This window comes from Hamadaea tsunoensis DSM 44101 (assembly GCF_000428945.1).
Taxonomy (GTDB): domain Bacteria; phylum Actinomycetota; class Actinomycetes; order Mycobacteriales; family Micromonosporaceae; genus Hamadaea; species Hamadaea tsunoensis.
This window is the reverse complement of sequence record NZ_AUAX01000003.1, coordinates 56,380-171,355: the sequence shown is the minus strand read 5'-3', so window position 1 is coordinate 171,355 and position 114,976 is coordinate 56,380. Positions and strand designations below refer to the sequence as shown.

The 114,976-nt window shown below is 71.2% G+C and carries 103 protein-coding genes (2 of these 103 running past the window's edge); 61 read left to right on the top strand and 42 right to left on the bottom strand.

The features are described 5' to 3' along the window. Window positions 1-1,175, bottom strand: the 5' portion of a protein-coding gene (locus G401_RS0105835) for an MFS transporter (RefSeq protein ID WP_051366220.1). It extends 163 nt beyond the left edge of the window; 1,175 of the gene's 1,338 nt are visible here — the first part of the coding sequence; its start codon is at window positions 1,173-1,175; its stop codon lies off the left edge, out of view. 334 nt (window positions 1,176-1,509) lie between these two features. Here G401_RS0105835 and rplM point away from each other — a divergent pair, with 334 nt between their 5' ends. The 4 genes from rplM (at window position 1,510) to glmS (ending at window position 5,885) form a co-directional block, all read left to right on the top strand. Continuing rightward, a complete protein-coding gene (rplM, locus tag G401_RS0105830; protein ID WP_027341764.1) occupies window positions 1,510-1,953 on the top strand; it encodes a 50S ribosomal protein L13 in 444 nt (147 codons plus the stop codon). Between the two features lie 14 nt (window positions 1,954-1,967). Beyond that, a complete protein-coding gene (rpsI, locus tag G401_RS0105825; protein ID WP_027341763.1) occupies window positions 1,968-2,444 on the top strand; it encodes a 30S ribosomal protein S9 in 477 nt (158 codons plus the stop codon). 88 nt (window positions 2,445-2,532) lie between these two features. Continuing rightward, a complete protein-coding gene (glmM, locus tag G401_RS0105820) occupies window positions 2,533-3,858 on the top strand; it encodes a phosphoglucosamine mutase (protein WP_027341762.1) in 1,326 nt (441 codons plus the stop codon). Window positions 3,859-4,010: 152 nt separating this feature from the next. After that, on the top strand, window positions 4,011-5,885 hold the full coding sequence (glmS, locus tag G401_RS0105815; protein WP_027341761.1) for a glutamine--fructose-6-phosphate transaminase (isomerizing): 1,875 nt from the start codon (window positions 4,011-4,013) through the stop codon (window positions 5,883-5,885). On the opposite strand, the gene G401_RS43740 is transcribed toward glmS, so the two are convergent. Further along, window positions 5,872-7,359, bottom strand: coding sequence for an alpha/beta hydrolase (locus G401_RS43740; RefSeq protein WP_051366219.1), 1,488 nt, complete (start codon window positions 7,357-7,359; stop codon window positions 5,872-5,874). The two genes, glmS and G401_RS43740, sit on opposite strands and share 14 nt — an antisense overlap. Then, window positions 7,356-7,616, bottom strand: coding sequence for a hypothetical protein (locus G401_RS56630; protein WP_169734150.1), 261 nt, complete (start codon window positions 7,614-7,616; stop codon window positions 7,356-7,358). The genes G401_RS43740 and G401_RS56630 overlap by 4 nt, the downstream gene beginning before the upstream one ends. 105 nt (window positions 7,617-7,721) lie before the next feature. On the opposite strand from G401_RS56630, the gene G401_RS0105800 reads away from it, so the two are divergent. Genes G401_RS0105800 through tsaE form a run of 5 tightly spaced genes read left to right on the top strand, consistent with a single transcriptional unit; the run spans window position 7,722 to window position 12,278 of the window. Beyond that, a complete protein-coding gene (locus tag G401_RS0105800; protein WP_027341759.1) occupies window positions 7,722-8,132 on the top strand; it encodes a holo-ACP synthase in 411 nt (136 codons plus the stop codon). Next, window positions 8,129-9,565 (top strand): NAD(P)H-hydrate dehydratase, encoded by a 1,437-nt coding sequence (locus G401_RS0105795; RefSeq protein WP_027341758.1) that lies wholly within the window; start codon window positions 8,129-8,131, stop codon window positions 9,563-9,565. The genes G401_RS0105800 and G401_RS0105795 overlap by 4 nt, the downstream gene beginning before the upstream one ends. Window positions 9,566-9,605: 40 nt before the next feature. After that, a complete protein-coding gene (gene alr, locus G401_RS0105790; RefSeq protein WP_027341757.1) occupies window positions 9,606-10,730 on the top strand; it encodes an alanine racemase in 1,125 nt (374 codons plus the stop codon). Then, window positions 10,723-11,799 (top strand): alpha/beta fold hydrolase, encoded by a 1,077-nt coding sequence (locus G401_RS0105785; protein WP_051366217.1) that lies wholly within the window; start codon window positions 10,723-10,725, stop codon window positions 11,797-11,799. The genes alr and G401_RS0105785 overlap by 8 nt, the downstream gene beginning before the upstream one ends. After that, on the top strand, window positions 11,796-12,278 hold the full coding sequence (gene tsaE / locus G401_RS0105780) for a tRNA (adenosine(37)-N6)-threonylcarbamoyltransferase complex ATPase subunit type 1 TsaE (RefSeq protein WP_027341755.1): 483 nt from the start codon (window positions 11,796-11,798) through the stop codon (window positions 12,276-12,278). Before G401_RS0105785 ends, tsaE begins: the two co-directional genes overlap by 4 nt. A gap of 67 nt (window positions 12,279-12,345) precedes the next feature. On the opposite strand, the gene G401_RS0105775 is transcribed toward tsaE, so the two are convergent. From G401_RS0105775 to tsaB, 4 genes are read right to left on the bottom strand one after another with little or no spacing between them, the layout of a single operon-like run. Further along, on the bottom strand, window positions 12,346-12,600 hold the full coding sequence (locus G401_RS0105775) for a hypothetical protein (protein ID WP_027341754.1): 255 nt from the start codon (window positions 12,598-12,600) through the stop codon (window positions 12,346-12,348). 26 nt (window positions 12,601-12,626) lie between these two features. Then, window positions 12,627-13,673 carry a tRNA (adenosine(37)-N6)-threonylcarbamoyltransferase complex transferase subunit TsaD gene (gene tsaD, locus G401_RS0105770; protein WP_027341753.1) on the bottom strand — a complete coding sequence of 349 codons (1,047 nt, stop codon included), beginning with the start codon at window positions 13,671-13,673 and terminating at the stop codon, window positions 12,627-12,629. Between the two features lie 10 nt (window positions 13,674-13,683). Beyond that, window positions 13,684-14,124 (bottom strand): ribosomal protein S18-alanine N-acetyltransferase, encoded by a 441-nt coding sequence (gene rimI / locus G401_RS0105765; protein ID WP_027341752.1) that lies wholly within the window; start codon window positions 14,122-14,124, stop codon window positions 13,684-13,686. Further along, window positions 14,121-14,777 (bottom strand): tRNA (adenosine(37)-N6)-threonylcarbamoyltransferase complex dimerization subunit type 1 TsaB, encoded by a 657-nt coding sequence (tsaB, locus tag G401_RS0105760; protein WP_027341751.1) that lies wholly within the window; start codon window positions 14,775-14,777, stop codon window positions 14,121-14,123. Before tsaB ends, rimI begins: the two co-directional genes overlap by 4 nt. Before the next feature lie 220 nt (window positions 14,778-14,997). Between tsaB and G401_RS0105755 the strand changes: the two genes are divergently transcribed. From G401_RS0105755 to G401_RS43735, 4 genes are all read left to right on the top strand, one after another. Next, a complete protein-coding gene (locus G401_RS0105755) occupies window positions 14,998-16,608 on the top strand; it encodes an ABC transporter transmembrane domain-containing protein (protein ID WP_084556853.1) in 1,611 nt (536 codons plus the stop codon). A 1-nt stretch (window position 16,609) separates the two neighbouring features. Beyond that, a complete protein-coding gene (locus tag G401_RS0105750) occupies window positions 16,610-18,349 on the top strand; it encodes an ABC transporter ATP-binding protein (protein WP_027341749.1) in 1,740 nt (579 codons plus the stop codon). 187 nt (window positions 18,350-18,536) lie between these two features. Continuing rightward, window positions 18,537-19,118, top strand: a complete 582-nt coding sequence (locus tag G401_RS0105745) for a helix-turn-helix domain-containing protein (protein WP_051366215.1) — start codon at window positions 18,537-18,539, stop codon at window positions 19,116-19,118. Beyond that, window positions 19,118-20,365, top strand: a complete 1,248-nt coding sequence (locus tag G401_RS43735; RefSeq protein ID WP_034590855.1) for an MFS transporter — start codon at window positions 19,118-19,120, stop codon at window positions 20,363-20,365. Before G401_RS0105745 ends, G401_RS43735 begins: the two co-directional genes overlap by 1 nt. Here the strand turns inward: G401_RS43735 and ybaK are convergent. Then, window positions 20,332-20,811, bottom strand: coding sequence for a Cys-tRNA(Pro) deacylase (gene ybaK, locus G401_RS0105735; protein WP_027341747.1), 480 nt, complete (start codon window positions 20,809-20,811; stop codon window positions 20,332-20,334). The genes G401_RS43735 and ybaK overlap by 34 nt on opposite strands. Before the next feature lie 20 nt (window positions 20,812-20,831). Beyond that, window positions 20,832-22,028 (bottom strand): THUMP-like domain-containing protein, encoded by a 1,197-nt coding sequence (locus G401_RS0105730; protein WP_027341746.1) that lies wholly within the window; start codon window positions 22,026-22,028, stop codon window positions 20,832-20,834. Window positions 22,029-22,270: 242 nt separating this feature from the next. Here G401_RS0105730 and groES point away from each other — a divergent pair, with 242 nt between their 5' ends. The 3 genes from groES to G401_RS0105715 all read left to right on the top strand — a co-directional run bounded on the left by groES (window position 22,271) and on the right by G401_RS0105715 (window position 25,930). Next, window positions 22,271-22,585 carry a co-chaperone GroES gene (gene groES / locus G401_RS0105725; protein WP_027341745.1) on the top strand — a complete coding sequence of 105 codons (315 nt, stop codon included), beginning with the start codon at window positions 22,271-22,273 and terminating at the stop codon, window positions 22,583-22,585. A 68-nt stretch (window positions 22,586-22,653) separates the two neighbouring features. Beyond that, window positions 22,654-24,294 (top strand): chaperonin GroEL, encoded by a 1,641-nt coding sequence (gene groL, locus G401_RS0105720; protein WP_027341744.1) that lies wholly within the window; start codon window positions 22,654-22,656, stop codon window positions 24,292-24,294. 100 nt (window positions 24,295-24,394) lie between these two features. Then, a complete protein-coding gene (locus tag G401_RS0105715) occupies window positions 24,395-25,930 on the top strand; it encodes a molybdopterin-dependent oxidoreductase (protein ID WP_027341743.1) in 1,536 nt (511 codons plus the stop codon). Window positions 25,931-26,005: 75 nt separating this feature from the next. Here G401_RS0105715 and G401_RS0105710 read toward each other — a convergent pair whose 3' ends face one another. Then, window positions 26,006-26,365, bottom strand: a complete 360-nt coding sequence (locus G401_RS0105710; protein ID WP_027341742.1) for a WhiB family transcriptional regulator — start codon at window positions 26,363-26,365, stop codon at window positions 26,006-26,008. 308 nt (window positions 26,366-26,673) lie between these two features. On the opposite strand from G401_RS0105710, the gene G401_RS0105705 reads away from it, so the two are divergent. Continuing rightward, window positions 26,674-27,462, top strand: a complete 789-nt coding sequence (locus tag G401_RS0105705; protein WP_027341741.1) for a response regulator transcription factor — start codon at window positions 26,674-26,676, stop codon at window positions 27,460-27,462. Window positions 27,463-27,532: 70 nt separating this feature from the next. Here G401_RS0105705 and G401_RS0105700 read toward each other — a convergent pair whose 3' ends face one another. Further along, complete coding sequence (locus G401_RS0105700; protein WP_027341740.1) at window positions 27,533-27,913, bottom strand: DUF5319 domain-containing protein; 381 nt, start codon at window positions 27,911-27,913, stop codon at window positions 27,533-27,535. Between the two features lie 123 nt (window positions 27,914-28,036). Here G401_RS0105700 and guaB point away from each other — a divergent pair, with 123 nt between their 5' ends. From guaB to guaA, 8 genes are read left to right on the top strand one after another with little or no spacing between them, the layout of a single operon-like run. After that, entirely contained in the window at window positions 28,037-29,524 is a 1,488-nt protein-coding gene (gene guaB, locus G401_RS0105695) for an IMP dehydrogenase (protein WP_027341739.1), read from the top strand. A 10-nt stretch (window positions 29,525-29,534) separates the two neighbouring features. Further along, on the top strand, window positions 29,535-30,656 hold the full coding sequence (locus G401_RS0105690; protein ID WP_027341738.1) for a GuaB3 family IMP dehydrogenase-related protein: 1,122 nt from the start codon (window positions 29,535-29,537) through the stop codon (window positions 30,654-30,656). Between the two features lie 54 nt (window positions 30,657-30,710). Next, window positions 30,711-32,174, top strand: a complete 1,464-nt coding sequence (locus G401_RS0105685; RefSeq protein ID WP_027341737.1) for a M1 family metallopeptidase — start codon at window positions 30,711-30,713, stop codon at window positions 32,172-32,174. 40 nt (window positions 32,175-32,214) lie between these two features. After that, window positions 32,215-33,906, top strand: coding sequence for an FAD-dependent oxidoreductase (locus G401_RS0105680; protein ID WP_027341736.1), 1,692 nt, complete (start codon window positions 32,215-32,217; stop codon window positions 33,904-33,906). Between the two features lie 56 nt (window positions 33,907-33,962). Continuing rightward, complete coding sequence (locus G401_RS0105675; RefSeq protein WP_027341735.1) at window positions 33,963-34,355, top strand: hypothetical protein; 393 nt, start codon at window positions 33,963-33,965, stop codon at window positions 34,353-34,355. Further along, entirely contained in the window at window positions 34,355-35,518 is a 1,164-nt protein-coding gene (locus G401_RS0105670; RefSeq protein ID WP_027341734.1) for a hypothetical protein, read from the top strand. Before G401_RS0105675 ends, G401_RS0105670 begins: the two co-directional genes overlap by 1 nt. A 41-nt stretch (window positions 35,519-35,559) precedes the next feature. Then, the gene (locus tag G401_RS43730) at window positions 35,560-36,492 is read left to right on the top strand and encodes a DUF3152 domain-containing protein (RefSeq protein ID WP_051366210.1); all 933 of its coding nucleotides are present in this window, start codon (window positions 35,560-35,562) and stop codon (window positions 36,490-36,492) included. 43 nt (window positions 36,493-36,535) lie between these two features. Further along, window positions 36,536-38,089 (top strand): glutamine-hydrolyzing GMP synthase, encoded by a 1,554-nt coding sequence (gene guaA / locus G401_RS0105660; RefSeq protein ID WP_027341733.1) that lies wholly within the window; start codon window positions 36,536-36,538, stop codon window positions 38,087-38,089. Between the two features lie 4 nt (window positions 38,090-38,093). Here guaA and G401_RS0105655 read toward each other — a convergent pair whose 3' ends face one another. Continuing rightward, the gene (locus G401_RS0105655; RefSeq protein WP_027341732.1) at window positions 38,094-39,059 is read right to left on the bottom strand and encodes an NUDIX hydrolase; all 966 of its coding nucleotides are present in this window, start codon (window positions 39,057-39,059) and stop codon (window positions 38,094-38,096) included. Window positions 39,060-39,210: 151 nt separating this feature from the next. Here G401_RS0105655 and G401_RS0105650 point away from each other — a divergent pair, with 151 nt between their 5' ends. Further along, window positions 39,211-40,080, top strand: a complete 870-nt coding sequence (locus tag G401_RS0105650) for an NUDIX domain-containing protein (RefSeq protein WP_027341731.1) — start codon at window positions 39,211-39,213, stop codon at window positions 40,078-40,080. Window positions 40,081-40,399: 319 nt separating this feature from the next. Then, entirely contained in the window at window positions 40,400-41,275 is an 876-nt protein-coding gene (locus tag G401_RS0105645; protein ID WP_027341730.1) for a CDP-alcohol phosphatidyltransferase family protein, read from the top strand. A 66-nt stretch (window positions 41,276-41,341) separates the two neighbouring features. Here the strand turns inward: G401_RS0105645 and G401_RS0105640 are convergent, their stop codons facing one another. The 3 genes from G401_RS0105640 to G401_RS43725 form a co-directional block, all read right to left on the bottom strand. Continuing rightward, a complete protein-coding gene (locus G401_RS0105640; RefSeq protein WP_027341729.1) occupies window positions 41,342-42,583 on the bottom strand; it encodes a phosphatidylserine decarboxylase in 1,242 nt (413 codons plus the stop codon). A gap of 132 nt (window positions 42,584-42,715) precedes the next feature. Then, window positions 42,716-42,952: a hypothetical protein gene (locus tag G401_RS0105635; protein WP_027341728.1), complete on the bottom strand. Its 237-nt coding sequence runs from the start codon at window positions 42,950-42,952 to the stop codon at window positions 42,716-42,718. Then, window positions 42,949-44,343: a PspC domain-containing protein gene (locus tag G401_RS43725; RefSeq protein WP_051366208.1), complete on the bottom strand. Its 1,395-nt coding sequence runs from the start codon at window positions 44,341-44,343 to the stop codon at window positions 42,949-42,951. Before G401_RS43725 ends, G401_RS0105635 begins: the two co-directional genes overlap by 4 nt. Window positions 44,344-44,479: 136 nt before the next feature. On the opposite strand from G401_RS43725, the gene G401_RS0105625 reads away from it, so the two are divergent. Then, window positions 44,480-45,703 carry an ATP-binding protein gene (locus G401_RS0105625; RefSeq protein ID WP_051366207.1) on the top strand — a complete coding sequence of 408 codons (1,224 nt, stop codon included), beginning with the start codon at window positions 44,480-44,482 and terminating at the stop codon, window positions 45,701-45,703. Then, window positions 45,700-46,368: a response regulator gene (locus G401_RS0105620; RefSeq protein ID WP_027341726.1), complete on the top strand. Its 669-nt coding sequence runs from the start codon at window positions 45,700-45,702 to the stop codon at window positions 46,366-46,368. Before G401_RS0105625 ends, G401_RS0105620 begins: the two co-directional genes overlap by 4 nt. 345 nt (window positions 46,369-46,713) lie before the next feature. On the opposite strand, the gene G401_RS0105615 is transcribed toward G401_RS0105620, so the two are convergent. Beyond that, a complete protein-coding gene (locus tag G401_RS0105615; RefSeq protein ID WP_051366205.1) occupies window positions 46,714-47,034 on the bottom strand; it encodes a chorismate mutase in 321 nt (106 codons plus the stop codon). Window positions 47,035-47,258: 224 nt separating this feature from the next. Beyond that, a complete protein-coding gene (locus G401_RS0105610; RefSeq protein ID WP_027341724.1) occupies window positions 47,259-49,100 on the bottom strand; it encodes a bifunctional metallophosphatase/5'-nucleotidase in 1,842 nt (613 codons plus the stop codon). Window positions 49,101-49,304: 204 nt separating this feature from the next. Between G401_RS0105610 and pcrA the strand changes: the two genes are divergently transcribed. Next, on the top strand, window positions 49,305-51,728 hold the full coding sequence (pcrA, locus tag G401_RS0105605; RefSeq protein ID WP_027341723.1) for a DNA helicase PcrA: 2,424 nt from the start codon (window positions 49,305-49,307) through the stop codon (window positions 51,726-51,728). A gap of 60 nt (window positions 51,729-51,788) precedes the next feature. Here the strand turns inward: pcrA and G401_RS0105600 are convergent, their stop codons facing one another. Continuing rightward, window positions 51,789-52,655 (bottom strand): bifunctional methylenetetrahydrofolate dehydrogenase/methenyltetrahydrofolate cyclohydrolase, encoded by an 867-nt coding sequence (locus G401_RS0105600; protein WP_027341722.1) that lies wholly within the window; start codon window positions 52,653-52,655, stop codon window positions 51,789-51,791. 441 nt (window positions 52,656-53,096) lie between these two features. Between G401_RS0105600 and G401_RS0105595 the strand changes: the two genes are divergently transcribed. From G401_RS0105595 to G401_RS0105575, 5 genes are all read left to right on the top strand, one after another. Next, window positions 53,097-54,704, top strand: coding sequence for a peptide ABC transporter substrate-binding protein (locus tag G401_RS0105595; protein ID WP_027341721.1), 1,608 nt, complete (start codon window positions 53,097-53,099; stop codon window positions 54,702-54,704). A gap of 137 nt (window positions 54,705-54,841) precedes the next feature. Continuing rightward, window positions 54,842-55,765: an ABC transporter permease gene (locus G401_RS0105590; protein WP_027341720.1), complete on the top strand. Its 924-nt coding sequence runs from the start codon at window positions 54,842-54,844 to the stop codon at window positions 55,763-55,765. After that, window positions 55,758-56,723, top strand: a complete 966-nt coding sequence (locus tag G401_RS0105585; RefSeq protein WP_027341719.1) for an ABC transporter permease — start codon at window positions 55,758-55,760, stop codon at window positions 56,721-56,723. Before G401_RS0105590 ends, G401_RS0105585 begins: the two co-directional genes overlap by 8 nt. 4 nt (window positions 56,724-56,727) lie before the next feature. After that, window positions 56,728-57,756: an ABC transporter ATP-binding protein gene (locus G401_RS43720; RefSeq protein ID WP_051366203.1), complete on the top strand. Its 1,029-nt coding sequence runs from the start codon at window positions 56,728-56,730 to the stop codon at window positions 57,754-57,756. Beyond that, window positions 57,743-58,771 carry an ABC transporter ATP-binding protein gene (locus G401_RS0105575; protein ID WP_027341718.1) on the top strand — a complete coding sequence of 343 codons (1,029 nt, stop codon included), beginning with the start codon at window positions 57,743-57,745 and terminating at the stop codon, window positions 58,769-58,771. Before G401_RS43720 ends, G401_RS0105575 begins: the two co-directional genes overlap by 14 nt. 73 nt (window positions 58,772-58,844) lie before the next feature. On the opposite strand, the gene purH is transcribed toward G401_RS0105575, so the two are convergent. From purH to G401_RS52405, 3 genes are read right to left on the bottom strand one after another with little or no spacing between them, the layout of a single operon-like run. Beyond that, window positions 58,845-60,485 carry a bifunctional phosphoribosylaminoimidazolecarboxamide formyltransferase/IMP cyclohydrolase gene (gene purH / locus G401_RS0105570; RefSeq protein ID WP_027341717.1) on the bottom strand — a complete coding sequence of 547 codons (1,641 nt, stop codon included), beginning with the start codon at window positions 60,483-60,485 and terminating at the stop codon, window positions 58,845-58,847. Next, window positions 60,482-61,117: a phosphoribosylglycinamide formyltransferase gene (gene purN / locus G401_RS0105565; RefSeq protein ID WP_027341716.1), complete on the bottom strand. Its 636-nt coding sequence runs from the start codon at window positions 61,115-61,117 to the stop codon at window positions 60,482-60,484. The genes purH and purN overlap by 4 nt, the downstream gene beginning before the upstream one ends. Window positions 61,118-61,151: 34 nt before the next feature. Beyond that, a complete protein-coding gene (locus G401_RS52405) occupies window positions 61,152-61,634 on the bottom strand; it encodes a hypothetical protein (protein ID WP_051366201.1) in 483 nt (160 codons plus the stop codon). Here G401_RS52405 and G401_RS0105555 point away from each other — a divergent pair. Together G401_RS0105555 and G401_RS0105550 are read left to right on the top strand one after the other, a co-directional pair. Beyond that, the gene (locus G401_RS0105555) at window positions 61,633-61,929 is read left to right on the top strand and encodes a hypothetical protein (protein ID WP_027341715.1); all 297 of its coding nucleotides are present in this window, start codon (window positions 61,633-61,635) and stop codon (window positions 61,927-61,929) included. The genes G401_RS52405 and G401_RS0105555 overlap by 2 nt on opposite strands. A gap of 169 nt (window positions 61,930-62,098) precedes the next feature. Further along, a complete protein-coding gene (locus G401_RS0105550) occupies window positions 62,099-62,338 on the top strand; it encodes a hypothetical protein (protein WP_027341714.1) in 240 nt (79 codons plus the stop codon). 9 nt (window positions 62,339-62,347) lie between these two features. Here the strand turns inward: G401_RS0105550 and G401_RS43710 are convergent, their stop codons facing one another. After that, window positions 62,348-63,721: a cell division protein PerM gene (locus tag G401_RS43710; protein ID WP_084556851.1), complete on the bottom strand. Its 1,374-nt coding sequence runs from the start codon at window positions 63,719-63,721 to the stop codon at window positions 62,348-62,350. A 126-nt stretch (window positions 63,722-63,847) separates the two neighbouring features. Here G401_RS43710 and G401_RS0105540 point away from each other — a divergent pair, with 126 nt between their 5' ends. Beyond that, window positions 63,848-64,447, top strand: a complete 600-nt coding sequence (locus G401_RS0105540; RefSeq protein ID WP_027341713.1) for a hypothetical protein — start codon at window positions 63,848-63,850, stop codon at window positions 64,445-64,447. A 65-nt stretch (window positions 64,448-64,512) separates the two neighbouring features. Here G401_RS0105540 and sucD read toward each other — a convergent pair whose 3' ends face one another. From sucD to G401_RS0105525, 3 genes are all read right to left on the bottom strand, one after another. Continuing rightward, window positions 64,513-65,394 carry a succinate--CoA ligase subunit alpha gene (sucD, locus tag G401_RS0105535; protein WP_027341712.1) on the bottom strand — a complete coding sequence of 294 codons (882 nt, stop codon included), beginning with the start codon at window positions 65,392-65,394 and terminating at the stop codon, window positions 64,513-64,515. A gap of 1 nt (window position 65,395) precedes the next feature. Continuing rightward, window positions 65,396-66,571 carry an ADP-forming succinate--CoA ligase subunit beta gene (sucC, locus tag G401_RS0105530; RefSeq protein WP_027341711.1) on the bottom strand — a complete coding sequence of 392 codons (1,176 nt, stop codon included), beginning with the start codon at window positions 66,569-66,571 and terminating at the stop codon, window positions 65,396-65,398. A gap of 405 nt (window positions 66,572-66,976) precedes the next feature. Further along, a complete protein-coding gene (locus G401_RS0105525) occupies window positions 66,977-67,384 on the bottom strand; it encodes a cobalamin B12-binding domain-containing protein (protein WP_027341710.1) in 408 nt (135 codons plus the stop codon). Between the two features lie 506 nt (window positions 67,385-67,890). Between G401_RS0105525 and G401_RS0105520 the strand changes: the two genes are divergently transcribed. The 5 genes from G401_RS0105520 to G401_RS0105500 all read left to right on the top strand — a co-directional run bounded on the left by G401_RS0105520 (window position 67,891) and on the right by G401_RS0105500 (window position 72,902). Beyond that, entirely contained in the window at window positions 67,891-68,499 is a 609-nt protein-coding gene (locus G401_RS0105520; RefSeq protein ID WP_245601627.1) for a M23 family metallopeptidase, read from the top strand. Between the two features lie 276 nt (window positions 68,500-68,775). After that, window positions 68,776-69,555, top strand: a complete 780-nt coding sequence (locus tag G401_RS0105515) for a M23 family metallopeptidase (RefSeq protein ID WP_245601626.1) — start codon at window positions 68,776-68,778, stop codon at window positions 69,553-69,555. Window positions 69,556-69,822: 267 nt separating this feature from the next. Further along, window positions 69,823-70,773 (top strand): malate dehydrogenase, encoded by a 951-nt coding sequence (gene mdh / locus G401_RS0105510; RefSeq protein WP_027341707.1) that lies wholly within the window; start codon window positions 69,823-69,825, stop codon window positions 70,771-70,773. A 112-nt stretch (window positions 70,774-70,885) separates the two neighbouring features. Continuing rightward, window positions 70,886-71,563: a uracil-DNA glycosylase gene (locus tag G401_RS0105505; protein WP_027341706.1), complete on the top strand. Its 678-nt coding sequence runs from the start codon at window positions 70,886-70,888 to the stop codon at window positions 71,561-71,563. A 121-nt stretch (window positions 71,564-71,684) separates the two neighbouring features. Further along, window positions 71,685-72,902 carry an NADP-dependent isocitrate dehydrogenase gene (locus tag G401_RS0105500; RefSeq protein WP_027341705.1) on the top strand — a complete coding sequence of 406 codons (1,218 nt, stop codon included), beginning with the start codon at window positions 71,685-71,687 and terminating at the stop codon, window positions 72,900-72,902. A 169-nt stretch (window positions 72,903-73,071) separates the two neighbouring features. On the opposite strand, the gene G401_RS0105495 is transcribed toward G401_RS0105500, so the two are convergent. The 5 genes from G401_RS0105495 to G401_RS0105475 all read right to left on the bottom strand — a co-directional run bounded on the left by G401_RS0105495 (window position 73,072) and on the right by G401_RS0105475 (window position 78,257). Further along, window positions 73,072-74,271 carry a hypothetical protein gene (locus G401_RS0105495; protein WP_027341704.1) on the bottom strand — a complete coding sequence of 400 codons (1,200 nt, stop codon included), beginning with the start codon at window positions 74,269-74,271 and terminating at the stop codon, window positions 73,072-73,074. Continuing rightward, a complete protein-coding gene (locus G401_RS0105490; RefSeq protein ID WP_027341703.1) occupies window positions 74,268-75,122 on the bottom strand; it encodes an alpha/beta fold hydrolase in 855 nt (284 codons plus the stop codon). Before G401_RS0105490 ends, G401_RS0105495 begins: the two co-directional genes overlap by 4 nt. Window positions 75,123-75,132: 10 nt before the next feature. After that, complete coding sequence (gene galT, locus G401_RS43705; protein WP_051366197.1) at window positions 75,133-76,251, bottom strand: galactose-1-phosphate uridylyltransferase; 1,119 nt, start codon at window positions 76,249-76,251, stop codon at window positions 75,133-75,135. 8 nt (window positions 76,252-76,259) lie between these two features. Beyond that, window positions 76,260-77,030, bottom strand: a complete 771-nt coding sequence (locus G401_RS0105480; RefSeq protein WP_027341702.1) for a DeoR/GlpR family DNA-binding transcription regulator — start codon at window positions 77,028-77,030, stop codon at window positions 76,260-76,262. 363 nt (window positions 77,031-77,393) lie between these two features. Beyond that, window positions 77,394-78,257: a WecB/TagA/CpsF family glycosyltransferase gene (locus G401_RS0105475; RefSeq protein WP_245601625.1), complete on the bottom strand. Its 864-nt coding sequence runs from the start codon at window positions 78,255-78,257 to the stop codon at window positions 77,394-77,396. A gap of 85 nt (window positions 78,258-78,342) precedes the next feature. On the opposite strand from G401_RS0105475, the gene G401_RS43700 reads away from it, so the two are divergent. After that, complete coding sequence (locus G401_RS43700) at window positions 78,343-79,359, top strand: sulfotransferase domain-containing protein (protein ID WP_084556849.1); 1,017 nt, start codon at window positions 78,343-78,345, stop codon at window positions 79,357-79,359. Beyond that, complete coding sequence (locus G401_RS0105465) at window positions 79,356-80,273, top strand: glycosyltransferase family 2 protein (protein ID WP_027341700.1); 918 nt, start codon at window positions 79,356-79,358, stop codon at window positions 80,271-80,273. The genes G401_RS43700 and G401_RS0105465 overlap by 4 nt, the downstream gene beginning before the upstream one ends. A gap of 160 nt (window positions 80,274-80,433) precedes the next feature. Here G401_RS0105465 and G401_RS43695 read toward each other — a convergent pair whose 3' ends face one another. The 7 genes from G401_RS43695 to G401_RS43680 are packed head-to-tail and all read right to left on the bottom strand — an operon-like array spanning window position 80,434 to window position 88,917. Further along, window positions 80,434-81,399: a glycosyl hydrolase gene (locus tag G401_RS43695; RefSeq protein ID WP_157545366.1), complete on the bottom strand. Its 966-nt coding sequence runs from the start codon at window positions 81,397-81,399 to the stop codon at window positions 80,434-80,436. Further along, the gene (locus G401_RS43690) at window positions 81,396-82,307 is read right to left on the bottom strand and encodes a class I SAM-dependent methyltransferase (protein ID WP_211240687.1); all 912 of its coding nucleotides are present in this window, start codon (window positions 82,305-82,307) and stop codon (window positions 81,396-81,398) included. The genes G401_RS43695 and G401_RS43690 overlap by 4 nt, the downstream gene beginning before the upstream one ends. A 14-nt stretch (window positions 82,308-82,321) precedes the next feature. Beyond that, entirely contained in the window at window positions 82,322-83,779 is a 1,458-nt protein-coding gene (locus G401_RS43685; RefSeq protein ID WP_051366195.1) for an MATE family efflux transporter, read from the bottom strand. Next, window positions 83,776-84,648: a sulfotransferase domain-containing protein gene (locus G401_RS0105445; protein ID WP_027341699.1), complete on the bottom strand. Its 873-nt coding sequence runs from the start codon at window positions 84,646-84,648 to the stop codon at window positions 83,776-83,778. The genes G401_RS43685 and G401_RS0105445 overlap by 4 nt, the downstream gene beginning before the upstream one ends. Beyond that, window positions 84,645-85,898 carry a hypothetical protein gene (locus tag G401_RS0105440; protein WP_051366194.1) on the bottom strand — a complete coding sequence of 418 codons (1,254 nt, stop codon included), beginning with the start codon at window positions 85,896-85,898 and terminating at the stop codon, window positions 84,645-84,647. The genes G401_RS0105445 and G401_RS0105440 overlap by 4 nt, the downstream gene beginning before the upstream one ends. Beyond that, complete coding sequence (locus tag G401_RS0105435; protein WP_027341697.1) at window positions 85,895-87,247, bottom strand: hypothetical protein; 1,353 nt, start codon at window positions 87,245-87,247, stop codon at window positions 85,895-85,897. The genes G401_RS0105440 and G401_RS0105435 overlap by 4 nt, the downstream gene beginning before the upstream one ends. Then, entirely contained in the window at window positions 87,244-88,917 is a 1,674-nt protein-coding gene (locus G401_RS43680) for a Wzz/FepE/Etk N-terminal domain-containing protein (protein ID WP_064741695.1), read from the bottom strand. The genes G401_RS0105435 and G401_RS43680 overlap by 4 nt, the downstream gene beginning before the upstream one ends. A 261-nt stretch (window positions 88,918-89,178) precedes the next feature. Here G401_RS43680 and G401_RS54500 point away from each other — a divergent pair, with 261 nt between their 5' ends. Further along, on the top strand, window positions 89,179-91,239 hold the full coding sequence (locus tag G401_RS54500; RefSeq protein ID WP_051366191.1) for a glycoside hydrolase family 26 protein: 2,061 nt from the start codon (window positions 89,179-89,181) through the stop codon (window positions 91,237-91,239). On the opposite strand, the gene cysC is transcribed toward G401_RS54500, so the two are convergent. Together cysC and ppc are read right to left on the bottom strand one after the other, a co-directional pair. After that, the gene (cysC, locus tag G401_RS0105420; RefSeq protein ID WP_034590852.1) at window positions 91,220-92,761 is read right to left on the bottom strand and encodes an adenylyl-sulfate kinase; all 1,542 of its coding nucleotides are present in this window, start codon (window positions 92,759-92,761) and stop codon (window positions 91,220-91,222) included. The two genes, G401_RS54500 and cysC, sit on opposite strands and share 20 nt — an antisense overlap. A gap of 200 nt (window positions 92,762-92,961) precedes the next feature. Next, window positions 92,962-95,736, bottom strand: a complete 2,775-nt coding sequence (ppc, locus tag G401_RS0105415; RefSeq protein ID WP_027341695.1) for a phosphoenolpyruvate carboxylase — start codon at window positions 95,734-95,736, stop codon at window positions 92,962-92,964. Between the two features lie 262 nt (window positions 95,737-95,998). Here ppc and mfd point away from each other — a divergent pair, with 262 nt between their 5' ends. Next, complete coding sequence (gene mfd / locus G401_RS0105410) at window positions 95,999-99,580, top strand: transcription-repair coupling factor (protein WP_027341694.1); 3,582 nt, start codon at window positions 95,999-96,001, stop codon at window positions 99,578-99,580. 116 nt (window positions 99,581-99,696) lie between these two features. On the opposite strand, the gene G401_RS43670 is transcribed toward mfd, so the two are convergent. Together G401_RS43670 and G401_RS0105400 are read right to left on the bottom strand one after the other, a co-directional pair. Next, a complete protein-coding gene (locus G401_RS43670) occupies window positions 99,697-100,503 on the bottom strand; it encodes a MazG nucleotide pyrophosphohydrolase domain-containing protein (protein ID WP_051366188.1) in 807 nt (268 codons plus the stop codon). Beyond that, window positions 100,503-101,201: a peptidylprolyl isomerase gene (locus G401_RS0105400; RefSeq protein WP_034590851.1), complete on the bottom strand. Its 699-nt coding sequence runs from the start codon at window positions 101,199-101,201 to the stop codon at window positions 100,503-100,505. Before G401_RS0105400 ends, G401_RS43670 begins: the two co-directional genes overlap by 1 nt. A 194-nt stretch (window positions 101,202-101,395) precedes the next feature. Between G401_RS0105400 and G401_RS43665 the strand changes: the two genes are divergently transcribed. Both G401_RS43665 and G401_RS0105390 read left to right on the top strand, forming a co-directional pair. Then, window positions 101,396-102,490 (top strand): hypothetical protein, encoded by a 1,095-nt coding sequence (locus tag G401_RS43665; protein ID WP_211240686.1) that lies wholly within the window; start codon window positions 101,396-101,398, stop codon window positions 102,488-102,490. A gap of 38 nt (window positions 102,491-102,528) precedes the next feature. Beyond that, a complete protein-coding gene (locus G401_RS0105390) occupies window positions 102,529-104,115 on the top strand; it encodes a DUF885 domain-containing protein (RefSeq protein WP_027341692.1) in 1,587 nt (528 codons plus the stop codon). Between the two features lie 6 nt (window positions 104,116-104,121). Here the strand turns inward: G401_RS0105390 and G401_RS0105385 are convergent, their stop codons facing one another. Beyond that, entirely contained in the window at window positions 104,122-104,751 is a 630-nt protein-coding gene (locus tag G401_RS0105385) for a hypothetical protein (protein ID WP_157545362.1), read from the bottom strand. A 333-nt stretch (window positions 104,752-105,084) separates the two neighbouring features. Here G401_RS0105385 and eno point away from each other — a divergent pair, with 333 nt between their 5' ends. The 12 genes from eno to G401_RS0105325 form a co-directional block, all read left to right on the top strand. Further along, on the top strand, window positions 105,085-106,365 hold the full coding sequence (gene eno, locus G401_RS0105380; protein ID WP_027341690.1) for a phosphopyruvate hydratase: 1,281 nt from the start codon (window positions 105,085-105,087) through the stop codon (window positions 106,363-106,365). 87 nt (window positions 106,366-106,452) lie between these two features. Then, the gene (locus tag G401_RS43660) at window positions 106,453-106,998 is read left to right on the top strand and encodes an FtsB family cell division protein (RefSeq protein WP_034590850.1); all 546 of its coding nucleotides are present in this window, start codon (window positions 106,453-106,455) and stop codon (window positions 106,996-106,998) included. 7 nt (window positions 106,999-107,005) lie between these two features. Next, entirely contained in the window at window positions 107,006-107,521 is a 516-nt protein-coding gene (locus G401_RS0105370) for a DUF501 domain-containing protein (protein WP_027341689.1), read from the top strand. Window position 107,522: 1 nt separating this feature from the next. Continuing rightward, complete coding sequence (locus G401_RS0105365) at window positions 107,523-108,029, top strand: amino-acid N-acetyltransferase (RefSeq protein WP_211240694.1); 507 nt, start codon at window positions 107,523-107,525, stop codon at window positions 108,027-108,029. After that, on the top strand, window positions 108,026-108,940 hold the full coding sequence (locus G401_RS0105360; protein WP_027341687.1) for a Ppx/GppA phosphatase family protein: 915 nt from the start codon (window positions 108,026-108,028) through the stop codon (window positions 108,938-108,940). Before G401_RS0105365 ends, G401_RS0105360 begins: the two co-directional genes overlap by 4 nt. Before the next feature lie 80 nt (window positions 108,941-109,020). After that, on the top strand, window positions 109,021-110,268 hold the full coding sequence (locus G401_RS0105355) for an MFS transporter (RefSeq protein WP_027341686.1): 1,248 nt from the start codon (window positions 109,021-109,023) through the stop codon (window positions 110,266-110,268). A 144-nt stretch (window positions 110,269-110,412) separates the two neighbouring features. Next, window positions 110,413-111,093, top strand: a complete 681-nt coding sequence (locus G401_RS0105350; protein ID WP_027341685.1) for a dienelactone hydrolase family protein — start codon at window positions 110,413-110,415, stop codon at window positions 111,091-111,093. 175 nt (window positions 111,094-111,268) lie between these two features. Then, the gene (locus G401_RS0105345; protein ID WP_027341684.1) at window positions 111,269-111,970 is read left to right on the top strand and encodes a uracil-DNA glycosylase; all 702 of its coding nucleotides are present in this window, start codon (window positions 111,269-111,271) and stop codon (window positions 111,968-111,970) included. 2 nt (window positions 111,971-111,972) lie between these two features. Further along, complete coding sequence (locus G401_RS43655) at window positions 111,973-112,668, top strand: DUF4129 domain-containing protein (protein ID WP_157545360.1); 696 nt, start codon at window positions 111,973-111,975, stop codon at window positions 112,666-112,668. Further along, window positions 112,665-113,222 (top strand): hypothetical protein, encoded by a 558-nt coding sequence (locus G401_RS0105335; protein ID WP_027341683.1) that lies wholly within the window; start codon window positions 112,665-112,667, stop codon window positions 113,220-113,222. The genes G401_RS43655 and G401_RS0105335 overlap by 4 nt, the downstream gene beginning before the upstream one ends. After that, entirely contained in the window at window positions 113,219-114,298 is a 1,080-nt protein-coding gene (locus G401_RS43650) for an AAA family ATPase (RefSeq protein WP_084556845.1), read from the top strand. Before G401_RS0105335 ends, G401_RS43650 begins: the two co-directional genes overlap by 4 nt. A gap of 6 nt (window positions 114,299-114,304) precedes the next feature. After that, window positions 114,305-114,976 carry the beginning of a DUF58 domain-containing protein gene (locus tag G401_RS0105325; protein ID WP_084556906.1) on the top strand. Its footprint extends 699 nt past the window's final position, so the window shows 672 of its 1,371 coding nt (coding positions 1-672); it begins with the start codon at window positions 114,305-114,307; its stop codon lies beyond the right edge, outside the window.

Below are 114,976 nucleotides of genomic sequence, written 5' to 3'. Positions count from 1 at the left end.
AGCGCGCCGACCGCGCCCGCGATGCCCAGCGTGGCGGCGGACTCGCGCTTGGCGGTGGCGAGGTCCGGCGACTTCGCGGCGAAGATGGCCGGGATCATGCGGTAGGTCGAGCCGTTCCCGGCGCCGGCCGCCGCGAAGATCACCAGGAACGAGGCCAGGAACAGCCCCATCGCCTTGTGTCCGGCCGCGTAGATCACGCCGTACGAGCCGAGGCCCATGATCACGAAGCAGGCGGCCGTCACGCGGGCGCCGCCGGTCCTGTCCGACAGCCAGCCGCCGACGGGGCGGGTGAGCGAGCCGATCAGCGGCCCGAGGAAGGCGAGCGTGATGGTGGCGCCACCGAGGTGCGACACCGGCGCGGTGGGGAACTGCAGCTTGAGCACCAGGGGGAACGCGGCCGAGTAGCCGAGGAACGAGCCGAAGGTGCCGACGTAGAGGAACGACATGATCCACGTGTGCGGCCGCTTCACCGTCGCGAACTGCGCCCGCAGCGGCGACCGCGCCACCGACAGGTTGTTCATGAAGAAGTACGCGCAGGCCGCGGCGGCCAGCACGAGCGGCAGCCACATGACGCCGCCGTAGACGAGCCCCGCGGCCAGCACCATCGGGACGACGAGTTGCATGACGCTGATGCCGAGGTTGCCGCCCGCGGCGTTGAAGCCGAGCGCGGTGCCCTTCTCCCGCTCGGGGAAGAAGAACGAGATGTTGGTCATCGACGAGGCGAAGTTGCCGCCGCCGACACCGGCCGTGGCCGCGCACAGCAGCACCACCCAGTACGCCGGCCGGGCGGTCACCGCGTAGATCATCCCCGACAGCGGGATCAGCAGCAGGAGGGCGCTGATCGTCGTCCAGGTACGCCCGCCGAACCGGGTCACCGCGAACGTGTACGGGATCCGCATCAGGGCGCCGATCAGGTTCGGCAGGGCGACCAGCCAGAACTTCTGGTCGACCGAGTAGGGGAACAGGGTGGCGGGCAGGGCGACGACCACCACACTCCACAGCGTCCAGACGGAGAAGCCGAGGTGCTCGGCGAAGATGGAGAAGATCAGGTTGCGCCGGGCGATGCGCCGGCCGGTGGCCGCCCAGAAGGACGGGTCCTCGGGGTTCCAGCGGGCCAGGACGTCGGCGTCCGGCGCGCTCGTGGTCACAGCAGCGGTCGTGGCAGCGGCGGTCATGGCGGGAAAATTACGAACGTGTGATTGCCGTGTGGTTCCGGCGCGCGTACCCCTGATGTGAAACCGGCCGCACCGTGGATCCGGTCCGCCTGTGAGGGACCGCGGTTGTGAGGGTGGGCACCTGGCGTGGCACCCGTTTTGACCCTGGCCGGACGCGCAGAGTATCGTCGAGGGCTGTTGCGTGGAGAGGCGGCACGGACCGGTCAGGTACGCTTGTCGTTCATTGTCGGCAGAGGCCAAGCGGGTCACATCCAGTTGGGATGTGTTCCGGGCGGGTTTCCCGGCCGGCCAAGCAATCGCATGACTTTTGTCCGACGACAGACAAGGTAGACCTGTGCGTACGTACAGCCCGAAGCCGGGTGAGATCGAGCGTCAGTGGCACGTGATCGACGCTTCTGACGTCGTGCTGGGCCGGCTCGCCACCCACGCCGCGACCCTTCTGCGCGGTAAGCACAAGCCGACGTTCGCGCCGCACGTGGACACCGGCGATTTCGTCATCATCATCAACGCCAGCAAGGTCGCGCTGACCGGTAACAAGCGCGCGACGAAGGTGGCCTACAGCCACTCCGGTTACCCGGGTGGTCTGCGCGCCGTCGGCTATGAGGAGCTGCTGAGCAAGCGCCCCGAGAAGGCCGTCGAGCTGGCCGTGAAGGGCATGATCCCGCACAACAAGCTGGGCCGTCAGATCATTGGCAAGCTCAAGGTCTACGCCGGCGCCGAGCACCCGCACGCCGCGCAGCAGCCGGTTCCGTTCGAGATCAAGCAGGTCGCCCAGTGAGCGAGGAAATCATCATGACCGAGACGTCCGTGCCGACCCCGGCCGCCGTCGCCACGGCAGTCGAGGCCGCACCGGCGCCGGTCGCGGTCCGTGCCCCCCGGGGCGAGCGTCCCGTGCAGACCGTCGGCCGCCGCAAGGAGGCCATCGTCCGGGTGCGCATCGTCCCCGGCACCGGCAAGATCACGTGCAACGGCCGTGACCTCGCCGCGTACTTCCCGAGCAAGGTCTCGCAGCAGACGGTGCGCGAGCCGCTCGTCATCGTGGAGAAGCCCGAGGCGTACGACGTCGTTGCCAACCTGCGTGGCGGCGGCATCAGCGGTCAGGCCGGCGCGCTGCGCCTGGCGATCTCCCGCGCGCTGTGCGAGCTGGACATCGAGGACCGCCCGGCGCTGAAGAAGGCCGGCTTCCTGACCCGTGACGCCCGCGTCACCGAGTCCAAGAAGTACGGTCTGAAGAAGGCCCGCAAGGCTCCGCAGTACTCGAAGCGTTAATCAGCCGCGGGTATACGGTATTTACGGTCGTGGCCGGGGGCGCCGCCCCCGGCCATTGCCGTATCTCCACCCTGATCTTGGAGGCAACATGGGTCGGCTCTTCGGCACCGACGGCGTACGCGGACTCGCGAACGGCGACCTCACCCCGGAACTCGCGATGTCCGTGGCCATCGCGGCGGCCCGGGAACTGGCCGATCCGCAGAGTTCTCATCCGCCGGTGGTCGTCGTCGGCCGCGATCCCCGGGCCAGCGGCGAGATGCTCGAAGCAGCCGTCGTCGCGGGCCTGGCCAGCGCCGGAGCCACCGTGGTGCGGGTCGGTGTGGTGCCGACCCCGGCGGTCTCGTACCTGACCGGTGAGGTACGCGCCGACTTCGGCGTGATGGTGTCGGCGAGCCACAATCCCATGCCCGACAACGGCATCAAGCTCTTCGCGGCCGGCGGCGTGAAGCTGTCCGACGAGGTCGAGGACGCCGTCTCGGCCCGCGTGGGCGAGGTGTGGGAGCGGCCGACCGGTGCGCGGGTCGGTCGCGTACACGATCTGCTCGACGGGGCCGAGCACTATCTCAAGCACCTGGCGGCCGCCGTCACGCACCCGCTCGACGGTCTGACGGTCGTGGTGGACTGCGCGAACGGCGCCGCGAGCGATGTCGCGCCGGAGGCGTACCGGGCGGCGGGGGCGACGGTCATCCCGATCTTCGCCGAGCCCGACGGCTTCAACATCAACGACGAGTGCGGCGCGACGCATCTGGACGCGCTGCGGGCCGCCGTCGTCGAGCACGGCGCCGATCTCGGCCTCGCCCACGACGGCGACGCCGACCGGTGCCTGGCCGTCACGTCGGCCGGTGACGTGGTCGACGGCGACCAGATCATGGCCATCCTCGCGCTGGCCCTGCGGGACGCGGGCGCGCTGGTCGAGGACACCCTGGTCGCGACGGTCATGAGCAACCTCGGCCTGCGCAACGCCATGCGCGAGACCGGCATCAACCTGGTCGAGACCAAGGTCGGCGACCGCTACCTGCTCGAAGCCCTCAACAAGCACGGCTACTCCATCGGCGGCGAGCAGAGCGGGCACATCGTGCTTCCGGCGTACGCGCCGACGGGCGACGGGCTGCTCACCGGCCTGCTGCTGATGGCGCGGGTGGCCGCGACCGGGCGTACGCTGGCCGAGCTCGCGTCGGTCGTCATGAAGCTCCCGCAGCAGCTGGTCAACGTGAAGGCGGACCGGTCCGCGGCCGGGCATCCGGACGTGCTGGCGGCCGTCGACGCGGCCACCGCCGAGCTGGGCACCACCGGTCGCGTACTGCTGCGTCCTTCCGGGACCGAGCCACTGGTACGCGTCATGGTCGAGGCGCCCTCCGCCGATCTGGCCGAAGGCATCGCGCTGCGGATCGCGGACGTGGTCCGCAGCGTCTGATCCGTTCCCGTCCCCGAAGACCGCCGCGTTTCGTGGCGGTCTTTCTTTTTGCTGGTCAGAGCCCGATTCAGCCTGGTTTCACTCAAAGTTCATGCGCGAAAGTATCTGCTCCGAGCATGCATCGTGAGTGAAACTCGGCTACGCTGCGGGACATGTGTGGAATCGTGGGGTACGCGGGCGCCCGACCGGCGCTGCAGATCGTCGTCGACGGACTTCGCCGCCTGGAATACCGCGGCTACGACTCGGCCGGCGTCGCCGTGCTCACCGAGACGGAGCTGCTGATCGCCAAGCGGGCGGGCAAGCTGGCCAACCTGGACCGGGCCCTCGCCGAGGACGCCGACGGGCGGATCGCCGCCGGGTCGGTCGGCATCGGGCACACCCGGTGGGCCACGCACGGCGGCCCGACCGACCGCAACGCCCACCCGCACCTGTCCCAGGACGGGCGGGTCGCGGTCATCCACAACGGCATCATCGAGAACTTCGCGTCGCTGCGTACGCAGCTGGAGGCGGAGGGCATCGAGTTCGCGTCCGACACCGACACCGAGTGCGTCGCGCACCTGCTCGCCGCCGAACTGCGGACCATCTCGAACACGTCCGGGCCGGCCGCCCTGGCCGAGGCCATGCGCCGCGTCTGCCGTCGGTTGGAGGGCGCGTTCACGCTGCTCGCGATCGACAAGGAGGCGCCCGGCGCGGTCGTCGGCGCCCGGCGCAACTCGCCGCTGGTCGTCGGGGTCGGCGACGGGGAGAGCTTCCTCGCCAGCGACGTGAGCGCCTTCATCGCGCACACCCGTGACGCGCTGGAGCTCGGCCAGGACCAGGTCGTGCTGATCACGCCGGAGGGCGTCGAGATCACCGACTTCGACGGCAAGCCGGTCGAGGCCAAGCCGTACCACGTGGACTGGGACGCGCGCGCCGCCGAGAAGGGCGGCCACGACTGGTTCATGCAGAAGGAGATCGAGGAGCAGCCGCAGGCCGTGGCGGACACGCTGCGCGGCCGGGTCGGCACCACCGGCAACATCCTGCTCGACGAGGTCCGCCTCACCGACCAGGATCTCCGGGACGTGGACAAGATCTTCGTGGTCGCCTGCGGTACGGCGTACCACGCCGGGCTGGTGGCCAAGTACGCGATCGAGCACTGGACGCGCATCCCCTGCGAGGTCGAGCTGGCCAGCGAGTTCCGTTACCGCGACCCGGTGCTCGACCGGTCGACGCTGGTGATCGCGATCTCCCAGTCGGGCGAGACGATGGACACGCTGATGGCGCTGCGCCACGCGAAGGAGCAGAAGGCGCGCGTCCTGGCGATCTGCAACACGAACGGCTCGACGATCCCGCGCGAGTCCGACGCCGTCCTCTACACGCACGGCGGCCCCGAGATCGCGGTCGCGTCGACCAAGGCGTTCCTGACCCAGTTGGCCGCCTGCTACCTGGTCGGCCTGCACCTCGCCCAGGTACGCGGCATCAAGTACGCCGACGAGGTCGCCTCGGTCGTCGAGCAGCTGCGCAGCATGCCGGACGCGATCGAGAAGGTGCTCGCGTCGATGGACGGCGTACGCGAGCTGGCCCGGGAGCTGTCCTCGCAGAACACGCTGCTGTTCATCGGCCGCCATGTCGGCTACCCCGTGGCGCTCGAAGGCGCCCTGAAGCTCAAGGAACTCGCGTACATGCACGCGGAGGGGTTCGCGGCCGGGGAACTGAAGCACGGCCCGATCGCCCTCATCGACCAGGGGACGCCGGTCGTCTGCGTGGTGCCGTCGCCGGCCGGCCGCGGCGTCCTGCACGACAAGATCGTCTCCAACATCCAGGAGGTACGCGCCCGCGGCGCCCGCACGATCGTCATCGCCGAAGAGGACGACGAAGCCGTGGTCCCGTACGCCGACCACCTGATCCGCGTACCGCGGACGCCGACGTTGCTGGCGCCGTTCGTGACGACGGTCCCGCTGCAGGTGCTCGCGTGCGAGATGGCGACCGCCCGTGGCCACGACGTCGACCAGCCCCGCAACCTGGCAAAGTCCGTCACAGTGGAGTGACGCGCGCGTCCTGTCCCGTGGCGATCAGCGCGACGCTCGCGAGCGCCGGATTGTCTGCGTCCCAATAGGACAGATGCGCCGCGACCGGGTTGGTGTGGTTGGCCGCCGCGAACACGTGCGCGCCGAAACCGTCGTCGGCCGGATTGTGCCCGTGCCACAGGCTCGGCATCGGATCGCCGAAGTAGCGCGGTTTGATCAGGTCGGTGAGGAACTCCTTCACCGACGGGGCGGCGAGGCCGAGGATGTCGTTGTCCGCGCTCGCCGCCCACACCGTTCCCGGCGCGACGTGCAGGTCGGCGGCGTGCTCGACACCGACCCCGGGCGAGCCGAGGAACACCAGGTCGTCCGCGCGTACGCCGACGTCACGGGCCGTCTCGCCGATGACGAGGGTGCCGTAGGAGTGGCCGACCAGGGACTGCTCGCCGATCGGGCCGTGGTGCGCGGCGGCCAGCCCGTCCTGGAAGGCGTGCAGGTCGGCGCGGGCGCGGTCGGCGTACCCGGAAGAGGCGGCCTGGAAGATCGTGTCCGGCGCGTCGTAGCCGACCCAGAGGATCGCGGCGGTGCTCGCGCCGGTGTCCGCGCGGTGGGCGGCGGCCGCGAGGGACGCGGTGCGGTCGAGGTCGACGGCGAGATGGCGGTTGAGCCCGGCGTTCATGCCGGGCACGAAGGTGAGCACGTTGGCGGCGGAGTCGGGGTCGCCGAGCGCGATGACCGCCTTCCCGTCCCCGGCGGTGTCCAACCCCAGCAGGTACGCGCGCGGCGTCTGCCGGTCGAGCCGGTCGGCCAGGGTGGCGAGGCCGGGCTGGTTCGGGGCGCCGTCCCGCAGGTCGCGGGCGAGGATCGCGCGGTTCGCGGTGTCCCGGTCGACGGCGGGGATGCCGTCGAGATTCCCGATCCGGCCGGGCTGCTCGTCGAGCAGGCGTTGCCGTTCCCGCGCCGAAAGGCCCGCCCACCACGTGTGGACGGCGGCCGGCCCGCCTTGCGTCGGCGGCTCGTCGGCGGCCGGTCCGGCATCCACCGGCGGCCCGGAGTGTGCCGGGCTGAGGGACGCGGGTTCGACCGACAGGCCGGCCAGACCCGCTCGAAGCCGCTCCGATGCCATCCGGGCGAGCTGCCCGGCCGCCGCCGCGTCGCCGCCGCGGAGCAGCTCACCGGCCCGATCGAGAGCGATCGCGTGCTCGACGAGCAGTTCGTGCGTCCGCGCCACCGGCATGCGCAGCGCGGCCGTACTGGAACGGAGATCCGCCAGCGTCACCGCCGCCGCGTCGGCCGCCGGACTCGACCAGGACGCCGCCAGGCCCGCGGCCGCACCCTCCAGTTCGGACAGACGGGACGCCAGCCGGTCCGCGAAGCCGGCCCAGGAAGCCGCCGCCCGCCACGAGGCGGAGCCGTCCGTGACGCCGGCAAGGGCGGTGACCGCGACCGCGCCCTCCGCAGCCGCGAGCACGACCGGGCCGGCCGTGGTCGCGATCATGAGGGCCGCCGGGCAAGGCCGGCCCACCGGTCCGCCACCCGCGCGTCGGTCTCCGCGTAGTTCGCTGCACAGGCCTTCACGGCGTGACCCGCCTCCTCGATCCGGCCGGCGAGCCCGGCCGCCGCCCGCCGCACCGAGGCCTGCCATCGGGCCAGCTCCGGCTGCCCAGAGTCTAGGTCGGCGGGCAGGTCACGACCGGTCTGTTCGAGTCGTGTCCCGTGCCGGTCCAGGGCGGTGAGGTCGGCTTCGATCCGCATGCGACCGATGTTCGCCGTCCGGCCGGGCCGGGTCGAGCCGCTGTGGACGAACGGGGGAGAGTGGACGGTCCGGCCATCCACAACGGTTGCCGATAAGGTGTCCGTGTGATCGTGTCCGTGGGGAACGACGTCGTACTCGTCGAACGGTTCGCGGAGTCTCTGGCGCGTACGCCGCACCTGGTGGAACGCGTTTTCACGGAGAGCGAGCGGACGACGCACACCGGCCATCCGCGCTCGCCGGAATCGCTGGCCGCGCGGTTCGCCGCGAAGGAGGCCGTCGCCAAGGCGCTCGGCGCGCCCGCCGGGCTGCGCTGGCACGACTGCGAGGTCGTCGTCGACGGGGACGGCCGGCCGTGGCTGACGGTGAGCGGCACGGTCGCCAAGGCCGCCGACCAACTGGGCATTCAGCGCTGGCACCTGTCGCTGTCGCACGACGGCGGGATCGCCTCGGCCGTCGTCATCGCCGAGCGCCTCGACGGCCCGGCCGGCCACGACTCCACCATGGCCGCCTCGTGAGGGCGGCCTGGCGCGCACCCGATGTGCGTACGGCCGAGGAAGCGGTGCTCGCGACGCTCCCGGAGGGCACCCTCATGATGCGCGCCGCCGCCGGGCTCGCCCGCCGTTGCGCGGTCACCCTGCGCACCGGCGCCCCCGGCCGGGTGTACGCCGCCCGGGTCCTGCTGCTCGTCGGACCCGGCAACAACGGCGGCGACGCGCTGTACGCGGGCGTGAACCTGGCCCGCCAGGGTGCCCAGGTGTCGGCCCTGCTGACCGATCCGCAGCGGGCGCACGCGAAGGGCCTCGCGGCGTTCACCGGCGCCGGCGGCCGCGTCCTGGCGGAGTGGCCCGACCACACCGACCTGGTCGTCGACGGGCTGCTCGGCATCGGCGCCTCCGGCGCGCTGCGCGGCAAGGCCCTCGACTTCGCCCAGCGCCTCGAAACCCTCCCGGTACGCCCGCCGGTGATCGCGGTCGACGTGCCGTCCGGCGTCTCCGTGGACACCGGCGACGTGCCCGGCCCGGCGATCCGCGCCGACGTGACGGTGACGTTCGGCGTACTGAAGCCGGCGCTCCTGGTCGGCCCGGCGGCCCGGCTCGCGGGGCAGGTCGAGCTCATCGACATCGGCGTCACCCCGCTGACCGCCCCCGCGGTACGCGTACCGGACTGGTCAGACATCGAGGAGTGGTGGCCGCGCCCGGGCGCCGCCTCCGACAAGTACAGCCGGGGCGTGGTCGGGCTGGCCACGGGGTCGGCCGAGTTCCCGGGCGCCGCGCTGCTGTCGACCGCCGGAGCGCTGGCCGGTCCGGCCGGAATGGTCCGGTACGCAGGCCCGGCGTACTCGATCGTCGCGACGTTGCACCCGTCCGTGATCGTCAGCCCGAAGGTGGCCGCGAGCGGACGCGTACAGGCCTGGACCTGTGGCAGCGGCCTGTCCCAGGATCAGCGCGCCCGCGACGAGGTCCGGGCCGTGCTCGCCGCGCCGGTCCCGGTCGTCCTCGACGCCGACGCCATCAACCTGCTGGTCGACGGAACGCTCGCCCCCGCACTGCGCGACCGCGACGCCCCGACCGTGCTCACCCCGCACGACGGCGAGTTCGCCCGCCTGGCCGGCCGCCGCCCCGGCGAGGACCGGGTCGGCGCAGCGCTCACGCTGGCCGCCTGGACCCGCGCGGTGGTCCTGCTCAAGGGCGACCGCACGATCGTCGCGGCCCCCGACGGCGAGGCCTGGGTCAACCCGACCGGCTCGCCCGCCCTCGCCACCGCCGGCTCCGGCGACGTCCTCGGCGGCCTCCTCGGCTCGCTGCTGGCCGCGGGCCTTTCCCCGGTACGCGCAGCGGTCGTGGCCGCGTACCTGCACGGGCTCGCGGGCCGCCGGGCCGCCGAGTCGGGCTCGGTCACCAGCGCGGACATAGCGGCCGCTCTGCGTACGGTCGTCCCAGTCGCCTAGCATCTACGGCTTCACGCGTACCGGCCGGTAGGGTTGAGGCATGTGGCAGGCCGAGGCGAGAGTTGACCTGGACGCCATCCGCGCGAACGCGGCCCTGGTGTCCGCCGCCACCACGGCGCGGGTCATGGCTGTGGTGAAGGGCGACGGCTACGGGCACGGTGCGGTGCCCAGCGCGCGGGCGGCCCTCGCGGGCGGCGCGACCTGGCTGGGCGTCTGTACGCTCGGCGAAGCGCTCGAGCTGCGCGCGGCGGGCCTGACGGCGCCGATCCTCGCCTGGCTGGTCGGGCCGGGGATTCCCCTGCTGGAGGGCGTGGTCGAGGACGTCGACCTGAACGCCGCGAGCACCGAGCAGCTGGCGGACGTGGTGGCAGCCGCGCAGCTGGCCGGCCTCCCGGCGCGGGTGCATCTCAAGATCGATACAGGGCTGAGCCGCGGCGGCAGCCGGCCGGAGGAGTGGCCGACGCTGGTCGAGGCGGCCGCGAAGGCGCGCGACGACGGGCTGGTCGAGATCGTCGGCATCTGGAGCCACCTCGTGTACGCCGACGATCCCGGGCACGAGACGATCGACGCCCAGCTGGCGGCGTACCAGGACGCGCTGGCGGTCGCGGAGCGGATCGGCGTCGTCCCGCAGGTACGCCATCTCGCGAACTCCGCCGCCACCCTGACCCGCCCCGACACGCACTTCGACATCGTCCGGCCCGGCATCGCGCTCTACGGGCTGTCCCCGATCCCCGGTCGGGACTTCGGGCTGCGCCCGGCCATGACCGCCCGCGCCCGCGTCGCGCTGACCAAACGCGTACCGGCGGGGCAGGGGGTCTCCTACGGGCACACGTACTACACCGACCGCGAGACGACTCTCGCGCTCGTCCCCCTCGGGTACGCCGACGGCGTACCCCGGCACGGCAGCAACGTCGGTCCGGTGTCGGTGAACGGGAAGCGGTACACCGTGGCCGGCCGGGTCTGCATGGACCAGATCGTCGTGGACGTCGGCGACGACGAGGTACGCCCCGGCGACGAGGCGGTGCTGTTCGGCCCGGGAGATCGGGGCGAGCCGACCGCCGACGACTGGGCCGAGGCGATCGACACGATCAACTACGAGATCGTGACCAGATTCGGCAGCCATCGTGTGCCCAGAGTGCACGTCGGCGGGGCCGAGCATGGCTAACAAGTTCGGGGTCATCGGCGTACTGGCGGGAGTTGCGGCGGCGGGGGTCGCCGCCGGAGTCGCGGCGGAGCGGGCATTGGTCGGGCGTACGCGCAACGAGACGAACGATCCCTTCACGCATGAGCCGTTCGGGGAGCTGCCGTACGACCAGAGCCTGACCGTCACGACCGCCGACGGCCTGGACGTCTACGTCGAGGTCCTGGAGCCGGCCGACGGCGTGGCGATCGGCCTCGACGACGAGGAGCCGGAGCCGACCCTGATCTTCGTGCACGGCTTCTGCCTGGACATGGGCACCTTCCACATGCAGCGGCGCTACCTCGACGGCGGCGGGTACCGGATGGTCTTCTACGACCAGCCGGGCCACGGCCGGTCGGGCCGCCTGCACGACGGCGAGTACGAGCTGCCGATGCTCGGCGAGGTGCTGCGCGACGTGATCGACGAGACCGTCCCGGCCGGGCCGATCGTCCTTATCGGACACTCGATGGGCGGCATGGCGATCATGGCCTGCGCCGAGCGCTACCCCGACCTGTTCGCCGAGCGGGTCGCCGGAGTCGTGCTGATCTCGACCTCCGGCGGCCGCAGCGAAGTGGGCAAGCTGGGCGGCGTACCGGAACTGGTGGCGAACGCGGGCGCGCTCATGCCCGTCGTCAGCCGGGCCAACCGGTTCAGCGGCCCCATGATCGACCGCGCCCGGCACGCCTCCAGCGACCTGGCCTGGCTGCTCACCCGCAGGTACGGGTTCGGAACGAAGCGACCCTCGCCGGCCCTCGTCTCCTATGTGGAGCACATGAACTCGGCGACGCCCGTCGACACCGTGGCCCGCTACCTGCGTACGCTCTACAGCCACGCGCGCTACCCGGCGCTGCAGGCCATCCGGGACAAGCCGGTGCTGGTCGTCTGCGGCGGCAAGGACACGATCCTGCCGGTGGCCCACTCGCAGGAGATCGTCCGCCACCTGCCCGACGCGGAACTGGTGATCGTGCCGGACTCCGGCCACGTGGTCCTGCTGGAGCACGCCGACGAGGTGAACGCCGCGATGCAGCGCTTCCTCGATAGGGTTGTGAAGTGACCCAACTGGACACGGCGGCGACCCTGCCCACCGTCGAGGAGACCCAGGCGTTCGGCCGGCGGCTGGCGGGCGCGTTGCGGGCGGGGGACCTGGTCGTCCTGACCGGCCCGCTCGGCGCCGGCAAGACCGCCCTCGCCCAGGGCATCGGCGCCGGCCTCGGAGTCGCCGGTTCGATCACGTCGCCGACCTTCGTCATCGCCCGGGTGCACCGGCCCGACCCCGCGCGGGGCGGCCGGCTGCCGATGGTGCACGTGGACGCGTACCGGCTGGGGATGGTCAAGGATCCGCGGGCCGAGGTCGACGATCTCGATCTCGATGCCGACGTGGACGACTCGGTCACCGTCGTCGAGTGGGGCGAAGGGCTGGTCGAGCAGCTCAGCGACGCGTACCTGGAGGTGCGCATCTCCCGCCACGACGACGACACCCGCGAGGTCCGCCTCCACGGCCACGGCGGCGACTGGCCGCAGCGCCTCGCTTGATCAAGATCAATTTCAAGATCGAATTCTTGTCCCGGGACAAAAAACTCTTAAGATCTGGAGCAGGGACCTATCGGTCCACTGGGGTGAAGTCCCAGGCGTGGGCCGACCGGGCGACCAGGTCGCGCGGCGGGTCGGGCAGCGGCGTCGGTTCGCCGCGCCAGCGGGAGAGCACCACGATCCGGAAGTCGGCCGACGAGAAGATCTCCGTGCTCATGTGCAGCGGCTGGATCTCCAGGCCGGGCACGGCGACGTCCGTGACCCAGCTCAGCAATTCCGGAAAATGGTTCGGGTAGGCACGGATCTCCCACATGCGCACGATCACGCCGGTGACCATACCCGCGATGGGAGTTATGCCACCACCGACGTGAGGGGCATTGCACTATCGGCCGGCAGATCGAGCCGGCTGGGCGCCACCCCGGCGGCGACGAGGTGGGAGCCGAGCGCCGCCACCATCGCCCCGTTGTCCGTGCACAGCTTCGGCCGGGGTACGCGTACCGCGATGCCGTACTTCGCCGCCCGCTCCTCGGCGAGGACCCGCAGGCGGGAGTTGGCCGCCACGCCGCCGCCGATCACGAGGGTGTCGACGCCGCGGTCCCGGCAGGCGGCGATCGCCTTGGCGGTGAGCACGTCGCAGACGGCCTCCTGGAAGCTGGCCGCCACATCGTTGACCGGTACGCGTTCCCCGTCGCGCTCGCGGGCCTCGACCCAGCGCGCGACGGCCGTCTTGAGTCCGGAGAAGGAGAAGTCGAAGCGGTGTTCGGCCTGGTCTCGGGGGCCGGTGAGGCCGCGCGGAAAGGTGATCGAGGCGCCGTCGCCCTCGCGGGCCGCCTTGTCGATCCAGGGTCCGCCGGGGAAGGGCAGGCCGAGCAGGCGGGCCACCTTGTCGAACGCCTCGCCCGCGGCGTCGTCGATCGTCGCACCCAGCGGCTGTACGCCCCGCGCCAGGTCCTCGACGAGCAGCAGCGACGAGTGTCCGCCCGAGACGAGCAGGGCGATGGCCGGTTCCGGCAGCGGGCCGTGTTCCAGGGTGTCCACGGCGACGTGGGCCGCCAGGTGGTTCACGCCGTAGATCGGCTTCTCGGCCGCGAGCGCGTACCCCTTGGCGGCGGCGACCCCGACGAGGAGGGCGCCGGCGAGACCGGGGCCGGCCGTCACGGCGATCGCGTCGATGTCGGCCAGGGTCACGCCCGCCTGGTCGAGTGCCCGCTGCATGGTCGGGACCATGGCCTCCAGGTGCGCCCGGCTGGCCACCTCCGGAACGACGCCGCCGAACCGGGCGTGCTCGTCCACACTGGACGCGAGTGACTCGCCCAGCAGGGTGTGGCCGCGCACGATGCCGACGCCGGTCTCGTCGCAGCTCGTCTCGATCCCGAGGACCAGCGGAACGCTACTCATCAGACAATCCTCACTGCTCTCGGCGCATGACCCAGGCGTCGGTGTTGCTGGGCTGGTAGTAGCCCTTGCGGATGCCGATCGTGGTGAAGCCGAAGCTCTGGTAGAGGGCCTGCGCGGGGATGTTGTCGGCGGCCACCTCCAGCAGCGTCTGCTCGGCACCGGCGCGTACGGAGGCGTCGATCAGGGCCGCCACCAGGGCCCGGCCCACGCCGCGGCGCTGGGCGTCCCGGCGTACGGCGACGTTGTTGATCCACGCTTCGTCGGGCGGGCTGACCGCGAGGCCGCCGTATCCGAGGACGGAACCGTCGTCGTCCAGCGCGGCGAGGTAGAGGTGGCCGTTGGCGAGCTCGTTCCAGAACATGCCCGCGGTCCACTTCTCCGCGCCGAACAGGTCCTCCTCGATCGGCAGGATCTCCTCGATCTGCCACCAGCGCAGCCGGCTCAGCTTCATGAGACGTGCTTGCGGGCGCCGGGCTCGACCGCGTCGGGGCGGCGCAGGTAGAGCGGCACGAGGCGCTCGCCTGGCTCGCCGGACAGGATCCGCGGGGCGGCCAGCCGGGCCAGCTCGAACGCACTGGGGTAGATCGGCTCGTCCGGCGGCACCGGCAGGCCGAGGACGTCGGCGTACACGAGGGCGCCCTGGCCCACCGCCGTCGTGGCCGCACCCGGCGAGACCTCGGCCGGCCGGTCGACGTGCGGACCGTCCACGCGTACGCCGTCGGCGTACACGGCCCAGTAGACCTCCTTGCGCCGGGCGTCGGTCGCGACGAGCGCGTGTCCCGACAGCGGCGCACCGAGACCGTCCAGGCTGCACACTCCATAGGTCGGTACGCCGAGCGCGTTGCCCATCGCGGCCGCGGTCATCAGCCCGACGCGCAGGCCGGTGAACGGGCCGGGCCCGGTTCCGGCGACGATGGCGGCCAGATCGCGGGGCTTGACGCCGGCCTCGGTCAGCGCCGCCTCGATCTGCGGGGCGAGGCGTTCGCCGTGGGCCTTGCCGTCGACCGTCACCCGTTCGGCGAGGACGCGAGTGCCTTCCTCGGTCACCTCGGCGAGCGCGGCGGTGATCGCGGGCGTGGCGGTGTCGACGACGAGGACCAGCACGCCGACAGCCTATCGGGCGAGCACGCGACCCTTGGTAAGGCGGGGTACGAATCGGGTGTGACCGGCCAAAATTCGGTTGCCCCGGCGGCCCCGATCTCGTAATGTGCCGCCTGTGCGGCGCCCCTTACGCAAACCCCTTCCCGTCCTGGATCCCGGCTTCCCCGACAGCCGGTCGCCCGCGCATTACCTCGGCTGGCTCTGGCGTCGGCAGTGGCCGACGATGGTGGTCGGCATGTCCCTCGGCGTCATCTGGATGGTCGCCCAGGCGCTGACCCCGGCGGCCGTCGGGCGCGCGATCGACCAGGGCGTCCGCGCGCACAGCACGAGCGGCCTGCTGACCTGGGCCGGCATCTTCTTCGCCCTGTCGGCGATCACCGCGTGGGCGAACATCATGCGGCACCGGTTCGCCGTCTACAACTGGCTGAGCGCGGCGTACAAGACGATCCAGCTGACCGTCACGCAGGCGAACCGGATCGGTGCGACCCTGCCCCGGCGGATCGCCACGGGTGAGGTCGTCAGCATCGGCAACTCCGACGTCAGCCACATCGGCGGGGCGCTGGACATCCTGCTGCGCGGCTCCGGGGCGGTCGCCGCGATCATCGTCGTCGCCGTCATCCTGCTGAGCGCCTCGACCCAGCTCGGACTCGTGGTGCTGGTCGGCGTACCGGTGATGATGTCGACGGTCAGCCTGCTGATCCGGCCGCTGCACCAGCGCCAGGCCGCGTACCGGGAGCAGCAGGGCAAACTGATCGGCCGGGCCGGTGACATCGTCGCCGGGCTGCGCGTACTGCGCGGGGTCGGCGGCGAGTCGGTGTTCGCCGAGGCCTACCGCGAGCAGTCGCAGGAACTGCGCGCGGCCGGCGTACGCGTCGGCCGCGTCGACGCGCTGCTGGAGGCGGCCCAGATCCTGCTGCCCGGCCTGTTCCTGGCGCTGGTGACGTGGCTCGGCGCCCGGTTCACCCTGTCCGGCGAGATCACGCCCGGCCAGCTCGTGAGCTTCTACGGGTACGCGGCCTTCCTCGTCTCGCCGCTGCGGACGATCGTCGAGGCGGCCGACAAGATCACCCGCGGGCTGGTGGCGGCCCGGCGACTCGTCCGGCTGCTGCGGATGCAGCCGGAGATCGGCGATCCCGCCGAGGCGCTGCCGGCCCCGCTGGGCGCGCTGGAGCTGCGCGATCCGCAGTCGGGCGTGACCGCCTGCCGGCTGCGGTACACGGCGCTGGCCGCCGCCCGGCCCGAGGACGCGGCCGAGATCGTCGATCGCCTCGGCCGGTACGCCGACAGTGACGCGACGGCCAACGGCGTACCGCTGACGGGTTTGGCGCGGGCGACGGTGCGTGAGCTGATCCTGGTGTCGGACAACGACGGGCGCCTGTTCAGCGGCGTGCTGCGGGCGGAGCTGGACCCGCGCGGGACGGCGAGCGACGAGCAGATCACGGCGGCGCTGACCGCGGCGAGCGCGACGGAGATCGTCGAGGCGCTGCCGGACGGGCTGGACACGTTCGTGGCCGAGCGCGGCCGCGAGTTCTCCGGCGGCCAGCAGCAGCGGCTCCGGCTGGCCCGGGCGCTGCTCGCCGACGCTCCCGCGCTGCTGCTCGTGGAGCCGACGAGCGCGGTCGACGCGCACACCGAGGCGCGGATCGCGACCCGGCTCGGCGACTTCCGCGCCGGGCGCACGACGCTCGTCACGACGACCAGCCCGCTCATGCTCGACCGGGCCGACAACGTCCTCTACGTCGAGGACGGCAAGGTCATCGCCGAGGGCACCCACCGCCAGCTGATGCACTCGGAGCCGCGCTACCGCGCGACCGTCACCCGGGGAGAGGACTGAGATGGCCCGCGAGATCCTCCCGATCGCGCCCGGCTCGCTGGTGCGCGCGTACGCGGGCGGCCTGCTCAAGCTGCACCGCCGGGCGCTGGGCAAGGTCGTCGCGCTGCACGGCCTCGCCGCCGTCGCCGGCCTCGTCGCGCCGCGCCTGCTGGGCGACCTGATCGACACCGTCACCTCCGGCGGCCGGACCGGCCACGTCGACCGGCTGGCCCTGGGCATCGTCGCATCCGTGGTCGCGCACTCCGTGATCATCAGATTCGCCGTGTACGCGAGCAGCCGGTTCGGCGAGCAGATGCTGGCCGACGTCCGCGAGGAGTTCGTCGGCCGGGTGCTCAACGTGCCGCTGTCCACAGTAGAGAAGGCCGGCACGGGCGACCTGATGACGCGGGCCTCCCGGGACGTCGGGTCGCTGAACCACAGCGTGCGCAACGGCGTACCGGAGCTGTTCGTGGCGGCCGTGACGGCGGTCCTGTCGGCGATCGCGCTCGTCCTCAACAGCCCGCTGCTCGCCCTGCCCTGCCTGGCCGGAGCGCCGCTGCTGATCTGGATCTCCCGGTGGTACCTCGGCCGGGCCACGCCGGGCTACCTGCGGGAGAACGCCGCGTACGCGGACGTCACCGACTCGCTCGCCGAGACCGTGGAAGGCGCCCGGACCTCGGAGGCCTTCGGGTACGCCGAACGCCGCAACGCCGACATCCGCGCCCGGATCGGCGGCTCGTACGCGGCCGAACGGTTCACGCTGGGCCTGCGTACGGTGCTGTTCCCGGTGATCGACATGGGCTTCACGATCTCCGTGACGGCGACCCTGATCCTCGGCGGCGTCTTCTACTTCCAGGGCTGGGCGACGCTCGGCCAGATGGTCGCCGCGACCGTGTACGTCCAGCAGATGGTCCGCCCGATCGAGCGGATGCTCGAATGGCTCGACGAGTTGCAGGTCGGCATGGCGGCGCTGGCCCGGCTGGTCGGCGTGGGCCTGGCGGCCGACGAGAGCGGTGATCCGTCGCTGCGGCCGCGGGGAGCCGAGCTGGTCGCGTCCGGCGTCGAGTACGCGTACGTGCCGGGCCGGCCGGTCCTGCACGGCATCGACCTGACCCTGCGCCCGGGGGAGCGGCTGGCGATGGTCGGCCCGTCCGGCGCCGGCAAGTCGACGCTCGGGCGCCTGCTGGCCGGCATCCATCCGCCCACGGCCGGCAGCGTGACGGTCGGCGGCGTCGACATGGCCCGGCTGCCCCTGGACCGGCGGCGTTCCGAGGTCGCGCTGGTGACCCAGGAACACCACGTCTTCCTCGGTACGCTCCGCGACAACCTGCTGCTCGCCAAGCCCGACGCCACCGACGACGAGTTGTGGCACGCGCTGGCCTCGGTGGACCTGCGCGACTGGGTGGAGGAGCTGGCGGACGGCCTGGACACACGGGTCGGCTCGGGCGGCTTCGCCGTGCCGCCGGCCCAGGCCCAGCAGCTGGCCCTGGCCCGCCTCGTCCTCGCCGACCCGCACACGCTGGTCCTCGACGAGGCGACCTCGCTCATCGATCCGCGCGCGGCCCGCCACCTCGAACGGTCGCTGGCCGCCGTGCTCGCCGGCCGGACGGTGGTCGCGATCGCGCACCGGCTGTTCTCGGCGCACGACGCGGACCGGGTGGCGGTCGTCGAGGACGGGCGGATCGCGGAGCTCGGCTCGCACGACGAACTCGTCGCGGCGGGCGGTTCGTACGCCGCCCTCTGGCGCTCCTGGCAAGCCTGACGCTCACCCCCGCCCTCCCAAGATCCCGTTTGGATCAGGCTTTTCACCCGAATCATGGCCCAAGATTCGGGTGTTTTCCCTGATCCAAACGGGATCTTCGCAGCTGGGGCAGCGGGCAAGGAGAGTGCAAAGAAATGTTTGCAGCGGATGTCTTGCAAAGAAGTCTTTGCAAAGATATGTTGGCCGCATGGACGAGAGCATCAATCTGAGTGCGCAGAGCTTGAAGGGCGTGGCGCACCCCCTGCGGGTCCGCCTCCTCGCCCTCCTGCGGGAGGAAGGTCCGTCGACGGCGACCCGGCTCGCCGAGCGGATCGGCCAGTCCAGCGGTGTGACCAGCTACCACCTCCGCCAGCTGGCCGTCTACGGCTTCGTGACCGACGACGCCGAGCGGGGCACCGGCCGCGAGCGCTGGTGGCGCGCGGTGCACCGGGGCATGTCGCTCGACACCCCGGCCGCGCGCGAGGCTCCGGCCGAGTCGGAGGCGTACATGCGCGCGGTCGCCGCCCAGTACGCCGAACGCGTCGACCGGTGGCTCTACGAGCTGCCGTCGATGCCCGAGCCCTGGCAGGAGGCCATCGATCTGAGTAACTACTGGCTGCGTCTGACCCCCGAGGAAGGGGCCGACCTGGTCACCAGGGTCCGGGCCCTGATCGGCGAGTACCGTCGCGACGACGCCGACGAACCCGTACCCGACGGCATGGAGCGGGTCGCTGTCCAGGTGCAGGTCATGCCGTTCGTCCGGGACAACGAGAACGGGCAGGCCGCCTGATGCGCCGTCCCGCCTTCGCCGGCCTGCTCGCCGCGAGCACGATCTCCCTGCTCGGCAGCCGGATGTCCCTGGTCGCCGTACCCTGGCTGGTGCTCGCCACCACCGGCAGCGCCGCCAAGACCGGCATCGTCGCCGCCACCGAGGCCGTCCCGATGGTCCTCGCCGGACTGTTCGGCGCGCCGCTCATCGACCGCCTCGGCGGCCGCCGGGTCAGCATCGCGGCCGACCTCGCCAGCGCCGCCGTCGTCGGCTCCATCCCCCTCTTCTACGACCTCGGCGACCTCGGGTACGCGGGACTGTGCGTACTGGTGGCGATCGCGGGGTTCCTGCGCGGATTCGGGGACACGGCCAAGCGTGGCGCCCTGTTCACCCAGTCCGTGGCGGCGTCCGGTGTGGACATGACCCGGGCGACGTCTCTTGTGGACGGATTCAGCCGCGCGGCCGGCCTGGTCGGCGTGATCGCCGCCGGAGCCCTGGTCGCCCTGCTCGGCGGCGCCGCACACGTCATCTACCTCGACGCCGCCTCGTTCGCGCTCTGCGGCCTGCTCGTCGCCGGGCTGGTACGCGTACCCGGGCGGGCGGAGAAGGCCGAGAAGGAGCCGTATTTCCAGGCCCTGCGGGCCGGAGCCGTCTTCCTGCGCGGTGACCGGCTGCTGCTCGGCCTGATGGCGATGCTGTTCGCCACCAACATGTTCGACCAGGCCTTCGGCTCCGTCCTGGTACCCGTCTGGGCCCGCGACATCTACGGGTCGCCGTTCGGCATCGCGATCGTCAGCGCCAGCTTCAGCGTCGGGGCGGTCACGGGGAACATCGCGTACACGGTGCTGGCGCCGAGGCTGCCCCGCTGGTCGCTGTACTCGATCGGCTTCCTCATCGCGGGCGCGCCCCGGTTCTACTTCCTCGCGTTCGGCGCGCCGACCTGGGCGATCATCGTTCTCGGCCTGGTCGACGGGGTGTGCATCGCGGCCGTCAACCCGATCCTCGGCGCGGTGATGTACGAGCGGGTTCCGGAGACGCTGCAGGCCCGGGTCTCCGGGCTCGGGACCGCGCTGGCCTTCGGCGGGATGCCGCTCGGTTCACTGCTCGGCGGGTGGCTGGCCGACCACGGCGTCCGGCAGGCGCTGATCATCATCGGCACGGGGTACCTGATCGCCACGCTCGCCCCGTTCGCCGGCCGGTTCTGGCGGGAGATGGACCGCCGGCCGGCACCCCGTCAGGAGGAGGCGATGGCGGCGACCGTCGCCTGAGTCAGGCGTACCAGATCGTCCGGGTGCAGGCTCACCTGCAGACCGCGCTTGCCGGCGCTCACGAAGATCGTGTCCCCGGCGAGCGCGGTCGCGTCGATCACCGTGGGCAGGCGCTTGCGCTGGCCCAACGGGCTGATCCCGCCGCGGACATAGCCCGTCGTACGCTCAGCGACCGCCCGATCGGCCATGGCGGCCCGCTTCCCGCCGGCCGCCGAGGCGAGCGCCTTGAGGTCGAGCTCGCCGGTGACCGGGACGACCGCGACGGTGAGCGATCCGTCGACCTCGGTGACCAGGGTCTTGAAGACCCGGGCGGGGTCGGCGCCGATGGCGGTCGCGACGAGCGCGCCGTAGTTCGGGGCGTCCGGCGAGACCTCGTACGCGTGCAGCGCGTGCGTGATCTTCTGCTTCGCCAGCAGCGCGGTCGCCGGAGTTCCGTGGCTCGCCATACCGGGATCTTAGAACCCGGTCAGACGGGGTGGGCGATGACGGCGACCGGCCTGCCCGCGACCCTCGTCAGCAGGAGGGAGGCCGGCTCGTCCCCGGCCAGCCGCAGATCCCGGCGCAGCTGCTCGACGTCCAGCGCCGACCCTCGCTTGAGGATCTCGACCCGGCCGACGTTGCGCTCCCGCAGCGCCGTCCGCAACCGCTTCAGGGAGAACGGCATGACCTCGTCGACCGCGAACGCGCGGCCGAACGGGGTCGCCACCTTCGCGTCCGACCACACGTACGCGATGCTCTCGTCGCCGAGCCGCCCGTCGAGCAGGTCGGCGTACTCGGCCACGAGATGGGAGCGGACGACGGCTCCATCGGGGTCGTACACGTAGTCGCCGGTCGGCCCCACCCGCGCGATACGCGTACCGCTGCCGGTCAGTTCGTGCGCCGTCCGGCCGCGCAGGACGCCGGCCCGGCGGGGGACCTGGGCCAGCGGGCCGCACCACGCGGCCGCCTCGACGACGTCGCCGTCCACACTGACCAGTTCCAGCTCGCAGTCCTCGGGCAGCAGCGACTGCTCGATGCCGGGCGCCAGTTTCAGGGCCGTGTAGGGGACGAGCGTGGGCAGTTGCACCACCCAGTCCCAGGGCGGCGAGTAGTCGGCCGGATCGAACACGCGGCGGGTGTCCCGCGTACGCCGGGCCCCGGATCCCGTCACCCGCCGGGCGGGATCGCAGAACGCCGCGCCGGCCGCCGACAGCGGGACGTCCCGGGCATCGGCGCAGCTGACGTCGATGTCGAGGCCGAGGACGGTCGCGTTGTACGCGATGATCGCGGCGGTCACCGGGTCGGCGTCGACCGCGTGGACGGTGATGCCCGCCCGGGCGGCCGCGATCGCGTCGGCACCCAGACCGCAGCCGAGGTCGGTGAGATGGCGTACACCCGCTTGGGCCAGGCGGGCGGCGCGCCGGGCGGCGACGGCCGGCCGGGTCGCCTGTTCGAGCCCGTCCTTGGTGAACAGCAGCCGGTACGCGTCCGCGCCGAACTTGCCGACGGCCCGGTCGCGCAGGCGGGCCTGGCTGAGCGCCACGCCGGCGAGATCGGGCCCGAAGCCGCGGGCCCGCAGCGCGCTGACGGCGGCGAGCGGCTCCTGGCCGGTCAGCTCGGCCGCCGCGGCGAGGGCGGCGGACCCGTCGCGGGAGCGCAGCGCCGCCAGCTGATCGAGGTCCACGCCGTCGATCGTAGGCCGCACGGGAAGAACAGCGCACAGGCGGCGCGCGGGGACGAAACGGCTGGCACTCTCCTTGACTGAGTGCTAGCCACGGCCTAACCTTCGGTTAGCACTCTCGGTTCGAGGGTGCTAAGAATGACAGGGCCCACGTGGGCCCCAGCCAGCCACGGCGGCCCGGCACCCGCGACGACGGTGCCGCTGCGGACGGTGAGACAGACGGCAATTCGATACCCCAGGAGGGTATGCTCGTGACTACCGCGACGAAGGTTGCGATCAGGCCGCTCGAGGACCGCATCCTGGTCCAGGCGAACGAGGCTGAGACGACCACCGCGTCGGGCATCGTGATCCCCGACACCGCCAAGGAGAAGCCGCAGGAGGGCACCGTCCTCGCTGTCGGCCCGGGCCGTTTCGACGACAAGGGCGCCCGTATCCCGGTCGATGTGAAGGTCGGCGACACCGTCGTCTACTCGAAGTACGGCGGCACCGAGATCAAGTACGCCGGCGAGGAGTACCTCGTGCTCTCCGCCCGCGACGTCCTCGCGGTCATCGAGAAGTGACCCGACCGTCGGCCCGGTCCTCCCGAGCGTGGGGGGCCGGGCCGGCGTGATTTCGCATAGGAGATTTGATGGCGAAGATTCTGAGCTTCTCGGACGACGCCCGGCACCTTCTCGAGCACGGCGTGAACGCGCTGGCTGACGCGGTCAAGGTCACCCTCGGTCCGCGCGGGCGCAACGTCGTCCTCGACAAGAAGTTCGGCGCACCGACGATCACCAATGACGGCGTGACGATCGCCAAGGAGATCGAGCTGGCCAACCCGTACGAGAACCTCGGTGCGGCGCTGGTCAAGGAGGTCGCGACCAAGACCAACGACGTGGCCGGCGACGGCACGACGACCGCGACGGTGCTCGCCCAGGCCATGGTCCGCGAGGGCCTGCGCAACATCACCGCCGGTACCAACCCGGCGGGCGTGAAGCGCGGCATCGACAAGGCCGCCGCGAAGATCAGCGAGGCCCTCCTGGCCAAGGCGACCGAGGTCGCCGACCGTCAGGACATCGCTCACGTGGCGACCATCTCCGCGCAGGACGCCACCATCGGCGACCTGATCGCCGAGGCGATGGAGCGCGTCGGCCGCGACGGTGTCATCACCGTCGAGGACGGCTCGACGATGCAGACCGAGCTGGAGGTCACCGAGGGCCTGCAGTTCGACAAGGGCTTCATCTCCCCGCACTTCGTCAGCGACCCGGAGAGCGGCGAGGCCGTCCTCGAGGACGCGTACCTGCTGGTCACCACGCAGAAGATCTCCTCGATCGAGGAACTCCTGCCGCTGCTGGAGAAGGTCCTGCAGACCAACCGCCCGCTGCTGATCGTGGCCGAGGACGTCGAGGGCCAGGCCCTGTCGACGCTCGTGGTCAACGCGATCCGCAAGACGGTCAAGGTCTGCGCGATCAAGGCGCCCGCGTTCGGCGACCGCCGCAAGGCGATGCTGCAGGACCTCGCGGTGCTGACCGGCGGCGAGCTCATCGCGTCGGAGCTGGGCTACAAGCTCGACTCCGTCGGCCTGGAGCAGCTGGGCCAGGCCCGCCGCGTGGTGGTCACCAAGGACACCACGACGATCATCGAGGGCGCGGGCTCGTCGGCGGAGGTCAAGGGCCGGGTCGACCAGATCCGGGCCGAGATCGCCGCCACCGACTCCGACTGGGACCGCGAGAAGCTGCAGGAGCGGCTGGCCAAGCTGGCCGGCGGCATCGCGGTGATCAAGGTCGGCGCGGCCACCGAGGTCGAGCTCAAGGAGCGCAAGCACCGCATCGAGGACGCCATCTCGGCGACCAAGGCGGCGGTGGAGGAGGGCATCGTCCCCGGTGGCGGCGCCGCGCTCGTGCAGATCGCCCCGACCCTGGACGGCAACCTCGGCCTGACCGGCGAGGAGGCCGTCGGCGTGGCGATCGTCCGCAAGGCGCTCGACGAGCCGCTGCGCTGGATCGCCCAGAACGCCGGCCACGACGGCTACGTCGTCGTGCAGAAGGTCCGCGAGAGCAGCTGGGGCGAGGGCCTCGACGCGGCGACCGGTTCCTACGTGGACCTCGCCAAGTCCGGCATCGTCGACCCGGTGAAGGTGACCCGCAACGCGGTCATCAACGCCGCCTCGATCGCGGGCCTGCTGCTCACGACCGAGTCGCTGGTCGTGGAGAAGCCCAAGGAGCAGGCGCCGGCCGCGGGCGGTGGCCACTCGCACGGCCACGGCCACCAGCACGGTCCCGGGTTCTGACCCGACTCCGTCGAACGGCCCCCGGGATCTCTCCCGGGGGCCGTTTTCTTTCACCACTTCGTAAGAGACGGCTTGATCACCCCCGGCGCAGAATGGGGGCATGACCAAAGTGCGCGCGGCGCTCGCGGGAATGACTGCCGCGCTGGTCGCGGTCGGGCTCGCCGAACTGGTGGCGGTGCCGTTCGGCGCCCGGAGCGCGCCACTCGTGGCGGTCGGCGGCTGGGTCATCGATCATGTGCCACCCGGGGTCAAAGACTTCGCGATCAGTGTCTTCGGCACGCATGACAAGCAGGCCCTGCTGGTCGGCATGGTCCTCGTGCTGGCCGCCTTCGCCGCGCTGGTCGGGCTGGCGGCACGCGTACGGCTCGCCTTCGGCCTCGCCGGCATCGGGCTCTTCACGCTGGTGGGGGTCGCCGCGGCGCTCACCCGCCCGGGAGCCACCGCCGCGTGGGCCCTTCCGTCGCTCGTCGGTGGCATCGCCGCCGGGGTCCTTCTCGCCTATCTGGTACGCCAGCAGCAGCGCTCCGCTCCCGTCGGGTCCATGACCGGCGCCGAGCAGGACATCGCCCGTGAACGGTCGCGGCGGCTGTTTCTGCGTACCGTGGGGGTGGCTGCGGCCGGCGGGGTGGTCGTCGGCGTCCTCGGGCGGACGATCGCGTCCCGGCTGGGCGTCGCCAAGGCCCGGTCGGAGGTCACGCTGCCGGCGCCGGCGAGTCCCGCCCCTGCCCTGCCGTCCCATGTGGACCCCGGCTACGTGACGAGCAACAAGGACTTCTACCGGATCGACACGGCGTTCTTCGCCGAGCCGCAGATCGACCCGTCGACGTGGCAGCTGCGTATCCACGGGATGGTCGACCGCGAGATCACCGTCACGTACGCCGATCTGCTCGACATGCCGATGGTGGAGCGTTACATCACCTTGGCCTGCGTGTCGAACGAGGTCGGCGGGGACCTCATCGGCAACGCGAAGTGGCTCGGCGTACCCGTGAAGGGGCTGCTGGAGAAGGCGGGCGTGCACCCGGACGCGGACCAGGTGGTGCAGCGCAGCGTGGACGGGTGGACCTGCGGGTCGCCGACGGAGGCCCTGACGGACGGCCGGGACGCGCTGCTGGCGGTCGGGATGAACGGCGAGCCGCTGCCGGTCGTGCACGGCTTCCCGGTACGCATGGTCGTGCCCGGCCTCTACGGCTACGTGAGCGCGTGCAAGTGGCTCGCGGAGCTGGAGGTGACGACGTTCGCGGCGTTCGACGCCTACTGGGTGCCGCGCGGCTGGTCGCAGCAGGCGGTGATCAAGACCGAGTCCCGGATCGACACACCCGGCGACGGCAAGTCACGGCCGGCCGGCCAGGTGACGATCGCGGGCGTGGCGTGGGCGCAGCACCGGGGCATCAGCAAGGTCGAGCTGAACGTGGCGCCGGACGGGCAGCCGGGCCAGTGGCACGACGCCGAACTGCTCGACACGGTGTCCTCGGACACGTGGCGGCAGTGGAAGCTGGACTGGAACTTCACGCCCGGCACCTACCAGCTGACCGTACGCGCGACGGACGCGACCGGGCAGACACAGGCCGAGGCGGAGGCGCCGCCGGCACCCGACGGCGCCACCGGCTGGCACTCCACCCGACTTGTGATCGTCTAGCGCTGAAATCGCGGCGCTGAAATCGCGTGGCTCTGAAGTTGTCGGCCATCCCGTCGCGGGCCGGCGGGGCGGGTCTCAGTGGCGCTGCGACGGTATGCCGCGGGCGAGCCGCTGCTCCAGGCGCGGCACGTCGACGCGGTGGCTCTCCTCGCAGTCCTTCCAGCCCATCATCTGCAGGCGGAGGCGCTCGGTCTCGGTGAACCCGCCCCACACGCCGTATGCCTCGTGGGTGGCGAGAGCATGGGCGGCGCATTGGGGACGTACAGGGCAATTCCGGCAGACCTGCTTGGCCGTGGCCTCGCGTCGTCCGCGGGAGGAGCCCCGCTCGCCGTCGGGGTGGAAGAACTGCGCGCTGTCGCGCCCCCGGCAGGATCCATCGTGCTGCCACTCCCAGATGTCCGCGATGGGACCAGGAAGCCTTCTTACGTTGGTCATCGGTTTCCTCCCGATGTCGGCCACGTTCCGCTACGCCCGCTCAGGTGCCTCCCGTGCCCGCTGACCGGGGGACCCACTGACCGTGCGGCTGTGCCATACCCACGTCCGGTCGAGAGCATGCCAAACTCAGGCTCCGACCGTCGAAAGACGTTACTCCTCCTACGGACGTCTGTCAGGAGTCATCTGTCCCGGTCATCCGGGGTCGCCCGACCCGGCGGCGCCTGAGAGAGTTTTCGACACTTTCCCCCGAAACTGCGTAATGATCAGTGTTTCTCGTGGTCTCCTCCATAGAGGAGAGGGGGATCACCGTGCAGACCGTCCTCGTATGCGTCCGCTCCGCCCAGGCGGCACAGGGCGTCAGTACCTGTGCCCAGCGGCTCGGCGTCATGCCGGCCGTCCGGACCGCCGTGACCGCCAATGACGCGCTCACGCAGCTCGCCGCCGAACCCGCCGAGATCATCCTGGTGGACACGGCGCTCACCCGGCCCGACACGGTGGGATTCACCCGCCGTGCCATGCTGGCGGCGCCGCGCTCGACCCTGGTGCTCTTCGGCCTCGAAGACCCGCAGATCGCCCGCGCGGCGATCGAAGCGGGGGCCCGGGGCCTCATCGGCGGGACCGACGGCGAGGTCGTGAGCGCGGCGGCCAAGGCCTTGTTGCTCGTCATGGTGCGGTTTACAGCCGCGGCTCCGCCGGCGCGTCCGCCGGTGCCCGCGGTCGAGGCGTGGTCGGCCCGTCCGACCAACGGGGGACCCTCGGCACCGGCCGGCCTGCGTTGGCCGGCCAACGGCGGCCCGGCGGCCGCCACCCGCAGTGTCGGCGTACCGACCATGGTGCCCGCACAGCGGGGAGATCTGACCGACGAGCCCCGGCTCGCGCCCACGCTCCGACCCACGCGCTCCACCACGCTCACCGAGCGGGAGTTGCAGGTCCTGCGGGGCATGGCCGACGGCCGTAGCAACGCCGAGATCGGCAGGGAACTGTTCGTCTCCGAAGACACGGTCAAGACCCACGCGCGGCGGCTGTTTCGCAAGCTGGGCGCGCGCGACCGGGCTCATGCGGTGGCGGCGGGCTTCCGGGCCGGCCTCGTGAACTGACCGATACGACGGAACCATGGGGCCCGGGCTCGGTAGAGCCCGGGCCGGGTCCGTATCCGGGCACGTCCGGTCAGGTGTTCTCGGCCAGGTCCGCGACGGCGTCGCTGTAGCCGCGCGCGTACTCCCAGCTGACGTAGTGGTCCGGGTCCGGGTCGTAGGCCGGCTCGTGCACCCGCGGCCGTCCGGAGTCCAGCAGATGACGCAGGTTGCCCCGGAGCAGGTCCCAGTCGAAGTAGTGCGGCTCCTGGCAGTCCTGGCAGTCGATCACGAGCCCGCGTACCCCCCGCGGCGCGAGGAGAACCTGGAAGACCTCCAGCTCACCGAGGTCCTCCATCAGGTCTTCCCGCTCCTCGGAGGAAAGCTCGTCGAAATCCTCGCTGTCCGGCTCGCCCAGGTTGGCGGCCGGGTCCTCGGGGTCTCCGTGGAAGGGATCGAGCGGCTCATCGTGCACACCTTCACCGTAATGCTTTCTGGGGCGTGGTGTGGCACCGGTGTGGTCTGAGCCGCCCGCGCGGGGGATGGGCCGGGCCCGCTGGGTAGGATGGGTCGTACGCGGCGTACAGGGGGTTTTCCAGTGGATCTGTCCGGCACCATTCCTCTCGGTCTCACGTTCGACGACGTACTTCTGGTGCCGGGGGAGTCGGACCTCATCCCGAGCCAGGTGACCACGCGTACGCAGCTGTCGCGGGGTATCACCCTGAACATCCCGATCGTGTCGAGCGCGATGGACACCGTGACCGAGGCCCGGATGGCGATCGCGCTGGCGCGTCAGGGCGGTCTCGGCGTACTGCACCGCAACCTGTCGGTCGAGGAGCAGGCGTCCCAGGTCGACCTGGTCAAGCGGTCCGAGTCCGGGATGATCACCAATCCCGTCACCTGTTCGCCCGACGACACCCTGCGCGACGTCGACCAGCTGTGCGCGCGGTTCCGGATCTCCGGCGTACCCGTGGTGGACAACGCGGGCACCCTCGTCGGCATCGTCACCAACCGCGACATGCGCTGGGTGACCGACCAGTCGGTGCGCGTACACGAGATCATGACCCGGCTGCCGCTGATCACCGCGAACGTCGGCGTGTCGAAGGACGAAGCGCAGGCCCTGCTGCGCGAACACAAGATCGAGAAGCTGCCGCTGGTCGACGCGAACGGCAAGCTGCGCGGCCTGATCACGGTCAAGGACTTCGCCAAGAGCGAGCAGTTCCCGCTGGCGACCAAGGACGACGCGGGCCGGCTGCGCGTCGGGGCCGCGGTCGGCGTCGGCGAGGACGGCTACAAGCGCGCGAAGGCGCTCATCGAGGCCGGCGTCGACGTGATCATGGTCGACACCGCGCACGGCCACAACAAGGCCGTCCCGGGGCTGGTCGCCCGGCTCAAACGGGAGAGCGAGATCGACATCGTCGGCGGCAACGTGGCGACCTACGCGGGCGCCCTGTCGCTGGTCGAGGCGGGCGCCGACGCGGTGAAGGTCGGCGTGGGCCCGGGCGCGATCTGCACGACGCGCATCGTGGCGGGGGTCGGCGTACCGCAGATCACCGCGATCATGGAGGCCGCGCGCGCGTGCCGGCCGGCCGGCGTACCGGTCATCGCCGACGGCGGCATCCAGTACTCCGGCGACATCGCCAAGGCCATCGTGGCCGGCGCGGGCACCGTCATGCTCGGCGGCCTGCTCGCCGGCTGCGAGGAGAGCCCCGGCGACCTCGTCTTCAAGAACGGCAAGCAGTTCAAGGCGTACCGCGGGATGGGCTCGCTCGGCGCGATGACCGCGCGCGGCCCGGCGGCGCAGTCCTACTCGAAGGACCGCTACTTCCAGGCCGACGTGACCCAGGCGGACAAGCTGATCCCCGAGGGCATCGAGGGCCAGGTGCCCTACCGCGGCCAGCTCTCGACCGTCTCCCACCAGCTGGTCGGCGGCCTGCGCCAGGCGCTGTTCTACTGCGGCGCGAACTCGATCGAGTCGCTGCAGGAGCGCGGCCAGCTGGTCCGGATCACGTCGGCCGGGCTCAAGGAGAGCCACCCGCACGACATCCAGATGACCGTCGAAGCCCCCAACTACCAATCCCGCTGAGGACAGCCGCATGCGTGACATCGTCGAGATCGGACTGGGCAAGTCCGCCCAGCGTGGCTACCACCTCGACGAGGTGGCCATCGTGCCCAGCCGCCGTACGCGGGACGTCGACGACGTCTCGACCGCGTGGCAGCTGGACGCGTACCGGTTCGAGATCCCGTGCGTGGCGCATCCGAGCGACGCGACGATGTCCCCGGATCGGGTGATCGAGCTCGGCCGGCTCGGCGGCCTCGGCGTGCTCAACGTCGAGGGGCTGTGGACGCGCTACGAGGACCCGGCGAAGCTGCTGTCCGAATTGCGGGCGGCCGCCGAGACCGAGGACTCGCTGACCGCCCGCCTCCAGGAGCTGTACGCCGAACCGATCAAGCCCGAACTGATCACCGAGCGCGTACGCGTGATGCGCGAATCCGGTGTGACCGTGGCCGTACGCGTCTCCCCGCAGCACACGCTCGCGCTGGCCCCGGTGATCCTCGACGCCGGCGTGGACCTTCTGGTCATCCAGGGCACCGTGGTCTCGGCGGAACACGTCTCCACTGTGGACGAGCCGCTGAACCTCAAGGAGTTCATCGCCGACCTCGACCTGCCCGTCATCGTGGGCGGCTGCACGAGCTACCAGACCGCGCTGCACCTGATGCGTACCGGTGCGGCCGGGGTCATCGTCGGTCTCGGCGCGGACGACGACTCGACGAGCGACACGGTGCTGGGGATCCGCGTACCGATGGCGACCGCGATCGCGGACGCCGCGGCGGCCCGGCGTGACTACCTCGACGAGACGGGCGGGCGCTACGTCCACCTGATCGCCGACGGCGACGTGCACACCTCCGGCGACATCGCCCGGGCGCTGGCCTGCGGTGCGGACGCCGTGATGCTCGGCGCGCCGCTGGCCCTCGCCGAAGGCGCTCCCGCGGGCGGCCTGTGGTGGCACCCGTCGGCGAGCCACCCGAAGCTGCCGCGTGGCGCGGTCGGGTTCTACGACGAGCCCATGGGCAGCCTGCGCGACGTGCTCTACGGCCCGTCCGCCGACCCGTTCGGCCGGCTGAACCTGTTCGGCGCGCTCAAGCGGGCGATGGCCAAGACCGGCTACCGGGACCTCAAGGAGTTCCAGAAGGTCTCCCTGGTCCTCGACCGGTGACCGGCGGCGGCCGACCCCGGGCCGGCACGGGCGGCAACGCTGTAGGTTGGGCGCATGCGGCAGGTGGGGCGTAGGCATCGGTGGGTTCTGGCGGGCGGCCTGGCGGTCGTGCTGGCCGGCTGTTCGTGGTCGAGCAAGCCGATCAGCCTGCCCCCGGTACCCACGCCCGAGGCGGCGAGCCCGAGTGCCGTCGAGTCGAGCGCTCCCGGTGTCGGCGCGCCCGGCCTCGGCGATCCCTACTTCCCGACCTATGGCAACGGCGGCTACGACGTCACCACCTACGACCTGAAGGTGACGCTCGGCCCGGCCGCCGGCCACCTCTCCGGGGACGCCACGATCACCGCCACCGCGAAGCAGGACCTCACCCGGTTCGATCTGGACCTGCACGGGCTCACCGTGGACTCGGTGACGGTCGACGGGGCGGCCGCGACGTTCACGCGTACCGGGGACGAACTGGTGGTCACTCCGGCCGGGAAGCTGGCCACCGGCAAGAGCTTCGCCACCCGCGTCCGGTACGCCGGATCGCCGGAGGCCAACCGCGATCCGCAGCTCGGCTCGACGGGCTTCCTGTCGTCGAAGGGGGTCACGTTCGTCGCCGGTGAACCCGAGTCGGCCACGAGCTGGTTCCCGGTGAACGACCACCCGAGCGACAAGGCCCGCTACTCGATCACGATCACCGCGCCGAACGCGGACAACGTGATCAGCAACGGCGTACTGCAGGGCAAGGAGACCACCGGCGGGCAGACGACGTGGCGGTGGAGCGAGTCCGCACCGATGGCGCCCTACCTGGTCACGTTCGCCGCCGGGGACCTGCGGATCGCCGAGTCCACGCACAACGGCAAGCCCGTACGCCTGGCCGTCTCCGAGTCGGTCCCGCAGGGCCTGGTCGACACAGCGATCGCCAAGACGACCGCGATCTGCGACTACTTCGAGCAGTACTTCGGCCCGTACCCGTTCGACGCGTACGGGGCGATCGTGATCGACGATCCGTCGGTGGGCTTCTCGCTGGAGACCCAGACCCGGCCGACCTACACGGCGATGATGCTGCAGGACGGCGACCTCGACGGCGTCGTCGCGCACGAACTCGCCCACCAGTGGTTCGGCGACGCGGTGTCGGTGGCGCAGTGGAAGGACATCTGGCTCAACGAGGGCTTCGCCACGTACGCGCAGTGGATGTGGCTGGAGCACACCGGCAACGTCTCGGTGAAGGACACGTTCGAGCGGCTCTGGTCGTCGAAATCGAGTCCGCTGTGGACGGTGCCGCCGGGCGACCCGGGCAACCAGCGCGTCTTCAACAACAGCGTCTACTCGCGGGGCGGGATGACCCTGGAGGCGCTGCGCCTGACCGTGGGCGACGACGCCTTCTTCCAGATCCTCAAGACCTGGGTGACCGACCACAAGTTCGGCAACGGCTCGACGCCGCAGTTCATCGCGCTGGCCGAGAAGATCAGCGGCAAGGACCTGGACCAGTTGTTCCAGCAGTGGCTCTACGGCAAGACCAGGCCAGATCACCCCTGAGGTCTTCCCCGGCAAGTTACTTGCTGGTAATAATCGGTCCATGAGGTTCGACGTCGTCGTCATCGGCTCCGGGTTCGGCGGCAGCGTGGCGGCGCTGCGCCTGGCGGAGAAGGGCTACTCGGTCGCGGTCCTGGAGGCCGGCCGGCGCTTCGCCGACGCCGACTTCGCCCGGACCAGCTGGCGCGTACGCCGTTACCTGTGGGCGCCCGCGCTCGGCTGCTACGGCATCCAGCGGATCACCCTGCTGCGGGCCGCCCGTGGCCAGCGGGGCGCGGGTGTCATGGTGCTCTCCGGGGCCGGGGTGGGCGGCGGCAGCCTCGTGTACGCCAACACGCTCTACCGCCCGCCCGCGGAGTTCTATGCCGACCCGCAATGGCGGGGGATCACGGATTGGGAGGCCGAGCTGCGGCCGCACTACGACCAGGCCGAGCGGATGCTGGGCGTGGTCGCGTACGACCGGATGACGCCGGCCGACGAGGCGGTCAAGCGGGTGGCCGAGCGGATGGGCGCCGGGCGCAGCTTCCGGCTGACCCCGGTCGGGGTGCACCTCGGCACCGCCGGTGAGCGCGTCGCCGATCCCTATTTCGGGGGCGCCGGACCGGAACGGGCGGGCTGTCTCCACTGCGGACAGTGCATGACGGGCTGCCGGCACAACGCCAAGAACACCCTGGAGAAGAACTACCTCTACCTCGCTGAGAAGGCCGGTGCGCAGATCTTCGCGTACACGACCGTGACGCGGGTGACGAAGGCGGAGCACGGCTACCGGATCGAGGTAGCCCGGACCAATGCCCTCCTCGGGAAGCGGCGGCGGGCGGCCGGCCACGGCGTGATCGAGGCGGATCAGGTCGTCTTCGCGGCCGGCGCCCTCGGTACGCAACGCCTCCTGCACGCCGCCCGCCACCGCGGCGATCTGCCGGACCTGTCGCCCGCGGTCGGCCGGTTGACGCGGACCAACTCCGAGGCGCTGCTCGGCGCGTCCGTGTCGAACAGGGACCGCAAGGCCGACTTCAGCGAGGGTGTGGCGATCACGAGCTCGTTCCACCCCGACGGCAGCACACACATCGAGCCCGTCCGGTACGGCAAGGGCTCCAACGTCATGGGCCTGCTGCAGAGCATGCTGGTCGACGGCGGGCCGCGGCGGCGTACGCGGTGGCTGCTGCAGATGCTGCGCAATCCGCTGCTGACCGCCCGGATGATCGTGGTACGCCGGTGGTCGGAGCGGACCATCATCGCGCTCGTCATGCAGTCGCTGGACAACTCGCTCGCCACCGTCTGGAATGGACGATCGCTGCGCGCCGCCCACGGGCACGGCGAACCCAACCCGACCTGGATCCCGGCGGGCAACGAGGCGGTCCGGCTGCTCGCCGACGAGATCGGCGGGATTCCCGGCGGCTCGATCCCCGAAGCCTTCAACATGCCCATGACCGCCCACATCCTCGGCGGCGCCACGATCGGCGCCACCGCGGACGACGGCGTCGTGGACGCGTACCACCGGGTGTTCGGTCATGAGGGCCTGCACGTCGTCGACGGGGCCGCGGTGACCGCGAACCTGGGGGTCAATCCCTCGCTCACGATCACCGCGCAGGCCGAGCGCGCGTTCGCGCTCTGGCCCAACAAGGGTGAGTGGGACGCGCGGCCGCCGCTCGGCTCGCCCTACGAGCGTCTTGCACCCATTGCCCCGGTACGCCCAGCGGTGCCCGACGGTGCGCCCGCAGCCCTGATCCCCCGATAGCGTGTTCGTTAGCTTCCCGTGACCCATCCGGCGGCCGGAGGGGCGAGGCTGTCCGCGTGCGCCGGGATGTCGTTCTGGTACTCGTCTGCGTGCAGATCGGCGCGGGCGTCCTCGCGATGCTGGGGGAGCTGCTCTTCATGGGCGGCAACCCGCTCTACGTCTGGGAGCCCGCGGTGCGGGTGCTGGTGGCGGCGATCCTGGCCGGCCTGCTGCACAAGCGCATCGGTGCGCTCGTCGGGATGATGGCCCTGCAGGTCGTCAGCCTGATCGGGGTGACGCTGAGCGCGGTCGCCGGGGCACTGCCGGGCGTCGTGTTCACGCCGACGCTCACGGGCCTGCTCACCGGGGTCGGCCTGCCGGTGGCGATCCTCGTCCTCTGCCTGCGCGAATGGAACGCCCGCCACGGCGCGCCGCCGGTGTCCGGCCACGCGGCGGAGGTGCGGCGCTGATGGGCGCGCTGCGGACCTTCGTCACCGGGATCGCCCCGGAGCATCTGCCGGCGTTCCTGGTCGGCCTGCTCGTCGCGGTCGGCCTGCCGTTCCTGCGGCCCGCCGACCGGCCCCCGTTCGTCGCCGACCGCTGGGCGGTCACGCTCCTCGGCGTCGCCGCGGCCGTGCACGTCGCCCTGCCCCTCGGTCACCATCACGGTTCCTACCTCCTGCAGGCCGGTTTCCTTCTGGACGGCCTCGCGTACGCGCTCCTGGCGTACTTCGCGTACCTGGGCCGGGGCTGGCGGGTGGGGACGGCCCTGGTGGTGCCCGCGACCCTCGTCGGCTACCTCGTCGTCGTGGTACGCGGTGGCGAGGACCCCGATCAACTCGGCATCGCGATCGCCCTGATGGAGATCGCGGCGGCCGGGATCGCGCTGCGCGGACTGCCCGGCTGGCGGATCGTGGGCAACATCGCGACCGCCACGCTGGTCGGAGTCTTCGGCGCGATCGTGTGGATCGGCAGCTTCGCCGCGCACACCGCCGCGGACGCGAGTTCCGGCGCGCCCGCCGTCGCGAGCGGCCACGACCACGAGCACCTCGGCCGCGCACAGGCCGGCGTCATCATGCGACCGTGGACAGGGCCGGCGAATCCGACGGCCGCCCAGGCGAAGGCGGCGGCGGATCTGTGGACCACCACCCGCCGCGCCATGGCCCGGTACGCCACAGTGGACGACGCGCTCACCGCCGGGTACGCGTGGCCGCTGGGCAAGCATTCCGGCCCGGACGTGCACATGGAGAACAAGGCGTACCGGGCGGACGGGCGGCAGCTCGACCCGGACCGGCCGGAGATGCTCGTCTTCTCCGTCGCGAATGGACGCTCGGTGCTGCTCGGCGTGGTCTTCGTCATGGAGCGCGCGGGCGAACCCGGCCCCGACCCGGGCGGCCCGCTCACCCGGTGGCACGCGCACAACCTCTGCGTATCGCTGTATCCGCCGGGGATCGGCATCGTCACGCCCTACGGCGGCTGCCCGGCGCTCTCGCTCAGCGGCACGATCCCGGAGATGATGCACGTCTGGGTCGCGCCGAATCCGGCCGGGCCGTTCTCGGACTCGGTGGACCCGGCGTGGTCGCGGGCGTACCTGGCCGAACACGGGGCGGCCGCGCGGAACGCGGAAAGCTGATAGGTTCGCACCGATTTCACCAGGCTCACCAGGGGGTCGAAGTGCGTCTGCGGATCGCTGCGGCGGTCGTCGCCGGGTTGGCCGTGACAGGCCTCGCCGCCGCGTGCGGTACGCCGTCCGCCCCGCCGCCCCGGCTGGTCCAGGGGGTCACCGACGACAGCACCGGTGGGGAGGCGCTCGGCGTACGCCTGCCCGCGATGCCGGCCGAACGGGACGACGAGGGAGCCCTGGCGGCCACGCCGACCGCGGCGCCCGTCGTTCCACCATCGGCGGCATCGAGCCGGGCCGGGGTGACCCGGCCGCAGCGGCCGCTGCCGGGCACCTCGCCGGCCGGGCCGATCAAGCGGAATCCGCTGCCGGGCAGCTCGCCGACGTTCGCCCCGCCGGTCGTGCTCGTTCCACCGACGGGGACACGCACGTTCACCAGTGCCAACAGCGGCACTCCGGTGGTGGGCGACGGCGCGACGCTGGTGACGTACCGCGTACAGGTGGAGGGCGGCATCCCGGGCTGGACGCCCGAGCAGTTCGCGCAGATCGTGGACGGCGTCCTCGCCGATCCGCGGAGCTGGCAGGCGTCGCACAAGTGGAGCTTCCAGCGGGTCGGCACCAGCGTGACCCCGAGCGTGTTCGTCCGCCTGGCCACCCCGGGCACCACCGACTACCTGTGCGGCTCGGCCGGGGTGAACACCCAGGGCATCTACTCGTGCCGGTACGGCAGCTACGTGATCATCAATCTGCTGCGCTGGGTCTTCGGCACCTCCGGCTACGAGACGAACCTGCCCGGCTACCGGGCGATGGTGACCAGTCATGAGATGGGTCACTTCCTCGGCTACAGCCATCAGGCGTGCCCGGCCGCGGGCTCGCTCGCGCCGGTGATGCAGACGCAGACGATCGCGCTCGACGGCTGCCTGCCGAACTCCTGGCCGTACCCCGACGGTGTGCATTTCGTCTCCGGGCCGCCCGCGCCCGCGTAGTCCCGCCGACCGTGGCCGCGGGGGTGCTGGGTAGGGTAAATACATGACGACGCCGCGCCCCGTCCTGGTGGTGGACTTCGGAGCCCAGTACGCCCAGCTGATCGCCCGACGGGTACGCGAGGCGCACGTCTTCAGCGAGATCGTGCCGTCCTCGATGCCGGTCGCCGAGCTGCTCGCCAAGGACCCGGCCGCCATCATCCTGTCGGGCGGCCCGTCCAGCGTCTACGAGCCCGGCGCGCCGCAGATCGACCCGAAGCTGTTCGACGCGGGCGTACCGGTCTTCGGCATCTGCTACGGCTTCCAGGCGATGGCCCAGGCGCTCGGCGGCACCGTCGCGCACACCGGCAACCGCGAGTTCGGCGGCACCAGGCTGGCGGCGCGGCCGGAGGGCAGCAAGCTTCTCGGCGGCCTCCCGGCCGAGCAGGACGTCTGGATGAGCCACGGCGACTGCGTGTCGGACGCGCCGGCCGGCTTCACCGTCACGGCGTCCTCACCGGGCGCGCCGGTGGCGGCGTTCGAGCACGTCTCCGCCGGATTCGCGGGCGTGCAGTTCCACCCCGAGGTCGGCCACACGCCGCACGGCCAGGCCATGCTGGAGCGCTTCCTCTACGAGATCGCCGGCATCGAGCCGACCTGGACCATGGGCAACATCATCGACGATCAGGTCGCCGCGATCCGCGCCCAGATCGGCGATGCCGAGGTCATCTGCGGCCTGTCCGGCGGGGTCGACTCCGCGGTCGCGGCCGCACTCGTCCACCGGGCCGTCGGCGACCAGCTCACCTGCGTCTTCGTCGACCACGGCCTGCTGCGTGCGGGCGAGGCCGAGCAGGTCGAGCGCGACTACGTGGCGGCGACCGGCATCAAGCTCAAGGTCGTCGACGCGGAGGAGCGTTTCCTCACCGCGCTCGCCGGGGTCACCGACCCCGAGCAGAAGCGCAAGATCATCGGTCGCGAGTTCATCCGCGTCTTCGAGGCGGCCGCCCGCGAGGTCGCCTCCGCCGGCGATGTGCAGTTCCTCGTGCAGGGCACGCTCTACCCGGACGTGGTCGAATCCGGCGGCGGCACCGGCACCGCCAACATCAAGTCCCACCACAACGTCGGCGGCCTGCCCGACGATCTGCAGTTCAAGCTGGTCGAGCCGCTGCGTACGCTCTTCAAGGACGAGGTACGCGCGCTCGGCGCCGAACTGGGACTGCCCGCCGAGATGGTGTGGCGGCACCCGTTCCCCGGCCCCGGCCTCGCCATCCGGATCATCGGCGCGGTCGACCGCGAGCGGCTGGACGTGCTGCGCGAGGCCGACCTCATCGCCCGGCAGGAGCTGACGGCGTCCGGCCTCGACCGGGACGTGTGGCAGTTCCCGGTCGTGCTGCTGGCCGACGTGCGATCCGTTGGCGTACAAGGAGACGGGCGCACCTACGGGCACCCGGTCGTGCTGCGGCCGGTGTCCAGCGAGGACGCCATGACCGCCGACTGGTCGAAGCTGCCCTACGACCTGATCGGCCGCATCTCCACCCGGATCACCAACGAGGTACGCGAGATCAACCGGGTGGTCCTGGACGTCACGTCCAAGCCGCCGGGCACGATCGAGTGGGAGTAGGCCGTCAGATGTCGGCGGCCTTGAGGGCCTCCAGGGTCACCTCGGTCATGTCGTCCTCGGTGAGCGCCTGGACCTCGGCGCGCGGCAGCCAGAACGCGCCCGACGTCGACCCGCCCTGGTCGTGGACGCGCGGCTTGGTCGCCTTGTCGATGGTGACCCGGTAGAACGCCCGTACGCCGTGCCAGTCGATCGGGAAGCCCTCGGGGCCCAGCGAGGCGGGATCGCGGTGGCTGGCCACGCCCAGCAGCCCGGCGAGCCGGCCGGCCTGACCTGTCTCCTCCAGGAGCTCCCGGATGAGGGCGGTGGCCGGCTGCTCGCCGAAATCGGTGCCGCCGCCGGGCAGGTGCCAGCGTCCCTCGCCCGGATAGCCGGGCGAGACGCGGGTGAGCAGGACCCGGTCGCGCCGGTCGGTCGCCACCGCGTACGCCGCGAACCGCTGCGTACGGTGCAGGCCGTCCGGGCCTTCCGCGATGTGGAAGCTCGGGAAGTCCGGGACCTCCTCCGGTCGCAGATCCGGCGCGGCCGGCGGCAGCCCGAGCGCGTCGGCCGTGAACGGTCGCAGGGCGAGCCGCTCGGCCTCGGCCATCGGCAGCCAGCGCACGAGATCGGTGCTCTGGTCGCGGCGTTCCCGCAGGGCACCGCCCCGGACCCGGCCCGTGTAGATCAGCCGGTCGGTGTGGATGGTGACACCGCGGTGCGGCAGCGCCCGCATGTCGGCGAGCACGTCGCGTAGGCCGGTCAGCGCGATGGACAGCCCCGTCTCGGCGGCCGTCTCGCGGATCGCGGTGTCGTTGGGGTGTTCGCCGTGGTCGACGGCGCCACCGGGAAGCGACCAGACGCCGGGGGTACCGGAGCGGTCGGAGTTGCGCACGAGGAGAACCTCGGCTGCCCCGTCGTCGACGACGCGGGTCACAACGGCGTAAGCGGCGATCCGGCGTACCGGGGCCAGCGGTTCGACGTCGGTGGTCACAGGTAATCATTCTCCGTTGGCTAGAAGATCATGACAAGATGTCCGATTCCATATGCTGGACAATCGCGCTGCTGCGACCGGTCGTAACCGTTTACCCAAGCGGCTACTCCTGTCCTCCTACGGCTCGCCCGCGTTGGCTACGGTGTTCACCGTGGAGAAGCGGCGCAGAATCGGGGCCTATGGCATCGCCCGTGACGACAGTGACCAGGTTCTGCTGGTTTCGGGCTCGGCGTCGGCCTGGCACCTGCCCGGGGGCGGCATCGACTTCGGCGAGGACCCGCGGCACACCGTCGTCCGCGAGTTCGTCGAGGAGACCGGCTACGAGGTCGCGCTCGGCGACCTGCGCGTCGTCTCCGCGGACTTCGTCGAGTTTCCCCGGCTCGGCGCGTTGCAGCACCACGACCGGATCGTCTTCGACGTCACGGTCACGGGCGGCGTGCTGACGCCGGAGGAGGGGGAGCGGGCCGCCTGGGTCCGGCCGGAGGACGTCGAACTCGTCCCGTTCGCTGCCAAGATCCTTCTCGGCCGGGACCTCGGCCCGGAGATCAATCCGCGGACGCGCCCGTTCGAGGACGGCCACCAGCCCGCCAACCGCGTACGCCGATTCGGCGCGTACGGCCTGATCACCGACGACGCGGGCCGGATACTGCTGTCGCAGATCGCCCCCGACTACCCCGGCGCGGGGCGCTGGCACCTGCCCGGCGGCGGGACGGACTTCGGCGAGCAGCCGGCCGAGGCGCTGGTCCGCGAGGTGTTCGAGGAGACCGGCCAGAGCGCCCAGGTCGTCCGACTGCTGGACGTCAGCCACTTTCACAATCCGGCGGCGATGGGCCCGGAGAAGGAGCCGCTGGACTGGTTCTCCGTGCGCGCGATCTTCGCCGGCCGGGTGAGCTCGCCCACCGAGGCCAGGGTCACAGAAGTGGCCGGCGGCTCGACCGCGCAGTCGCGCTGGTTCGCTCCCGGGGAGGTCTCGGCATTGCCGCTGACCGATCTCACCAAGCACGCGCTCGGCCTCGGCTGATCCGGAGACGGTGTCCGTTTTGTGCGATGCGGTAGCATTGACGGCTGAACCGACACTAGTTGATCACGCTGGGTAGTCGAGCCCGGCGGTGATTGTGCCGCTCTAGGCCGATATCTCCCTGACAACCCGCGACCGGGTTGCGACCGGGTATCGCCAAGCCGTACCGGTGTGTGCGATCGTGTAGCCGCACAGCCGGACGGCCGCCGAGGCGGCGGAGAGGAACCGTTCGGCGATGGAGGGACACGTGCCGAGAGCCATCTGGCGTCGGCGCCGTACGACGGACAGCCCACGCCCCCAGGGGCGGCAGTGGGCGGGCCGGCTGCGCCAGGGCGGAAGCTTCGCCCGTCAGGTGCTGCTGGTCCGAGTCGGTCGGCGCAGCGCCGCACCGGTCATGGACACGCCCACGCTGCCGGAGGTCGATCCGCGTCGGATCGCAGAGATCGAGGCGATCGCTCCGGTAAGCCCCGCGCCGGTGGAGACCACCACCCCCGCACCGATTCCACTGCTGCCCGGCGAGCGTACGACCGCCCGGCGGATCAAGTTCGGTCTGGTTCAGGCGTGCACGCTGAGCAGCCTGCTGCTCGGCATGACCGCGATCATGCTCGCGGTCAGCGGCCAGGACCCCCGGCTCGGGGCGGCCTGCCTGCTCGCCTGCATCACGTTCGACGGCCTCGACGGGGCCCTGGCCCGCAAGTTCGGGGTGGCCAGCCCGTTCGGCGTACAGATGGACTCGCTGGGCGACATGACGAGCTTCGGCATCGCCGCGCCGGTCGTCGTCTACTCGGCGCTGCGCTCCGAGGTGCGCCCCGGCGTCCTCATCGGCGTCTGCGCGCTCGTCGCGGCCTGTGCGGCCATCCGGCTCGCCCGGTTCAACGTCTCGCCGAAGGACGGCCGGTTCTTCTGCGGCGTACCGACGACGATGGCGGCGGCCGTGCTGGCCCTGAGCATCCTGCTCGGCCTCGGCCTGCCCGGCGTGGTCATGGCCGGCGGCGTGGCGCTGATCGCGATCGCGATGGTCTCCAGCTTCCCCTACGCCAAGCTGGTCAAGGTGTTCAGGTTGCCGCCGTGGCTGTTCATCCTGCCGCTCTTCGGCGCGCTGCTGAACCCGCGGATGACCTTCGGACTGGTCGTGCTCGCGTACCTGCTGAGCGGGCCGCTGCTGTGGGCGTACCAGCGCCGGACCGCGCGCGCCTGATCCGAACACGCGAAAGCCCCCGGTTCCCTGTGGAACCGGGGGCTTTCTGCTGTCCTCTGCTGCTGCCTACAGCCAGCGGGCGATGACCGTCTCGGCGCCGACCACGCGGTCCCCGGGCGCCACCAGCGCCTCGGCCTCCGAAGCCGGCAGATACACGTCCGTACGCGAGCCGAACCGGATGAGTCCGAAGCGCTCGCCCTTGGCCAGCAGCGCGCCGACGGGCGCCCGCTGCACGATCCGCCGGGCGATCAGGCCGGTACGCTGCGCGACCACGACCTTGCCGTGCCCGCGCGCCTCTTCCAGCACGGTGTACGCGGCGACGTTGTGCTCGGCCTCGGGCTTCATCGCGGCCGCGTAGCCGCCGTCCTCGACGAAGTAGTCGACGACCTTGCCGGCCACCGGTGCGCGGTTGACGTGCACGTCGAGCACGGACAGGAAGACCGCGATGCGCAGGAACTCCTCGTCGGCGAAGCGCTCGTCGTACAGCCGCTCGACCGACAGCACCTTGCCGTCACTGGCCGCGACGACCGCGGCGGGGTCGGCCGGCACGTGCCGGTGCGGATCGCGGAAGAACGCCGCGATCGGGGCGGCCGCGAGGGCGGGGACCAGCCACGCCTTGGACTTCGGTCGGACCGCCTTGACGAACGCGGCCACGCCGAGCGCGATGCCGGCCGCGGCCACGCCGTTCGAGTCGATGTGCATCGAGGAGGTCAGCGGCACGCTCGACGGCCGGTACGCGGGCGCGAGGTCGGCCGCGATCGCCGCGTCGGCCTCGGTGAAGCGCAGCTTGTGTACGCGTACCGGAGGAGTGTTGAGCAGCACCAGGTCGGTGCCGACGCCGAACTGGGCGGCGCGGCGGTCGAGTTCGTCCGCGGCGCCGCCGGCCACGCCGGGGACGGCGACGACCGCGACGACCAGGATGCCGCCGTCGGCGACGAGCTTGGTGAGGCTCTCGATGGTGAGCCGGGCGTCGTCCGCGGCGCCCACGACGGGCTCGGCCACGATCACGATCTCGGCCGGGGCCGCCTCGCCGGGGGTCTGCACGACGGTGCACGCGTCGGCGATCTCGGCGTCGAGCGAGGCGATGTACGCCCGCAGCGGCGCGGCCTGGTCACCGCCCACGATGGTCAGGGTGTCGTCCGGCTGCAGCGCGTCCAGGGCCTCGTTGAGCACGAAGGAGTCGGGACCGGCCCCGACCAGCAGCGCGGACTTCGGTCCGGGATGGCGGTGCAGTTCGGCGGTGAGTGTGCGCGCGGCGCGCTCGCCAATGCGGATCTGGCCGAGTGGGCCGAGCGAAACCTGCGACATGACCTTGAACTCCTGGTGTCCTCTGCGTGTGTCCTGCGGGTCAGCATATGCGCCCGGGCGCGAGTACGCGCGAGGCGCCGGGAACCCTCGGGCTCCCGGCGCCGCGCACCCCCGTCCCCCCGGACCGGATGCCTACTCGGGCCGGCTGTCCTGGTCCTCCTCCAGCGCCGCCGGCTCCTTGGGGCCGCCGGCGCCGCGTACGACGCTGACGATTCCGAGCAGGCCGACCACGATCAGGCCCACCGCCACGATCCAGCCCGCCGGCGGCAGGTCGATCCGCAGCGAGTGGTCGGCGACCCAGCCCGCCGCGATGAGCAGGAAGATCAGGCCGAAGACCAGCGATACCACGTCGAGCGGGTGCTTCTTCATCGCGACACCTCCGCGTTGCCGAGGCTGACGTCCACGATCAGGCGGAGGTGGCCACCGCCCTCACCGTCCGCACCGTTGTCGGTGACGGTGAAGTCGCTGATGCGTACGCCGTTGGAGTTCTGGTCGAAGAGCGTCACGTCGCCGAGCCGCACGTTGGCCGTCGCCTGGACGTCGACGTCGGCCGGCACGATGACGTTGACGTTGCCGGCCTGGATGCGGACGTGGATCTCCTTCTGCTGCCCGGTGAAGTTCACCCGGGTCAGGTCGAGTGTGGCCGACCCCGCCTGGTGCTCGTAGTCGCTCTCGACCTCGGTGATGTTGGCGGGCTGCCAGGTGATGTCGCCGCCGCCGCTGCGGGCCGTGTCGAAGTCGATGTTCCGGCTGAGCGTCGTGGCGCTGAGCGCGATCGTCAGGACGATGCCCCAGAAGATCATGCCGCGGGCCCGGCCGAGGAAGGCACCGAGCACGAGGCCCGCGCCGACGACCCCGAGGGCCGTCACCACGTACCACGCGGCGGGGATGGAGAAGGTGTTCGTCGCGTCGAGGACACCGAGGACGCCCAGCGCGATCAGCACCGCCGAGAAGATCAGCGTACCGAGGCGCGAGTGCTCCCTGGGCGGCTTCGGCGGCCGCGGCGGGCGGGCCGCCACCGGCGGGACCGGCGGCCCCGGCGGGATCGGCACGGTCGTCGCCGAACCCGGCGCGTACGGTCCGTGCGGCGCGAACGCGGGCTGGTAGCCGGCCGGAGCAGCCGGCGGGGCCGGTGACGGCGGCGTGTGGACCGGCGGCGGCGTGTACGCGACCGGCTGCGACGCTCCCGTCGACGGCCGGCTGCGGTTGACCGCGAAGACGACCGCGCCGCCGATGGCGATCAGCGCGATCAGGGGCCACGGCCAGTCGTCGGAGATGCCGCCGAGGAACAGCACCGCGAGCACGCCGGCGATCACCGTCAGCGTGGCCGAGGTGCTCGACCGGCCGCGGCCGAACAGCGCCTCGACCGGCGACGCGGTGTCGCCGTCGGCCGGCGTACCCAGCCACAGGACGACGTAGGCGAGGATGCCGAAGCCGCCGAAGAAGCTGAGCACGACGAAGAGCACCCGCCAGAGCACCGGGTCGGTACGCGTCGCCCGGGCGACCGCGCCGCTCACACCGGCCAGATAACGACCGGTACGCGGACGGACGAGCCCGTAGCGGGCGGCGAAGGCGCCACCCGGCGGCGGAGGCGGGGGCGGAGCGGAACCGGCGCCGGGCGGCGTCGGGTCCGGTTGCGGGGTGGTACCGCCGGGGAGCTCGGCCCCGGCCGCCGGACCGGACGACCCGGGCGTGCCGGGCGCCTCCGGTTCGGCGCCCGCCGGACGGTCGGCCGGCGGGGTGTCGTGGTACTCGGTCATGTCCACCATCCTGCAGCCGAGGCCACCTCAGATACCTCCGGAGCGGACCCTGAGCCCACCCTGATAATCCAGGTCACAGCAGAATCAGGGTTGTCTCGGGTCGTCGGGTGCCGGTCGCCCGTGTGACGATCGTCAGGTGAGCCAGAGCCCCGCGTACGCGCCGCCCGTCCCACTGCGGCGTAGCCGATCCGATCGTATGGTCGCGGGCGTGGCCAGTGGCATCGCGACGCACGTGCGCCTGCCCGCGACCCTGATCCGCATCGCCTTCATCGCCCTGCTCGCGGCGCACGGCCTCGGAGCCGTCCTGTACGCCGTGTACTGGGCGCTGCTGAAGGACGAGGAGTCCGACGCGCCGGTACGCCGGGACGTCGCGCGCATGATCCCGTTCCTGCTGCTCGGCATCGGCGTCGTCGTGGCCATGAATCTGCTGTGGGGCGGCGACGGGCTGACGCTCGCGGCCGGCTGGCTGGTGGCCCTGGTCATCGTCGGCGGCGGACTGATCTGGCACCAGGCCGAGCCGTCCCGGATGACCAAGTTCGGCCGGGCCCTGGGCGGCGACCGCCGGACCACGTTCGTGCTCAGCCTCATCGGCGGCGGGATCCTGGTCTCGATCGGCATCATCGGCCTCGCGCTCGCGTACTCGCCGGTCGATGGCGGTCCGAGCCTGTCCGTGGTCGCCACCAGCGTCGCGTACACGTTCGTCGCGCTGCTCGGCGTCGGTGTCGTGGCCGCACCGGCTCTGTGGCGTACCGCGACGGCCCTGCGGTCCGAAAAGGAGGGCCGCATCCGGGAGACCGAGCGTGCCGAACTGGCGGCGATGATCCACGACCAGGTGCTGCACACGCTCGCCCTGATCCAGCGCAACGCCGCCGACACCAACACCGTCACCCGGCTCGCCCGCGGCCAGGAGCGGTCGCTGCGCAACTGGCTCTACAAGCCGATGGGCTCCGCGTCGGAGTTCTTCGCCGCCGCGCTGGAGGAGTCCGCCGCCGAGGTCGAGGACACGTTCGCGATCGCGGTGGAGACCGTCGTCGTCGGTGACCGGGAGGTCGACGAGCGTACCCGCGCCCTGGTCGCCGCGGCCCGCGAGGCACTGGTCAACGCCGCCCGGCACGCCAAGGTCGGCACGATCTCGTTGTACGCGGAAGTGGAGCCCGCCGAGATCAGCGTCTTCGTACGCGACCGCGGCGTCGGCTTCGACATGTCCACGATCGACGACAACCGGCATGGCGTACGCGGGTCCATCGTGGGCAGAATGCAACGGCACGGCGGCCGCGCGGAGATCCGCAGCGAGCCGGGCGAGGGCACCGAGGTACGGCTGCACCTGCCCGTCAGCACGAACAAGGAAGGTGCCTCATGACCGAGCCCGAGACTGTCGCGGAACCCCGCCGCCTGCGGGTGTTCCTCGTCGACGACCACGCGATGTTCCGGGCGGGGGTGCGGGCGGAACTGGGCGTCCACGTGGACGTCGTCGGCGAGGCCGCGACCGTCCCCGAGGCGATCAGCGCGATCGGCGCGCACGAGCCCGACGTCGTCCTGCTGGACGTGCACATGCCCGAGGGCGGCGGCCGGGCGGTGCTCGACGCGATCCGCCGGGCCCACCCGCAGGTGCGCTTCCTCGCCCTGAGCGTCTCCGACGCCGCCGAGGACGTCATCGGACTGATCAGGGCCGGCGCGCGCGGTTACGTCACGAAGACGATCTCGCCGGACGAACTCGTGGTGGCGATCCGCCGGGTCGCCGACGGGGACGCCGTCTTCAGCCCCCGGCTGGCCGGATTCGTGCTGGACGCCTTCGCCGCCCGGCCGGACGCCTCGCTCGCCGATCCCGAGCTGGACCAGCTGACCAACCGGGAGCGGGAGGTGCTGCGCCTGCTCGCGCGCGGGTACGCGTACAAGGAGATCGCCAAGGAGCTGTTCATCTCGATCAAGACGGTCGAGACGCACGTCAGCAATGTGCTGCGGAAGTTGCAGATGTCGAACCGCTACGAATTGTCCCGGTGGGCGGCGGATCGCCGGCTCGTCTGAGGGTTCGTTCCTCGGCGGAGCGTATCGGGGCCGTCCCGTATGGGTATCAGCTAGGTAACGGGACTGTCCACCAGGGCTTTTATTTTGCGAGAGTGCCTGTGTCCCCGAACGTGGGGGGCGCGCGCCAACGCGCCCCCGTTCACGATCGGGCCTGGAAACGCCCGGGGGTGCCACCCCGGGACCGAAGGTTCCACCACATAGAACGCCGGCCGGGTACGCGAAGGTTCGCGTGCCCGGTCTCGTACTTTCGGCTGAATTCCACGCGAAGTCAAGATCCCGGGACAACGTTGTCCCGCGAACCTGGTCCTGGCGGTGCGTCCTTGGTCCCGGCGGCCGTGGCGCGGCTCAGAGCGGCCCGCGGCCGGCCCGCAGGATGAGCAGGGCGAGCTGCGTACCGTCGGCGCCGAGCTCGTCGCGGAAACGGTCGAGGATCTCCCGCTCGCGGGCGAGGACTAGCCGGGTCCCACCGGACGCGACGCGGGTCGCGCCGACCTGCCGGGAGATCGCGGCCCGCTCCTTCCACAGGTCGATCAGCGCGGCATCGATCGCGTCGATCCGCGCGCGCAGATCGACGATCTCGCCGGCGGCGCCGGGTTCCGTGGTCCCCGTCCCGTTCAGCCCGTGCGCCACCGCGGCCGGGGCCGCCGTCGTTGCCTGAGTGCTCATGTCCGCGTACTCCTCGATGGGTTGGATCGGGATCCTCGGTGCCCGCAGCAAAAAGCCCCGGGCTCTGGGAGCCCGGGGCTTTCGTGAGGTCTTGAGGCGCTCAGGCGCGACCTACGGCGGCGGGACTCCCGGGGCCGTAAAAGTAAAATCGCACCTGCTCGATCACGTCGCCAACTATGCCACGGGGCGAGGTGAAGTCAAGGGCCTCGACCGCCATCTGGGACTCACGCCACCTTGGTGATGCGGTCCGCGGTGCCCGGCGCGACCGGCGAGTTCCCGGCGATGTACGCCGTGAGCGCGTCGACGTCGAAGCCCGGAGCCGTGGTACGCCCGGCGCCCAGCTTCAGGTTGGTGAAGCCGTCACCGCCGTTGGCGAGGAAGTCGTTCGTCGTCACCTGGTAGTTCGCGGCCGGGTCGAGCGCGACGCCGTTGAGCTTGACGTCGCTGATCCGGGAGCCCAGGGCGGCGCTCGCCGTGTAGGTGTAGGTGAAGCCCTTGCTGACCTGCAGGATGCGCGTGGTGCCCTGGCCGGCGTACCCGGCGAACTGCTGCTCCAGCACCTCCTTGATCTGCGCACCGGTGAACGTCTGCGTCACGACCAGGTTGTTGAACGGCTGGACCGTGAAGCATTCGCCGTAGGTGACCTCGCCCGGCGCCTCGCCGCCGACGCTCGCCGCGTAGGACAGCGACGCCCGGATGCCGCCCGGGTTCATGAACGCGATCTGCGCCCCGGCCGACGTGGCCGTGTACGCGAGCTGCGCGTCGGCGATCACGTCACCGATCGGGCTCTCGCCGTTGGGCAGCGCGGCCGAGGACAGGTCCGACGTGATCTTGCCGATGACCTTGTTGGCCAGCGACGCGATGGCGGTGCGGTACTTGTCGGCGATCACCTTGGCGCTCGGGTCGACCAGGTCGGGGTTGCGGACCGGCACCCCGTTGACGAACTGCCACGACCCGTCCGGGTTGCGTACGCCGTTCTCCACGATCACGTTGTGCGCCTCGACGGAGGCGAACCGGCCGGTCTTCTTGTCGAGCGTGTACGAGATGTCGGTCAGCAGCTGGCCGTTCGAGCCGGCGCTGGTGACGACGACGTTCTGGCCGGCCTTGTTCGGCAGGGCGCAGGAGTAGAAGCGGTGCGTGTGCCCCGACACCACGATGCCGTAGGCCGGGTCGAGACCCGCCACGATCGGGGTGATGTCGCCGGCGAACCCGACGCAGCTGGACACGTCGGTGCTGACGCTCTGCGCGCCGCCCTGGTGGATGAGCAGGACCAGCGACTTCACGCCGAGCAGCTTGAGCGCCGAGGCGTAGAAGTTGGCGGTCTCGATCTCGTCCTTGAACTCGACCGACGTCACGCCGGCCGGGTTGACGATGCCGGGCGTGCCCTTGAGCGTCATGCCCACGAACCCGACCGGTACGCCACCGACGAGCTTGATGCTCACCGGCAGCAGGAACGGCAGGTGGGTTTTCTTGTCGAGGACGTTCGCCGCGAGGTACGGGAACTTCGCCCCGGCGAAGCCGTCGCCGTCCTGGCATCCGTCGGTCGGGTGGCAGCCGCCGAACTGCATGCGGCGCAGCTCGGTGGTGCCCTCGTCGAACTCGTGGTTGCCCACCGAGCTCAGGTCGAGGCCCAGGTTGTTCATGATCTCGATGGCGGGCTCGTCGTGGAAGCCCGCGCTGACCAGCGGCGAGGCGCCGATCAGGTCGCCGGCGGCCACGGTGAGCGACTGCTCGCCGGAGGCCTGCGCCTCGGTCCGCAGCTTCTTGACCCAGGTGGTCAGGTACTCGGAACCGCCGGCAGGAGTGCCGTTGATCAGGCCGCCGCTGCCGGTCGGCGGGTCGATCGCGCCGTGGAAGTCGTTGAACGCGATCAGGTTGCCGTAAGCAGTCTTGCCCGGCGCGTTCGCCGTGTAGGTCAGCGACACCGGGGTCATCGGGGTCCAGCCTGTGCCCGCGGGCGCCTGATGCGCGGTGGCGAGCGGCAGACCGGCCACGACCGCGAGCGCCAGGGTCGGCACCGCGGACAGCCGGAACAGCCGTGAGCTGGATCGGCGGGAGTTGGACATGAAAATGCCTCCGTGGGATGGACGGGGGTCGTTCCGCGCTTCATCCTCCCGGTACGGCACTCACTACGCCAGATCGGACACGAACCTCATCCATGAAGTCCAGGTGACAAATTCCTGCGGTTTCTCCTACGCGGGGTTGTAGCACCATCCGGACGGGGTCTGCGTCGCCGGAATGTCGGCCCGGCGGCATAGACTTCATGTCCGATGCATGCTCTCTTTGATCTCCCCGCTGAACTGCCCGCCCAGCCGTCCGGGTCAGGTGCTCCTGAGTCTGGGTCGGACGCCCCCACCGCAGGCAAAAGGCCGGCCCAGGCTCGGCCGGAGGGCGACGACCAGCCCCGGCGCAAGGGCCGGCTCGATCCCGAGTCGCTGCTCGAAGGGTTGAACGGACCCCAGCGCGACGCGGTCGTCCACCACGGCGCCCCGCTGCTCATCGTGGCCGGCGCCGGTTCGGGCAAGACGCGCGTCCTCACGCAGCGCATCGCGTACCTGCTGGCGGCCCGGGACGTGCATCCGGGCGAGATCCTCGCGATCACCTTCACCAACAAGGCCGCCGGCGAGCTCAAGGAGCGCGTCGCCGCCGTCGTCGGCGGGCGCGCCCGGCTGATGTGGGTCAGCACGTTCCACTCCGCCTGCCTGCGCATCCTGCGGGCCGAGCATGACGCGGCCGGGCTCAAGAGCAGCTTCACGATCTACGACACCGACGACTCGCGGCGGCTGATGACCATGGTCGCCCGGGAACTGGACCTGGATCCGAAGAAATACCCGCCCCGCGGACTCGTCACCCAGGTCAGCAATCTCAAGAACGAACTGATCGACCCCGAGGCGTTCCAGCCGACGGGCGCGCACGAGCGGGTGCTGGCCGAGGCGTACACGCTCTACCAGCGCAAGCTCGTCGAGGCCCACGCCCTGGACTTCGACGACCTGATCATGCGTACCGTGCACCTGCTGCAGGCCAAGCCGGACATCGCCGAGAAGTACCGGCGGCGCTTCCGGCACGTGCTGGTCGACGAGTACCAGGACACCAACCACGCCCAGTACGTGCTGGTCCGCGAGCTGGTCGGCGAGACGGGCGAGCTGTGCGTGGTCGGCGACGCCGACCAGTCGATCTACGCGTTCCGCGGTGCCACCATCCGCAACATCCTGGAGTTCGAGCGCGACTACCCGCAGGCGCGCACGATCATGCTGGAGCAGAACTACCGCTCGACGCAGACGATCCTGACCGCCGCCAACGCCGTCATCGACCGCAACCCGGGCCGCAAGCCCAAGCGGCTCTGGTCGGACATGGGCGAGGGCGAGAAGATCGTCGGCTACGTCGCGGACAACGAGCACTCCGAGGCCGACTGGGTCGCCCGCCAGATCGACGCGCTCTCCGACGCCGGCGAGGCCCGGCCCGGCGACGTCGCCGTCTTCTACCGCACCAACGCGCAGTCCCGCGTGTTCGAGGAAGTCTTCATCCGGCTCGGCCTGCCCTACAAGGTCGTCGGCGGCGTGCGCTTCTACGAGCGCAAAGAGGTCAAGGACGCGCTCGCCTACCTGCGGGCCGCGTCCAATGAGGACGACACCGTTTCGGTACGCCGCATCGTCAACGTCCCGAAGCGGGGAGTGGGGGAGCGGGCCGAGGCGTGCGTCGAGGCGCTGGCGAGCCGCGACCGGATCTCGTTCGGATCGGCCTTGCGGCGCGCCTCGGAGGCGCCCGGGATCTCGACCCGCGCGGCCAACTCGATCCGCGAGTTCGTGCAGCTGATGGACGACGCCCGGGACAAGGCCACCGCCGCCCCGCCGGAGGAGGTGCTGGAGCTGCTGCTCACCGGCTCCGGCTACCTGACCGAGCTGGAGGCGAGCATCGATCCCCAGGACGAGGGCCGGGTCGAGAACCTGCAGGAACTCGTCAGCGTCGCGCGCGAATACACCGAGCGTACGCAGGCCGCGGGGGAGGAGGCGACGGTCACGGGCTTCCTCGAACAGGTGGCGCTGGTGGCCGACGCCGATCAGGTGCCCACCGACGACCCCGACCACCAGGGCGTGGTCACCTTGATGACCCTGCACACCGCCAAGGGCCTCGAATTCCCGGTGGTCTTCCTGACCGGGCTGGAGGACGGCGTCTTCCCGCACATGCGCAGCCTCAGCGAACCCCGGGAGCTGGAGGAGGAGCGGCGGCTCGCGTACGTGGGGATCACCCGGGCCCGCCGGCGGCTCTTCCTCAGCCGGGCGGCCACCCGGTCGGCGTGGGGGCAACCGCAGTACAACCCGCCCTCGCGGTTCCTGGAGGAACTGCCGCCCGAGACGACGGCGTGGGAGCGTACCGAGAGCTCGATGACCTCGTGGGGCGGCGGCATCGGCTCCGCCGAACGCGTACGCGAGCGCAACTCGTCGTTCGTCGGCGGGACGGCCCGGGCCGCGCAGATCGCGTCGAGGATCGGGATCGACCCGTCCAAGCTGGCGACCGCGAGCGACCTGACGAAGGTGCCGTCGCTGGAGGCCGGTGACCGGGTGCTCCACCAGCGTTACGGCATGGGCCGGGTCGTGGTGGTCGAAGGGCAGGGCGCGCGGGCGCAGGTCCAGGTGGACTTCGGGGACCAGACCGTCTGGCTGGTCCTGCGGCACGCCTCCCTGGAGAAGCTCTAGGGCTTTGTCTCCCCGGATCTCGCGGGCCGCGAATGATCCGGGAGACAGGCCCCACTGGGGTCAGCCGAGCAGGCGCTCGGCCCGCTCGACGACGTTGAGCAGGAGCATCGCCCGGGTCATCGGGCCGACGCCGCCCGGCATCGGGGCGACCCAGCCCGCGACCTCGGCGACCTCGGGTGCGACGTCGCCGGTGTAGCGGCCCTTGCCGTCCGCGCCCACCACGCGGGTGATGCCGACGTCGACCACGGCCGCACCCGGCCGGATCATGTCGGCGGTGAGCAGGCCGGGCGTACCGGCGGCGACGATGACGATGTCCGCGCGACGGGTGTGCGCGGCGAGATCCTTCGTCCCCGTGTGGCAGAGCGTCACGGTCGCGTTCTCCGTACGCCGGGTCAGCAGCAGCCCGAGCGGCCGCCCGACCGTGGTTCCCCGGCCGACGACGGTCACCTCGGCGCCCTTCAGCGGGACGTCGTGGCGGCGAAGGAGCTCGACGATGCCGCGCGGCGTACAGGGCAGGGGGCCCTCGTAGCCGAGGACCAGGCGGCCGAGGTTGACCGGGTGCAGGCCGTCGGCGTCCTTGTCCGGGTCGATGAGTTCGAGGGCGCGCTGCTCGGACAGGCCCCGGGGCAGCGGCAGCTGGACGATGTAGCCGTGGCAGGCGGGGTCGGCGTTGAGTTCGGCGAGAGCCTGGTCGACCTGGGCCTGGGTGGCGTCCGCGGGCAGGTCCTTGCGCAGCGAGGCGATGCCGACCTCGGCGCAGTCGCGGTGCTTGCCGGCCACGTACGCCTGCGAACCGGGGTCTTCGCCGATGAGCACGGTTCCGAGGCCGGGGGTGATGCCCCGGGCGGTCAACGCCGCCACGCGACTCTTGAGCTCGTCCTTGATCGCCGACGCGGTCGCCTTGCCGTCCAGGATGTTCGCCGTCACGGCACCATCCTGCCAGCCACTCGACAGCTACGGCCGAGCCGCCCCTGTGGATAACCTCTCATGATCAAAGTCCTGTAGCAGCTGTATCAACAACGTCAGCGGACCTTTGACCTTTGTAAGAAGTGTCACTTTGCGAGTTCGCGCGCGCCGCGTTCCATATTTCGGGATACCAGAACCCTACAAAACGGACAACGCTCCGGGGTGCTTTGTATCGATAGTGACGATTGCCGGAATCGGTCATCCGTACCCTCGACCGGACAATGCCCCCGGATCCCACACTGTGAGTTCTTTACCAGATGACTTGCCGACTGGGCAAGTTTCATGGGGCTCACTGTGACCCTCCTGTGATAATCCGGGTTTGGACAGCCGTCTGCGCCCGGCCTACCTTTGCCGCACGTTGTCGCGGGTCACACCGTCGGCGACGAGAGAAGAGGAGGCTCAATGCAGGTTCGCAAGCTCGCTGCGTTTGCTGCGCTCCCTGTGGTCGCGGCGCTGGCTTTGTCGGCGTGTGGCGGCAAGGGCGGCGACAGCGCCAGCTCGTCGAATGGTGTGGTCCGGATCGGCATCGCCGAACCCCAGTTCCTCACCCCCGCTGACACGAACGAGACGAGTGGTTCGCAGGTCCTCGCCGCGCTCTTCGCGCCGCTGGTGGACTACGACGAGAACAACAAGCCGTACGAGGTGCAGGCGGAGTCGATCACCACGACCGACAACAAGACCTGGACAATCAAGATCAAGGACGGCTGGACCTTCCACAACGGTGAGAAGGTCACGTCCGACAGCTACATCAACGCGTGGAACGCCGCCGCCTACAAGGGCAGCTCGCAGAACGCGTACTTCTTCTCGCAGATCGAGGGCTACGACGCGGTCGCTCCGGCGGACGCGAAGGCCACGCCGACGGCGAAGACCCTGTCCGGTCTGAAGAAGGTCGACGACACCAGCTTCACGGTGACGCTGACGGCTCCGTTCTCGGACTTCAAGACGATGCTCGGCTACACGGCGTTCTACCCGCTGCCGGCCGCCGCCTTCGACTCCGACGGCGCCGTGAAGAAGGACTTCGCCGAGGCTCCCATCGGTGACGGCCCGTTCAAGATGGACGGCACCTGGCAGCACGACGCGGAGATCTCGGTCACCCGGTACGACGCGTACAAGGGCACGGCTCCGCACATCAGCGGCGCGGACTTCAAGATCTACCAGCAGCCCTCGGCCGAGTACGCCGACCTGCTGGCCGGCAACGACGACGTGATGAAGCAGATCCCCACGGAGAACCTCACCACGGCCGACGGCGACCTGGGCGACCGGTTCCTGCAGAGCCCCGCTTCGACGTTCCAGTTCCTGTCGTTCCCGACGTACGACAAGTCGTTCGCGAACGTCGACGTCCGCCGCGCGATCTCGATGGCGATCGACCGCCAGCAGATCGTGGACCAGGTCTTCAAGGGGTCGCAGAAGGCGGCGTACTCGTTCGTGTCCCCCGTGGTCGCGGGTTACCGCGACAACACCTGCGGTGCGAACTGCGAGTACAAGCCGGCTGACGCGAAGACGTTGTACCAGCAGGCCGGCGGCCCGGCGAAGCTGACGATCAGCTACAACGCCGACGGCGGCCACAAGGACTGGGTCGACGCGACCTGCAACCAGCTCAAGGCCAACCTGGGTGTCGAGTGCGTCGGCCAGCCGGAGGCGAAGTTCGCCGACCTCCTGACCAAGGTCCAGAAGAAGGAGTCGGTCGGCGTCTTCCGGATGGCGTGGGTGATGGACTACCCGTCGATGGAGGACTACCTCGGCCCGCTGTACACCACCAAGGGCTCCTCGAACTACTACGGGTACAGCAACCCCGACTTCGACAAGCTGGTCCAGGACGGCCGTGAGGCCAAGACCTCGGACGAGGCCATCGCCAAGTGGCAGCAGGCCGAGGACATCCTGGCCAAGGACATGCCGGTCATGCCGCTGCGCTTCGGCCAGAACAGCTACGGCATCTCGACCAAGGTCAAGAACGTCGAGATCGACCTGTACAACCGGGTCAACCTGACCAAGATCGAGTACGTCGGCTGATTCAGCCGGGAGCAGTCTTGATCTAATGGGCACGCTCAGGCGCCGCCGGCTCCGACCGGAGCCGGCGGCGCCACGCCCGTGTCCGGGTCTTTAGGGGAATCGCCCCAAAACCTCCCACATCCGGAGAGACTAGACTCATGTTCCGCTACATTGTGCGGCGCCTGCTCCAAGGTGTGCTGACCTTCTTCGGGGCGACGCTGATCGTGTTCGCCCTGATGTTCGCCGGTGGTGGAGACCCCATCCAGGCACTGGCGGGTGAGAAGCCCGTGACCCCCCAGCAGCGGGCCGCGCTCACGGAGCAGTTCCATCTGAACGCCGGGTTCTTCCAGCGCTACCTCTACTTCCTCAAGGATCTCTTCACGGGGAACCTGACGACGTACACCGGGCGCTCGGTCTTCGACTCGATCGGCGACGCGCTGGTGCTGACCGGCAAGATCGCCCTCATCGCCCTGCTCTTCGCGATGATCGTCGGCGTCTCGTTCGGCATCATCGCCGCGCTGCGCCGAGGCGGCGTCTTCGACAACACGACCCTGGTACTGACCCTGGTCGTCATCGGCATCCCGTCGATCGTCCTGGCCCCGCTCGCGCAGTACCTCTTCGCGATCAAGTGGAAGATCTTCCCGGTCATCTACACGCCGGACCAGCCCTGGACCTCCCTCATCCTGCCCGGTCTGGTGCTCGGCTCACTCTCGCTCGCGACCGCCATGCGGCTCACCCGCGCCTCGTTCGGCGACAACCTGCGGGCCGACTACGTACGCACGGCGACGTCCAAGGGCCTCAAGCAGGGCCGCGTGATCGGCGTACACGTGCTGCGCAATTCGCTGATCCCCATCGTCACGTTCCTCGGCGTCGAGCTGGGCAACCTGATGGGCGGAGCGATCATCACCGAGAGCGTGTTCAACGTCCCCGGTGTCGGCTTCAAGCTCTACAAGGCCATCGGCCTGGACGACGGCCCGACCGTGGTCTCGATCGTCAGCCTGCTGGTGGTCATCTACATCGTGGCCAACCTGATCGTCGATGTGCTGTACGCCGTTCTGGACCCGAGGATTCGCTATGAGTGACTTTGAGACCGCCGCGGCGAGCGAACTGCACTCCGCCACGCCCGGACTGCAAGGCGAACCCGGTGCCCCCGGCCAGCCGCAGACCATGGAGTCGGCGACGAAGGTACGCAGCGCCGCCGCCGACGCCTGGCGGGAGCTGCGGCGCAACGCGCTGTTCTGGATCGCTCTGGCCATCGTTCTCGTCATCCTGGTGATGGCCTGCTGGCCGAGCCTGTTCACCAGCGCCGACCCGAACAGTTGCAGCCTGAACAACCAGATGGCCGGGCCTTCCGCCGGTGCCCCCTTCGGGTACGACTTCCAGGGCTGCAACGTGTGGGCGCACGCCGTCTACGGCACGCGCAACTCGCTGCTCATCGGCGCGGGCGCGGCCATCCTGGCCGGCGTACTGGCCATGGTCATCGGCATGATCGCCGGCTTCTTCGGCGGCTGGATCGACGCCGTGGTCTCCCGCATCGTCGACATCGTGCTGGCGATCCCGCTGCTGCTCGGCGCGATCGTGCTGATGAAGCGCATCCCGTCGGACAGCCAGAGCCTGCGCCTGACCGCCCTGATCGGCATCCTCGGCGTCCTCGGCTGGACCACCGCCGCCCGCGTCGTACGCTCCTCGGTCATCACGGCCAAGCAGCAGGACTACGTGTCGGCGGCGCGGATGCTGGGCGCCGGCAACGGGCGGATCATGTGGCGGCACATCATGCCGAACGTGCTCGCACCGTTCCTGGTGATCATCACGATCGCCCTCGGCGCCTTCATCGCGAGCGAGGCCACCCTGTCGTTCCTCGGCGTCGGCCTCAAGCCGCCGAGCATCTCGTGGGGTAGCGACATCGCGACCGCGCGCGTACACATGCGGGAAAAGATCACCCCGCTCGCCGTCCCGTCCGTGTTCCTCGCGCTGACGGTGCTCGCCTTCATCATGCTGGGCGACGCCATCCGCGAGGCCTTCGACCCGAAGCTGCGGTGATCCGATGACTGGCCCACAGACCGACTTCCCGGCGGCTCGCGCGAGCACTCCCCGGCTCCTGGAGGTGGACGACCTCTACGTCGAGTTCCACACCCGCGACGGGATCGCGAAGGTCATCAACGGGGTCTCCTATCACCTCGACCCGGGCGAGACGCTCGCCGTACTCGGCGAGTCGGGCTCCGGCAAGTCGGTGACCGCCCAGACGATCATGGGCATCCTCGACATCCCGCCGGGCAAGGTGACCGGCGGTCGCATCCTCTACCAGGACCGCGACCTGCTGAAGATGTCGAAGGAGGAGCGGCGGCAGATCCGCGGCCAGGAGATCGCGATGATCTTCCAGGACGCGCTGTCGGCGCTGAACCCCGTGTTCACGGTCGGCAACCAGATCTCGGAGACCCTGCGCAAGCGCAAGGGCCTGTCGAAGTCCGACGCGACCCGCCGGGCGGTCGAGCTCATGGACCTGGTGAAGATCCCGGGTGCTCGTGCGCGCATCAAGGACTACCCGCACCAGTTCTCCGGCGGCATGCGGCAGCGCGTGATGATCGCGATGGCGCTGGCGCTGGACCCGAAGGTGCTCATCGCCGACGAGCCGACGACGGCGCTGGACGTGACCGTGCAGGCGCAGATCATGGACCTGCTCGCCGACCTGCGTCGCGACCTGAACATGGGCATGATCCTGATTACCCACGACCTGGGCGTCGTGGCCGACGTGGCGGACCGGATCGCCGTCATGTACGCCGGCCGCATCGTCGAGCACGCGGACGTGCACGCGCTGTACAAGAAGCCGGCCCACCCGTACACCGAGGGGCTGCTCGACTCGATCCCGCGACTCGACTCCAAGGGTGCGGAGCTGGCCACGATCAAGGGCCTGCCGCCGAACCTGATGAAGCCGCCGACCGGCTGTGCGTTCAACCCGCGTTGCAAGTACGCCAAGGACATCTGCGTGACGGACGTCCCGCCCCTGCTCCAGCTGGGCGACGGGCGGACCAGCGCCTGCCACTTCGCGAAGGAGCTGCTCGATGGCCGTCTCTGAGACCGCTTCGAAGGGCGAGACCATCCTCGAGGTCGAGAACCTGGTCAAGCACTTCCCGATCCGGCAGGGCATCCTCTTCAAGAAGAAGATCGGTGATGTCAAGGCGGTCGACGGCGTCTCGTTCGAGCTGCGCAAGGGCGAGACCCTCGGCATCGTCGGCGAGTCCGGCTGCGGGAAGTCGACCGTCGCCAAGCTGCTCATGCGCCTGGAGACGCCGACGGCCGGCCGGGCCAAGCTGCACGGCCGCGACATCTACAAGATGGGCGGCTCGGAGCTGCGCAGGCTGCGCCGCAACGTGCAGATGGTCATGCAGGACCCGTACACCTCGCTCAATCCGCGGATGACCGTCGGCGACATCATCGGCGAGCCGTACGAGATCCACACTGACGTGGCCCCGAAGGGGGACCGGCAGCGTCGCGTACAGGAGCTGCTGGAACTGGTCGGGCTCAACCCGGAGCACATCAACCGCTACCCGCACCAGTTCTCCGGCGGCCAGCGCCAGCGCATCGGCATCGCCCGCGCGCTGGCCCTGCGGCCCGAGGTGATCGTCTGCGACGAGCCCGTCTCGGCGCTCGACGTATCGATCCAGGCACAGGTCATCAACCTGCTGGAGAAGCTGCAGGACGAGTTCGGGCTGAGCTACATCTTCATCGCCCACGACCTGTCCGTGGTCCGCCACATCTCCGACCGGGTCGGCGTCATGTACCTCGGCAAGATCGTCGAGATCGGCACCGAGGACGAGATCTACTCGCGCCCGACCCACCCGTACACGCAGGCCCTGCTCTCGGCGGTCCCGGTGCCGGATCCCGAGGCCCGGGCCCACCGCGAGGTCATCCGCCTCGAAGGCGACGTGCCGTCCCCGGCCAACCCGCCGTCGGGCTGCCGGTTCCGCACCCGGTGCTGGAAGGCCCAGGAGCGGTGCGTCACCGAGGAGCCGCTGCTCATCCTGCGGCCGGCGGCGGACAACCACCTCTCGGCGTGTCACTTCGCCGAGCAGCGCCACGTCGTCGCGTAAACGCCGAGGAACAACGCCGAAGAACGCAGAAGGCCGCGGTCCCGATCGGGACCGCGGCCTTCGTGCTGCCGGCTCAGTGCCAGAAGTGGCGTGATCCGGTGAAGTACATCGTGATGCCGGCCTTCTCCGCCGCCTCGATCGCCTGGTCGTCGCGGATCGAACCCCCCGGACACACGATCGCCGTGATCCCGGCCTCGCCGAGCAGCTCGATGTTGTCCGGGAACGGGAAGTACGCGTCCGAGGCGCAGACCGAGCCGCGGGCCCGCTCCTCGCCGTCGGCCAGCGTGTTCGCCCGGGAGATCGCGAGGCGTACCGAGTCGACGCGGTTGACCTGGCCCATGCCGATGCCGACGGCGCCGCCGTTCTTCGCGAGCAGGATCGCGTTGCTCTTGGCGTACTTGCAGGCGCCCCAGGCGAACTCGAGATCGTCGAGCTGCTCGGGAGTGGCCGGCTCGCCGGTCACCAGGCGCCAGTTGTCCACGTTGTCGCCGTCCGCCTGCAGCAGGTCGGCCGTCTGCGCCAGGAAACCGCCGGAGATCTGCCGCAGCTGTACGCCCTGCGCCACATAGGGCGGCGCGACCAGCGTACGCAGATTCTTCTTGGCGGTGAGGATGGCCGCGGCCTCCTCCTCGTAGCCCGGGGCGACGATGACCTCGGTGAAGACGCCGTCGAGCTGGCGGGCCATCTCGGCGGTGACCACGACGTTGCTCGCGATCACGCCGCCGTACGCCGACATGGGGTCGCACGCGTGCGCCTTGCGGTGCGCGTCCGCGACGGATTCGGCGGAGATGGCGATGCCGCAGGGGTTGTTGTGCTTGACGATCGCGACACAGGCCACCCCCTCGTACGCGTTGCACGCCGCCCAGGCCGCGTCGGCGTCGACGAAGTTGTTGTAGGACATCTCCTTGCCGCCGAGCTGCTCGGACCGGGCGAGGCCGGGGGCGCCCCACGGTTCCATGTAGAGCGCGGCCGCCTGGTGCGGGTTCTCGCCGTAGCGCAGCACCTGGGTACGCCAGCCGCCGATGCCGCCGAACTCCGGCCAGCAGTTCGCGCCGGGCGCGGTGTCCTCCAGCTCGACGAGGTTCACGCCGGTCCACTGGGCGATGGCCAGGTCGTAGTCGGCGATCTCGCCGTACGCGCGGGCGGCCAGGGCCCGGCGCTCCTTGAGGGTGAAGCCGCCCCGCTCGGCCGCTCCGATGAGGAACGGGTAGTCGGTGGGGGAGATGACGACCGCGATGCTGTTGCTGTTCTTCGCCGCCGCGCGGACCATCGCCGGGCCGCCGATGTCGATCTTCTCGATGCACTCCTCCAGCGAGCCGCCGCGGTCGACGGTCTTGCGGAAGGGGTAGAGGTTCGACACGAGCAGGTCGAAGGGTTCGATGCCGAGCCGCTCCAGCTCGGCGACGTGCGCCGGGTCGGTCATGTCGGCCAGCAGGCCGGCGTGAACATTGGGGTGCAGCGTCTTCACCCGGCCGCCGAGCGCCTCGCCGAAGCCGGTGAGGTCTTCCACCCGGTTGCAGGGCGGCCCCATGTCCTCGATCGCGTTGGCCGTCGAGCCGGTCGCGAAGATCTCCGCACCGGCGTTGCGCAGGGCGCGTACCAGGCCGGGCAGGCCGTTCTTGTCGTCGACGCTGATCAGCACCCGCCGGAATGGGCGGCGTCCGTCGCCGACGTCGTCAAGCCGCTCAGCGTCCGGCCGCTCAGCACTGGTCACAGCACCTTCACCTTTCGTCCCGAGATGGTCCAGCCGTTGCGGGCCATCCGGCCCACGTACTCCACCAGCTGCGCCCGCTCGACTTCTTTGATCCGCTCGGTGAGCGTCTCCTCGGTGTCGCCGTCCAGCACCGGTACGGCGACCTGGGCGATGATCTGGCCGGTGTCGACGCCCTCGTCGACCACGAACAGGGTGGCCCCGGTGATGCGCACGCCGTACGCGAGCGCGTCGCGCGGGCCGTGGATGCCCGGGAACGACGGCAGCAGCGCGTTGTGCGTGTTCAGATAACGACCGCCGAACCGGGCCAGGAACGCCGGGCCGACGAGTTTGAGGAAGCCCGCGCTGATCACCAGATCCGGCTCGTACGCCGCGACCGACTTCGTCAGTGCTTCGTCCCAGGCGCCCCGGTCGGCGTAGTCGGGAATCCGGTGGACGAACGTCGGTACGCCGGCCGCGTGGGCGCGGTCGAGTCCGGCGATGCCGTCACGGTCGGCTCCGACCGCCACGATCCGCGCGCCGTACGCCGGGTCGGCGCAGGCGTCGAGGAGGGCCGCCAGATTGGAGCCCGAGCCGGACAGGAGGACGACGAGCCGTCGCGGGCCGCCGCCGGCGGGTCGGTCGGGAGCGGTCACCGCAACACCCTATCTGGCCCCGGGATCTGCGATTTCACAGACCCAGGCCGATCAATGCCATATGTTGGACAAAACGCCCAAAAGAGGAGGTCGCCGTGACGTCTTCGGAACCGTCCGAGTCGAACACCGGCCAGCCGCAGGAGCCCATCTGGGCCGCGCCACCGGCGGCCCCGGAGCCTGTCGGCAGTCCCGAACCCATCTCCGGTACGCCGGAGACGCTGCCCCCCACGACGGAGCCCACGGGTACCGGCCTGCCGCCGATGACCCCACCGCCGCCGATGCCGGATCCGGCCGCGCCGCCGCTGCCGGCGGATCCCGCCGCCGCGCCACCCGCCGCGATGCCGTCGTCGATGCCGCAGTCGATGCCGCAGTCGGTGCCGCCGTCGATGTCGACCGGGCCCTCGGTTCCGCCGCCGCTGCCGCCGACCGCCCCCGGCGGAGGCTGGCAGGGCACGCCGCCCACGACTCCCCAGTACGCGCCGCCGCCCGCCCCGCCGGCCGCCGGAAACAATTCCATGTACGAGCGGATGGGCGGCCACAACAATGTCATCGGCTGGCTGTCGGTGCTGTTCGGCATCATCGGCACGGGGTGCTGCTGTTGCTGGTTCCTCGACGGCGCGCCCTTCATCGGCGGCATTCCGGCGCTCATCCTCGGCATCATTCACCTCCAGCGGGTGAAGCAGAACAGGGCGAGCATGAAGTGGCTGGGCTGGCTGGGCATCGCGCTCGCGGTCATCGCGCTGCTCGGTGCGATCTGCAGTTTCACCACCCATTGGAATGACAACCTGCACAACGATCTGACCAATCAATAGGGATTCGGCGCACCAAAGAGGCGATACATCCGGCGATTCGAGTTGATCTCGGTCGCCGGGTGTATGACGATCATCCTCCGGTCACAGGAGTCCCACAGGTTGCTCCTGATGACTACAATCCCGCTGTTCGTCCATCCATCGGCTTCACGGCCCCTGAAGGAGACCCCTTATGAGTCAGCCTCCCGTCATCCCGCAGCCGGTCGCGCCCGCCGGCAAGGACAACACCACGCTCTTCGGCGTCCTCGGCATCGTGCTTGCGCTCTGCTGCGCCCCGATCGGCATCCTGTTCGCCGTGCTGTCGCACCTGCAGGCGAACAAGAACGGCAAGCCGGCCACGCTGGCGATCGTCGGCTACGTCGTCGCGGCGCTCAACATCATCTTCGGCATCATCTACTCGGTGAACCGCTGACGGCTCCGTTCACGAAATGGGCGATCCCTCGGGGTCGCCCATTTTCGTGCCGCGGGCATAGAAGGGCCGCGTTCCGAGCGCGCCGAGCAGGCAGCCGAGCGCGATGACGCCCGACCCCGCGGCCACCACCGGCAGGACCTCCGGGCCGAGGTGCCCCATGGTCGAGGTGAGCGTGCCGCCCGAGGCGAGCGCCGCCAACCCGAGCAGCACTCCGGCGATCGGGCCCGCCATCAGCGAGCCGGTGAGCAGATGCCCCCACCGCACGACGGGCACCACGCCGTCACGCGGCCGCAGGCGACGCCGCGTCAGCAGCCAGCCCGCCGTGATCCCGGCCAGCAGCGGCAGGCCGAGCAGCACATACGCGACGCCGTGCAGCTGGGCGCCGGGCATCGCCACCACCAGCGGCAACGCGGGCAACGGGCCCGCCGCCACGCCCGAGGCCCGCACGATGCTGTCCGCGCCCAGGCTGAAACCCGGCCCCAGCAGGTAGGCGGACGCCCAGACGGCCACGTTCGGCGCCACCGCCAGGCTCACCAGCGTCACCCCGGCCTGCCCCGCGACACCCGTGTGATAGGCCGCGAGCACCGAGCTCGCCTCCCCGCCGCGCAACGCCACCACCAGGCCCGTCGTGGCACCACCGGCGGCGATCACCAGCATCGCGCCGACCGCGCCGGTCCGCGTCGCATCCCTGACCACCCGGGGTACGCGTTGCGCGACGACCTGGATCGCGCCGGTCTCCCGCAGGGCGCCGAGGACGGCGAAAAGCGTACCGAGGACGAGCCCGTGCAGGGCGGCCCGCAGCGGGGCCACGCCGACCAGGTCGCCGTCGGCGAGCCAGCCGGCCAGCCCGGCGAGGAAGGCGTACCCGAGGCCGACGGCGGCGCCGACGCGCAGAGCCCGGCGCGGGCTGCGGCTGCCCCGGGCACCGAGCGCGCGGGTGGTGTGCACGCCCGCCCGCATGATCCGCCACGCGGCTAGCGTGCCCAGTGCCAACGGAGCCAACGTGAGCTGCCCGTACTCGGTTTCCAGCGGTACGCCGAGACTCAGCAGCCAGCCGGCGAGCCCGAACCGCAGGCTGCCCGCGATGCTCAGGTGCTGACCGGCGGTGATCAGGGCGAGTGCCGTGAGCGCGGCGACCGGTGCGATCGCGGTGAGGGCGGCCAGCAGCGCGTTGACCGTCGCGGCGGCCATGCCCCGCAGGAGCCGGCGGCGGCGCGTGTTCGCACCGGGAGCCACCGGCGCCGCACTGGCCCGGACGGCGGCCCGCTGGCGTGGCCGGCCCGGCCCCGCCGGCGCCTCAAGGTCGAGCGCCACCGTCTCGCGGCGGGCAAGGTGCGCCGCCTCCGCCGCGGCCAGGGTTTCTTCGTCCGGGGTGCCTGCCATCACGGGCTACCTAACCACATTCGGGCGCCGATAACTACGAAGTACACCCGCGTCCGTTTTGCGGCCATTACCCTTTGCTCAAGGTCGCCGACAGATCGTGCCTCGGTTGCGAAGAAGGAGATGTCGATGAGCGACGACAAGCCGCCGCCCTACGAACCGCCAGCGTCGTCCGGATCGGACGGCACTCAGCCGCCGGCCTATGAGCCGCCGGTCTCGGGCACGGGGTACGAGCCGCCGGTCTCCGGCACGGGCTACGAATCGCCGGCGGCAGGTTCGCCCCAGGAGCCGCCCGGCGGGGGATCGATCTACGAGAGCGCCAGCTACCAGCCGGCCCCGGCCGGTTCGATGCCGCCGCCGCCCGAAGCCGCGCCGCCACCCGGTGCCATGCCGCCACCTGGGACCGGGGCCGGCGCCGGGGCGTACCCGGCCGGCGGATATCCGCCGGGGGGCGCGTACGCACCGCCGACGCCGGTGCAGTCCGGCAAGGACAACACGGTGCTGTTCGGCATCCTCAGCATCATCTTCGCCGTCGTGTGCTGCCCGCTGATCGGCGTCCTGTTCGGCTGGCTCGCGATCAACGAGGGCAAGAAGACCGGCAGCGACGCCCTGCTCGGCAAGATCGGCTTCTGGCTGGGCATCGCGTTCACGGCGCTCGCCCTCATCGGCGGCCTGGTCGCGATCTGCGCCGGCGCGATGAGCGGCAGCTGGCACTACGACAACTACTGACGTACCCCGCCAACGAAAAGCGCTCCGCTCCCGGGTGTCGGGAACGGAGCGCTTCGGTACGCGTACTAGGAAAGGATCTCGCGCATGAGCTGCGCGGTCTCGGACGGCGTCTTGCCGACCTTGACCCCCGCGGCCTCGAGGGCGATCTTCTTGGCCTCGGCGGTGCCGGAGGAGCCGGAGATGATCGCGCCCGCGTGGCCCATGGTCTTGCCGGGCGGGGCGGTGAAGCCGGCGATGTAGCCGACGACCGGCTTGGTCACGTTGGCCTTGATGAACTCGGCCGCGCGCTCCTCGGCGTCGCCGCCGATCTCGCCGATCATCACGATCGCCTCGGTGTCGGGGTCGGCCTGGAAGGCCGCGAGCGCGTCGATGTGCGTGGTACCGATGATCGGGTCGCCGCCGATGCCCACCGCGGTGGTGAAGCCGAAGTCGGACAGCTCGTACATCATCTGGTAGGTCAGCGTGCCGGACTTGCTGACCAGGCCGATCTTGCCGGGGCCGCTGATCGACGCGGGGATGATGCCCGCGTTCGACTGGCCGGGCGAGGCGATGCCGGGGCAGTTCGGCCCGATGATCCGGGTCTTACCGCCCTTGGCCAGGTTGTACGCCCAGAACTCGGCACTGTCGTGCACCGGTACGCCCTCGGTGATGACGACGGCCAGGCCGATGCCCGCGTCGATCGCCTCGATGACCGCGCCCTTGGTGAACGCCGGCGGTACGAAGATCACGGTGACGTCCGCGCCGGTCTTCTCCATCGCGTCGGCGACCGTGCCGAAGACCGGCACCTTCACGCCGTCGAAGTCCAGCTCCTGGCCGGCCTTGCGGGGGTTGGTGCCGCCGACGATGTCCGTGCCCGCGGCCAGCATCTTGCGGGTGTGCTTGGTGCCCTCGGACCCGGTGATGCCCTGGACGATGACCTTCGAGTCCTTCGTGAGCCAGATAGCCATCTCATGCCCCCACAGCGGCGAGATCGGCGGCGCGCTGGGCGGCGCCGTCCATGGTGTCGACCCGCTGGATCAGCGGGTGGTTGGCCTCGTCGAGGATGCGGCGTCCCTCTTCGGCGTTGTTGCCGTCCAGGCGTACGACGAGCGGCTTGGTGACCGCCTCGCCGCGCTGCTTGAGCAGCTCCAGGGCGGAGATGATGCCGTTGGCGACCGCGTCGCAGGCGGTGATGCCGCCGAAGACGTTGACGAAGACGCTGCGCACGGCCGGGTCGGACAGCACGATCTCCAGGCCGTTCGCCATGACCTCGGCGCTCGCGCCGCCGCCGATGTCGAGGAAGTTGGCCGGCTTGACGTTCTTGTCCGCACCCGCGTACGCCACCACGTCCAGAGTGGACATGACCAGGCCCGCGCCGTTGCCGATGATGCCGACCTCGCCGTCGAGCTTGACGTAGTTGAGGTCCTTGGCCTTGGCCGCCTGCTCCAGCGGGTCGACGGCCGACTTGTCCTCGAGCGCCTCGTGGTCGGGGTGGCGGAAGCCGGCGTTCTCGTCCAGCGTCACCTTCGCGTCCAGGCAGAGCACCTTGCCGCCGGTGGTCTTGGCCAGCGGGTTGACCTCGACCAGGGTCGCGTCCTCGGCGACGAAGGTCTTCCACAGGTCCACGGCGATCTGCTCGACCTGGTCGGCGATCTCGGCCGGGAACTGGGCCTGGGCGACGATCTCACGGGCGATCTCCGGCGTGACACCGACGGTCGCGTCGATGGGCCGCTTGACGACCTTCTCCGGTGCCTCGTGCGCCACCTGCTCGATCTCCATGCCGCCGGCGACGCTGGCGATGCACAGGAAGGTCCGGTTGGCCCGGTCCAGCAGGTAGGAGAAGTAGTACTCCTCCGCGATGTCGGCGGTCTCGGCGAGCATCACGTTGTGGACCGTGTGGCCCTTGATGTCCATGCCGAGGATGTCGGTCGCGCGGTCGTACGCCTCGGCGGGAGTGGCGGCGAGCTTCACACCACCCGCCTTGCCGCGGCCGCCGACCTTCACCTGCGCCTTCACGACAACACTCGTGCCGAGCCGCTCGGCGATCGCTCGGGCCTCTTCGGGGGTCGCCGCCACGCCGCCGCCGAGCACGGGCAGGCCGTGCTTCTCGAAGACGTCGCGCCCCTGGTACTCGTACAGGTCCACGTTAAGCGTCCCGTTCCGTCAGTCTGGGGAGCCCGTCACCTAGAACGGGCCTTCACTGCCGCAGCCTAACGGTCGCGGGTCCCCCGAACGGCCGTTCGGGTACCCATTTGTGCACGATCCCACAATGGCGCCCGCGCCGGGGCGCCGGGAAGCCCGGAAAGTTCTCGCCAAGATTTTTTCTGGACCGCGTAACCCCCCGGCAGAGGCCTCGTTGAAGTGGATGTCAGAGCGCTGAGGGGTAGCTCTGACAAGGGAAAACGGCCGATGCCCTGTCGGTCGAGGGGTGGCGGCGGGGCGTCGTGCATATGAGGAGCCGGACGTGTGAGGGGTGCGTCCGGCTCCTCTCTCTTTGCACCGCATATATAAAAGGCCGGCCGTGGTGGCCGGCCTTTCGTGTGCGCCGGGTCAGCCGGCGGCCTTCTGCGGGACGTTCGCGCGTACCCAGTCGACGATGGACTGCGTCGTCGCGCCCGGCGTGAAGATCTTGGCGACGCCGATCGCCTCCAACTCGGGGATGTCGGCGTCCGGGATGATGCCGCCGCCGAAGACCGTGATGTCGGTGGCGTCCCGCTCCTTGAGCAGCTCCACCACCTTGCGGAACAGGGTCATGTGCGCGCCCGACAGGACGGACAGGCCCACCACGTCGGCGTCCTCCTGAATCGCCGTCTGTACGATCTGCTCCGGCGTCTGGTGCAGGCCGGTGTAGATGACCTCCATGCCGGCGTCGCGCAGCGCGCGGGCGACCACCTTCGCGCCGCGGTCGTGCCCGTCGAGGCCCGGTTTGGCGACGACGACCCTGATCGGTTCGGACATGCTTCCCACCTTTTCGGCTACGGCGGCCCGACCCCGGACGGCGCCTTAACGAACGGTAACCCGCTGCGCCGCGACCGGGAAAGCGGAGGCTTCTCACACCGCTGTGTTTCTTCCGTGTTGCGGAGAGTAGTGGCCAAGAATCGTGCCTTATAGTGACGCAATCGGACACTTCCTGCCGCACAGTCGCACTGTCCGTATGTTGATCACGTTGCGGAACTTGTGTGAACCCCTAGGGGTTCGCTACGTTGTCCCGCAGTACACCGGGGAAACAAGTCAGGATCATCGAGCTTCACCGCTGGATGATCGGATACCGGAGAACGTCGTCCGGACCAAGCACTGACCGCGAGCGCGAGAAAACGCGCGTGGCCGGGTCAGGGTCCGCACCGGTGTCAGAGTGACGGAGGTTGTTGGCGTTGCAGTACCGGCCAGAGCCGCTACGCGAGCGCGATAAGTACCGAGGTCGCCGCCGGATCCCTTCGCCGCCGCGCAGCCGTTATGTCGGCGTCGTGGCGACGGCCATCGTCGGAGCCGGCATCGTGGCGCTGGGCGCCGGTGCCGCCATGCCGAACGCCAAGGCCGACGCCCATGCACTCGACGGCGTCGACAACACTTCGCAGGCCTCTCTCGACCGCGCGACCGCGGCCGACGCCGCCAGCCGTAGCGACCGCAACGGCGGCCTGAACAGCTCGGTCGCCGCCGCGCCGGACGCCTGGGTGCTCCCGCTGCACGACTACGAGTTCACCTCCGGCTTCGGCGGCCGATGGGGCACCGTCCACAACGGTGTCGACCTCGCCGTCGCGGAGGGCACCCCCTATGCCGCCATCCACGACGGCACGGTCATCGTGGCCGCGTGGCGCGGAGCCTGCGGCAACACGATCATGATCGATCACGGTGACGGCGTCGTCTCGGTGTACTGCCACTCGCTGAAGCTCAACGTCAAGGTCGGCGACAAGGTCAAGGCCGGTCAGCAGATCGGCTGGACGGGCAACACGGGTCACTCGACCGGGCCGCATCTCCACCTCGAAATTCACGACCACGGTGCGGCGACCGACCCGGTGCCGTGGCTCAAGGCGCACGGTGTCGACTTGAAGCTGGAGATGGAGTCGGTTTACTGATTTCCCGACTTGAGGGATCCGCCCACACCGTTGTCGGTGTGGGCGTTTTTCATGCCCGGTGGGCGTCGACGTCTGTCCGTCGATCGGCGCTGATGTCCAGATGGCTGTGACCAGCACCATAGTCCCCAATGTGATTCAGCTCACCATTTTTATCGACCCTAATTTCTGTGGATTTAGGGCGATTTGCCGACCACCCTGAGTCGGCTCGGGTTCGCCATTAGGGGTTTGACCAGGCAGTCTTGCGCCTCGTGTCAACGAGGACCCGAGGAGGCGTACGTGCCTGAAGGCAACACGAAGACCATCCTGAACAAGGGGCAGCAGCTTGCCGGCCAGGTACGCAGCCGCCTCACCGGCAAGAGCCGCCAGGTCGTGGCGATCGCCGCGCTCGCGGGCGTGACCGGTGTCGGCCTCGCCGCCGCGAGCTTCGCTCACCCCAACCCCACTTCCCCCGCCCATTCTTCGGCCGCCGCGCTGACCGCAGAGGCGCGTGACGCCGCCGCAGCACGGGCCGACCGCTCGCAGCGCCAGGCCGCCTCCACCCAGGCCTCGGCCGACGCGAAGACGGCGGCCGACGCGGCCGCCGCCAAGAAGGCCGCCGACGCAGCGGCCGCGAAGAAGGCCGCGGACGCCAAGAAGGCGGCTGCGGCCAAGGCGACCGGCTGGACCATCCCGATCCCCGGCGCCCAGGTCACCTCCTGCTACGGCCAGCGGTGGGGCGTACTGCACGCCGGCATCGACTTCGCCGCCGCCGAGAACACCCCCGAGCACGCCGCCAGTGCCGGCACCGTCGTCGCCGCCGGCTGGGTCTACTCCGGCTACGGCATCTCGGTTCTGGTCGACCACGGCAACGGCCTGTTCACGCACTACGCGCACATGAACAAGACCGTCGTGCACGCCGGCCAGAAGGTCGCGGCCGGCCAGATCCTCGGCTACGAGGGCTCGACCGGCGACTCGACCGGCCCGCACCTGCACTTCGAGGTGTGGAAGGGCATGTGGGGCCAGATCGACCCGGCTCCGTTCCTCGCCGCCAAGGGCATCAAGACCACCTGCAGCTGACGAAACCCCCGCCCCGTTCCCCGACGGGCGAGCTTCCGCGGCCCGGTCCTCCCCGTGAGGGCCGGGCCGCCGGCGTACGCGGGGCCCGGCGTCGTGTCACCACCGGATGGCCGTGGTGATCTGTGGGCAACATCGCCGGGACCCGGACCGTCGTTGGGTCGATGTCGGGGCTATGGTGCGGAAAGTGAACCCGTCCGGTCAACGCCGGTTCGTCTGATGGCGCCTCGCCACGGCGCGAGGCAACTCCCCGCAGGGAAGGTCTGAACAATGGGCAAGAAGGTCACCGTCGTAGGCGCCGGTTTCTACGGTTCCACGACCGCGCAGCGTCTGGCCGAGTACGACGTCTTCGAGACGGTCGTCCTCACCGACATCGTGGACGGCAAGCCGGAGGGCCTCGCCCTCGACCTGAACCAGTCGCGCCCGATCGAGGGATTCGAGACCAAGGTCGTCGGCGTCACCACCGGTGTCAACGGTGAGAACTACGAGGCCATCGCCGACTCGGACATCGTGGTGATCACCGCCGGCCTGCCGCGCAAGCCGGGCATGAGCCGGATGGACCTGCTGGGGGTCAACGCCAAGATCGTCCGCGGGGTGGCCGAGCAGGTCGCCAAGCACGCGCCGAACGCCGTGATCATCGTCGTCTCCAACCCGCTCGACGAGATGACCGCCCTCACGCAGATCGCCTCGCAGTTCCCGCGCAACCGCGTACTCGGGCAGGCGGGCATGCTCGACACCGCCCGGTTCTCGCACTTCGTCGCCGAGACGCTGAACGTGCCGGTGGGCTCGGTCAAGACGCTCACCCTCGGCTCGCACGGCGACACCATGGTCCCCGTCCCGTCCCGCTGCACGGTCGACGGCAAGCCGCTGTCCGACCTGCTGTCGGCCGAGAAGATCGAAGAGCTGGTCGTGCGTACGCGCAACGGCGGCGCCGAGGTCGTGGCCCTGCTGAAGACCGGTTCGGCGTACTACGCCCCGTCCGCGGCGGCCGCCCGGATGGCGAAGGCCGTGGCGGAGGACAGCGGTGCCGTGATGCCCGTCTGCGCCTGGGTCGACGGCGAGTACGGCATCGAGGGCGTCTACCTCGGTGTCGAAGCCGAGATCGGTGCGCAGGGCGTACGCAAGGTGGTCACGACCGAACTGACCGACACCGAGCTCGCCGGGCTGAAGGAGGCCGCCGAGGCCGTCCGCGCCAAGCAGGCCGACGTCGTCAGCCTCTGACGCGCATCTCTTCGAAGGGGGCGGGCGTCGGCCTGCCCCCTTTGTCTGTCGTATCGCCGGGGAGCGCTTGCGCGAGCCGCCAGTGTCGTATTCGGAGACTAGGCTCTCCCGCATGGCCTTCGACCTGTTGGATCTGCTGCCCGCCGAGTGGTGCGACGTGATGAAGCCGCACCTCGATCTCGACGCGACCGCCCGCCTGTCCGCCTTCGTCGACGCGGAATACGCGTCGCAGACCGTCTTCCCCCCGCGGGAGGACCTGTTCACGGCGTTCCGGCTGACCTCGCCCGCGCACACGCGCGTACTGATCCTGGGGCAGGATCCGTATCACAAGCCGGGTCAGGCGCACGGGCTGAGCTTCAGCGTGCGGCCGGGCGTGTCCGTCCCGCCCAGCCTGCGCAACGTCTACAAGGAGATCTTCGACGATCTCGGCCAGTCCTCGCCCCGCGACGGCGACCTGACCCGCTGGGCGAGCCAGGGCGTGCTCATGCTCAACGCCGTGCTGACCGTTCGCTCCGGCACCCCGACCAGCCACGCCGACAAGGGCTGGGAGCAGTTCACCGATGCGGCGATCAAGGCGGTCAACGACTCGCCGTATCGCGTCGTGTTCCTGCTCTGGGGCAGCTACGCGCGGAAGAAGGCGGCCCTCGTCCGCAATCCGCAGCACGTGGTGATCGAGGCCGGGCATCCGAGCCCGATGAACCCGCGCGGCTTCCTCGGCTCGAAGCCGTTCTCGCAGGCGAACGCGGCTCTGGTCGAGGCCGGCCGCGGCGAGGTCGCCTGGGGCGTCTGAGCAGGGACGTCCTGTTTGGGAGTGCCTTCTTTCACCGCTCGCCGACCCGCGTCGGGCGCCCCTTCGGGACGGCAGTACGCTCGTACTGTTAATCGAATTCCCGAGAGGAGCGCCCGGCGCCATGGCGAAGATCAAGGTGACCAACCCGGTCGTCGAACTCGACGGCGACGAGATGACGCGGATCATCTGGAAGCAGATCCGCGAGCAGCTGATCCTGCCCTACCTCGACGTCGAGCTGGACTACTACGACCTCGGCATCGAACACCGTGACGCGACCGACGACCAGGTCACGATCGACGCGGCGAACGCCATCAAGCTGCACGGCGTCGGCGTCAAGTGCGCCACGATCACGCCGGACGAGGCACGGGTCGAGGAGTTCGGCCTGAAGAAGATGTGGCGGTCGCCCAACGGCACGATCCGCAACATCCTCGGCGGCGTCATCTTCCGCGAGCCGATCATCATGAGCAACGTCCCCCGGCTCGTACCCGGCTGGACCAAGCCAATCGTCGTCGGCCGTCACGCGCACGGCGACCAGTACAAGGCGACCGACTTCGTCGTGCCCGGCCCCGGCAAGGTGACCGTCACGTACACCCCGGCCGACGGCAGCGAGCCGATGGAGTTCACCATCGCCGACTTCCCCGGCGGCGGCGTCGCGATGGGCATGTACAACTACGACGACTCGATCCGGGACTTCGCGCGGGCGTCGTTCAGCTACGGCCTGCTGCGCAACTACCCGGTCTACCTGTCGACCAAGAACACGATCCTCAAGGCGTACGACGGCCGGTTCAAGGACATCTTCGCCGAGATCTTCGAGGCCGAGTTCAAGGCCGAGTTCGACGCCAAGGGCCTGACCTACGAGCACCGGCTCATCGACGACATGGTCGCCGCGGCGCTCAAGTGGGAGGGCGGCTACGTCTGGGCCTGCAAGAACTACGACGGTGACGTCCAGTCCGACATCGTCGCGCAGGGCTTCGGCTCGCTCGGCCTGATGACCTCGGTGCTGATGACCCCGGACGGCCGTACGGTCGAGGCCGAGGCCGCGCACGGCACGGTCACGCGGCACTACCGGCAGTGGCAGAAGGGTCAGAAGACCTCCACGAACCCGATCGCGTCGATCTTCGCCTGGACCCGGGGCCTCGCCCACCGCGGCAAGCTCGACAACACCCCGGCGGTGACCGACTTCGCGAACACGCTGGAGCAGGTCATCATCGACACGGTCGAGGGCGGCGCGATGACCAAGGACCTCGCCCTGCTGATCAGCGCGGACGCGCCGTGGCAGTCCAGCGAGGAGTTCATGAACACGCTCGACGCCAACCTGGCGCGCAAGCTGAACGCCTGATCGGGCGTCACCCGTTCGGCGGTGTGTCGTTGAGGGTTGCGAGAGCGAATGCCAGACGCCCTCATCCGAAGTGAACTCACCTGCCGTCCCTTTCGGGGCGGGCCTTCTTTCGGGAAGGCCCGCCCCGGCCCTGTCTCCGGCCCGCAGCGGAGCCGTCCACAGGGGAGCATCAGGCGATCTTCGTGTCCTGGACGGCGAATCCGGCGCCGGTCAGCGCGTCCCGCAAGGCGTCCGCCATCGCGAAGTCGCGGGCGGCCCGGGCCTGTTCGCGGGCGTCGCGTACGGCGGTGACGAGCGCGGGAACGGCCTCGTGCGCGTCGGTGGCCAACTGACCCAGCCGCACGACCATTCCTCGCAGGACACTGCGGGCGTGCTCGTGATCCGGGCTCACGTTCGTGTCGGCCGACCAGTCCTCGATGGCGCTCTCCAGCTCCAGGACCACCTCGACGCAGGTCGCCGCGTCGTTGGCCGCCAGCCCGTCGGCGAACCGCGCATCCAGGCCGTCGACGATGTCCCGCAGCGAGGTCGCCCCGTCCCCGGCCGCGCCGTCCTCGTCGGCGGGGGTGAAGGCCGGTGGTGCCGTGGCCGCGGCGGAGTCGGAGAAGCCGGCGAGTTCCGCCAGCCCCAGCGTGCTCCCGGTCGGGTGGACCGCGACCTGGCCGCCCCGGCGCAGGGTCAGCCCGCCGACGCCGACGACCTTCACCGTGCCGGACCGCAGGTCGACCAGCGCGGCGGTGTGCTCGTCCACCCCCACGATCAGCGACTCCTCCGGCAGCCACTTCTCCATCAGCGTCAGCCGGCCCTCGCCGAGGTAGCAGTAGCGGGTGTCGTGATGACCGCCCTCGGCGTTGTCGAAGTGCGGGATGATCACCGCCGGTACGCCGGTCAGCCGCCCGAACAGGTCGAGTCCCCGATCCCAGCGGGGGTCCTCGCCGGCCTTGTAGATCTCGTAGACCGGAATGGCGTGCGATCCCAGGGTGAGCGCGGCCGCGCTGGCGAACACCAGGACCTTGGTCTGTTCGAGGATTCCCGGGATCGCCGAGTCCCGCCAGTTGCGCAGGGCGTACGTGGGGGAGCCGGGGCCGGAGAAGATCCAGTCGGCGGAGCGGAGCGCGGCCAAGGCCCGTTCGCCCTCGACCGCCGGCAGGTCGGCCCGGCGCCACGAGGCCACGCCGATGTCCCGGCCCACGCTCGCCTTGAAGTAGCCGGTCGCGCGGGCGGAGATGTCGTCGGCGTTGGACTGGAATCCGTACGGAGTGTCGAGCAGGACGGCCGGCGCGGCGCCGACCAGCTCGAAGATCCCCCGGTGCGGCTTGATCATCGTCGGCGTCGTCTCGCCGGAGCCCATCAGAGCGATCAGCTCGGTCATCGTGCGTCCCCCACCAGGCTCAACAGGTCGTCGGCCACGTCCTTGGGCCGTTGGGCGTGCAGGTCGTGGTCGCTGCCGGGGTACTCGTGCACCCGCGCGTCCGCCATCGCCGCGGCGGCCCGCGCGACGTGATCGCGTTTCCCGGCGGCCCGCCCCGGATCGTCGGACGAGTACGCCGGAAGCAGCACCGCCGGCATGGTGATCCGGCCGAAGTACCGGGTGACCGGGTGCTCCCACATGTCCCGGACGATCTCCATGTGCCGCTCGACGGGCAGCCGGCGCTCGACCGTGCCGTCGTCGCGTACGCGGAGGTTGAAGGCGGTCGCGTCGACGGCCTCGTCGGACCAGTCGGGATGCGCCGTCCGCAGGAAGCCTTCGAGCTGCCCGGCCGGTGCCCCGTCGATCTCCGGTGGTCGGAGGGCTTTCGCGCACGCCTCCCAGGACGGGAAGTCCGCGGCGAGGTCGATCCAGCCGCCGTCGACGAGGGCGAGCCCCGCGACCAGCCGGGGATGCTCGGCGGCGAACCGGACCACCACGTTGCCGCCCCACGACTGGCCGGCCGCGATCACCTGGTCGAGACCGAGGCGCTCGCAGACCACGGCGAGGTCGGCGGCGGCCGTCGCGGTGCCGACGTCACCGTCGGGCAGGTCGGATTCGCCGTGGCCGCGCAGATCGACGGCCCAGGCGTGGTGCCCGGCCGCGACCAGGTATGCCGCGACCTGGTCCCAGAGCCGCGCGTTCGACGCCAGACCGTGGACGAGGAGGAAATGGCGACCAGCGTCGCCGGGCTGCCCTGTAGGGCCGTACTGCCGGACGTTGAGGTCGATGGACTCGGCGACTGCTACCCGCATGCCATCGACATTAGTCCGCCTGTACGACAGCCTCCGGGGTTACGGCTTGCCAACTCGCCCGCAACGCCGAGGCGGCGGCCTCCGGCGCGATGTCGTTCACGAAGGCGCCCATCGCCGACTCCGAACCGGCCAGATACTTCAGCTTCGCCGGCGCCCGCCGGATGCTGAAGATCTGAAGGTGCAGATAGCCCAGCTCACGGTCGGTGCGGACGGGTGCCTGGTGCCAGGCCGCGATGTAGGGCATCGGCTGGCCGAACAGGCCGTCGAGGGCGCGTACGGCACCGAGCCAGAGGGACGCCGCCGCCTGCCGTTCCACATCGGACAGTTCGGTGAGATCCGCCACCTTGCGGTGCGGTGCGATGTGGATCTCATAGGGCCAGCGGGCGGCGGCCGGCACGAAAGCCGTCCAGTACGCGTTCTCGGCGATCACCCGTTCGCCGGTGGCCCGCTCGGCGGCGAGCACGTCGGCGTACAGATTGCGGCCGGTGGTCTCCTGGTGCTGCCGGGCGGCCCGCAGGTACAGGCTCGTCCGCGGCGTCACGTACGGGTACGCGTACACCTGGCCGTGCGGGTGGTGCAGGGTCACGCCGATCTCCACGCCCCGGTTCTCGAAGCAGAAGACCTGCTCGACGCCGGGCAGGTCGGACAGTTCGGCGGTCCGGTGGGTCAGCGCGTCGAGCACCGTGCCGACCCGGGCCTCGCTGAGCGACCCGAACGACGAGTCGTGCTCCGGGGTGAAGCACACGACCTCGCAGCGCCCGACTCCCGGCCGCGTACGCGGATATCCGTCCACCTCGCCGAAGGCGGCGTTGTCGGTCGCGTACGAGAAGGAGGGGAAGCGGTTCTCGAAGACCACGACGTCGTAGCCGTCCGCGGGGATCTCGGTGAAGTGGCCGGGCGTGGACGGGCAGAGCGGGCACTCGCTCGTGGGGGGCAGGTTGGGCCGGCCCTGCCGGTTGTCGGCGACGGCGATCCACTCCTGGGTGAGCGGGTCCAGCCGCAGCTGCGAGGGGGCGGGCCGGGGCGGCAGATGCCGCTGATCAACGGTGGCGCGCACCTGGTCGTCGGATTCATCGAAATAGATGAGCTCGCGACCGTCCGCGAGGTTGATCGAACTGCGCTTGACCATGTCTCCCACTACTGTGCAATCACGAGGTCGCCCACCACGTCGCCGAGTGCCTCGCGCGCGGCCGCGCTCAGGCCACCGTCGGTGACCAGGACGTCGGCGTCCTGGAGTGACGCGATGGAAGAGATGCCGATCGTTCCCCACTTCGAGGAGTCGGCGATCACCACGAGCCGCTCGGACGCCTCGACGAGCGCCCGGTCGGTGTCGGCCTCCATGAGGTTGGGCGTGGTGAAGCCGGCCCGCTCGCTCATCCCGTGCACGCCCAGGAAGAGCATGTCCAGGTGCAGCGAGCGGATGGCGTCGACCGCGATCGGCCCGACGAGCGCGTCCGACGGAGTACGCACGCCGCCGGTCAGCACGACCGTCTGGTCGGTGCGGCCGTTGCGGTAGAAGACGTCCGCCACCGGGATCGAGTTGGTGACCACGGTCAGGCCGGGCACGTCGACGAGGCGGTGCGCCAGGCGGGCGGTGGTCGTGCCGGCCGACAGCGCGATGGCGGTGCCGGGGCGGACCAGCTCGGCGGCCTTCTGTGCGATCGCGGCCTTCTCTGCGGTGTGCAGATCGGTCTTGGCGGCGAACCCCGGCTCGTCGGTCGCGCCGGGATGCAGGGCCGTGGCGCCGCCGTGCACCTTGAGCACCAGGCCTCGGTCGGCCAGCATCTCCAGGTCGCGGCGGATCGTCATGTCGGAGACGCCGAATTCGCTGACCAGGTCGGCGACGCGCACGCCACCGCTGGCGCGGACCCGGTCGAGGATCGCGGCCTGCCGTTGTGGTGCGAGCATCAAGCCCTCCGCGTAGGGGGAAGAGGGGTGCGGGCGACGACGCCGTCCCAGCGAGCCGGCGGTGGCTTCCGGTCCGGCGGTGAATCGCTGTTAAACGAAATCGCTCACGTTCCCACACGGTACACGGCTACTGTAGCGGCCGATGGGCACGGTCGGAAGGCCCACATCCTATTGGAGACTTGACAGCACCCCGGATGTCTGGCGTCAATGTGTGTACGTAACGCTTCATGTTGGTTTCGCTGGGTCGTGCCAGGCCCGGGGTAAGCACCCTGACCCGCCCGGGACGCCCGGTCGTGGAGCCCGCCCGGTGCAGGGACGCGGAGTACCGGACGCGCGGCCGGTGGGCGGGTCAGGGCCCGGCCCTCAGTCCTCCGGGCCGTCGGCCCGGCGGCGGTTCGCGGCCGCCCCGGCGAGCAGGCGTACCGCGTAGGGCGCGTCGTGGCGCAGGTAACGCGAGGCCAGCCGGCGCGGCTCCTGCGCCAGCCGGTGCGCCCACTCCAGGCCGCTGCGCTGCATCCACACCGGCGCCCGCTGCTGCTCGCCGGCCACGAAATTGATCGCCGCGCCACAGCCCAGGAACCACGTACCTGGCAACTCGCCGCGCAGATCCGAGATCACCCGCTCCTGCCGGGGGAAGCCCAGGCCGACGAAGCACACGTCCGGCTCCGTCGCGACCACCTCGTGCAGCACCGCGGCGTACGCGTCGGGGTCGTCGTCGAAGCCGAACGGCGGCGCCGAGCAGCCCGCGACGACCAACCCCGGGCAGGCGGCGGCGAGTTCGGCCGCGGCGCGCTGGGCCCCGTTGCCGGCCGTCTCGCCCTTGACTCCGACGACCTCGGCCATGAGCAGCCAGTCGTCCTCCTCGCGCTCCGGTTCCGGGGTTCCGCCGAGCAGGTAGACCGAGCCGCCGACCTCGCCGACGGCCTGGGAGATCGTCCAGATGAGGCCGGAACCGGCCACCCGCTCGGGCAGCGGGCTGCCCTGCAGCCTGCTGGCCCAGACGAGCGGCATGCCGTCCGCGACGACCAGCGTGGCGTCGTCGAGGAAGCCGCCCACCTCGGTCGCGAGCGGCCCGTCCCCGTCGGCCAGCCGCAGGATGTCGACGTTGGGCGTCACGATCCGGCCGCCCTCGCCGCGGGCGAGCGCCTCGGCGACGAAGCCCGCGACCTCTTCCTCCGTGATCGCGTCGAATTCCCGGCCCGCCAGTGTCACACGCTCATATGCCACGAATCCGGACAATACCGGGTCAAGGGTCATGGATTGTCGTTAAACCCCGTGACACGGGCAACATCGGGAACACGGGGGTCCGGCGATGACACGGGTGATCTTCCTGGGTGGACTGGGCCGCAGCGGAACCACGCTGGTGGAACGCGTACTGGGGGAGGTTCCCGGGGTCTGCGCGCTCGGCGAGGTCGTCCACCTCTGGCAGCGCGACCTGCGCGACGACGAGAAATGCGGCTGCGGCGTACCGTTCTCCGGCTGCGACTTCTGGGAACGCGTCGGCATCGCGGCCTTCGGCGGCTGGCACCGGGTCGACGTCCACCGCGTGCTCGCCCTGCGCGCGCTCGTCGAGCGCACACGGCACATCCCGCGCCTCGCGACCCGCGTACCAGCGGGGTACGCCGACCTCGTCCAGGAGTACGCGGAGTACTACGGCCGCGTGTACGCCGCCGCCGCCAACGTGTCGGGCGCGTCGGTCGTCGTGGACTCCTCGAAGCACTCCGCCCTCGCCCACGTGCTGCGGTACGCGCGCAGCAGCATCGACCTGCGCGTCGTGCACATGGTCCGGGACGCGCGCGGGGTGGCGTACTCGTGGACGAAGCGCGTACGCCGGCCGGAAGCGGCGGACGCCGAGATGACCCGCTACTCGCCGGCCCGCTCGGCGCTGCTGTGGACGGCGCACAACGCGGCGTTCGGACTGCTCCAGCGGCGCGGGGTGGCCGTGCGCCGGCTGCGGTACGAGGAGTTCCTCGACGATCCGGTGGCCAGTGTCCGGCGTCTGGTCGCGTTCGCCGGGCTGGATCCGTCCGCAGTGGACTTGAGCTGGCTCGGCCACGACCACGTCACGCTCGGCGTCTCGCACAGCGCGGCCGGCAACCCGATGCGGTTCACCTCCGGCCGGGTCGCGCTGCGCCGGGACGAGGAATGGCGTACACGGCTGGCGCCCCGGCAGCGGGCCGTCGTCAGTGCGGTGTGCGCCCCGATGCTGCGCGCGTACGGCTATCCGCTCGCGGCGCCGCCCGCCGTCCCACCGGCCGCCTCGCCCCCCGCCCCGCCCGCCGGCCCGGTCGCCGATCCGGTCGCCGAGTCCGAGGAGGTGGCGGCGTGAGCTGGCCGTCGGTCGGGGTCGTCGTCCCCACGCACAACCGTCCCGGGCTGCTGCGCAAAGCCGTCGAGGGCATTCTCGAACAGGACTACGAGGGCCCGCTGCGCGTCCTCGTCGTCTACGACCGCGCCGAGCCCGACGAATCACTCGCGTCAGACGGCGAGCATCCGGTGAAGGTGATCACGAACGCGCGTACGCCGGGTCTGGCGGGTGCGCGCAACACGGGCATCGAGGCGCTCGACACCGACCTGGTGGCGTTCTGCGACGACGACGACGTGTGGGTGCCGAACAAGCTGCGTACGCAGGTCGCCGCGCTCCGCCACCATCCGGATGCCGAGATGGTCACCTGCGCGATCGAGGTCCAGTACGCCGACCGCCGCACGATCCGGCTGGCCGGCCAGGATCTCGTGACCGTCGAAGACCTGGCCCGGTCGCGGATGGCGATGCTGCACTCGTCCGGTTTCCTGCTGCGCCGCCGGGCGCTGGCCGGCCCCGACGGGCTGGGCCTGGTCGCCGAGGACGCGCCGGGCAGCCAGAACGAGGACTGGGACCTGCTGCTGCGGGCGGCCCGCCGGCATCCGGTGCTGCACGTCGACGAGCCCCTGGTACGCGTCCTGTGGGGACGGACGTCGCACTACGCGTACGAGTACGCCACGAAGATCTCGTCGCTGCGCTGGATGATGACCCGGCACCCCGAGATCTCCGGCTGCGCGCCCGGCGCCGCCCGGGTCTACGGGCAGCTGGCCTGCTGGAGCGCTGCCGCCGGGAACAAGTCCGAGGCGTGGAAGTGGACCCGGGCGAGCGTACGTGCGAACTGGCGGGAGCCGCGGGCGGCGATCGCGCTGGCGGCGCTCACCGGGGCGGTGAAGGTGGAACGGGTGCTCGGCGCCCTCCACAAACACGGCCACGGCATCTGAGCTGTCGCGGCCGCCTGTCCGGCTGCAGCAGTGCGCGATGATCCCGTTTGGATCAGGGATATCCACGTAATCTTGGCCCAAGATTCGGGTGATTTCCCTGATCCAAACGGGATCAAGGGGCCACGGGCACGCCCCGCCCCCGAGCGGCGGGCGGAACGGGTCAGGGTCGGGTGAAGGCGGCTCGGAAGGCCGCCAGCACCTCGGGGTCGTCGGCCACCCGGAACTGCTGGTTCTCCCCGTTGCCGTCCGGGTCGGACTCGAAGTAGCTGACCGCCTTGATCTGCGCGTACGCGTGCACGAACGTGCCGGCCTCGGTGAACCAGTCCACACGGCGGCGCGTACCCCAGGCCCGGGAGATGCCGAACTCGCCGAGCACGATCGGCTTCGGCCGGGCCGCCGCCCAGGCCAGGAACGGCTGCAGCAGCGCGGGCAGGGTGGCGTACTGGGAACCGGCGTACGCGTCCACGCAAACCCAGTCGACCACGTCGTCGCCGGGGTAGTACGCGGCGGCGCGGCCGGCCGCGAAGCCCTCGGCGGTCGGGCACCACACCCAGGCCACGTTGGTGACCCCGAGCCCGGCGAAGAGTGTGCGGATGTGCCGGTACGCCGCGATGTAGTCCTCGGCGCTCCAGATGGTGGCGGCGAGCCCGGGCCGGTCCATCTCCCAGCGCACCCGCAGCAGCACGGGCCGGCCGATCGCCTTGATCTCCTGGGCCCGCTCGCGCAGGACCGGGTCGCTGTGGCCGAGCGTGATCGAGCGGGTGTCGCCGGTGGCCCAGCTGAGCATCAGCACCGCCTTGCGGGCGAACTGCCGGTCGGAGGTCGTGTCGATCGCCTCGTCCAGCCGGCGGTAGGTGTTGACGATCTCCAGCGGCCGGCCGATCGCCTTCTCGTACTGGCGTACGGCGGCCACGCGGCCGGTCTGGGTCAGCGCGGCCGGCTTCACCCAGGCGCCCAGCATGATCCCCTTCGCCGGGGCGGCGACGGCACCGCCGGACAGCCTGCCCGCGAACGGCGAAGCCGAGGGGGAGACGCCGGGGGCGGGCGCCACGCGGCTCGCGGGCTGCGAACACCCCGCGAGTACCAGCGCCGCCGCCCCCAGCACCGCGATGGCGCGGCGGATCACCAGCTCTCCGCGTCGGGGTCGGTCCGCGGCCGGTCCGGGTCCACCACCGGCGCCTCCTCCGGCACTTCCTGGTGGTCGGGGAACGGCAGCTCCGGGGCGGCGTCCCGGGGCGCGTACGCGTCGGGCGCGGCGATCAGATCCCCGCTGGCCAGGTCGCCCAGGGTCGGCCGGGTACGCCGGGCGACGTACAGCACGTTCACCGAGAAGCGGCCGGCCAGCCCGAGCTTGGTGGCGAAGTCGTCGACGAATCCGGCGATCGGGCGCAGCCACCGGCGGCCGTACCAGCCCTGCGTGAACAGGGCGAAGCCGCGCTGCTCCACGATCGTGAAGCCGTGCCGGTCCAGCAGGGCGGCGACGTCCTCATGGGACAGTTCGGCGAACCAGGGCTTGTCGCCGTGCGTACGGTGGCGCAGGTGCCGCAGCGACTGCGCGTTGCCGTGGTTCTCCACGACCAGCAGCCCGGCGTCGTAGTGCGGCAGGGCCTGGGCGGCGAACGCGATCGCCCGCTCCCGGACCGCCTCGTCCACATTGAGCAGCAGCCGGAAGACCGTCACGATCGCCGGGGACTCGGTGGCCACCGGCTGCGGGATCGGGCCCGACTCGCCGATCTGGTGCATCATCGCGTACGCGCCGACCTCGGACGCCTTGGCCAGCATGGCCGCGCTGGTGTCGTAGCCGTGCGCGCCCCGGACCAGTCCGTGCAGGATCCGGATCGCCCGGCCGGTACCGCACGCGAAGTCGTGCTGCACCGGCCGCCGATAGGGGAACGCCCGCTTCGCCAGCCCCCGCAGGTACGCCCGCTGCCGTCGATTGATCGCCGACCAGTAGCTGTCCGGCGCGTACACGATGTGCTCGTATTTCTCGACGGCGGCGCTGTCCTGGAAGATCTGGGTGTAGTCGGTGCGCATTTCTCTCCTCGCAGTCATGAGACGGTCGCCCGCAGGGCGAGTGGCAGGCGGTCGCGCAGAGCGAGCACCGCCAGCAGGTACGCGACCGCCCCGGCCCCGATGGCCACGAGGGGGTACGCGTGCAGCGCGGCCGGTACCGCGCCGAACGTGAGGAGGGTGAGCGACGCGGCGGCGAAGGTGGCCCCGCCGAAGGGGTGCAGCCGCATCTTGATCATGATCTGGGCCAGGGGGAGCAGGTTGTTGACGGCGACCGAGCAGGCGAGTCCGGCCGCCGCGCCGACGATGCCGTAGGGCGGGATCAGGACGAGGTCGAAGGCGACCGTGGTGACCAGGGCCGCGAGCACGTTGCCCAGGTTCCACCAGGTACGCCCGCCCATGGCGAGGACCATGTCGACCATTCCGCAGCCGGTCGCCAGCAGCATCGCCAGGGCGAGGAGCCGGACGGCGGGAGCGGCGTACCGGTAGTGCGCGCCGAAGAACGACAGGTAGAGCTCGGGGAACTGCAGGATCGTCAGGTGCAGCGGCCAGGCGACCAGGATCAGCCAGCTGGTCGCGCTGCGGTAGAGCCGGCGGGCGCCGTCGAGGTCGCCGACGGCCAGCGCTTCGGCCAGCCGGGGCTGGGTCGCCTGCGAGATCGCGCCGTTGGCCAGCTGGCCGACGATGACGAACCGGCCGGCGACGGCGTACGCGGCGGCCGGGGCGAGGCCGGCCAGCGCGGCCACGAGCAGCACGTCGATGCGCTGCAACGCGGTCTGCGCCATGTTCGCCACCGCCCGCGGCGCGGTGAACCGCCAGAACGGCACCATCATCGAGGTCCGGGCGCTCGGGTGGCTGCGTACCTGGCGCCAGACCAGGTAGCCGGCGACCGCACAGACCGGCACGTAGGGCAGCGCCCAGGCGAAGGCCCACCAGCCGGTCGCGTCGGTGCCGGCGAAGACCGCCCCGATCAGCAGCACCTGCGCCGCCGGCCGGACGATCTTGTCGAGGACCACCGTCGGGCGCATCTGCCGGTAGCCCCGGGAAGCCGCCAGCAGGGCGTCGGTCAGGGCGGCCACCGGCAGGAAGACCGCGAGCGCGCGCAGCGGTTGGGCGTACTCGGGGGTGACGGTGGGGGCGAAGAGATAGGTCAGCACCGCGAGGACGCCGCCGACCAGCGCCACCGGCGGCAGGCTCGCCCGCAGGCACGCGCCGATCAGCTCCGGTGTGGACAGCGCGCGTAACCGGGCCGGCCAGTAGACCAGCCCGGTCATCGTGCCCAGCCGGGCCACCCCGCCGACCAGCGTGAACGCGGCCGTCGCGGCGAAGAACCCGCCGGCCTGCACGGGACCCAGGCCCCGCGCGACCAACCAGGTCACCGCCACCCCGGACACCCCCGCCAGGCCCGCGCCCAGCAGGTTCGCCAGACCGCCGCGGGCCGTGGCGGCCACCGCGTCGGTCCGGGCGGCGGGTGCCTCGACGGCCGTCGTGGTCATGAGCGCCAAGCGGGTGTACGCCCGAGCCAGCCGCTCAGGGCCGCGTCATGCGGTGCGAAATGCTCGGTCAGCTCGGCGCGTACCCCGTCGGCCAGCTCGACCGGGCGGGGACGGGCGTTGTGCTGCTCGAACTCCGGGTAGCCCAGGTGCGGCAGGCCCAGGAAGTCCTGCACCCGGTCGTACACCGGCTTCGGGTCGACGAAGAACTCCTCGCTTGACAGGACCAGCAGGTGGTCCCGGCCGACCTGCTGCGCCATCTTCTCCAGGTACGCGGCGTACTCGCCCCGGCCCCGGTAGGCGTGGTGCTGGTGGGCGAACGAGTACGCGTTGGGGTCGTTGAGCAGCCGTTCGTGCTGCCCGCGCAGGCGCAGCGGTTCGAGCTGCAGGGCCCGGGCGAAGTCGGGCTCCATCTCGAACCCGCGGGCCACCTCGTGCGCGTGGTGCGAGTACGCGCGCTCGACGGGATCGCGTACCAGAATAATGATCTTGACACCGGGCAGGTCGCGGGCGATCCGCGCGGCGGCGTGCGGGTGGTAGAGGTAGTACGGGCTGGACTCGAACGTCTGCCCGGGTACGCCGTGCTCGTCGAGCAGGCGCTCGGCGTGCCGGCGCAGCGGGAAGTGCGCGCGGTACCACTCGGGACCGCGCTGGTAGTTGGTGTCGAAGTAGTGCACGCCCTTGTGCAGCACGGCCTTCAGCACCGTCGGGTGCTGGGCGAGGGCACGGTAGAGCGAGGTGGTGCCGCAGCGCTGGCCGCCGCAGATCAGGAAGGACGGCAGCAGCCGGGCGCCGGCGGTCAGCCGGCCGAAGGAGCGGGAGCCCGCGTGCAGCAGGCGCTTGACGGGCTCGGGAACCGCATCGCTTCTCATGACAACCTCCGTACGCGCTCGAGCAGGACGGGCAGGAGCCACGTGCCGAGCACGCCGAGCCGGGCACCCGCCTCGGCCTGGCGGTCGGCGACGTAGCGGGCGGCGAGGTCGATGAGGTAGAGCAGTGCGGTGACGTCGCGCCCGTCCGGTACAACGTCGAACGGGTCCAGCAGGGTCGGCGCCTGCGCCACCAGATCCGCGACGCAGGCGCGGGCGTCGGGTTCGTGCTGGACGCGACGCTGGAGTTCGTGGTGCAGCGCGTCGAAGCCCATCGGTACGCCGGGCGTGAACCGCTCCCAGTCCCAGACCAGCAGCCGGGTCTCGCCGCCGGGCTGGACGACGTGCGCCATGTTCCACGGCGCCCAGTCCCCGTGCCACGCGCCGTAGGTCAGGCCGACGTCCCCGCAGCGCTCGACGAGCTGCCGCGCGGCGTCGTTGAGCTGGGCGCCGTCCGGGTGGTGGATCAGTTGGCCGAGGCGGTTGCGCAGATCGGCCCAGTACGGGCTGGTCGCGAGCCAGCCCTTGGTCGTACCGCAGGCCCGGGCGACCTCCAGCATCGCCGCCGTCAGCGTCCCGGCCGGCAGTTCCGCCCGCGGGTGCCACACCGGCAGCGCGGACTGCACGAGGATCTGATGGCCGCGCCACTGCCCGGAGTGCAGCACCCTGGGTACGCTCACGCCCCGCAGATCGATGTGCGACAGCGCGGTCAGGGCGGCGGTCTCGGCGCGTACCAGGCGGCGGGTCAGCGGGCCGGTGCCGAGCTTGGCGAAGCCGAACGTGCCACCGGTCGGGGAGAGCAGCTGCAGCACCGGTTTGCGGTTCGCCCGTGCCGGTCCGATGTGGACGCTGATGCTCAGCTGGGTGCCGAGCGCCGTGCGCAGGTAGCTGTCGATCGAGTCGGCGGCGCTGGTCGGCGCGTGGATGCGTACGCGGTCCCGGAGCAGGGCCGGCCACGTCCCGGTACGCAGAGCGGCCACGACCGCCTCCCGCTTCAGCCGGGCGAGGCGGCCCTGCGGTTCGGCGAAACGGCGTACGGCGGCGGCCGCCACCCGGGCCGAACCCGTCGGGACGAGCAGTTTCGGCTTCCGCGCGTGCGGGATCACCAGGTACTCGGCGACCCGGCCGGCGCCCTCGCCGGTCAGCGAGCACGGCGCCGGATAGAGCACGTCCAGCACCTCGGCGAGGTACTCGTGCCGCAGTCGCGCGTCGGCCACGGTCAGTGCGGGTGGAGCAGTGGTCACCGGGCTCATGCGGCGGCCTCCTTGTCGTCGGCCCGCCACAGCAGCGCGTAGGCGAGGAAGGTGAAGGCCAGCGGCGTGACCAGGGCGTTGTACCAGAACATGGCGCAGAAGGTGCCGAGGATGGCGGCCGAGCCGGCGATGCCGACCGGGCTGCGGTCGCGCCGGAACCGCACCAGCGCGTACGCGAAGAAGCCGAGGTACGCCGCCGTGCCGAGGCCGCCGTGGGCGAACAGCAGCTGCCACAGCTGACCGTTGCCGCCGACCGTGAAGTTGCCGCACCGCTCGCAGCCGGCGCTCTCGCCGACGGTGATCGACTGCCGGCCGCCGACCGTGTTGCGGGTGGAGCCGAAGCCGATCACCGGGGACTCCTCGAACCCGGTCACGGCGCGCTCGGTGAGATACATGCGGACGCCGTTGGACTTGCCGTTCTCCAGCCGCTGCCCGACGATCGTCCCGAGTGGAGTGACCGCCAGCGCGGCCGCCAGGACACCGGCCGCCCCGACCCCGGCCACCAGCAGGGCGAGCTTCCCGGCGACCGCCTGGCGTACGGCGACGAAGGCGAGGGTGACGCCCAGCCCGATCCACAGGCCGCGGTTGAGCGAGTAGACGACCGGGATCGCCGACAGCGCCAGCACCGCCAGGGCGAACACCTTGACCCGGCGCCGGGTCGCGAATCCCCAGACGGCCGCGGCGAACCACACGACGAGCAGGCAGTAGTTGTTGCCCCAGGTGTTCGTGTAGCCCCAGGGCGCGGCCGGGCGCGGCTTCGGATCGCCGACGATGTCCATGATCTGGGCCGCGTACGGGTGCACGAGCGACTGGATGAAACCCTTGCCGCGCAAGCCGTGCGGCAGCAGCAGCTCGACCGGGCTGGTGAAGCCGAAGTGCCCGGCGAACGTACCGAGCAGGCCGCCGGCCACCGTCACGACGAACAGCCAGCCGAGCAGGCGTACCAGGCGGCGCTGGCTGAGCACGCCCGTCGGCAGGTTGCCCGCGTAGAGCAGCAGGACCGTGAGGGACGCGTACTCGGCCAGGCGGAACGCCACCGCGATGATCCGGTCGCTCGCCGTGCTCGCCACCACGCCGTCGGGGTCGGAGCCGAGCACCGCCACCCCGGCCACCGCCGTCGCCAGGAACAGCACCCACAGGGCGAACCCCGGCGGCAGCTTCAGGCGGCGACCGGCGCGCCGGCCGCGTACCAGGGCGACGGCCATCGGCACCGCCATCAGCGGGAAGATCAGTACGCCCAGACCCAGCGCCCACCACAGCGGATAGAGCAGCAGCAGGCCGGTCAAGGGCCAGCCGGGCCGCAGCGGCAGGACCGCGATCCGTGGCCGGGGGAGGGCGTACGCGGTCACTTGCCCAGCGCCTCGGCAGTCGGTTCGCCGGCGGCGCTCTTCGCGGCGTCGTCCAGCTCGGCCAGCTTCTCGTCGGTCAGCCGCTGCATGAGGACCGTGTCGGGGGCGGAGGTCTCCACCGGGGCCGGCGCGGCCGCGGTCCCGTCCGGCACCTGCAGGCGGGGCACGACCACGGCTCCGAGGAGCGGCGTACCGACCCGGCGAAGCTGCTCGGCGGCGTCGGCCACCTGCGGGTGACGCGTACGCCGGAGTTCGACCGCGACGATCGCGGCGTCGGCGGCGCCCGCGAGGCTCTGCGCGTCCGCGCTGGTGGCGGCGGAGGGCGCCTCGATGACGAGGAAGTCGCAGCGCTGCCGAAGCTGGCCGAGAACGTCGCGCAGCGCCTGGGACTGGAGCACCCCGGCGGCGCTGGCCGACGCCCCCGTGGCAAGTACGTGCAGATGCGGCGTACGCGGCGCGCGCTGCAGGGCCGCCGACAGGGCGGTACGTCCGCCGACGACGTCCGGCAGCCCCGGGGTCGGCTGGACGCCCAGCATCCCGGCCAGCGGAGCGATCCCGACCAGCAGTTCGGGCTGGTGCGCGCCGACCAGGACGACCTCGCTGCCGGTACGCGCGAGCGCGGCGGCCAGGTTGGCGGCGACCAGGGTGGCGCACGGGCCGCCGCTGGCGCCGGTGACGACGATCGTGCTGGCCACGTCCTGCCGGCCGGTCTCGGCGAGGGCGGCGACCACCTCGTTGCGGAGCCGGTTGAAGATCCGCCCGCCGGTGCCGTAGGGCGGGAACACGTCGTCGAGGCGCGGCTTCGTCCGGGCGGTCACCTCGGCCAGCACCGGCACGTCGGCGCGGCGCGAAACGTCGGAGCCGCGGCGTACGCGCTTGTCGAGGCGCTGGCGCACGGCCGCGACGAGGACGCCGATCAGGCCGCCGAGCATCGCGCCGCCGGCCAGGTTGACCATCAGGTCGGGCTTGCGCGGCCGGTTCGGCAGGCCGGCGTCGCTGATGATCCGTCCGACGCTCACGGTGGCCGTCGCGATTTGGTTCGTCTTGCTGTTCAGCTGGTTGATCTGGGTCTGCAGGGTGGCGCGCTGGCTGTCGAGGCTGGGCCGGGTGGCCGAGTCCGGGCCGAGCTTGCCGAGCTTCGCGACGATCTGGTTGAGCTGGCCGTTGAGCTGCTTGACCTTGGTGTCGAGCGCCTTCGCCTGGCTGGTCAGGTCGAACCGCGCGTTGGCCTCCCGGCTGCGCAGGTACGCCTCGGCGAACGCGTGCGAGCCGGCCTGGGCGGCCAGGGGGGTCGCGGCGGCGTACTTGATCGACAAGACGGTCGTGTTCGGCGGCACCTCGACGGTCACGTTCTTGGCCAGGTCCCGCGGCGACTCCTGGGTACGCAGCAGCTCGGCGGCGCTCGCGGCGACCTGGGTCGACCGGACGAGCTGAGCCTCGGTGTCGAGATTGATCTCACCCTTGGTACGCCCGCCGGACGCGTTCGTGTCGTCGCCGGACGGCTGGACCAGGACGGACGTGGCGGACAGGTACTCCTTGGGCAGCGTACGGGTCACGGCCCCGGCGGCGCCGACCCCGACGGCCGTCAGCAGCAGGACCACCCACCAGTGCCGGCGGACCAGTCCGAGGTAATCGGAGAGGTCCATCGACACGGGAGGAGTGACGTCCATCGGCTGCCCTTCGGGTGCGGGTGAGCCGTCCGGACAGTGAGGAGTTCTCGCGGACGGCGGGGACATCCCCCGTGGGGTAAACGGCGTGGCTGCGCGTACGTAACTGCCGAAGAACGCGCCGAATGTCCGATTTCTCGGGTCTGACGGACATGCCGGTACTCGTCCGAGTACCCAATCTACCCGTTTGTGCCTTTAGACCCCCATACGCGGCTAATAGGATCTAGATCAAGTGAATCCCCCATTCGGATCCGGGAGGTACGTATGACACAGACGCGCCCGCGTCCGGTCTTCGTCGCACTCCTCGCGGCCGGCGCGGTCACCCTCGCCGCGGCGATCGGATTCGTCGGCGGACACGTCGGCGAGCCCCGCTCCATCCCCGTCAGCGAGGACGCGTCGGTGCGTACGTGGACCTCGGCCTCGGCGGCTCTCACGGCCGGCGGCCTCGGTGGCGGCGCCGCCATCAGCTACCTGAAGTTCCAGGTGGACCTGCCCGAGGGCCGGGCGCCCCAGCACGCGGAGGTCTGGCTCGCCCGCGGCTCCGGCGTCCTGCCCGGCCTGGTGGAGCTCAGCTCGGTGCCGTGGTCGTCGTGGCGGTCGCACGAACTCAGCCCCGCGACCGCGCCCCGGCTCGGCCCGGTCGTCTCGTCCGTCTTTCCCCGCGGGCTCGAGACCGCCGTGCACTTCGACGTGAGCTCGGTGATCAGGAAAGCCGGCCAGTACGCCTTCGCCGTCACCGCCGCCACCAGCGACATGCTCGCGACCTTCGCGTCCAGGGAGAGCGACGCGTACCGGGCGCCGACCCTGATCCTGCAGTGGAGCGGCGGCCCCGCGAACACGAGCCCCGGTACGCACAAGCTGCTGCCCGGCGGCCCGTTCGTGGCACCGCCGTCGGACGGGGAACGGGATCTGACGCTGCCGGGCTGGCTCGTCGAGGACACGGCCTCGGCCGGGGCCTCCCCGAGCGGCCTGGGATCACACTCGCCGCCGGCGCTGCCCAGCCCGACCGGTGCCGACCCGGCCGGATCGGCGAGCGGGCCGGCGTACAGCCCGCCGGCACCGCCGAGCCCCACAGGCGACCAGCCCTGGCCGTCACCGAGCGAATCCCTGAGCGAGTCGCCCAGTGGATTGCCCAGCTGGTCTCCGTCGGCGGGGCCGAGCGCATCGGCGAGCCCGTCGGAGAGCCCTTCCGGGCTTCCGTCGAGCAGCCCGTCGGGAACGCCGTCGGGCAGTCCGTCCGGCAGTCCATCGGGGAGTCCTTCGGGACAGCCGTCCGAGAGTCCTTCCGGGAGCCCTTCGGGGAGCCCTTCCGGGGGTCCTTCGGGGAGTCCGAGCCATTCCGCGCAGCCGAGCCCCTCGCCGAGCAGTCCCGCCGAACCGGACTGCGTGCTCGGCCCGCTCAACGTGCCGAGCTGCGGAGTCCTCTGGGGAGTGGCGCCCGCCGCGCATACCTCGATCAACCGCACCACCGCGCTGAGGACGTTCGAGGCGCAGACGCAGCGGCCGCAGGCGATCTACCACGCGTACCACCGGGGGGACCAGATGTTCCCGACCGCGGAGGAGACGGCGATCGCCCGGGACCCCGCGCACCCGCGCATCCTGCTGCTGAACTGGAAGCCGCTCGACGCCACCTGGCGCTCGATCTCGCTGGGCAACCCGTGGGCGAACGACTACCTCGACCGGCTCGCCGACCACATCAAGCGGACGTTCCCCGAGCCGTTCTTCTTCACGATGCACCACGAGCCCGAGAACGACGTGCGTACCAACCCGGTGCTCGGCATGACCGCCAAGGACTACGCGGCCGCCTTCCGGTACGTCGTGCAGCGGCTGCGCAACGACGGCGTGACGAACCTGATCTCGACCATGTGCTACATGGCCTACGTCCCGTGGAACACGCAGTCGTGGTTCGAGGACCTGTACCCCGGTGACGACGTCGTCGACTGGATCGCCTGGGACGCGTACGCGTACAGCGACCCCGGCTACGGTCACGGCGACTTCGCCGAGATGATGAACCGGCGGTCGAGCCTGAGCCCCGCGTGGCCCGGCTTCTACACCTGGGCCGCCCGGACCTTCCCCACGAAACCGTTGATGGTGGCCGAATGGGGAGTGTGGTACTCGGGCACCAACCCGGGGCACATGAACGACTTCTACCGCAGCGTGGGACGGCAGATGCAGCTGTTCCCGCGGGTCAAGGCGATGGTCTACTTCGACACGCCGGACGCCGCCGGGCGCGACTCCCGGGTGACGGCGACCGCGGGCGGGCTGGCGGCCTACCGGGAACTGGGGCGGCTGCCCGTCTTCCAGGTCAGCCGGCCACCTGCATGATCCAGTTGTGCTCGGCGAGGTAGTCCAGCACCAAGCCGGCCGCCTCGTCGACCGTCAGCCGGCTCGTGTCGATCGTGATCTCGGCGTCCGCCGGGACCTCATACGGATCGTCCACACCGGTCATGCCGGTGATGAGCCCGGCGCGGGCCTTCGCGTACAGGCCCTTGCGGTCGCGCTGCTCGCACACCTCGATCGGCGTCGACACGTGCACGAGCACGAAGTCCGCTCCGGCGGTACGCGCCATCGTCCGGGCCGTCGCCCGCGCCTCGTGGTAGGGCGCGATCGGGCAGCAGATCGCGATCCCGCCGTGCCGGGCGGCTTCGGCGGCCACCCAGCCGATCCGCCGGATGTTGAGGTCGCGATCGGTCTTGGTGAAGCCGAGCCCCTTGCTCAGCTCCCGGCGTACGACATCGCCGTCGAGCAGCGTGATCGTACGCTCGCCGGTTTCGCGCAGGGTCTCGGCGACGGCGTGCGCCACGGTGGACTTGCCCGAGCCGGACAGGCCGGTGAAGAACAGGACCAGGCCGCGGCGCTGCCGGGGCGGGCGGGCCCGGGCCAGCTCGCGGGCGACGGCCGGCGGTGTGTGCCACTCGGGCAGCGTCTCGCCCTCGTCGAGCAGCTCGGAGATCTCCTCGGAGGTCAGCGGCAGCCGGGCGAAGCGCGCGGTCACGTCGTTGCGGTCGCGCCACTGCCCGTCGCGCGTGTCGTAGGCGAGCGCGCGGGGCACGAGCACCCGCGGCCCGCGCCCGGCGATCGTGTCGGCCGTCGAGAGCAGGTGGGTGATGCCGTACGCCTCCGCGACCCGCGCGCGCAGCGCACCGTCCACGATCTCGTCGTCGCGCCGGTGCAGCGGCAGGGCGACGATCAGCGGATCGGGCAGCCGCTCGGCCGCCGCGGCCACGCAACGCAGCAGCGCGTGCTGTTCGAGGCCGCCCGGCCCGGGGTCGGCCACCGGCACCAGCAACACGATCTGGGCCGTGAGCTGGCGGGCGGTGTGCAGCAGCTGGGCGAGCTGCGGGCGGTGCAGCGGCCGATCGGCGTAGAAGCCGAGCACGCGGCCCTGCGCCCGGCCCGAGGTGCCGTCGCCGAGGACGGAGCCGAGCCGTTGCCGGGCCTCGGGCGCGGACAGCCGGTAGCGCCGGAACGGCAGGTGGCCGCCGTCGCCGTAGGCGCGTACCGGGCCGGCGACGCGGATCGCGCCACCCCGGCCGGTCGGCCACTGCTCGGCGACCTGGACGGCGGCCACCGGGGCACCCTCCTGATCGGTCAGCAGCAGCGCCTTGGCGCCCGGATCGAGGACGCCCTCCGGCACGGTCAGCGTGATCGGCGGCCAGACCCCGTCCTTGGCCAGCCGGCCCGTACGCTCGATGGCCTCGCAGTCGGCGCGGCTCATGAATCCGTCCAGCGGCGCGTACGCCCCGGAGAGGATCATCTGCAGGTCGGAGAGCTCGACCGGGTCGGGTGTGTACGCCGAAGCCGTGAGCAGATCCTGCTCGGTCAGCACCCAGTCGAACCGGTCCACCGCTTCCTCCTGCCTTCCCACCCGCCGGTGCGCACCGCGCGACGGCGGCGGCGCCGGGTCCCCGGCCGAATCATGCCGATCGAACGCATGACAGTCTGCCAGGACGGGGACCCGGGCGCCTACCGGACCGGGGAGGCTTGCCCGAGCCGCCAGGAGTTCGGTCAGCCGGGGAGGGCTTGCCCGAGCCGCCAGGAGTTCGGTCAGCCGGTGTTGCGCATTCCGGCCGCGATGCCGTTGACCGTCGTGAGCAACGCCCGCTCCAGTGTGGGGTCCGTCGTCGGTCCGCGGTGCGCCGAGGTGGCGTGCTTCGCGCCGCCCGCGTCCCGGTACTGCCGCAGCAACGCCACCTGCAGGTGGTGCAACGGCTCCAGGTAACTGTCGCGAACGGACAGCGTCCGCGCCAGCACGGGCTGCGACTCCAGCAGGTGCCCGGCCCCGGTCACCGCCAGAACCTCCTCGACGGTACGCGCGTACTCGGCCTCGATCTTGCCGAAGATCGGCTGGAGGTGCTCGGGGACGAGGGTGTTCACGTAGCCGCGGGCGATGGTCAGGTCGGTCTTGGTCAGCATCATCTCCACGTTGGACAGGAAGGTCCGGAAGAAGTGCCAGCGCTCGACCGCGTCGGTGAGGACCTCGGTGAGACCGGCCTCGCGGGCGGCCTTGAGCCCGGTGCCCACGCCGTACCAGCCGGGGACGATCTGGCGGGACTGCGTCCAGCCGAACACCCACGGGATGGCCCGCAGGCCGCCCAGGCCGGCGCCGGAGTCGGGCCGCTTGGCCGGCCGGGAGCCGATGTTGAGCGCGCCGAGCAGCTCGGTCGGGGTGGCCGCCCAGAAGTACTCCGGCAGCAGCGGGTCCTCGACCAGGTCCCGGTACGCGCCGAACGCCGCGTCGGAGACGGCGTCCATGGCGTCGTCCCAGCGGGCCAGGTCCTCCTGGGGCTGCCGGGGCGCCGTGTGCAGGAGGGTCGCCTGGAGCACGGCCGCGACGGTCAGCTCCAGGTTCTCCCGGGCGAGCGCCGGCAGGGTGTACTTGTCGGAGATGACCTCGCCCTGCTCGGTGACCTTGATCGCGCCGTCGAGCGTGCCGTACGGCTGGGCCAGGATCGCCTCGTGGGTGGGGCCGCCGCCGCGCCCGACCGTGCCGCCGCGGCCGTGGAACAACCGCAGGCGTACGCCGTGCCGGGCCGCCACGTCCCGCAGATCGCGCTGGGCCCGGTGGATGCCCCACTGGCTGGTCGTGATCCCGGCCTCCTTGTTGGAGTCCGAGTAGCCGAGCATGACCTCCTGCACGTCGCCGCGGGCCCGCACGATCGCCCGGTACGCGGGCAGCTTCAGCAGGTCGTCGAGGATCTCGCCGCCCGCCGACAGCTCGGCCGGGGTCTCCAGCAGCGGCACGAAGCCGACGCGGGCCTTGCCGTTGTGCGGGTCGATCAGGCCGGCCTCGCGGGCGAGCACCGCAGCCGCGAGAACATCGTCCACGCCGCGGGTCATCGAGATGATGTAGGACTCGATCACGTCCGGGCCGAACCGGTCCTGCGCCTCGCGGATCGTGGCGAACACGTCGAACGTCTTGCGGGCGCCGTCGGTGAGCGGAGTGTCCGGATGGGACAGCGGCCGGCGGCTCTCCAGCTCACGGGTCAGCAGCTCCCGCCGGGACACCCGGTCCAGGGCCGCGTACGACTCGACCTCGCCGACGTTCGCGTACAGCTGGGCCAGCACGGCGTGGTGCGCCTCGGCGTGCTCGCGTACGTCCATGGTCGCGAGGTGCAGGCCGAACGCGCTCGCCCGGCGGATGACGCGGGCGAGCGTACCGGTGGCGGTGAGCTGGCCGGCGTTGCGCGCCAGGGAGGCCCGCAGCAGTTCGAGGTCGGCGATCAGCTCCAGCGAGCCCAGGTAGTCCCGGCCGGGCACGTGCGGGGTGCCCTTCGCCAGCCGCTGGCGGGTGTTGGCGAGCTTCGCCTTCACGCACCGGGCCTTGAGCCGGTACGGCTCCTCGGCGTTGGTCCGGCGGAAGCGCTCGTCCACCTCGGGCAGTCGTTCGAGGTCCTGGGCCAGGCTGGCCGACAGGTCGAGGGACACCGTACGCAGCCGGCGCGACACGCTGATCTGGTTGATCAGCTCGTCCATCGCCTCCTCGGTCGCCTGGATGCCGTGCTCATGCTGGATGAGCAGGACGTCCCGGGTCACCGTCGGGGTGACGAACGGGTTGCCGTCGCGGTCGCCGCCGATCCAGGTGCCGAAGGTGAGCGGCTTCGCGCTCGGCGCCGTCTCCACGCCCAGCCCGCGCAGCGTCTCGGCGAGGTCGTCGAGCACCTGCGGAGCCGCGTCGGCGTACAGGTCGCGCAGGTAGTAGACGGCGTTGCGGGCCTCGTCCGCCGGGTCCGGCCGGTCGACGCGCAGCTCGTCGGTCTGCCAGAGCAGGTCGAGCTGCTCGGCCAGCCGCCGGTCGGTACGCGCGCCGGTGTTCGTGGCGCCGAACAGGGAGACCTCGGCCGCCTCGGCGTCCAGCTCGTCGGCGATGCTGCGCAGCTTGGTCAGGATCGAGCGGCGGGCCGCCTCGGTCGGGTGGGCCGTGAACACCGGGCGCACCGCGAGCCGCCGGGCCGCCGCCGCGATCTCGGCCGTCGGCACCTGCCGCTCGGCGATCAGCCGGCCGGCCTGGTCCAGCCAGCCGCCGTCGCGGGCGCGCAGCCGGCGCAGGTCCCGGGCCCGGTGCACCTGCTCGGTGACGTTGGCCAGGTGGAAGTAGGTGGAGAAGGCGCGGGCCAGCTTGGTGCCGGTCGACACGTCGAGGGCCGCCAGCTTCATCGCCGCCGACTCGGGGTCGGCGCGGACGAGGGCGCGTACCTCCTCGACGAGGTCGAGCAGACCCTGGCCTTCCTGCCGGGCGAGCGTCTGCCCGAGCAGGGTGCCGAGCCGGCGGATGTCCGCCCGCAGCGCGGCGTGCTCGGGCGCGTCGTCGGGCGGCTCGATCGGCGCCGAGGGCGTACCCAGGGCGAGGGGATCGAGGGCGGAGGCGCCGGCCGGGAGAAGATCGCTCACTGCGGTGATCCTTCCAGTTGTCTGCAAGGACGCCGCTGTCCTGAGCCGCATCCTATCCCGCCCTTCTGACCAGCGGATGGACGATGTAGTCCGTCCCGCGGATTGGTAGGCTGTCCTCGCTGGCGCCGCCACCCCCCTTCCGTTTCGGAACGGGGGCCATACGGCGTGCCCAGACCTCGTGGGAGGAACTTCTGTGAAGCTCGCCGGACTGCTCACCGCCGCCCTGGCCGACCCCGCTCTCACCCGGGCCGGGCAGCTGACCGACTCCGACGTCGACGTGACCGCTCCCGGTGCGCTGCGTCCCTTTCTCGCCGCGGTCCTCGCCGGGCACAAGAGTGTGCTGGCAATCACAGCCACCAGCCGGGAGGCCGAGGACCTCGCCGACGCGCTCGCCGGCTTCCTGCCTTCCGAACAGATCGCCGTCTATCCCAGCTGGGAGACCCTGCCGCACGAGCGGCTCTCGCCCCGGTCGGACACGGTGGGCCGGCGGCTGGCCGTGCTGCGCCGGCTGGCCCACCCCGAACTCGACGGACCCGTACGCGTCGTCGTCGCCCCCGTCCGCAGCGTGCTCCAGCCCCAGCTCAAAGGCCTCGGCGACCTCCGGCCGGTGGAGCTGCGCCAGGGCGGCTCGGCCGATCTCGAAGACGTGGCGCGGCGCCTGTCCGATCTCGCGTACGCGCGGGTGGACCTGGTCACCAAGCGGGGCGAGTACGCCGTGCGCGGCGGCCTGCTCGACGTCTTCCCCCCGACCGAGGAGCACCCGGTACGCGTCGAGTTCTGGGGCGACGACGTCGAGGAGATCCGCACGTTCGCCGTCGCCGACCAGCGGACGATCGCGCAGGTGGAGCGGCTGGTCTGCGTACCGTGCCGGGAGTTGCTCCTGACCGACGAGGTGCGCGGCAAGGCCGCGGAGCTGCTGGCCGAGCACCCGGAGCTGAGCGAGATCCTCGCGAAGCTCGCGGAGGGCATCCCGGTCGAGGGCATGGAGTCGCTGGCCCCCGCTCTGTGCGGGCCGGACAGCCTGGAGCTGCTGACCGACTGCCTGCCGCGGCAGACGGTGGTGCTGGCGTGCGACCCGGAGCGGATCCGTACGCGCGCCCACGACCTGGTCCGCACGAGCGAGGAGTTCCTGCAGGCGAGCTGGGCCGCGGCGGCGGTCGGCGGGCAGGCGCCGGTGGACGTCGGCGCGGCCGCCTTCCGGACCCTGGCCGAGGTCCGCGCGAGCGCGATGACCCGCGGCCAGGCCTGGTGGAGCATCGCGCCGTTCGGCCTGGACGCGCCCGAGCCGGAGAAGGTCGACGACACGCCGTGGCTGGACGTGGCGGAGACCGCGGGCGTCACCGACGAGGACGCCACGCTGCTGACTTTGGGCGCGCAGGCCGCCCCGCTGTACCACGGCGACACCGCGCGCCTGCTCGACGACGTGCGCGGCTGGCTCGCCGCCAACTGGCGGGTGGCGCTGGTCTTCGAGGGGCACGGCCCGGCGCAGCGCGCGGTCGAGGTGCTGCGCGACGCCGGCATCGGTACGCGGCTGGCCGACGACGCGACCGCGCTGGCCGAGGGCGAGTTGCTGGTCACGACCGGCCCGCTTGGTGCCGGTCTGGTCGACGAGACCGCCAAGCTGGCCGTCGTCACGGGGACCGACGTGTCCGGCGGGCGCGGAGCGTCCACGAAGGACATGCGCAAGATGCCGTCCCGGCGGCGCAACACGATCGACCCGTTGGAGCTGCGCGCCGGCGACTTCGTCGTGCACGAGCAGCACGGCATCGGCAAGTACGTCGAACTCGTCCAGCGGCAGGTCAACGGGGCCGAGCGCGAGTACCTCGTGATCGAGTACGCGGCGTCGAAGCGGGGCCAGCCCGGCGACCGGCTCTTCGTGCCGACCGACGCCCTCGACCAGCTGTCCCGCTACGTCGGCGGGGAGCAGCCGGCGCTGCACAAGATGGGCGGCTCGGACTGGCAGAAGGCGAAGGCCCGGGCCCGCAAGGCGGTACGCGAGATCGCGGCCCAGCTCATCCAGCTGTACGCGGCCCGGCAGGGCGCGAAGGGCCACTCCTTCGGTCCGGACACCCCCTGGCAGCGCGAGCTGGAGGACGCCTTCCCCTACACGGAGACGCCCGACCAGATGGCCGCCATCGAGGAAGTCAAGATCGACATGGAGAAGCCGGTCCCGATGGACCGGCTGATCTGCGGCGACGTCGGCTACGGCAAGACCGAGATCGCCGTACGCGCCGCGTTCAAGGCGGTCCAGGACGGCAAGCAGGTCGCCATCCTGGTGCCGACGACCCTGCTGGCGCAGCAGCATTTCAACACGTTCTCGGAGCGGATGCAGCAGTTCCCGGTGCAGATCCGGCAGCTGTCGCGGTTCCAGACGCCGTCGGAGTCGGCCCGCACCATGGAGATGGTCGGCGAGGGCACCGCCGACATCGTCATCGGTACGCACCGCCTGCTCCAGCAGACCACCCGGTTCAAGCAGCTCGGCCTGGTCGTCGTCGACGAGGAGCAGCGCTTCGGCGTGGAGCACAAGGAATTCCTGAAGTCGTTGCGTACCAACGTGGACGTGCTCACCATGTCGGCCACGCCGATCCCGCGGACGCTGGAGATGGCGATCACCGGCATCCGGGAGATGTCGACCATCGCCACGCCGCCGGAGGAGCGCCACCCGGTCCTCACGTACGTCGGCGCGTACGACGACAAGCAGGTGGCCGCCGCGATCCACCGCGAGCTGCTGCGCGACGGCCAGGTCTTCTACCTGCACAACCGGGTCGAGTCGATCGACAAGGCGGCCCGGCGCATCCGCGAGCTCGTCCCGGAGGCGCGCGTCGTCACCGCGCACGGCCAGATGGGCGAGGACGCCCTGGAGAAGGTCATGGTCGGCTTCTGGGAGAAGGAGTTCGACGTCCTCGTCGCCACCACGATCATCGAGTCCGGCATCGACATCCCGAACGCGAACACGCTGATCCTCGAACGGGCCGACCTGCTCGGCCTGGCCCAGCTGCACCAGATCCGCGGCCGGGTCGGCCGGGGCCGCGAGCGCGCGTACGCGTACTTCCTGTACCCGCCGGAGAAGCCGCTGACCGAGCACGCCCACGAGCGGCTGGCCACGATCGCGCAGCACACCGAGCTCGGCGCGGGCATGTACGTGGCGATGAAGGACCTGGAGATCCGGGGCGCCGGCAACCTGCTGGGCGGCGAGCAGTCCGGCCATATCGAGGGCGTCGGCTTCGACCTCTACGTACGCATGGTCGGCGACGCCGTGCGGGCGTTCAAGGGCGCGGCCGGCGTCGAGGACGAGGCGGAGGAGACCGAGGTCAAGGTCGATCTGCCGGTCGACGCGCACCTGCCGGTCACCTACATCGAGGTCGAGCGGCTGCGGCTGGAGATGTACCGCAAGATCGCCAACGCCCGCAGCGAGGCCGAGCTGGACGCCGTCGCCGCCGAGATCGACGACCGGTACGGCGAGGCCCCGCCGCCCGTCGTCAACCTGCTCGCGGTCGCGCGGTTCCGGCTGCTGGCCCGCGCGTACGGGCTGTCGGAGGTGTCCCTGCAGGGCAAGCACCTGCGGTTCGCGCCGCTGGCGCTGCCGGACTCCAAGCAGTTGCGGCTCAAGCGCTACCACCCGGACGCGGTCTACAAGCAGGCGACCGAGCAGGTCAGCCTGCCCCGGCCGATGACCCGGCGGATCGGCGGCGAGCCGGTCCGCGACCAGGCCCTGCTGGCCTGGTGCGCCCAGGCCCTGTCCGACGTCCTGGGCCCGCCCCCGTCCGCTTCATGATCCGGCTCCGCCGCATGATCCGGTTTGGATCAGGGATTCGCACGTAATCTTGGCCCAAGATTCGGGTGATTTCCCTGATCCAAACCGGATCTTGGGGGCCCCGCCGTGATCGTCGGTCAGGAGAGGGAGCCGAGGGCTTCGCGGAGCGCCGCGACGCCGTCCTCGTCCTTGGCCGCGGCGGCGAGCGTCGCCAGCGCCCGGGCCAGCGAACTCGTGTGCCGCTTCGGGCCCTCGGCCGCCTTGGCCGCGTTCCAGTTGACGATGATCTCGTCGATGTCGTCGGTCGCCCGGCCGGGCTCGAAGATGTGCGGGTTGCGGCGGATCATCTTGGCCACGTACTCGCCGGCCACGTCGTCGACGGTCCAGCGCTCGTCCTCGGCGCGCTCCTCGGCGATCCGCGCGTGCAGCAGGACCTGCAGCAGCACGTCGCCCATCTCGCCGCGCAGCGCGTCGAGGTCGCCCGCGAGGATCGCGTCGTACGCCTCGTAAGCCTCCTCCAGGAGGTACCTCGCCAGCGTTTCGTGGGTCTGCACGCGTCGCCACGCGTCCTCGACGTGCAGCCGGTCCGTCACCGCCACCGCGTCCAGCAGCCGGGCGCCGGGCGGGTCCCACGACCCGTACACCAGCTCCAGCTCGGCGAGCTGCGGGTTCGCGGCCAGCTTCAGGCCGATCTCCCGCGCCAGCCGCTCGTCGCCGTCCGGCGCGGCGAGCCACACGACCGCCTCGTCCAGCGCCGCGAGCAGCGCGTCCGCGGTCGGGGCCGGCATGATCTCCACGTCGCCCCCGGCCGCGCGGATCGCCGCCGTCTGCGCGCCTTCCACCCTGCTTTTCACCGGGTACGCGCGGACGAGATCCCAGGCCTGCGCGGACAGCACGCCGGCCGGGATCCGAGGCGAGGTGACCAGGAGGACGACGCGGGGCATCAGCTCTGCGGCTCGATAGGCGCGGCCGACGGGGCCTCTCCCGGCCCGTCGGTGACCGCTCCGTTGGGCGCCTGGCCCAGCGGCACGTAGATGATCGGCTTGCCGCTCTGCCCCTGGAGGATCGGGAAGGTCAGCTGGCGGTACCGCGGGTTGACCGAGACGTCGGTGGCGGCCTGGGCGAACGCGTCGCGCTCGGCCATCGCGCCGCGTACCTGGGCGGTGTCGATCTGGTCGCCGACGCTGGCCACGGTCGAGCCGGGCGGGAAGATGCCGTCGGCGATCGCCGCCTGCAGCACCTCCTGCTTCTGCTCCGCGGTCAGCGGGGTGCTCGACGCGGGGAAGCCGCTCAGGCAGCTGTAGGTCTTGTCGAACATCTTCACCGCGGGAGCGCCCTGCGTGACGCCGAGCGACTGGGCGATGCTGGCCGTGTCGATCTGCTGCGACGAGAACTTCTTCGCCGACTGCAGCTGGCCGCACAGCTCGCCCAGGACCAGCGCCTGCACGACGTCCTGGCGGGTCAGCGGGGTCTTCGGCGCTTCCTTCACCGTGGCGTCGTAGATGTCGCTGACCTGGCTCTCGGTGATCTGCGTGTCGCCCACGTAGGCCGCGACGGTCGGCGAGGTCCGGCACCCGGCCAGCGCGAACACGGCGACGCCGGCGAGGGCGACGGCGGACAGCAGACGGCGATGGGATCGCACGGCATCCTCCAGCAGATGTGTACCGGTTTCATCGGTCAGTACCGGGGCCGATGGTCTCACGGCGGTGATCTCAGGGATAAGTGGGGGACGCCGACGGCTACCGTGCGGGCGTGTCGCACGGCAGAATTCCGTCAACCACGTCCCGAGTTCAGGGGCGTACCGACGAGACGAGTGAAGCCGTGACGATCTTGACGTTGCCTCCCACCGACTGGGCTCGCATCGCCCGGTCCGGCCCGACCGAGGAGCAGCGGCCGGCCACCACGGCGGCGGTCTTCCGGCTCTGGCTGCTCGCGTTCGTCCTCAAGATGCTCGGCTCCACCTGGGACATGTCCTGGCACTTCAAGTGGCTGCGCGACGACTTCGCCCCGCCGCACCTGCTCAACACCGCCGGCACCGTGCTCGCCGTCGCGCTGGTGATCTTCCAGTGGCGTACCGGGTTCGGGCTGGACCGGCTGGCGCGCAACCTGATGGTGAGCGGCACCGGGACGTTCCTCATCGCCATCCCGATCGACGTGCTCAACCACCGGATCAACGGGCTGGACATCACCGCCTGGTCCTACAGCCACGCGCTGCTGTACATCGGCACCGCCCTCATGATCCTCGGGGTCGCCCGCAGCTTCTGGATCAGTACGCCGGCGTCCCGGCTGCGTACCGTCGGGCTGAGCCTGGCCTGGTTCTTCTTCCTGGAGAACGTGCTCTTCCCCGACCAGCACCAGGAGTACGGAACCCTCGGCTTCCAGGCCTACCTCGACGGCCACCCGTACGCCGAGCCGAGCCTGCTCAAGTTCGCGGCGGACCAGATTGGCCGGCCGGTCGACACGGCCGCGATCCACAACTTCACGCTGCCCGTCGCCGACTGGGTCTACCCGGGCTGGATCGTCGCGGTGGCCATGCTGGCTCTCGTGGCGGCCCGCGCGTTCGTCGGCGCCCGGTGGACGGCGACGTTGATCGGGGTCGGCTACGTCGCGTACCGCTGCGTGGTCTGGGGTGTGCTCGTGGCCTTCCACTTCCCGCCCTCGGCAGTGCCGTTCGCGCTGGTGGCGGGGGCTGTGATGGTGGATCTGGCGTTCGTGGCCGGCGCGGTGCTGGGCGCCGACCGCACGGTGCCGGGGCGCGTGGTGGTCGCGGTGCTGGGCGCGCTTGCGGTGGCCGCGGCCTACGGCGGCGGCCTCTGGCTGCAGTCGCACCTGGCGGCGCCGCCCTCGGACTACGCGGTGCTGCCGCTCGCGGCGCTGGTGCTGGCGGCGGGCTGGGCCGCGGTCACGGTACGCCGGAAGGCGTCCGCATAGAGCGGGAAACGGAAACCCGTCCGGGATAGGGTCTCCGCATGGAGTTCGCGCCGCTCGCTGAGCACATCGTCGACGCCGTGCTGGAGGCCGATCCGCTGGCCGCTCTCTATGCGGGCGACCACCGCTTCGACGACCGGCTGCCCGACCTGAGCCCGGAAGGGGTCGGCGCCGACGTCACCATGCTGCGGGAGGCCGCCCACGCGCTGTCCCAGGTGGACCCGGACGGGCTCGACCCCGCAGAGCGGGTGGACCACGAGATCCTGACGAGCATCGTGGACCGCGGCATCTTCGAGCGCACGGAGGTCCGCGGTCACGAGTGGAATCCGTTGCGGCACAACCCCGGCGCGCTCCTGCACGCGTTGATCGCCCGGCCGTTCGCGCCGGTCGACGAGCGGCTGACGGCGCTCGCGGGCCGGCTCGCCGCGATCCCGGACTCGCTGGCGACCGCGCGTGCGCTGCTGGACGACTGCACCCAGGTGCACCTCGAGACGGGCGTCGGCCAGTTCCGGGGCACCGCCGACCTGATCCGCTCCCAGGTCCCGCCGCTGGTCGAGCAGGTGCCCGGGCTCGCCCCCGTCGTCACGCCGCTGGCCGAGCGGGCGGTCGCCGAACTGGATTCCTTCGCGGACTGGCTGTCCCGGCAGAAGGGCGTACGCGACCCGCGGCTCGGCCGCAAGCTCTGGGAAGCCCGGCTGTGGCACACGCTGGACACGCACCTGTCGGCCGCCCAGATCATGGACCGGGCGGAGGCCACCCTCGAACGGGTGACGCAGGAGATCACCGAGGCCGCCCGCGCGCTCGGCCACGACTCCGTCCGCGCCGCGCTGCGCGCCCTGTCCGACGAGCACCCGAACGACGAGACGATCGTCGACCTGGCCCGCACGACCATGATGGAGACCACCGAGTTCGTCCGCGAGCACGATCTCGTCTCGCTTGTGGACGATCCCTGCGTGCTGGAGGTCATGCCGGAGTTCGCCCGGGGGGTCGCGGTCGCGTACTGCGACGCGCCCGGTCCGCTGGAGACGGCCGACGTCCCGACGTTCTACTGCATCGCGCCGGCGCCCGCCGACTGGTCGCCGGAGCTCATCGAGTCGTTCTACCGCGAGTACAACGACCACATGATCCGCAACCTCACCGTGCACGAGGCCATGCCGGGCCATTTCCTCCAGCTCGCGCACGCGCGGCGCTACCGCGGTTCGACCCGCGTACGCGCGCTCGGCGCCTCCGGCGTCTTCATCGAGGGCTGGGCCGTGTACGCCGAGGAGGTCATGGCCGACCACGGCTTCGGCGGCCCGGAGATGCGGATGCAGCAGCTCAAGATGCAGCTGCGCTCGACGATCAACGCGCTCATCGACCAGCTGATCCACTGCGAGGGGCTCGGCGAGGCGGACGCGATGGCCCTGATGACCGAGCGCGGCTTCCAGGAGGCGGGCGAGGCGGCCGGCAAGTGGCGGCGGGCCCTGCTCACCTCGACGCAGCTGTCGACCTACTTCGTGGGCTACGCGGAGGTGTCCGCGATCGGCCGCGCCCGCCCGTCGGGTACGCCGTTGCGGGCCTGGCACGACGCCATGCTGGCGCAGGGATCACCGGCCCCGCGCCATCTGCGTACGCTGCTGGACGTCTGAGCGCCGTCAGTCGCCGGTCGGGGACGGCATCGCCGTGGCGAAGCTGTCCTCGGCGACCACCCGGCTGTAGTGGGTCATCGTCATCTCGATCGCCTTGCCGTTGACCGTGCCGGCGAAGCTGCCGAGGACGCCGTCGGTGATGACGCAGACGTCGAACTCGTACCCGGCGCCGTCCTTGACCCCGTTGACGTCGACGCAGGCCGCCGGCTGCCCGGCGATCGTGGAGTCCCGCTGCTGGATGTCCGTACGCAGATCGAGGACCGCCGCCGTCAGCAGCGCGCTGACCTGCTGGGCGGTGACGAGACCGTGCTTGGGCAGGTCGGCGCCGACGGGCTGGCCGGGTCCGGGCGGCGCGGTCGTGGAGCAGGTGACCGGCTTGCCGCCGCAGCTGGTCGTGGCGCCGGTCGTGAGCACGAGCGCCCCCGAGTCCCACCGGTACGCCGTCCGCGCCGGCGCGGCGGTCTGCGCGACGGTCGCCGAGGAGCCGCCGGCGACCTGGTAGCGGGCGGAGTAGGACACCTCGCCGGCGTGGCTCAGCCGGGCGGCGAGGTCGTTGACGAGGTCGGTGCGGTCGATCGCGGGCGGGGCGCCGGAGCCGCAGCCGGTCAGCAGCGCGGCCGCTGAAAGCGCTCCCACCAGGGCGGCGGTCAACCGCACTGATAGCCGCCCATCTGTTCTCTCCCCGTGTCCCACCCGGTCAGACTGGTCCACGCGTTCCGCCGTGTGCAACGTCGTTGTCCGATATCCGGCGTAATGCGAAGTAATCTCGGTCCAATCTTGTCGATCCGGTTCGCGCCGACCACCCGAACCGGGTGGCGTACCCGGCGGGTCCGGCGGGCGGCGTCCGCGAGCCGGGGCAGTCCGGATAGGCTGCCTGTGACTTTCGCACCGCAGAGTCGCGGCTGCAGAAACACGCGGACGGCATCCCGCCCGCGACCGAGCCGAAACCGCGGAACAGGAGCAACGACTGTGGCCACCATCGAAGGATTCGTCGCGCGGGAGATTCTCGACTCGCGGGGCAACCCGACCATCGAGGTCGAGGTCGGCCTCGACGACGGCACCATCGAGCGCGCCGCCGTGCCCTCCGGCGCGTCCACCGGCGCCTTCGAGGCGATCGAGCTGCGCGACGGGGACAAGGCCCGTTACAACGGCAAGGGCGTGCAGAAGGCCGTCGCCAACATCGCCGACAAGATCGTCGACGAGCTGATCGGCTACGAGGCCAGCGAGCAGCGCCTCATCGACGCCAAGATGCTGGAGCTGGACGGCACGCCGGACAAGTCGGTCCTGGGGGCCAACGCCATCCTGGGCGTCTCGCTGGCCATCGCGAAGGCCGCCGCCAAGAGCGCGGAGCTGTCGCTGTTCCGCTACCTGGGCGGCCCGAACGCGCACCTGCTGCCGGTGCCGATGATGAACATCCTCAACGGCGGCGCGCACGCGGACTCGAACGTCGACGTCCAGGAGTTCATGATCGCCCCGATCGGCGCGCCGAGCTTCGCCGAGGCGCTGCGCAGCGGGGCCGAGGTCTACCACGCCCTCAAGTCGGTGCTGAAGAAGAAGGGCCTGAGCACGGGCCTCGGCGACGAGGGCGGCTTCGCGCCGAACCTGCCGACCAACGCCGCCGCGCTGGACCTGATCGCGGAGGCCGTCGCCGCCGCCGGGTACGCCCTGGGCAAGGACATCGTCCTGGCCATGGACGTCGCCGCCACCGAGTTCTACAAGGACGGGTCCTACATCTTCGAGGGCGCCCCGAAGTCCAGCGACGAGATGATCGCGTACTACGCCAAGCTGGCGGAGTCCTACCCGATCGTGTCCATCGAGGACCCGCTGTCCGAGGAGGACTGGGCCGGCTGGACCAGCATGACCCAGCAGCTCGGCAGCAAGATCCAGATCGTCGGCGACGACCTGTTCGTCACCAACCCGACCCGCATCCAGCGCGGCATCGCCGAGGGCGCGGCCAACGCGGTGCTCGTCAAGGTGAACCAGATCGGCTCGCTGACCGAGACGTTCGACGCCGTCGAGCTGGCCCACCGCAACGGGTACCGCTGCATGATGAGCCACCGCTCGGGCGAGACCGAGGACACCACGATCGCGGACCTCGCCGTCGCCACCGGCTGCGGCCAGATCAAGACCGGCGCGCCCGCCCGCTCGGACCGGGTCGCCAAGTACAACCAGCTGCTGCGCATCGAGGAGGAGCTGGACGACGCCGCGCGTTACGCCGGTGCCGCCGCCTTCCCCCGCTTCAAGGGATAAGAAATCCGATAACAGTGCGATCAACGCTCCGGCGCCACCGGCATTTCTGCGTCGCCGGAGCGTTGATCACGCGGTTAAAGTGATGCCATGACGCAGCGCCGGACCCCCAGCGGGCAGGGTCCCGCCCGGCGGTCGGGCGTACGCGACCTGAGCCGGGGCGGCCGTTCCGCGGCCCGTCCGGCCACGGCCCGGCGTGCGGCGGCGGCCGGCAGCGCCGCGCGTACCACGGCGAAGGAAGACCGGCGGCTGACCGGTCGGGCCACCGTCATGCTGGTCGTGCTGGCCACGCTGGCGCTCGCGTACGTGTATCCGCTGCGGGTCTACTTCAACCAGCAGGACCAGATCAAGGCGCTGCAGGCGGCGCAGGAGCGGCAGCGGTCGCACATCGCAGACCTGAAGCTGACCGCCGCGAAGTGGGACGACCCGGAGTACGTGCGGATCCAGGCGCGCCAGCGCCTCTATTATGTACGCCCGGGCGAGGTGCCGCTCGTGCCGATCTGGGCGCCCGAGGGGCTCGCCGGCGACCCGAAGCCGCAGACCGGCCAGGACACCGGCGATCGGCCGTGGTACTCGACCCTGTGGGGCTCGATCGGTGCCGCGGGCGACGCCCAGGGAAAGAACCCGGGCAAGTAGGAGACAGATGAAGCACGATGACGTGCCGGCGCCGGTGCGTACCGAGGCGACCGCCGAGGATCTCGAGGTCGTCGGCCGGCAGCTCGGCCGCCCGCCCCGGGGGACCCGCGCGGTCGCGCATCGCTGCCCCTGCGGCAACCCGGACGTCGTCGAGGTGGCCCCGCGCCTGCCCGACGGCACGCCTTTCCCGACGCTCTACTACCTGACCTGTCCCCGGGCGACGGCGGCGTGCAGCCGGCTGGAGTCCGCCGGGCTGATGAAGGAGCAGCAGGCCCGGCTGGCCGAGGACCCGGAGCTCGCGGACGCGTACCGGCGGGCGCACGAGGACTACCTGAGCCGCCGCGAGGCCGTCGGGCACGTCGAGGAGGTCGCCGGGGTCTCCGCGGGCGGCATGCCCGACCGCGTCAAATGCCTGCACGTCCACCTGGCCCACGCGCTCGCGGCCGGACCGGGCGTGAACCCCTTCGGCGACGAGGTGATCGAGAACGTCGATCCCTGGTGGTCGGGCGGGCCCTGTGTCTGAGGTGCTCGTCCGGCGCGCCCGGACCGCCGACGTCCGGGGGATCCGGGCCCTCGTCGACGTCTACTCGCCGCAACGCCGGCTGCTGAGCAAGGCCACGGTCACGCTCTACGAGGACATCCAGGAGTTCTGGGTCGCCGAGGTCGACGGGCGCGTGGTCGGCTGTGGCGCCATCCACGTCATGTGGGAGGACCTCGCCGAGGTCCGCACGGTCGCCGTCGACCCCGGGTTCCGCGGCCGCAAGATCGGCCACCAGATCGTCGGCGCGCTCCTGGATCAGGCTCGTGAGCTGGGCGTACGCCGGGTCTTCGCGCTCACGTTCGAGATCGCGTTCTTCGCCTCGTTCGGGTTCGTCCCGATCGACGGCGCCCCCGTTCCGTCGGTCGTCTACGAGCAGCTGCTGCGCTCCTACGACGAGGGTGTCGCCGAGTTCCTCGCGCTGGAACGGGTGAAGCCCAACACCCTCGGCAACACCCGGATGCTGCTCATCCTCGAAAAGGGGAGTTCATGAGGCGTGTCGCGGCCATTGACTGCGGTACCAACTCGATCCGCCTGCTCATCGCCGAGCTCGCCGACGACGGCCGCGGCGCCACCGACGTCACCCGCCAGATGCGGATCGTCCGCCTCGGCCAGGGTGTGGACAAGACCGGCCGGTTGAACCCCGACGCGATCGAACGGACCCGGGTGGCGCTCTCGGCGTACGCGTCGGAGATCGAGAAAGCGGAGGTCGACGCGGTCCGGATGGTGGCGACCAGCGCGACCCGCGACGCGGCCAACGCGGCTGACTTCCACGACATGGTACGCGCGACGCTGGGCCACCCGGCGGAGGTCGTGACGGGGGACGAGGAGGCGCGGCTGTCGTTCACGGGAGCGGTGTCGGGCCTGGCGGAGCCGGGGCCGTACCTGGTGGTGGACATCGGCGGCGGCTCGACGGAGTTCGTGCTCGGCTCGACCGAGGTCACGGCCGCCCGCAGCGTGGACATCGGCTGCGTACGCATGACCGAGCGGCACCTGCACAGCGACCCGCCGGAGCTGGCGGAACTGGCCGCGGCGACGGCCGACATCTCGGCGGCCGTCGATCTGGCGCTGAGTACGGTCCCCGGCTCGACGGCCCACACGCTGGTCGGGCTGGCCGGTTCGGTGACCACGGTGACCGCGATCGCCCGTGGCCTGAACGAGTACGACCCGGCGCGCATCCACCACGCGCGGGTGAGCCGCGAGGAGGTCGCGTTCGTGACGGCCGGCCTCGCCGAGATGACCCGTGAGCAGCGCAGCGGGGTCGGCGTCATGCATCCGGGCCGGGTGGACGTGATCGTGGCCGGCGGGCTGATCCTGCGGACGATCATGGAGAAGACCGGGTTCGACTCGGCCCTCGCGTCGGAGCACGACATCCTCGACGGCATCGCGGACTCGCTGGCCTGATCTCCCCGTGATCCAAACGGGATCTTGGAACGGGTGAACTGGCTGGCTGCGTCACTGCGGACGCGGCTAGGGTGCCGTGCATGAGCGCGTTCGCCCCCCTGCGCCACGCACCCTTCCGGTGGCTGCTCCTCGGCCGCATCGTCGACATGATCGGCAACGCGGTCGCCCCCATGGCCCTCGCCTTCGCCGTGCTGGACCTGACCGGCTCGGCCAGCGACCTCGGCCTCGTGGTGGCCGCCCGCTCCGGGACCAACGTACTGTTCGTCCTGGTCGGCGGGGTGATCGCGGACCGGCTCCCGCGCCGGGTCGTGATGATCGCGTCGGCCGTGCTGGCCGCGGCGACCCAGGGCGCCATCGCGGTGCTGCTGTTCAGCGGCCACGCCTCGATCGGGGCGCTGGCCGCCATCGGCACGGTCAACGGCATGGTCGCCGCGTTCGCGCTGCCCGCCTCCGCCGCCCTGGCCGGGCAGGTCGTCCCGGACGAGATCCGCCAGCAGTCCAACGCGCTGCAGCGGCTGGCCACCAGCTTCGTGACGATCGGCGGTACGGCGCTGGGCGGCGTACTGATCGCGGCGGTCGGATCGGCCTGGGGCATCGCGATCGACGCCGCGAGCTTCGCCGTCGCCGGTCTGCTGTTCGCCCTGATCCGGGTGTCCGAGCAGAGTGACCGGGCCCGGCAGGGCGCCAAGATCCTGCACGACCTGCGCGACGGCTGGCGGGTTTTCGTGTCGCGTACCTGGCTGTGGGTCGTGGTCGTCGGGTTCTCGGTGCTCAACATGCTCCTCGTCGGCGGCATCTACGTCCTCGGCCCGGCGATCGCCGACGAGACGTTCGGGCGTACCGGGTGGGGTCTGCTGCTCAGCGCCCAGACGGCCGGATTCGTCCTCGGCGGCCTGCTCGCCCTGCGCCTGCGCGTACGCCGTTTCCTGCTGCTCGGCGTCATCGGCATGCTGGGCGAGGCGCCACTGCTGGTCATGCTCGGAGTCGATCCGGCCCTGCCGATCCTCGTCGGGCTCGCCTTCCTCGGCGGGATCGGCGTCGAGATCTTCAGCGTCGCCTGGGAGACGAGCATGCAGCGACACGTGCCGGCCGACGCGCTGGCGCGGGCGTACTCGTGGGACATCCTGGGCTCGATCATCGCCGTCCCCGTCGGACAGATCGTCGCCGGCCCGGCCGCCCTCGCCTTCGGTACGCGTACCGCCCTGGTGGCCGCCGGCGTGGTCAGCCTGATCGTCGTCGTGGCGATGGCGGTGACGCCGGCCGTGCGTACGCTCGACAACACGCCGGCGGCGACTACCGAGGAGCCGGAACTCGCTCACTCCGTGTAAACATCTCGTTGCGAAACTGGCACGTGAGGACCGCGACTTTTACGTGCGACTTCTTCCCCTGGGTCTGCTCAGCGTGGTTGGCTACGCGCAACGCATCTGCCGGGCGAACAGCCGATGACGCCTGACCGACAGGAGGACCAACCAGTGGGTGAAAAGGTGACCTTCGCGAGCAATGGTGGCACGAGTTCGGGGTACCTGGCGGTGCCGGAATCCGGCACCGGTCCGGCCGTGATCGTTATCCAGGAGTGGTGGGGACTCGTCTCGCACATCACCGGTGTGGCCGACCGCTTCGCGCAGGCGGGCTTCGTGGCGCTCGCCCCCGACTTCTACCACGGTGTCGCCGCCGCCGAGCCGGACGAGGCGCAGCGGCTGCTGATGCAGATGGCGTTGCCGCAGGCCGCCGCCGACCTCGCGGGTGCCGCGGAGTACCTCGCCGGCCGGCCCGAGGTCGACGGCAGGATCGGCACGGTCGGCTTCTGCGCCGGCGGCATGCTGGCGCTCTGGGCGGCCACGGTCGCGCCCTCGATCGTCGCGGTCGCCGCGTACTACCCGGCTCCCTACACCGACAAGCTCACTCCCGACTGGACGGCGTACGCGGGCAAGGCCGCGGTCATCCACTGCTCCGAACAGGACGGGACCTCCACGGCGCCGCACATCCAGTCGGCCGTCAAGGGGATCGGCGACGCCGGCGGCGCGGTGACGGTCTACGACTACCCGGGCACCGACCACGCCTTCTTCAACGACGACCGGCCCGAGCACTTCGATCGCGAGGCGGCGACGCTGTCGTGGGCGCGTACCGTCGACTTCTTCCGCGGCACGCTGTAACGAGACTTCGCACGCCCAGGCACGCCCGCGCGGGTCCGCGCTTCCTTCCGGACCCGCGCGGGTCTTTTCGTCCCGGCCCACCGCCGCCGCGACGCGGAGAACGGCGCCGCGACGGCAAGCACGGCGAAACGGCACCGTGCCCACGGGAAACGCCGGGGACCACTAGGCTGACCGGGTGACCTCCGCCGCCGACCTCGCCGCGCTCGACGCCGAGGTCAGCGAGTGCCGGCGCTGCCCGCGACTGGTCGCCTGGCGGGAACGGGTGGCCGTGGAGAAGCGGGCCGCCTTCCGTGATCAGACCTACTGGGGCCGGCCGGTGCCCGGCTTCGGCGCCGCCGACGCCCGGATCCTGATTCTCGGCCTGGCCCCGGCCGCGCACGGTGGCAACCGCACCGGCCGCATGTTCACCGGTGACCGCAGCGGCGACGTGCTCTACGCCGCGCTGCACCGCGCCGGCCTGGCCAACCAGGCCGAGGCCGTCGCCGCCGACGACGGGCTGCGGCTCGCGTACACCCGGATCACGGCCTCGGTGCGCTGCGCGCCGCCGGAGAACAAGCCCACGCCGCAGGAGCGCGACGCCTGCGCGCCCTTCCTGCGGCGCGAGGTGGCGCTGTTGCGGCCGACGCTGCGGGTGGTCGTCGCGCTCGGCGCCTTCGCGTGGTCGAACTGGTGGCCGGCGCTGGACGCGGTCTACGGCATCGCGCCGCGGCCCCGGCCGGCGTTCGGGCACGGCGTGGTGTGGCAGGGCGGCGGCCCCGCATTGCTTGGCTCGTACCACGTTTCGCAGCAGAACACCTTTACCGGACGGCTGACACCCGCCATGCTGGACGACGTGTTCGTCGAGGCGCGGCGGCTCGCCGGTGTAGGAGGTGCCTGAGCGTGCCACGCCGGTGGATGCCGCTCGCCGCGGCCGCTTTTCTGCTGCTCCTGGTCGGCCTCGCGGCGACGACCGGATCCCTGCCGCTGCGAACCGCCCCCCTCGGGGCCCCCAAGCCGGCCGCGACCTGGGACCCCGGCCTGCCCACCGCGCATCCGCAGGTGCAGGAATCCGTCGGCGCGGCGGCCCAGCGCATCGTCATCCCCTCGATCCTGGTGTACGCGGTCCAGGCCTTCTGCCTGCTCCTCGTCCTCGGCATCGTGGGCGTGCTCGTCTACTTCCTGATCCGGGGAGCCGTCCGGCGCGTCAAGGAGATGCCGCCGCCACCGCCGGTGGGTTCGGCGCGCGTGGACTCCGCCAAGGAGATCCAGAAAGCGGTCGACCAGGGCCTGGTGGAGCTCGACGACTCCGACGCGGATCCGCGGAAGGTCGTCATCGCCTGCTGGGTACGCCTGGAGCGCGCCGCCGACCTGGCCGGCATGCCGCGTAAGCCGGGGGACACCCCGACCGAACTGGTCCTTCGGCTGCTCGCCGACCGGGCGGTGGACGGCACCGTCCTCAACGACTTCGCCGACGTGTACCGGGCGGCGCGCTACTCGCCGCACGTCGTCGACGTGACCATGCGGGACCGGGCCAGGGGCGCGCTGCGGGTCCTGCGCGACGCGCTGACGGTGGAGCGGGCGGAGGTGGCGCAGTGAGCGGGACGAGCATCGACGACCTGCTCGGCGGGCCGGCGCCGGAAGACCGGCCCGTGCCGTCCGGCCGCCCGGGTGCCGAACTGTTCAAGTACTTCCTGATGGTGGCCGCGCTGACGGCGGTCGGGCTCTTCGCCCTGCGGGTGTCCTCGCTGTCGGCACCGTGGTGGTTCGTGGCCGCGGTCGCGGTCGCCGCCGTGCTGGTCTTCCGCGCCGTCCGCACCGTACGCCCGCCGCTGCCCTCGCGGCACGCCGGCCGGTCGATGGGCGAGGGTGCGCCCGCCGACGGGCTGCGACAGGCGTTGCGGCGCTGGGAGACCCGGCTGGACTGGTGCCACGGCGACACGGGCGCGTTCAACCGCAAGCTGCGTACGGCGCTGGTGGAGATCGTGGACGAGCGGCTGCGGCAGCGGCACGGCATCACCCGGGAGTCCGACCCGGCGCGGGCCCGGCAGGTGCTCGGCGAGCCACTGTGGACCTTCCTGGCCGAGCCGGTACGCCGGCCGCCGAGCCCCCGAGAGCTGACCAACCTGATCGCGTGGATGGAGCGGATATGACCAAGGACTTGACGCCGGCCGAGGTGGGCCGGATCTCGCAGCAGGTCCTCGACCGGGTCGGTACGGTGATCGTCGGCAAGCGGAGCGCGCTGGAGCTGGTCTTCGCGGGCATCCTGGCCGGCGGCCACGTGCTGCTGGAAGATCTGCCCGGCCTCGGCAAGACGCTGACCGCGCGGATGTTCGCGCAGGCCCTGGGCCTGGACTTCCGGCGCCTGCAGTTCACGCCCGACCTGCTGCCGGCCGACGTCACCGGCTCGTTCCTCTACGACCAGCGCAGCCACGACTTCACCTTCCGGGCCGGCCCGATCTTCACGAACATGCTGCTCGCCGACGAGATCAACCGGACGCCGCCGAAGACGCAGGCCGCGCTGCTGGAGGCGATGCAGGAGAAGCAGGTCTCCGTCGAGGGCGTGACCTACCGGCTGGAGGCGCCGTTCCACGTGCTCGCCACGGCCAACCCCATCGAGTACGAGGGCACCTATCCGCTGCCCGAGGCGCAGCTCGACCGGTTCCTGCTGCGCGTGTCGTTCGGCTACCCGGATCCGGTCGAGGAGCTGAACGTGCTGCGCCGCCGGATGGCCCGCCAGCGCGAGGAGGCCGCCGTCGAGCCGGTCGTGGACGCCACGACGCTGCTCGCCATGCAGAACGCCCTGGAGGGCATCGACGTCGAGGACTCGATCGGGCAGTACATCGTGGCCCTGACCGGCGCGACGCGTACGCACCCGTCGGTCCTGGTCGGCGCCTCGCCCCGAGGTTCGCTGGCGCTCATGCTGCTCGCCCGGGCCCGCGCCGCGATGGCCGGCCGGGACTACGTGATCCCCGAGGACGTCAAGGACGTGGCCGTTCCCGCGCTCGCGCACCGCATGACGCTGCGCCCCGAGATGTGGCTCAAGCGGGTCGACCCCGCCTCGATCGTCGGCGACGTGCTCAGCACCACGCCCGCGCCCGCCAGCGGCGCCCTGCCCGCGTACGCGCAGGCGCACCAGCGGCCCGGCCCGGCGCACGGCCAGTCGGAGGACTGGGAGTACGCCGACCCCGGCCAGCCCGACCCCTACCGTTACACGGCCCGGGGCTGACCCGTGCTGCGTCCTGCCGTTCCGGTGCCGGGGGGTGACCCGCCGCCGGAGGAGACCTCGCACGACTGGCATCCGACCAAGGCGCTCGGCCGGGCGCTGGTCCTCGTCGGCCTGCTCCTGGTCGGCGCCGTCCTGTTCGGCCGGATCGACCTCGTCGTGATCGCCGTGCCCTTCGTGGCGAGCGTCGCGTGGGGACTGTCGCGCCGGCCGCGTACCGTGCCGGGGCTGCGGCTCGCCACCCTGGAGGAGTACGCGGCCGAGGGCGCGGAGCTGACCACCACGCTGACCGCCGCCAACCGGGACGTCGTCGCGTACGACCTGGTCGTGGCGCGTACCCAGCATTCGGCCTGGCTGACGCTGCGGTCGACCAACGGCGACAAGCAGCCCGACCGGCCCGTGGTCGCCGCGCTGAACCGGGGCGAGGCGGCCGACGTCGTCCTCAAGGGTCCGGCCCGCCGCTGGGGCCGGCACAGCATCGGCCCGGCCGCCGCGGTCGCCGCCGCCGGGGGTGGGCTGCTCGCCTGCCGGGCCGTCGTCACCGGTTCGCTGGGCTTCAAGGTCTTCCCCGTCACCGAGCCGTTCGCGGCCGTCGAGGCGATGCCCCGGGCGGCCGGGCTGGTCGGCCAGCACCGGTCCCGGCGAGCCGGCGAGGGCGGTGAGCTGGCCGGCGTACGCCAG

What these genes read in the sequence shown, in the direction of transcription:
- rpsI (WP_027341763.1), top strand. Translation starts at nt 1,968, where the DNA reads ATGACCGAGACGTCCGTGCCGACCCCGGCCGCCGTCGCCACGGCAGTC.
- glmM (WP_027341762.1), top strand. Translation starts at nt 2,533, where the DNA reads ATGGGTCGGCTCTTCGGCACCGACGGCGTACGCGGACTCGCGAACGGC.
- glmS (WP_027341761.1), top strand. Translation starts at nt 4,011, where the DNA reads ATGTGTGGAATCGTGGGGTACGCGGGCGCCCGACCGGCGCTGCAGATC.
- G401_RS43740 (WP_051366219.1), bottom strand. Translation starts at nt 7,359, where the DNA reads ATGATCGCGACCACGGCCGGCCCGGTCGTGCTCGCGGCTGCGGAGGGC.
- G401_RS56630 (WP_169734150.1), bottom strand. Translation starts at nt 7,616, where the DNA reads ATGCGGATCGAAGCCGACCTCACCGCCCTGGACCGGCACGGGACACGA.
- alr (WP_027341757.1), top strand. Translation starts at nt 9,606, where the DNA reads ATGTGGCAGGCCGAGGCGAGAGTTGACCTGGACGCCATCCGCGCGAAC.
- G401_RS0105785 (WP_051366217.1), top strand. Translation starts at nt 10,723, where the DNA reads ATGGCTAACAAGTTCGGGGTCATCGGCGTACTGGCGGGAGTTGCGGCG.
- tsaD (WP_027341753.1), bottom strand. Translation starts at nt 13,673, where the DNA reads ATGAGTAGCGTTCCGCTGGTCCTCGGGATCGAGACGAGCTGCGACGAG.
- rimI (WP_027341752.1), bottom strand. Translation starts at nt 14,124, where the DNA reads ATGAAGCTGAGCCGGCTGCGCTGGTGGCAGATCGAGGAGATCCTGCCG.
- G401_RS0105755 (WP_084556853.1), top strand. Translation starts at nt 14,998, where the DNA reads ATGGTGGTCGGCATGTCCCTCGGCGTCATCTGGATGGTCGCCCAGGCG.
- G401_RS0105750 (WP_027341749.1), top strand. Translation starts at nt 16,610, where the DNA reads ATGGCCCGCGAGATCCTCCCGATCGCGCCCGGCTCGCTGGTGCGCGCG.
- G401_RS0105745 (WP_051366215.1), top strand. Translation starts at nt 18,537, where the DNA reads ATGGACGAGAGCATCAATCTGAGTGCGCAGAGCTTGAAGGGCGTGGCG.
- G401_RS43735 (WP_034590855.1), top strand. Translation starts at nt 19,118, where the DNA reads ATGCGCCGTCCCGCCTTCGCCGGCCTGCTCGCCGCGAGCACGATCTCC.
- ybaK (WP_027341747.1), bottom strand. Translation starts at nt 20,811, where the DNA reads ATGGCGAGCCACGGAACTCCGGCGACCGCGCTGCTGGCGAAGCAGAAG.
- groES (WP_027341745.1), top strand. Translation starts at nt 22,271, where the DNA reads ATGCTCGTGACTACCGCGACGAAGGTTGCGATCAGGCCGCTCGAGGAC.
- groL (WP_027341744.1), top strand. Translation starts at nt 22,654, where the DNA reads ATGGCGAAGATTCTGAGCTTCTCGGACGACGCCCGGCACCTTCTCGAG.
- G401_RS0105715 (WP_027341743.1), top strand. Translation starts at nt 24,395, where the DNA reads ATGACCAAAGTGCGCGCGGCGCTCGCGGGAATGACTGCCGCGCTGGTC.
- G401_RS0105710 (WP_027341742.1), bottom strand. Translation starts at nt 26,365, where the DNA reads ATGACCAACGTAAGAAGGCTTCCTGGTCCCATCGCGGACATCTGGGAG.
- G401_RS0105690 (WP_027341738.1), top strand. Translation starts at nt 29,535, where the DNA reads ATGCGTGACATCGTCGAGATCGGACTGGGCAAGTCCGCCCAGCGTGGC.
- G401_RS0105685 (WP_027341737.1), top strand. Translation starts at nt 30,711, where the DNA reads ATGCGGCAGGTGGGGCGTAGGCATCGGTGGGTTCTGGCGGGCGGCCTG.
- G401_RS0105680 (WP_027341736.1), top strand. Translation starts at nt 32,215, where the DNA reads ATGAGGTTCGACGTCGTCGTCATCGGCTCCGGGTTCGGCGGCAGCGTG.
- G401_RS0105670 (WP_027341734.1), top strand. Translation starts at nt 34,355, where the DNA reads ATGGGCGCGCTGCGGACCTTCGTCACCGGGATCGCCCCGGAGCATCTG.
- guaA (WP_027341733.1), top strand. Translation starts at nt 36,536, where the DNA reads ATGACGACGCCGCGCCCCGTCCTGGTGGTGGACTTCGGAGCCCAGTAC.
- G401_RS0105640 (WP_027341729.1), bottom strand. Translation starts at nt 42,583, where the DNA reads ATGTCGCAGGTTTCGCTCGGCCCACTCGGCCAGATCCGCATTGGCGAG.
- G401_RS0105635 (WP_027341728.1), bottom strand. Translation starts at nt 42,952, where the DNA reads ATGAAGAAGCACCCGCTCGACGTGGTATCGCTGGTCTTCGGCCTGATC.
- G401_RS43725 (WP_051366208.1), bottom strand. Translation starts at nt 44,343, where the DNA reads ATGACCGAGTACCACGACACCCCGCCGGCCGACCGTCCGGCGGGCGCC.
- G401_RS0105620 (WP_027341726.1), top strand. Translation starts at nt 45,700, where the DNA reads ATGACCGAGCCCGAGACTGTCGCGGAACCCCGCCGCCTGCGGGTGTTC.
- G401_RS0105615 (WP_051366205.1), bottom strand. Translation starts at nt 47,034, where the DNA reads ATGAGCACTCAGGCAACGACGGCGGCCCCGGCCGCGGTGGCGCACGGG.
- G401_RS0105610 (WP_027341724.1), bottom strand. Translation starts at nt 49,100, where the DNA reads ATGTCCAACTCCCGCCGATCCAGCTCACGGCTGTTCCGGCTGTCCGCG.
- pcrA (WP_027341723.1), top strand. Translation starts at nt 49,305, where the DNA reads ATGCATGCTCTCTTTGATCTCCCCGCTGAACTGCCCGCCCAGCCGTCC.
- G401_RS0105595 (WP_027341721.1), top strand. Translation starts at nt 53,097, where the DNA reads ATGCAGGTTCGCAAGCTCGCTGCGTTTGCTGCGCTCCCTGTGGTCGCG.
- G401_RS0105590 (WP_027341720.1), top strand. Translation starts at nt 54,842, where the DNA reads ATGTTCCGCTACATTGTGCGGCGCCTGCTCCAAGGTGTGCTGACCTTC.
- G401_RS0105585 (WP_027341719.1), top strand. Translation starts at nt 55,758, where the DNA reads ATGAGTGACTTTGAGACCGCCGCGGCGAGCGAACTGCACTCCGCCACG.
- G401_RS43720 (WP_051366203.1), top strand. Translation starts at nt 56,728, where the DNA reads ATGACTGGCCCACAGACCGACTTCCCGGCGGCTCGCGCGAGCACTCCC.
- G401_RS0105575 (WP_027341718.1), top strand. Translation starts at nt 57,743, where the DNA reads ATGGCCGTCTCTGAGACCGCTTCGAAGGGCGAGACCATCCTCGAGGTC.
- G401_RS0105555 (WP_027341715.1), top strand. Translation starts at nt 61,633, where the DNA reads ATGTACGAGCGGATGGGCGGCCACAACAATGTCATCGGCTGGCTGTCG.
- G401_RS52405 (WP_051366201.1), bottom strand. Translation starts at nt 61,634, where the DNA reads ATGGAATTGTTTCCGGCGGCCGGCGGGGCGGGCGGCGGCGCGTACTGG.
- G401_RS0105550 (WP_027341714.1), top strand. Translation starts at nt 62,099, where the DNA reads ATGAGTCAGCCTCCCGTCATCCCGCAGCCGGTCGCGCCCGCCGGCAAG.
- G401_RS43710 (WP_084556851.1), bottom strand. Translation starts at nt 63,721, where the DNA reads ATGGCAGGCACCCCGGACGAAGAAACCCTGGCCGCGGCGGAGGCGGCG.
- G401_RS0105540 (WP_027341713.1), top strand. Translation starts at nt 63,848, where the DNA reads ATGAGCGACGACAAGCCGCCGCCCTACGAACCGCCAGCGTCGTCCGGA.
- sucD (WP_027341712.1), bottom strand. Translation starts at nt 65,394, where the DNA reads ATGGCTATCTGGCTCACGAAGGACTCGAAGGTCATCGTCCAGGGCATC.
- G401_RS0105525 (WP_027341710.1), bottom strand. Translation starts at nt 67,384, where the DNA reads ATGTCCGAACCGATCAGGGTCGTCGTCGCCAAACCGGGCCTCGACGGG.
- mdh (WP_027341707.1), top strand. Translation starts at nt 69,823, where the DNA reads ATGGGCAAGAAGGTCACCGTCGTAGGCGCCGGTTTCTACGGTTCCACG.
- G401_RS0105505 (WP_027341706.1), top strand. Translation starts at nt 70,886, where the DNA reads ATGGCCTTCGACCTGTTGGATCTGCTGCCCGCCGAGTGGTGCGACGTG.
- G401_RS0105500 (WP_027341705.1), top strand. Translation starts at nt 71,685, where the DNA reads ATGGCGAAGATCAAGGTGACCAACCCGGTCGTCGAACTCGACGGCGAC.
- G401_RS0105495 (WP_027341704.1), bottom strand. Translation starts at nt 74,271, where the DNA reads ATGACCGAGCTGATCGCTCTGATGGGCTCCGGCGAGACGACGCCGACG.
- G401_RS0105490 (WP_027341703.1), bottom strand. Translation starts at nt 75,122, where the DNA reads ATGCGGGTAGCAGTCGCCGAGTCCATCGACCTCAACGTCCGGCAGTAC.
- galT (WP_051366197.1), bottom strand. Translation starts at nt 76,251, where the DNA reads ATGGTCAAGCGCAGTTCGATCAACCTCGCGGACGGTCGCGAGCTCATC.
- G401_RS0105480 (WP_027341702.1), bottom strand. Translation starts at nt 77,030, where the DNA reads ATGCTCGCACCACAACGGCAGGCCGCGATCCTCGACCGGGTCCGCGCC.
- G401_RS43700 (WP_084556849.1), top strand. Translation starts at nt 78,343, where the DNA reads ATGACACGGGTGATCTTCCTGGGTGGACTGGGCCGCAGCGGAACCACG.
- G401_RS43690 (WP_211240687.1), bottom strand. Translation starts at nt 82,307, where the DNA reads ATGCGCACCGACTACACCCAGATCTTCCAGGACAGCGCCGCCGTCGAG.
- G401_RS43685 (WP_051366195.1), bottom strand. Translation starts at nt 83,779, where the DNA reads ATGACCACGACGGCCGTCGAGGCACCCGCCGCCCGGACCGACGCGGTG.
- G401_RS0105445 (WP_027341699.1), bottom strand. Translation starts at nt 84,648, where the DNA reads ATGAGAAGCGATGCGGTTCCCGAGCCCGTCAAGCGCCTGCTGCACGCG.
- G401_RS0105440 (WP_051366194.1), bottom strand. Translation starts at nt 85,898, where the DNA reads ATGAGCCCGGTGACCACTGCTCCACCCGCACTGACCGTGGCCGACGCG.
- G401_RS43680 (WP_064741695.1), bottom strand. Translation starts at nt 88,917, where the DNA reads ATGGACGTCACTCCTCCCGTGTCGATGGACCTCTCCGATTACCTCGGA.
- G401_RS54500 (WP_051366191.1), top strand. Translation starts at nt 89,179, where the DNA reads ATGACACAGACGCGCCCGCGTCCGGTCTTCGTCGCACTCCTCGCGGCC.
- G401_RS43670 (WP_051366188.1), bottom strand. Translation starts at nt 100,503, where the DNA reads ATGCCCCGCGTCGTCCTCCTGGTCACCTCGCCTCGGATCCCGGCCGGC.
- G401_RS0105390 (WP_027341692.1), top strand. Translation starts at nt 102,529, where the DNA reads ATGGAGTTCGCGCCGCTCGCTGAGCACATCGTCGACGCCGTGCTGGAG.
- G401_RS43660 (WP_034590850.1), top strand. Translation starts at nt 106,453, where the DNA reads ATGACGCAGCGCCGGACCCCCAGCGGGCAGGGTCCCGCCCGGCGGTCG.
- G401_RS0105370 (WP_027341689.1), top strand. Translation starts at nt 107,006, where the DNA reads ATGAAGCACGATGACGTGCCGGCGCCGGTGCGTACCGAGGCGACCGCC.
- G401_RS0105360 (WP_027341687.1), top strand. Translation starts at nt 108,026, where the DNA reads ATGAGGCGTGTCGCGGCCATTGACTGCGGTACCAACTCGATCCGCCTG.
- G401_RS0105355 (WP_027341686.1), top strand. Translation starts at nt 109,021, where the DNA reads ATGAGCGCGTTCGCCCCCCTGCGCCACGCACCCTTCCGGTGGCTGCTC.
- G401_RS43650 (WP_084556845.1), top strand. Translation starts at nt 113,219, where the DNA reads ATGACCAAGGACTTGACGCCGGCCGAGGTGGGCCGGATCTCGCAGCAG.